71 protein-coding genes, 1 other RNA gene and 1 pseudogene are annotated in these 80,874 nt (G+C 48.7%); 43 read left to right on the plus strand and 30 right to left on the minus strand.

Translation table 11 applies throughout. The features are described from left to right. The first annotated feature begins 120 nt into the window (after positions 1-120). A non-coding RNA gene (locus MKR94_RS13395) (RtT sRNA) lies at positions 121-242 on the plus strand. Positions 243-282: 40 nt separating this feature from the next. Here MKR94_RS13395 and MKR94_RS13400 read toward each other — a convergent pair. After that, the gene (locus MKR94_RS13400; RefSeq protein WP_241647374.1) at positions 283-1,200 is read right to left on the minus strand and encodes a LysR family transcriptional regulator; all 918 of its coding nucleotides are present in this window, start codon (positions 1,198-1,200) and stop codon (positions 283-285) included. Positions 1,201-1,294: 94 nt separating this feature from the next. Here MKR94_RS13400 and MKR94_RS13405 point away from each other — a divergent pair, with 94 nt between their 5' ends. The 4 genes from MKR94_RS13405 to MKR94_RS13420 all read left to right on the plus strand — a co-directional run bounded on the left by MKR94_RS13405 (position 1,295) and on the right by MKR94_RS13420 (position 6,657). Beyond that, positions 1,295-2,272 (plus strand): bile acid:sodium symporter family protein, encoded by a 978-nt coding sequence (locus tag MKR94_RS13405; protein WP_241610763.1) that lies wholly within the window; start codon positions 1,295-1,297, stop codon positions 2,270-2,272. 148 nt (positions 2,273-2,420) lie between these two features. Next, complete coding sequence (locus MKR94_RS13410; RefSeq protein WP_241647376.1) at positions 2,421-3,560, plus strand: HlyD family secretion protein; 1,140 nt, start codon at positions 2,421-2,423, stop codon at positions 3,558-3,560. Beyond that, positions 3,553-5,124, plus strand: coding sequence for a DHA2 family efflux MFS transporter permease subunit (locus tag MKR94_RS13415; RefSeq protein ID WP_241647378.1), 1,572 nt, complete (start codon positions 3,553-3,555; stop codon positions 5,122-5,124). Before MKR94_RS13410 ends, MKR94_RS13415 begins: the two co-directional genes overlap by 8 nt. Next, on the plus strand, positions 5,125-6,657 hold the full coding sequence (locus MKR94_RS13420) for an efflux transporter outer membrane subunit (protein ID WP_241647380.1): 1,533 nt from the start codon (positions 5,125-5,127) through the stop codon (positions 6,655-6,657). Between the two features lie 30 nt (positions 6,658-6,687). On the opposite strand, the gene MKR94_RS13425 is transcribed toward MKR94_RS13420, so the two are convergent. From MKR94_RS13425 to zipA, 3 genes are all read right to left on the minus strand, one after another. Beyond that, the gene (locus tag MKR94_RS13425) at positions 6,688-6,903 is read right to left on the minus strand and encodes a DUF3820 family protein (RefSeq protein WP_241647382.1); all 216 of its coding nucleotides are present in this window, start codon (positions 6,901-6,903) and stop codon (positions 6,688-6,690) included. After that, positions 6,903-8,915 (minus strand): NAD-dependent DNA ligase LigA, encoded by a 2,013-nt coding sequence (gene ligA, locus MKR94_RS13430; RefSeq protein WP_241647384.1) that lies wholly within the window; start codon positions 8,913-8,915, stop codon positions 6,903-6,905. The genes MKR94_RS13425 and ligA overlap by 1 nt, the downstream gene beginning before the upstream one ends. Before the next feature lie 61 nt (positions 8,916-8,976). Continuing rightward, positions 8,977-9,972, minus strand: coding sequence for a cell division protein ZipA (zipA, locus tag MKR94_RS13435; RefSeq protein ID WP_241647385.1), 996 nt, complete (start codon positions 9,970-9,972; stop codon positions 8,977-8,979). Between the two features lie 215 nt (positions 9,973-10,187). Between zipA and cysZ the strand changes: the two genes are divergently transcribed. The 5 genes from cysZ to crr all read left to right on the plus strand — a co-directional run bounded on the left by cysZ (position 10,188) and on the right by crr (position 15,019). Next, positions 10,188-10,955, plus strand: coding sequence for a sulfate transporter CysZ (gene cysZ / locus MKR94_RS13440; RefSeq protein WP_277755673.1), 768 nt, complete (start codon positions 10,188-10,190; stop codon positions 10,953-10,955). 105 nt (positions 10,956-11,060) lie between these two features. After that, entirely contained in the window at positions 11,061-12,029 is a 969-nt protein-coding gene (gene cysK, locus MKR94_RS13445) for a cysteine synthase A (protein WP_241647387.1), read from the plus strand. A gap of 324 nt (positions 12,030-12,353) precedes the next feature. Continuing rightward, on the plus strand, positions 12,354-12,611 hold the full coding sequence (ptsH, locus tag MKR94_RS13450) for a phosphocarrier protein Hpr (RefSeq protein ID WP_062812147.1): 258 nt from the start codon (positions 12,354-12,356) through the stop codon (positions 12,609-12,611). A 135-nt stretch (positions 12,612-12,746) separates the two neighbouring features. After that, positions 12,747-14,474, plus strand: coding sequence for a phosphoenolpyruvate-protein phosphotransferase PtsI (gene ptsI / locus MKR94_RS13455; protein ID WP_241647389.1), 1,728 nt, complete (start codon positions 12,747-12,749; stop codon positions 14,472-14,474). Positions 14,475-14,515: 41 nt separating this feature from the next. Beyond that, positions 14,516-15,019, plus strand: a complete 504-nt coding sequence (crr, locus tag MKR94_RS13460; protein ID WP_048912386.1) for a PTS glucose transporter subunit IIA — start codon at positions 14,516-14,518, stop codon at positions 15,017-15,019. A gap of 34 nt (positions 15,020-15,053) precedes the next feature. On the opposite strand, the gene MKR94_RS13465 is transcribed toward crr, so the two are convergent. From MKR94_RS13465 to MKR94_RS13510, 10 genes are all read right to left on the minus strand, one after another. Beyond that, complete coding sequence (locus MKR94_RS13465; protein ID WP_241647391.1) at positions 15,054-16,388, minus strand: ATP-binding protein; 1,335 nt, start codon at positions 16,386-16,388, stop codon at positions 15,054-15,056. Further along, positions 16,385-17,065 (minus strand): response regulator transcription factor, encoded by a 681-nt coding sequence (locus MKR94_RS13470; protein ID WP_241647393.1) that lies wholly within the window; start codon positions 17,063-17,065, stop codon positions 16,385-16,387. The genes MKR94_RS13465 and MKR94_RS13470 overlap by 4 nt, the downstream gene beginning before the upstream one ends. 79 nt (positions 17,066-17,144) lie before the next feature. Further along, positions 17,145-18,038, minus strand: coding sequence for a cysteine synthase CysM (cysM, locus tag MKR94_RS13475; protein ID WP_241647395.1), 894 nt, complete (start codon positions 18,036-18,038; stop codon positions 17,145-17,147). An 84-nt stretch (positions 18,039-18,122) separates the two neighbouring features. Continuing rightward, positions 18,123-19,199: a sulfate/thiosulfate ABC transporter ATP-binding protein CysA gene (gene cysA / locus MKR94_RS13480; protein ID WP_241647397.1), complete on the minus strand. Its 1,077-nt coding sequence runs from the start codon at positions 19,197-19,199 to the stop codon at positions 18,123-18,125. Then, entirely contained in the window at positions 19,189-20,034 is an 846-nt protein-coding gene (cysW, locus tag MKR94_RS13485) for a sulfate/thiosulfate ABC transporter permease CysW (protein ID WP_241647399.1), read from the minus strand. Before cysW ends, cysA begins: the two co-directional genes overlap by 11 nt. Then, entirely contained in the window at positions 20,034-20,867 is an 834-nt protein-coding gene (gene cysT, locus MKR94_RS13490; protein WP_048912392.1) for a sulfate/thiosulfate ABC transporter permease CysT, read from the minus strand. The genes cysW and cysT overlap by 1 nt, the downstream gene beginning before the upstream one ends. Continuing rightward, positions 20,864-21,874 (minus strand): thiosulfate ABC transporter substrate-binding protein CysP, encoded by a 1,011-nt coding sequence (gene cysP / locus MKR94_RS13495; RefSeq protein WP_241647400.1) that lies wholly within the window; start codon positions 21,872-21,874, stop codon positions 20,864-20,866. The genes cysT and cysP overlap by 4 nt, the downstream gene beginning before the upstream one ends. A 125-nt stretch (positions 21,875-21,999) precedes the next feature. Continuing rightward, positions 22,000-22,614, minus strand: a complete 615-nt coding sequence (locus MKR94_RS13500) for an RpoE-regulated lipoprotein (RefSeq protein ID WP_241647402.1) — start codon at positions 22,612-22,614, stop codon at positions 22,000-22,002. 58 nt (positions 22,615-22,672) lie between these two features. Then, complete coding sequence (locus MKR94_RS13505) at positions 22,673-23,125, minus strand: DUF2919 family protein (RefSeq protein ID WP_241647404.1); 453 nt, start codon at positions 23,123-23,125, stop codon at positions 22,673-22,675. A 9-nt stretch (positions 23,126-23,134) separates the two neighbouring features. Then, complete coding sequence (locus MKR94_RS13510; protein WP_241647406.1) at positions 23,135-23,560, minus strand: GNAT family acetyltransferase; 426 nt, start codon at positions 23,558-23,560, stop codon at positions 23,135-23,137. A gap of 173 nt (positions 23,561-23,733) precedes the next feature. On the opposite strand from MKR94_RS13510, the gene amiA reads away from it, so the two are divergent. The 3 genes from amiA (at position 23,734) to ampH (ending at position 26,821) form a co-directional block, all read left to right on the plus strand. Next, on the plus strand, positions 23,734-24,597 hold the full coding sequence (amiA, locus tag MKR94_RS13515) for an N-acetylmuramoyl-L-alanine amidase AmiA (protein ID WP_241647408.1): 864 nt from the start codon (positions 23,734-23,736) through the stop codon (positions 24,595-24,597). 35 nt (positions 24,598-24,632) lie between these two features. After that, on the plus strand, positions 24,633-25,541 hold the full coding sequence (hemF, locus tag MKR94_RS13520) for an oxygen-dependent coproporphyrinogen oxidase (protein WP_241647410.1): 909 nt from the start codon (positions 24,633-24,635) through the stop codon (positions 25,539-25,541). A 128-nt stretch (positions 25,542-25,669) separates the two neighbouring features. Then, entirely contained in the window at positions 25,670-26,821 is a 1,152-nt protein-coding gene (ampH, locus tag MKR94_RS13525) for a D-alanyl-D-alanine-carboxypeptidase/endopeptidase AmpH (protein WP_277755674.1), read from the plus strand. An 80-nt stretch (positions 26,822-26,901) separates the two neighbouring features. On the opposite strand, the gene ansP is transcribed toward ampH, so the two are convergent. Continuing rightward, on the minus strand, positions 26,902-28,371 hold the full coding sequence (ansP, locus tag MKR94_RS13530; protein ID WP_241647414.1) for an L-asparagine permease: 1,470 nt from the start codon (positions 28,369-28,371) through the stop codon (positions 26,902-26,904). A gap of 375 nt (positions 28,372-28,746) precedes the next feature. On the opposite strand from ansP, the gene MKR94_RS13535 reads away from it, so the two are divergent. The 3 genes from MKR94_RS13535 to MKR94_RS13545 are packed head-to-tail and all read left to right on the plus strand — an operon-like array spanning position 28,747 to position 30,458. After that, positions 28,747-29,127, plus strand: coding sequence for an ArsC family reductase (locus MKR94_RS13535; RefSeq protein ID WP_241647415.1), 381 nt, complete (start codon positions 28,747-28,749; stop codon positions 29,125-29,127). Position 29,128: 1 nt separating this feature from the next. Then, positions 29,129-30,256: a succinyl-diaminopimelate desuccinylase gene (gene dapE, locus MKR94_RS13540; RefSeq protein WP_241647417.1), complete on the plus strand. Its 1,128-nt coding sequence runs from the start codon at positions 29,129-29,131 to the stop codon at positions 30,254-30,256. 10 nt (positions 30,257-30,266) lie between these two features. After that, a complete protein-coding gene (locus MKR94_RS13545) occupies positions 30,267-30,458 on the plus strand; it encodes a YpfN family protein (RefSeq protein ID WP_048912403.1) in 192 nt (63 codons plus the stop codon). 42 nt (positions 30,459-30,500) lie between these two features. Here the strand turns inward: MKR94_RS13545 and ypfH are convergent, their stop codons facing one another. The 6 genes from ypfH to dapA form a co-directional block, all read right to left on the minus strand. Continuing rightward, positions 30,501-31,205 carry an esterase gene (gene ypfH / locus MKR94_RS13550; protein WP_241647419.1) on the minus strand — a complete coding sequence of 235 codons (705 nt, stop codon included), beginning with the start codon at positions 31,203-31,205 and terminating at the stop codon, positions 30,501-30,503. 35 nt (positions 31,206-31,240) lie between these two features. Continuing rightward, positions 31,241-33,193, minus strand: coding sequence for a tRNA(Met) cytidine acetyltransferase TmcA (locus MKR94_RS13555; protein ID WP_241647420.1), 1,953 nt, complete (start codon positions 33,191-33,193; stop codon positions 31,241-31,243). A gap of 5 nt (positions 33,194-33,198) precedes the next feature. Further along, entirely contained in the window at positions 33,199-34,071 is an 873-nt protein-coding gene (gene ypfJ / locus MKR94_RS13560; protein ID WP_241647421.1) for a KPN_02809 family neutral zinc metallopeptidase, read from the minus strand. 143 nt (positions 34,072-34,214) lie between these two features. Next, complete coding sequence (gene purC / locus MKR94_RS13565; protein WP_048912407.1) at positions 34,215-34,928, minus strand: phosphoribosylaminoimidazolesuccinocarboxamide synthase; 714 nt, start codon at positions 34,926-34,928, stop codon at positions 34,215-34,217. Between the two features lie 143 nt (positions 34,929-35,071). Then, a complete protein-coding gene (bamC, locus tag MKR94_RS13570) occupies positions 35,072-36,103 on the minus strand; it encodes an outer membrane protein assembly factor BamC (protein WP_241647422.1) in 1,032 nt (343 codons plus the stop codon). Positions 36,104-36,117: 14 nt separating this feature from the next. After that, complete coding sequence (gene dapA, locus MKR94_RS13575) at positions 36,118-36,996, minus strand: 4-hydroxy-tetrahydrodipicolinate synthase (RefSeq protein WP_241647423.1); 879 nt, start codon at positions 36,994-36,996, stop codon at positions 36,118-36,120. Positions 36,997-37,138: 142 nt separating this feature from the next. Between dapA and MKR94_RS13580 the strand changes: the two genes are divergently transcribed. The 3 genes from MKR94_RS13580 (at position 37,139) to bepA (ending at position 39,796) form a co-directional block, all read left to right on the plus strand. Continuing rightward, the gene (locus MKR94_RS13580; protein ID WP_241647424.1) at positions 37,139-37,687 is read left to right on the plus strand and encodes an ACT domain-containing protein; all 549 of its coding nucleotides are present in this window, start codon (positions 37,139-37,141) and stop codon (positions 37,685-37,687) included. Positions 37,688-37,841: 154 nt separating this feature from the next. After that, positions 37,842-38,309: a thioredoxin-dependent thiol peroxidase gene (bcp, locus tag MKR94_RS13585; RefSeq protein ID WP_048912411.1), complete on the plus strand. Its 468-nt coding sequence runs from the start codon at positions 37,842-37,844 to the stop codon at positions 38,307-38,309. 26 nt (positions 38,310-38,335) lie between these two features. Continuing rightward, positions 38,336-39,796, plus strand: a complete 1,461-nt coding sequence (gene bepA / locus MKR94_RS13590; RefSeq protein ID WP_241647425.1) for a beta-barrel assembly-enhancing protease — start codon at positions 38,336-38,338, stop codon at positions 39,794-39,796. Positions 39,797-39,935: 139 nt separating this feature from the next. Here the strand turns inward: bepA and MKR94_RS17210 are convergent, their stop codons facing one another. From MKR94_RS17210 to upp, 4 genes are all read right to left on the minus strand, one after another. After that, on the minus strand, positions 39,936-40,079 hold the full coding sequence (locus MKR94_RS17210) for a DUF805 domain-containing protein (RefSeq protein ID WP_422047530.1): 144 nt from the start codon (positions 40,077-40,079) through the stop codon (positions 39,936-39,938). 618 nt (positions 40,080-40,697) lie between these two features. After that, the gene (hda, locus tag MKR94_RS13595; RefSeq protein WP_338328028.1) at positions 40,698-41,414 is read right to left on the minus strand and encodes a DnaA inactivator Hda; all 717 of its coding nucleotides are present in this window, start codon (positions 41,412-41,414) and stop codon (positions 40,698-40,700) included. 115 nt (positions 41,415-41,529) lie between these two features. Next, positions 41,530-42,792: a uracil permease gene (gene uraA / locus MKR94_RS13600; RefSeq protein ID WP_241647426.1), complete on the minus strand. Its 1,263-nt coding sequence runs from the start codon at positions 42,790-42,792 to the stop codon at positions 41,530-41,532. A 63-nt stretch (positions 42,793-42,855) separates the two neighbouring features. Next, on the minus strand, positions 42,856-43,482 hold the full coding sequence (gene upp / locus MKR94_RS13605) for a uracil phosphoribosyltransferase (RefSeq protein WP_048912415.1): 627 nt from the start codon (positions 43,480-43,482) through the stop codon (positions 42,856-42,858). 235 nt (positions 43,483-43,717) lie between these two features. On the opposite strand from upp, the gene purM reads away from it, so the two are divergent. After that, positions 43,718-44,755 carry a phosphoribosylformylglycinamidine cyclo-ligase gene (purM, locus tag MKR94_RS13610; RefSeq protein ID WP_241647427.1) on the plus strand — a complete coding sequence of 346 codons (1,038 nt, stop codon included), beginning with the start codon at positions 43,718-43,720 and terminating at the stop codon, positions 44,753-44,755. Further along, positions 44,752-45,396, plus strand: a complete 645-nt coding sequence (purN, locus tag MKR94_RS13615) for a phosphoribosylglycinamide formyltransferase (protein WP_241647428.1) — start codon at positions 44,752-44,754, stop codon at positions 45,394-45,396. The genes purM and purN overlap by 4 nt, the downstream gene beginning before the upstream one ends. 180 nt (positions 45,397-45,576) lie before the next feature. Here purN and MKR94_RS13620 read toward each other — a convergent pair whose 3' ends face one another. After that, on the minus strand, positions 45,577-46,770 hold the full coding sequence (locus MKR94_RS13620; protein ID WP_241647429.1) for a lactonase family protein: 1,194 nt from the start codon (positions 46,768-46,770) through the stop codon (positions 45,577-45,579). 163 nt (positions 46,771-46,933) lie between these two features. Between MKR94_RS13620 and ppk1 the strand changes: the two genes are divergently transcribed. From ppk1 to MKR94_RS13675, 12 genes and pseudogenes are all read left to right on the plus strand, one after another. Beyond that, positions 46,934-48,994: a polyphosphate kinase 1 gene (gene ppk1, locus MKR94_RS13625; protein WP_241647430.1), complete on the plus strand. Its 2,061-nt coding sequence runs from the start codon at positions 46,934-46,936 to the stop codon at positions 48,992-48,994. 3 nt (positions 48,995-48,997) lie between these two features. Continuing rightward, positions 48,998-50,524 (plus strand): exopolyphosphatase, encoded by a 1,527-nt coding sequence (ppx, locus tag MKR94_RS13630; RefSeq protein ID WP_241647431.1) that lies wholly within the window; start codon positions 48,998-49,000, stop codon positions 50,522-50,524. Positions 50,525-50,542: 18 nt separating this feature from the next. Beyond that, positions 50,543-51,139: a methyltransferase domain-containing protein gene (locus tag MKR94_RS13635; RefSeq protein WP_241647432.1), complete on the plus strand. Its 597-nt coding sequence runs from the start codon at positions 50,543-50,545 to the stop codon at positions 51,137-51,139. Positions 51,140-51,198: 59 nt separating this feature from the next. Then, entirely contained in the window at positions 51,199-51,399 is a 201-nt protein-coding gene (locus tag MKR94_RS13640) for a YfgG family protein (RefSeq protein ID WP_241647433.1), read from the plus strand. 52 nt (positions 51,400-51,451) lie between these two features. Beyond that, positions 51,452-52,882 (plus strand): magnesium transporter, encoded by a 1,431-nt coding sequence (locus MKR94_RS13645; protein WP_241647434.1) that lies wholly within the window; start codon positions 51,452-51,454, stop codon positions 52,880-52,882. Positions 52,883-53,171: 289 nt separating this feature from the next. Then, entirely contained in the window at positions 53,172-54,557 is a 1,386-nt protein-coding gene (locus MKR94_RS13650) for a diaminobutyrate--2-oxoglutarate transaminase (RefSeq protein WP_048912424.1), read from the plus strand. Positions 54,558-54,564: 7 nt separating this feature from the next. Beyond that, a complete protein-coding gene (locus MKR94_RS13655) occupies positions 54,565-56,019 on the plus strand; it encodes a pyridoxal phosphate-dependent decarboxylase family protein (protein ID WP_241647435.1) in 1,455 nt (484 codons plus the stop codon). A 342-nt stretch (positions 56,020-56,361) separates the two neighbouring features. Next, a pseudogene (locus MKR94_RS13660) lies at positions 56,362-56,712 on the plus strand (DUF3147 family protein). Positions 56,713-57,703: 991 nt separating this feature from the next. Continuing rightward, a complete protein-coding gene (locus MKR94_RS17215; RefSeq protein WP_422047531.1) occupies positions 57,704-58,015 on the plus strand; it encodes a tyrosine-type recombinase/integrase in 312 nt (103 codons plus the stop codon). Positions 58,016-58,661: 646 nt separating this feature from the next. Beyond that, complete coding sequence (locus MKR94_RS13665; protein WP_241647436.1) at positions 58,662-63,230, plus strand: AAA family ATPase; 4,569 nt, start codon at positions 58,662-58,664, stop codon at positions 63,228-63,230. A gap of 336 nt (positions 63,231-63,566) precedes the next feature. Beyond that, positions 63,567-63,782: a hypothetical protein gene (locus tag MKR94_RS13670; RefSeq protein WP_241647437.1), complete on the plus strand. Its 216-nt coding sequence runs from the start codon at positions 63,567-63,569 to the stop codon at positions 63,780-63,782. Between the two features lie 464 nt (positions 63,783-64,246). Next, the gene (locus MKR94_RS13675; RefSeq protein WP_241647438.1) at positions 64,247-64,720 is read left to right on the plus strand and encodes a DUF2846 domain-containing protein; all 474 of its coding nucleotides are present in this window, start codon (positions 64,247-64,249) and stop codon (positions 64,718-64,720) included. Positions 64,721-65,289: 569 nt separating this feature from the next. Here MKR94_RS13675 and MKR94_RS13680 read toward each other — a convergent pair. Beyond that, positions 65,290-67,413 carry a TonB-dependent siderophore receptor gene (locus tag MKR94_RS13680; RefSeq protein WP_241647439.1) on the minus strand — a complete coding sequence of 708 codons (2,124 nt, stop codon included), beginning with the start codon at positions 67,411-67,413 and terminating at the stop codon, positions 65,290-65,292. A 311-nt stretch (positions 67,414-67,724) separates the two neighbouring features. On the opposite strand from MKR94_RS13680, the gene MKR94_RS13685 reads away from it, so the two are divergent. From MKR94_RS13685 to MKR94_RS13725, 9 genes are all read left to right on the plus strand, one after another. Continuing rightward, positions 67,725-68,519, plus strand: a complete 795-nt coding sequence (locus MKR94_RS13685) for an ABC transporter ATP-binding protein (protein WP_241647440.1) — start codon at positions 67,725-67,727, stop codon at positions 68,517-68,519. After that, positions 68,509-69,513: a FecCD family ABC transporter permease gene (locus MKR94_RS13690; protein WP_241647441.1), complete on the plus strand. Its 1,005-nt coding sequence runs from the start codon at positions 68,509-68,511 to the stop codon at positions 69,511-69,513. The genes MKR94_RS13685 and MKR94_RS13690 overlap by 11 nt, the downstream gene beginning before the upstream one ends. Continuing rightward, positions 69,510-70,565: a FecCD family ABC transporter permease gene (locus tag MKR94_RS13695; protein ID WP_241647442.1), complete on the plus strand. Its 1,056-nt coding sequence runs from the start codon at positions 69,510-69,512 to the stop codon at positions 70,563-70,565. Before MKR94_RS13690 ends, MKR94_RS13695 begins: the two co-directional genes overlap by 4 nt. A 12-nt stretch (positions 70,566-70,577) precedes the next feature. Beyond that, positions 70,578-71,534 carry an ABC transporter substrate-binding protein gene (locus MKR94_RS13700; RefSeq protein WP_241647443.1) on the plus strand — a complete coding sequence of 319 codons (957 nt, stop codon included), beginning with the start codon at positions 70,578-70,580 and terminating at the stop codon, positions 71,532-71,534. Positions 71,535-71,543: 9 nt separating this feature from the next. Continuing rightward, positions 71,544-72,419 carry a MurR/RpiR family transcriptional regulator gene (locus MKR94_RS13705; protein ID WP_241647444.1) on the plus strand — a complete coding sequence of 292 codons (876 nt, stop codon included), beginning with the start codon at positions 71,544-71,546 and terminating at the stop codon, positions 72,417-72,419. A gap of 95 nt (positions 72,420-72,514) precedes the next feature. Next, positions 72,515-73,969, plus strand: coding sequence for a sugar porter family MFS transporter (locus tag MKR94_RS13710; protein WP_241647445.1), 1,455 nt, complete (start codon positions 72,515-72,517; stop codon positions 73,967-73,969). 349 nt (positions 73,970-74,318) lie between these two features. Then, positions 74,319-74,939: a cupin domain-containing protein gene (locus MKR94_RS13715; protein ID WP_241647446.1), complete on the plus strand. Its 621-nt coding sequence runs from the start codon at positions 74,319-74,321 to the stop codon at positions 74,937-74,939. 45 nt (positions 74,940-74,984) lie between these two features. Continuing rightward, positions 74,985-75,710, plus strand: a complete 726-nt coding sequence (locus MKR94_RS13720) for an NADPH-dependent F420 reductase (RefSeq protein ID WP_241647447.1) — start codon at positions 74,985-74,987, stop codon at positions 75,708-75,710. Positions 75,711-75,716: 6 nt separating this feature from the next. Beyond that, positions 75,717-77,051, plus strand: a complete 1,335-nt coding sequence (locus tag MKR94_RS13725; protein ID WP_241647448.1) for an NTP/NDP exchange transporter — start codon at positions 75,717-75,719, stop codon at positions 77,049-77,051. A gap of 1,587 nt (positions 77,052-78,638) precedes the next feature. Here the strand turns inward: MKR94_RS13725 and MKR94_RS13730 are convergent. The 3 genes from MKR94_RS13730 to MKR94_RS13740 form a co-directional block, all read right to left on the minus strand. Further along, complete coding sequence (locus tag MKR94_RS13730) at positions 78,639-79,139, minus strand: DUF2778 domain-containing protein (RefSeq protein WP_241647453.1); 501 nt, start codon at positions 79,137-79,139, stop codon at positions 78,639-78,641. A gap of 334 nt (positions 79,140-79,473) precedes the next feature. Continuing rightward, positions 79,474-80,076: a LysE family translocator gene (locus MKR94_RS13735; RefSeq protein WP_241647449.1), complete on the minus strand. Its 603-nt coding sequence runs from the start codon at positions 80,074-80,076 to the stop codon at positions 79,474-79,476. A 94-nt stretch (positions 80,077-80,170) separates the two neighbouring features. Further along, on the minus strand, positions 80,171-80,515 hold the full coding sequence (locus tag MKR94_RS13740) for a hypothetical protein (protein ID WP_241647450.1): 345 nt from the start codon (positions 80,513-80,515) through the stop codon (positions 80,171-80,173). Between the two features lie 79 nt (positions 80,516-80,594). On the opposite strand from MKR94_RS13740, the gene MKR94_RS13745 reads away from it, so the two are divergent. Then, positions 80,595-80,874: LysR substrate-binding domain-containing protein (locus MKR94_RS13745; RefSeq protein WP_241647451.1), on the plus strand; the 280-nt coding region annotated here is incomplete at its 3' end.

Raw genomic sequence — 80,874 nt, forward strand, 5'->3', positions numbered from 1 at the left:
TCGTTAGCTCAGTTGGTAGAGCAGTTGACTTTTAATCAATTGGTCGCAGGTTCGAATCCTGCACGACCCACCAAATTCAGTAAAAAAGCACCTTCTGGGTGCTTTTTTCGTTTCTAGAGCTCAAGAGTAAATTCGTTCAGGATGAGAACCTGCTGCAGGTTCGAGTTGAACGCAGTGAGACAACGTTGCCTAGGCAACGACCCAAAGGGCGAGCGTAGCGAGTCATCCTGCACGACCTACCAAATTCAGTAAAAAAGCACCTTCTGGGTGCTTTTTTCGTTTCTAGCGTACGCTAATTTGCCGTTTGTGTGCCAGCTGTTGCGCTTGCTCGGCAACGAGTTGCCAAATCACCTCTGCGGCGGGAGAGAGTGACCTATTTTTACGGCGTATCAATGTCAGCAATCGACCTCTCTCTGGTGAAATTTTTCTCACCACTAGCCGACTCTCTTGCGGTAAAGGCAGCGCCAGTGCTGGAAGAATACTAACGCCAATCCCTGCATCAACCATGCTGAACAGCGTACTAGGATGGCCGACTTGCTGAACCACCTCAGGGTGACCCCCTTGCTGCTGAAAAATAGCATCGATCAATACCCGGCTGCCAGAGGCATAATCTTGTAATACACATTGGCGCGGCGCGATATCGGCCCAACTGACTCTGGGTTTCTTTGCGAGTGGATCATCGTCGCGGCACAATAATAGAAAAGGGTCTTGCAGTAGGGGTTGTGTTTCGAATTCACGCGTATTCTGAAGCTCAATCACGATGCCAAAATCGACCTCTTCCTGCCTTACCGCCTGTACCACCGATTGCTGGACACTGTCTTGCAACAGTAAACGTATTTCTGGGTAACGCTGCTGACAGCTCGCCAAGCACTTTGGCATCAGTTGCGCAGAAATCGTTTGGCTTGCTGCCACTCTCACGGTTCCGGTCCGCTGTTCACCGTAGCTATAGAGATCTTTGATCAAATTATCCATATCATCAATCAATAACGCCATGCGTGAAGCCAACTGTTTACCTGCTAAGGTGAGTAGCACTTCGCGAGTCGTGCGATCGATAAGCCGTAATGAGAGCGTGTGTTCTAGCTCCTTAACGGCATGACTGACTGCCGACTGACTCAAACCAATTAACTCCCCTGCTCGGCTAAAACTCTGCTGCTCAGCGACCGCGACGAAGATGCGCAGCTGACGTAAACTATAATTCATCTATTTTCTTCATATATTCATGTAATAAATCAATTATATTTCTAACCTGATTTCAAGCACAATCCAATCATTACTTATTGCATGGATACAATTTATGGGCTTTCTGCGACTCGACCCGATGATGGTTAAACTCATCATCACTGTTTTACTCGCCACCTTCCTTCCTGCGCGCGGAGGATTTGTCCCGATTGTCGAGGGACTCACCACTGCAGCCATCGCACTCTTATTCTTCATGCATGGTGCCAAACTTTCCCGTGAAAAAATTATCGCCGGCAGTAGCCACTGGCGCTTACATTTATGGATTATGTGCAGCACCTTTGTCGTATTCCCTATTTTGGGCTGCTTATTGGTGTGGTGGCATCCGGTCAACGTCAGTAACGACATTTACACTGGCTTTATTTATCTCTGTATTCTTCCTGCCACCGTGCAGTCGGCGATTGCCTTTACCTCTTTAGCGGGGGGGAATGTCGCTGCAGCAATTTGTAGCGCCTCGGCCTCCAGCCTACTGGGTGTCTTTGTTTCACCCTTATTAGTCAACTTAGTAATGAATGTTCACAGTGCAATGCCGGGGAATGGCTTCGAGCAAATTGGAAAAATTATGCTGCAGCTCTTATTACCTTTTGTGCTGGGGCATATTGCGCGCCGTTGGATTGGCGGATGGGTGGAGCGTCATCGCAGTTTGATTGGTAAGACTGATCAAACATCAATATTACTGGTGGTTTATACTGCCTTCAGTGAAGCGGTCGTCAATGGTATTTGGCATAAGGTCGATGCGACTACACTTGGCTGGATCGTCGTGGGCTGTATTCTATTGCTCGCTATCGCACTATTAATTAACCTAGTGGTTGCACGCCTCTTCGGCTTTAGCCGTCCCGATGAAATCACCATTCTATTCTGCGGTTCGAAAAAAAGTTTGGCAAATGGCGTGCCGATGGCCAATATCCTTTTCCCCGCGAGCATCGTTGGTATTATCGTATTGCCGTTGATGATCTTTCACCAGATCCAGCTGATGACCTGTTCATGGATTGCACAACGCTATAAAAAAGCCGGTGAGCAATCGTCTACTGAATGATAACCTTTTCACCATCACCCAATGGGATAACTCTTGGGTGATGACTTTATCGATATTCTTAACGCCAACTCGTCATATTTTATCTACACTCATAACGTACGAACGTTGAAGATGTCACCTTCGGGTAATTTTTAGGATGGAAGATACCATGACAGACAATACGCGAGATGACCGCGAACAGGGTGCAGCTGAACAAGATCAGGATGCCCAGACTACCGAAAACGAAAATAACGACGCGCCACCGCGACACCGTCCAGGTAAAAAACCCCTCATTATTCTCGCCATTATCGCCATCATTATTCTTTGTGTGGCAGTCGTTTTTTGGCTTATGAATCGCGGGATTGAATCGACAGACGATGCCTTTACCGATGGTAACGCGGCGACAATTGCGCCGAAGACCAGCGGATATGTCGTCAATCTCAATGTAAGAGATAACCAGTTTGTCCATCAAGGTGATTTACTGGTCGTCATTGATCCCCGAGACGCCACCGCCCAGCGTGAACAGGCTCAAGCACAACTTGGTAGCGCTCAAGCGCAATTGCAACAAGCCCAAGCGCAGTATCAACTCGCTAAAGTCCAATATCCCGCACAACTGCATCAGGCACTTGCTGATCAAGCCAAAGCGAAAGCGAATTTGGCCAATGCGCAATCGGTCTATCAACGTCAACACGGTGTTGACCCACGGGCAACGACCCAAAGTAATATAGATAGTGCGACCTCACAATACCGCGCCGCGCAGGCCGATTATCAGCAAGCACAAGCGCAAGTTGAAATCGCTTCTCAGGTTCCACTGCAATTACATCAACAGGAAACGGCTATCGCCGCACGTCAACAACAAGTTGTTCAAGCCGAAGCACAACTGGCCACGGCCAAGCTTAATCTTTCTTATACCGAAGTACGAGCACCTTACGATGGATATGTCACCAAGCGTAATGTTCAGGTCGGCAGTTTAGTTCAGGCCGGTACCGCCCTGTTTTCGCTGGTCTCACCGCAAATTTGGGTGACAGCGAATTTCAAAGAGTCACAACTTGAACATATGCATCCAGGGAATAAGGTGACGGTGAGTGTTGACGCTTGGCCTGACCTAAAACTTGAGGGGCATGTGGACAGTATTCAAATGGGTTCAGGTTCACATTTCTCAACTTTCCCAGCAGAAAATGCCACCGGTAACTTCGTCAAAATTGTGCAACGCGTTCCTGTGAAAATCATTATCGATAAGGGACTTGATCCCCATCACCCTCTACCCTTGGGCCTATCGGTAGAGCCTGAGGTTCATGTTGATGAGTGAAGCACAACGCTGGCAACCGCGCTGTAATCCTTGGCTGGTTGCCCTTACGGTGACGTTAGCGGTATTTATGGAGGTACTCGACTCCACTATCGTTAACGTTGCCCTCCCCCATATCGCTGGTTCACTCTCTTCCAGTTATGATGAGGCGACTTGGGTGCTCACCTCGTATCTGGTCGCCAATGGCATTGTTCTGCCCATCTCCGCCTTTTTTAGCCGCCTCTTTGGCCGTAAGAATTACTTCTTAATCTGTGTCGTGATGTTCACCCTTTGCTCTTTTCTCTGTGGTATCGCAACCGAGCTGTGGCAACTGATACTGTTTCGTATTTTACAAGGCTTCTTCGGCGGAGGATTACAGCCCGTCCAGCAATCTGTACTACTCGATTATTTTAGTAAGCAAGACCGTGGCAAGGCTTTCGGACTTTCTTCGATCGCCATTATTGTCGCGCCAGTGATTGGCCCGACCTTAGGCGGCTGGATTACCGATAACTTCAGTTGGCGTTGGATTTTCTTTATCAATATTCCGGTCGGCATCTTAGCGGCTTTCGCCATTTATCAACTACTCGAAGATCCGCCTTGGGAACGTAAAGCGAAGAAAGACCAACTGCGTATCGATTATATCGGTATCAGTCTTATCACACTGGGATTAGGCTGCTTGCAGGTCTTCCTAGACCGCGGTGAAGATGCAGATTGGTTCAACTCCTCCTTTATCATTACTTTTGCCGTACTTGCGGCAATTGGACTTGTTGGAACCGTCTATTGGCTAATGTACGCCCGCCGACCGGTGGTGGATATATTGGTGATGCGCGATCGTAATTTTTGGGTCGCGGGACTGTTAATGGCCGCCATGGCCTTTATCCTCTATGGTAGCTCTGTCGTCATCCCACAATTGGCTCAACAAGACTTAGGTTATACCGCCACCCTAGCAGGTTTAGTGTTAACGCCCGGTGCCTTCTTTATTATCTTGACCATTCCTCTGGTATTGAAATTAATGCCAATCGTACAGACCCGCTTTATTATCATGTTCGGCTTTACCTGCTTAATGGGGTCCTTCCTATACTCAGGTTTTCAAATGACCCCTACCCTCGACTTCACATCGTTGGTCATTATGCGCAGCGTACAGTCGATTGGACTAGGCTTCTTATTTGTTCCCTTGACCACGATCGCCTTCATTACTATCCCTCAGCAGTTGAATGCCGATGCCTCAGCGCTCTTTACCATGTTCCGGAATGTGGCGGGTTCAATCGGTATTTCTCTGTCTACTGCGGCGATTACCGAACGGCAACAGGTACGTTCGGCGTATCTCTCCGATCATACCACCGTATTTGATGAACCTTTCTCGCAAATGGTTCAAAAGATGGGTGCGGCGATAGAGAATTTCACTACCTTAGTCGGAAACAGTACCCAATTGGCTACGGCACAACTCTATAAACAGATGATTAGCCAAGCCCGGATTTTGGCGTATGTCGATGTCTTTACCGGGCTATGTATCATTGCCCTGATCATGATCCCCTTCTGTCTTTTACTCGCCCCTGTAAAGAGTGAAGGCAGCGCAGGAGGCCATTAAATGAAAGGAAAACTCATGAAATCACAGCGATTATTATTGCCGATGCTGATTGCAGTCCTCAGCGGCTGTGCGGTCGGGCCCGATTATCATGCTCCTGAAAACCACTTAACTGGCGCATGGCAGGCGAGTCAACAAGATCAAGCTTCCCACCCGTTAATGACCGATACCCAGGTCAGTTGGTGGGAAAACTTTAAGGATCCGCTGCTCAATAGCCTTATCCAACGGGCGACAAAGGGCAATTTGACGTTACAGCAAAGCGTACTGCGTATTGCTGGCGCTCGTGAGCAGGTGACCAGTGCACAGGGGGGGTTATTACCCACCCTGAATGGTCAGGCTTCTTATTCTCGCCAACAGTTGGGATTAAAAGGAGAGCTACAATCACAGGGGATCTACGATGCGATTCCCAGCGATATCGCCAACCAAGCAACGGGTAGCGTGAACTTTTACCAAGGTGGATTTGATGCCAGTTGGGAACTTGATTTGTGGGGGAAAACCCGCCGACAGATTGAGATGGCACGTGCCAGCGAACAGCAACAGATTGCACAGCATAATGATGCACTCGTCTCTCTTGAAGCAGAGGTCACTCGGACCTATCTTCAACTGCGTGCGGCTCAGGCTACCGAAGCCTCATTGGATCAACAGATCGCTATCGCGCAACAGAGCCTCGAATTGACGCAAAGTCAGATGCAAAACGGTCTTGCACCGCGTAGTGATGTGGAGAGTGCAACGGCGCAATTGGCCGCTTTACAGGCGCAACTACCGCAATATCAATCACAAATTGCCCAAGCGAAAAATGCGCTGGCGGTATTGATTGGCCAGCCGCCGGGTGCCTTGGATAGCGAATTAGCGTCGGTTAAACCGTTGCCGACATTACCGCAATTGGTTGCCGTCGGCGTTCCTTCCCAGCTTACGCGCCGTCGGCCAGATATCCGGTCGGCAGAAGCCAATCTTCATGCACAAACGGCTAATATTGGTGTCTCGGTAGCGCAATTATTCCCTAGCCTCTCCCTTACAGGACAACTGGGTGTGCGTAACACTGATATCAGCTATATGGATAATTGGAGCAGCCATTTTTATAGCATCGGGCCGGGGATAAATCTGCCGATATTTGAGGGCGGTCGCCTCGTCTCCAACGTGAAATTGGCGCGTGCGCAACAAGCCGCCGCCGCACTCAATTATCGACAAACCGTGTTAACAGCCCTACAAGAAGTGGAGAATGCTTTAGTCAGTTACCGTACAGGGCAACAACAAGACTCAGCCTTAACGCAGTCGCGTGATGCATTACAACGCGCCTATCAACTCGCTTCAGAAAACTACAGGAAAGGCTTCATCACCTATATCACCGTGCTCGATGCACAGCGTCAGTTAGCGCAAACCGAACAGCGTGCGATCCAGGCGCAAGCACAAACGGCCGTCGATTTAGTTGCGCTGTATAAAGCGCTAGGGGGTGGCTGGGAACAGCAGTCTGCAGTGACACTACCGCATTATTCGGTTTTTGGTGACGTGGAGAAGACAGGCGTTACCTCCCTCTAATACTTTCGCCCCGTAACCGGGGCGAATTGTTTAAACTTTAAGCGGTATCACTAGGTGTTCAAGCCCTTCGATTCTTATCGCTAAAGCCAACTGCAGTAACTGTCCAAGATGCCCTTCTGGGAAAGCTTCTTTTCGAGCAAACCATAATAAATACTCTTCGGGGAGATCAATCAGCCGCCTGCCTTGATATTTACCAAAAGGCATACGCCAGTTCGCCAGCTCAACTAATTGCTCTTTTTCTGGCATTATGCCTCCAACATCGCAATAAGTTGTTGCTCGTCAATCACAGTAATCCCTAAGGCCTGGGCTTTCTCGAGTTTGGAGCCTGCCGCTTCACCAGCAATCAAGAGATCGGTCTTTTTCGAAACACTCCCTGTTACCTTGGCACCGCGTTGCAACAATTGTTCCTTCGCCTCGTCACGCGTCATCTGGTACAAGGTCCCGGTAAGCACCACCGTTTTACCCTTGAAGGGTGACTCCGTTGCCTGCGTAATCACTGCAGCTGGCCAATGAATCTGTACCTCATCAACCAGTTGATGAATCACCTCGCGGTTACTCTCTTCATCCATAAAATGACGAATATGGGTCGCTACGACTGTACCGACATCATCAACCACAATAAGGTCCTCTATCGAGGCGGCGATCAGCGCCTCTAAGGTGACAAAGTGAGTGGCTAATGCGAGGGCTGTTGCCTCGCCCACTTCACGAATCCCTAAAGCATAGATAAAGCGCGCTAAGGTGGTTTGACGTGATTTCTCCAGTGCCTGAATGATGTTTTGTGCCGATTTAGGTCCCATTCGCTCCAAACCAGTTAACTTACCGGCGGTTAAGCGGAACAGATCCGCAGGCGTAGTCACATACTCTTTATCAACCAATTGCTCGATAAGTTTATCGCCAAGGCCATCGACATCCAGTGCTTTGCGCGATACGAAATGCTTTAAGGCCTCTTTGCGTTGAGCGCCACAGATTAGACCGCCCGTACAACGTAGCACCGCCTCGCCTTCAACCCGTTCGGTATCCGATCCACAGACTGGGCAAAGAGTTGGAAAGGTGACCTCTCGGGCATCGCTAGGTCGCTCTGCGGTAATCACACTGACAATTTGCGGGATCACATCTCCAGCCCGTCTTACCACCACGCGGTCACCGATTTTCAAGCCTAGACGTTCAATTTCATCCGCGTTGTGTAATGTGGCATTACTTACCCATACTCCCGCGACTTGTACCGGCTCTAAGCGTGCAACGGGAGTAATGGCTCCCGTACGCCCCACTTGGAACTCGACATCGCGGACCTGGGTCATCTGCTCTTGGGCGGGAAACTTAAATGCCGTGGCCCAGCGGGGGGCACGGGCGACGAAACCCAGTTGCTGTTGCTGCGTGAGGGCATTAACTTTAATCACAACACCATCGATATCGAAACCAAGCTGCTCGCGTTGCGCAATGACGCGGTGGTAAAACGCCATCACCTGATCAGCGGATTGGCATACCGTTACATGCGGTTCCATCGGAAATCCCCACTGGCGCAGCTGCGTCAAGCGCTCATAATGACTTTCAGCCAATTTACCGCCTTCATGAATACCGATGCCATAGCAATAGAAGCTTAAAGGGCGCTGCTGAGTGATACTCGGGTCGAGCTGACGCAAAGAGCCCGCTGCGGCATTGCGCGGATTAGCAAAGACCTTTCCGCCCTTTAGCCGAGCTTTCTCATTCAGGGCTTCGAACCCCTTTTGTCGCATAAAGACTTCACCCCTCACTTCCAGACGACGAGGTAAATTTTCTCCCGTCAACGAAAGCGGGATGGACTTAATCGTGCGAATATTTTGGGTAATATTTTCGCCTGTAGCACCATCCCCTCGGGTCGCGGCACGGGTCAAAATCCCCTCTTCGTACAGCAGACTCACGGCTAAACCATCCAGCTTTAATTCGCAGCAATATTCGATACCACTCGCCCCCGATAGACGCTCATTCACTCGGCGAATGAAAGCAAAAAAACTGGTTTCGTCAAACACGTTATCCAAAGAGAGCATTGGGACTTCATGATGGACCGATTCGAAAGCACTCAAGGGTCGTGCGCCCACACGCTGGGTCGGCGAGTCGCTCGTCACTAAGTCGGGATGCTCAGACTCAATCTGCCGTAACTGCTGCATCAAGCGATCGTATTCTGCATCGGGCACTTCAGGGGCGTCTAAGACATGATATTGATATTCGTGATGACGAAGTTCCCGACGTAAGCCGTCTACCTGTTGTTGGAGATTAGCCATAATGCACCATGATAAAAAACCCCCGACAGGCGGGGGTTGATAGTCTGACAGAAGCGATAAGTTACGAGTGGCTGATCACTTCACGAATTCGAGCTTTATAAACTTCCACTTTCTGCGGGGTCAACATATGACGTTCATCGTCCATCACGACTCCCCCCACATCATCGGCAATACGTTGCGCGGATTGAAGCATTAATTTGAAGTTTTGCAGCGCATCACCATAACAAGGGACCATCATAAAGATAGAGATACTTGGCGTAGTGAAGTCGGACATCGTATCCGGGTCGAAAGATCCTGGTTTTACGCTGTTCGCTAAACTGAAGAGTACGGGGCCGCTACCGGTCGGGCTAAGGTGACGATGAAAAATATTCATTTCACCGAACTGGAAACCGGCTTGCAAAATAGCTTGCAGTAAGGGTTCACCCTTTAATTCACTGCCTGCATGAGCCGCCACGTGGAATACCAAGACTGTTTCAGTGAGCGGTTTTTCAGCCGTAGCAGGTTTGCTCTCTTCTGGCTCAACAGCAGGCTGCTCTTGCACAGTCGGAGCGGGGGTCGGCTTGGGGGTTTCGCTCTCAATAGACTGACGTGGTGGCGCTTCAACTGGGTTAACAGGCGCTGTCGGCTCAACAATGGGGTCAGCCGCAGCTTCGCTATGAGTCGGCGCAGAAGGTGAAGTCGGTTTCTGCTTAGCTTCTTCTGGCCCCAAGAGTGGGTCACCTTGTAGAGCAATACCGTCACGCAACGAACTGTTTTTCGCTGGTATCTTTTGCTGAGGTTCAGAAGGTTTTTCTTGGACGCTAGCACTATGCTGAGCAGGTGCAGTATCCCTAGCAGTAGAAGAGTGTGGCGTATGAACAGGAGGTTTTTCCTGAGCAGGAGCCGTTACTTCATCTTCGTCGAGACTCTCATCACGACGTTGCATAAAGTGCTTATGAGGACGATCACGGAAAACGCTAGACCGCTCTTTACGATTAGTCCATAAACCGTGCGCCAGCAACGCGATAATCGCGATAGCACCAACAACTATTAAGATCAGACGCAAATCCTGCATCACTATATTCTCTGTTGTTCAAACACTTTGCCTAAAAAAGGCACCTATATACCACTAAATGTATTGGTCAGCGCGAATAAGTGCAAGCATACACTGCCATTTATCCTGAATAATATCACTAATCTGGTGCGATTGATTAAATTAACAGCAGCAAGGCCTACGCCGAGACAAAAAAAACGTTACTATGAGAAGGTAATTATAATTGTGAGTAATTGGATATGACACAGCGTCAACAACCTCTTCCCTCTTCCGGTTTTACCTATGTAAGATTAGGGTGCCATCTCGTTTGTTTACCCGGTATTCGCCGTTATGTCATCGTCCCACTATTGATTAACATTCTCTTACTCGGGACTGCATTCTATTGGTTATTCACTAAGCTCCATCAATGGATCCCTCAGTTAATGACCTATATACCTCATTGGTTGGCATGGTTGAATTTCATCCTTTGGCCACTCGCCGTTATCTCTATTGTGCTGGTCTTTGGCTACTTTTTTTCCACCCTTGCCAATTGGATAGCTGCGCCCTTTTTCGGTTTATTGGCTGAACAACTCGAACAGCGTCTAACCGGTCATACACCTGATGACATGAGTTGGTGGTCCTTAATTGCCGACCTGCCCAGAATTATGAAACGGGAATGGCTCAAGCTCTGTTATTACCTCCCCCGCGCGGTCGGTTTACTGCTTATCCACTTTATTCCTGGGATAGGTCAACTGCTGGCACCCATTCTTTGGTTTATCTTCGGAGCTTGGATGATGGCTATTCAATATTGCGATTACCCTTTCGATAACCACAAGATCGCTTTTGACAATATGCGTAGAAATCTTGCCGGTGATCGAAAAATTAATCTAGAATTTGGAGGACTGATTAGCGTTCTTACAATGATCCCTATTATCAATTTAGTCATTATGCCGATTGCTGTCTGCGGCGCTACCGCGCTTTGGGTTGATCGTTACCGTCAAACGCTAATCAATAGTGATCGCCCGTAGTTATTGCACTCTGACATATCGATATACCATTTCGTCACTTCACTGCGACCGTATAAAGCGTATTCTCACTAGGTTCCCCAAAATTCAAAGAGTTAAGGATAGGATATGAGTAAGATTTACGAAGATAACTCGTTAACAATCGGCCACACGCCTTTAGTCAGGTTAAACCGCCTCGGTAATGGACGTATTCTTGCCAAGGTTGAGTCACGAAATCCGAGCTTTAGCGTGAAATGCCGAATCGGCGCGAACATGATTTGGGATGCCGAAGAAAAAGGGTTATTGAAAGCGGGCGTCGAACTGGTCGAACCCACTAGTGGTAATACCGGCATTGCCCTAGCCTATGTGGCGGCTGCCCGCGGCTATAAATTGACGTTGACCATGCCTGATACCATGTCAGTGGAACGCCGTAAACTTCTCAAAGCTTTAGGGGCTAACTTAGTCTTAACTGAAGGCGCAAAAGGTATGAAAGGCGCGATTGCTAAGGCCGAAGAAATTGTCGCCAGTAATCCCGCAAAATATTTGATGCTACAACAATTCAGTAACCCTGCTAATCCGGCTATCCACGAGAAAACGACTGGCCCTGAAATCTGGGAAGATACTGACGGTGAAGTGGATGTCTTAATTTCCGGTGTTGGCACAGGCGGTACCCTGACCGGTACGGCTCGCTATTTAAAACGGACTCAAGGTAAAACCAGTTTATATGCCGTGGCGGTGGAACCGACAGACTCTCCGGTAATTTCGCAAACCCTCGCGGGTGAAGAAGTTGTACCAGGCCCCCATAAAATTCAGGGTATCGGTGCAGGATTTGTGCCTGACAACTTGGATCTGAGTTTAGTCGATCGTGTCATGACCATTACCAACGAGGAATCCATCACCACTGCCCGTAATTTAATGGAGTCAGAAGGGATTTTAGCGGGCATCTCTTCAGGCGCAGCGGTTGCGGCAGCACTGAAATTACAACAAGAGCCAGAGTTTGCCGATAAAAATATTGTCGTCATCCTCCCTTCTTCTGGTGAGCGTTACCTATCCACAGCGTTGTTTGCAGACCTGTTCACAGAAAAAGACAACGGTTAATAGACTTTCTTCTTACTTTTAAAAAAGCTGTCTATAAAAGCACCTAAGGGTGCTTTTTTTGTGCAGCAGATCTCAATTTTGCTTGGTTCGCATTTGCTTTACTCCCGCTGATTCTGGTATCAACGATGGGATTTATTTCGAGCCAAAAAATAATGCACTCGATTTTTTGCTCTTGATCAACATCACATTGCAAAAACGGTAGGGTTATCGTCGTAATTGAAGTATAACTTTTAGTTGAACCGTGATCTTTGGCAGATTCAATGCGTTATAACATTTGAATAATCACGTTAAGTAACAAACATTTTGATTATCTTGGGGAAAAATATGTTTCAGCAAGAAGTAACAATCACTGCACCAAATGGTCTACACACTCGCCCTGCTGCACAATTCGTAAAAGAAGCTAAAGGGTTTCAGTCTGATATTACCGTTACCTCTCAAGGTAAAACAGCCAGCGCTAAAAGCCTCTTCAAATTACAAACCTTGGGATTAACTCAAGGAACCGTAGTAACCCTTAGCGCAGAAGGCGAAGACGAGCAGCAAGCGATAGAACATTTAGTAAAATTAATGGCTGAACTTGAATAATTGGCCTGCAATACGATAAGCCCATTGATTATTGGTCAGGCGTAGCTTTACACTCAATGGCTCCATTGAGCCGCTACACTTGGGCGCTTACTTCCAGTATTTACACTTAAGCATCGTTGATTTAAAGGTAAGATTATGATTTCTGGTATCCCTGCGTCACCCGGTATTGCATTCGGTAAAGCACTCCTTCTAAAAGAAGATGACGTTGTCATCAATAGCCACAAAATCGATCCGAGCCAAGTTGAGCAAGAAATTAATCGTTTTCTTGAAAGCCGCCAGAAAGCTTCTGCACAATTACAGATGATCAAAACAAAAGCTGGCGAAACTTTTGGTACCGAGAAAGAGGCTATCTTCGAAGGGCATATTATGCTGCTGGAAGATGAAGAGCTTGAACAAGAAATCATAGATCTTATCCGTAAAAATCACCAAACCGCTGATGCCGCGGTTCATGCCGTTATCGAAGACCAAGCTTCTGCGTTAGAAGAATTAGACGACGAATACCTCAAAGAACGCGCGGCAGACGTGCGGGATATCGGTAAGCGTCTGCTGCAAAACATTCTTGGCCTAACCATCATTGACCTCAGCGCAATTGCTGAAGAGTCGATATTAGTTGCGAAGGACCTGACGCCATCGGAAACCGCACAACTAAACCTTGAGAAAGTTTTAGGCTTTATCACTGATTTAGGCGGCAGAACTTCACATACCTCAATTATGGCTCGCTCCCTGGAGCTGCCAGCCATCGTGGGGATTGGCAATATCACTCAATCGGTGAAAAACGGTGATTTTCTTATTCTCGATGCCGTCAATAACCAAGTCCTTATCAATCCTTCAGAAGATGAAATCGCGGAACTGCGCGAAATTCAAACCACTTGGTTAGATGAAAAACACGAGATGGCTAAGCTGAAAGATCTTCCGGCGATAACGCTAGATGGTCATCACGTTGAAGTTTGCGCCAATATCGGAACGGTGCGTGATGTCGCCGGTGCTGAGCGTAATGGTGCTGAAGGTGTCGGACTTTATCGTACGGAATTCTTGTTTATGGACCGTGAGTCACTGCCTTCTGAACAAGAACAGTTTGAGGCTTATAAAGCCGTTGCCGAAGCCGTCGGGGCGCAAGCCGTCATTATCCGTACTATGGACATCGGTGGTGATAAAGACCTGCCCTATATGAACCTGCCAAAAGAAGATAACCCCTTCCTCGGTTGGCGCGCAATTCGTATAGGTATGGATCGTAAAGAGATCCTTCACGCACAGCTTCGCGCTATCCTACGAGCCTCTGCATACGGAAAGCTGCGTATTATGTTCCCGATGATTATTTCCGTGGAAGAAGTGCGTATCTTAAAAGCTGAACTTGATACGCTAAAAGCGCAATTAACTGCAGAAGGTAAGGCGTTTGATCAGGCAATTGAAGTCGGTATTATGGTTGAAACCCCTGCTTCAGCAGCGATTGCCCATCACTTAGCAAAAGAAGTCGATTTCTTCAGCATCGGGACTAACGATCTGACACAATATACTTTAGCCGTTGACCGAGGAAATGACCGAATTTCCCATTTGTATAATCCGATGAGCCCTTCTGTACTGCTTTTGATCAAGCAAGTTATTGACGCATCTCACGCTGTTGGAAAATGGACGGGGATGTGTGGCGAGTTAGCTGGCGATGAACGTGCTACACTATTACTATTAGGCATGGGACTAGATGAATTTAGTATGAGTTCTATTTCTATCCCTAGAATTAAAAAAATTATTCGTAACACTAATTACGAAGACGTTAAAGCTTTAGCCGCACAAGCCCTTTCGCAACCGACTGCTGAAGATTTGACGGATATCGTTGATAAGTTTATTAAAGAAAAAACACTTTGCTAACTTGTCACAAGTGTTTCGACGTTATTGCTTAGGAGAAGATCATGGGATTGTTTTCTAAACTTTTTGGCGACAAATCGGATAGCGATTCAAGCAACATTGAAATTGTTGCGCCGCTTTCGGGCGAGATTGTCAATATCGAAGATGTACCAGATGTTGTTTTCGCTGAAAAAATCGTTGGTGATGGTATCGCTATCCGTCCTAACGGCAACCAAATTGTGGCCCCAGTCGAGGGAACAATTGGTAAAATTTTCGAAACTAACCACGCCTTCTCTATTGAGTCGGATAACGGCATCGAACTGTTCGTACACTTTGGTATCGATACTGTTGAGTTAAAAGGTGAGGGCTTTAAGCGCCTCGCAGAGGAAGGACAGAAAGTCAAGAAAGGTGATCCTATCATCGAGTTCGATTTAGCCTTCCTTGAAGAGAAAGCGAAATCTACCCTGACCCCTGTCGTTATCTCTAATATGGATGAAATCAAGTCGCTATCCAAACTGTCAGGACACGTGACAGTCGGCGAAACTCCGATTATGCGGATCCAGAAATAGTGATAAAAAAGCTCATCCTTGGATGAGCTTTTTTTTACTCTGGCCACCGTGGCAGGCGTATTGAGATTTTAAGCCCACCTTCTTGGCGGTTAGACGCCGAGACTTGACCATGATGTGCCGTAATCACCTTGCGCACGATAGCTAAGCCCAATCCATAACCTTTGCCAGAAAGCGATGATTGTAAGCGAACATAGGGATCAAAAATACTTGATATTTTATCCTCTTCCACGCCGGGCCCACTATCACAAATCGTGAGGAGCAGTGTATCGCGATCGACCTCCAATTTGACCACTATCACCTGTCCCTGCGTTGAATAGCGTAAGGCATTGCGTAACACGTTCTCGATAGCACGACGAATAAGCTCAGCATTACCTCGGACCGTTACTGACTTAAGACTATCGTAATGAGCCACCACATCGACCTGCGGTTTTTGCGCCTCGTAACGCACATCAACCAAGATCGCCTCTAGAAGCGCAATAAAATCGAAATACTGGTCAATATCAATGCCGTCGTGCTCAGCGCGCGATAAGGTCAGTAGCTCGCCAATCATTTTATCAAGCCGCTCAGTCTCAAGATCGATACGATCCAGCGATTGAGGGATATTCAACTCACTCTGCCGTGCTAAACCTACTGCAAGCTGTACTCGCGCCAAAGGCGTACGCAGCTCATGAGAAATATCATGAAGTAGCGCTTCCCGGGCTTTAACCAGCACATCGATACGTTCAACCATCGCATCAAAGTCCTTTGCCACTATTGATAACTCGTCATAACGACGCTTCATAGCGGGGAAAAGCCGTACAGTTAGATCGCCGCGTGAGACTTTGGCAAATCCTTCCCGCAGCTGTCTTATCGGTCGAGTCATATTCCAGGCTAAGAGTAAACTGAAGAAGATGCCAAGAAAAGGCGCGAAAAACATGATCGGCGTAGGGATATGCAAGGAATCGTGCCACGAGCGGTGGTTCCGTTCGTTAAAGCCCTCTAACCTGGTGTAATCTAACGTGACTTGATAGAGATGCCCTGCATTGTCGTGAAGCTGCTGGCTGATCTGGCTGGGTACCCCTCGAGCCTCTTCATCGATATTGTTCGGGGTAACCCAGTTGTCAGTCAGGGTCATCTGCGGCCTGACCTCCGGGTCCCAACTCTCGACTAAACCTTGCACGGCTGCGGGGCCTGACGAGTGTGCCAGTAACTGAGTGATAGACGCCAGTTGAACTTGTTGCAAACTACGCTGTTGTCTAGCAAACGGCGAGCCATCATCATGGGCGACAAGCGGAAATCCTAACCAGATGACTTGGCTTATTAATAGAAATACAAATAGAAAAGCCACCAGCATCTTGGTGAATAAGCGCCTTGGATAACGTTGATTCATCGAATTTTGTAACCAATACTGCGCACGGTTTCGATAAAGATTTGGTCCTGAGTGGTTTTTGCAATTTTCTGGCGAATATTACTGATATGCACGTCGACGCTTCGGTCATAGGCTTCACGTGTACGCCCTAATGCTTTTTCCGAAAGTTCGTCTTTCGACACTACACGATCCCCTGCCACTAAGAGCAGTTCAAGTAAGTTAAACTCTGACGCCGTGAGATCAATCGGTTGCTGTTGCCATGTCACAGAACGCATCGCTGGATTAAGCTCAAGTTCTTTTAAGACTAGCGGTTGGTTATCGCTAGGCGCGGCCGGGATCTCTTCAAAACGACGCATAACCGAACGTAAGCGGGCAACCAATTCTCGTGGATAACACGGCTTAGGCATATAATCATCTGCCCCCATCTCTAAGCCAATCACTCGGTCGATATTTTCGCCCTTAGCGGTAAGCATAATGATAGGTAATCGATGGTGCTGGCGTACCTGACGTAACACTTCAATCCCACTGATATCAGGTAGCATGATATCCAAGATCATCGCATCATAATGCGCCTGATTAATTACTTCTAAGGCACGCTTACCGTGGGTAATGACATCAGTATTCATTCCTTCGCCCGCCAAGTACTGACTGAGCATCTGTCCTAACTCTTGATCGTCTTCAACTAATAAAATTTTCATACTATGGCCTCTAACTCACTTTACGTATAATGACGTCTTTTCTGCCGAGATTCTGTTTGATTTACACAATAATTACGCTTTAATCGAGTTGCTGATTAAAAACACCGGTCGAGAGATATCGGTCACCGCGATCGCAGACTATCGCGACCACTACCCGTTCAGGATGCGATTCTGAAAGGCTTAATGCCGCCGATACCGCGGCCCCCGAACTTATCCCACCGAAAACCCCTTCTTGCTGTGCCAGCGCGCGCGTCGACTCCTCCGCCCGCTCCTGCGTCATCATCACAATATCATCAACCCACTGTGGCTGATAAATCGTTGGTTGGTACGCCTCTTTCCAATGGCGGATCCCCGCAATCTGGCTTCCCGCGGCAGGTTGTAATCCAATAACCTGAACGGCTGAGTTTTGCTGCTTAAGATAACGGCCAGTGCCGCTGATCGTACCGGTTGTCCCCATACTGGAAACAAAGTGAGTGATGCGACCGGCAGTCTGTTGCCAAATTTCTGGGCCAGTGGTCTGGTAGTGCGCTAATGCATTATCTGGATTATTAAACTGATCCAGTACGATCCCCACGCCTTTTGCCGCCAGAATTTGTGCATAATCCCGCGCATACTCCATACCCTGAGCTTGATCGATCAAAATCAATTCAGCCCCATAGGCCTGCATCGCCGCTTGGCGCTCGGTACTCATATTATCGGGCATTAATAGCTTCAGTTTATAACCTAGCACCGCACAGATCATCGCGAGTGCAATACCGGTATTACCACTGGTGGCTTCAATTAATGTGTCACCCGGTTTGATAAGACCCCGTTGTTCGGCCTTGCGCACCATTGACCAGGCTGCGCGGTCTTTGACCGACCCTGCAGGGTTATTACCTTCCAGTTTTACCCACACCTCACCCGCACCGGCGGCGGGCAGACGCTGCAATCGAACTAAGGGCGTATTACCTATCGTGCTTTCTAGGGTGGTCACGTTTTTTTCCTATCGCTTAAACGCCATCAGCCTAGGTAGAAACCTAGGCTGATGGCAATGCTAACCTTGAAATTATCAGTACGGTTAATCAAAGGCAAGTGGCGCTAAGAGATTGTCTTGTTGATACACCCGTGCTTGCCCAATATTGAGATAGACTGTGCTGCCCCGCTCTGGCGCGACCACCGTTTGACTCACGGCAGAGACCGGATCAATGGCTAAGCCCTCGACCTCTAAGCTGAGTTGCCAAAAGTGGCCCCGAGGGGTGACCTCCAAGACCTTCGCCGGCAGGCGATGTAATGTATCCTGCATCGCTGACAAGGTCAGTTCCCAAGGGCGAAGAAAGAGGTCGATATTACCCTGTACAGGATAAGGTTGACTCAGTTGCCACTGCTGCCCCCCCACCTGCAGTGATTGTCCGGCAATCGTCGCAGGGAGTTTATTGATCTCACCTAAAAATTCCAACACGAAGCGACTCTCTGGCTGTTGCCAAACTTGCTGCGGGGTACCATGTTGTTCGATATTTCCTTGGCTCATCACCACGATATGATCAGCGACGTCCATCGCCTCTTCTTGGTCATGCGTCACAAAGACACTGGTAAATTTCAGCTCCTCGTGTAGCTGGCGTAACCAGCGACGTAGCTCCTTACGTACTTGCGCGTCTAGGGCACCAAAGGGTTCGTCGAGTAATAATATGGCAGGTTCAACAGCCAGCGCACGGGCTAACGCCACACGCTGTTTTTGCCCACCGGAGAGCTGAGCGGGATAGCGTTTAGCGAACTCCTTAAGCTGTACCATCTCCAAGAGTTTCATCACCTTTTCACGGATCACGGCTTTGCTCGGACGCGTAGTACGCGGCATCACGGTCAGACCAAAGGCAATGTTATCGAAGACGTTCATATGGCGGAATAGCGCATAATGTTGGAAAACGAACCCCACCTGCCGATCCCGAGCATGGACTTGGCTTACATCACGCCCATGGAACATGATCTCCCCAGCATTCTGGTTTTCCAACCCAGCGATAATCCGCAGTAACGTGGTTTTTCCCGACCCAGATGGCCCCAGTAACGCCACCATCTCGCCGGAAGGGATATCCAGACTGATGTTGTTCAGTACCTGAGTCTGACCAAAAAATTTAGAGATCTGGTTAATATTAATGCTCATTTTCGCCCGCCTGTGCGCCGTGCTGCTGACGTTCTAAGCGCCATTGCAATACACTTTTTAAACATAAGGTGACCATCGCCATCATGGCGAGTAACGCCGCAGCCGTAAAGGCCCCAACGGTATTATAATCTTGGTTCAGCAGTTCGACCTGTAACGGAAGCGTATAGGTTTCGCCGCGTATAGCGCCAGAAACAACCGACACTGCACCAAACTCGCCGATCGCTCGCGCATTGGTCAGGACCACACCGTACAGTAATGCCCAACGGATATTCGGTAGCGTCACTCGACGAAACATCTGCCAGCCATTGGCCCCCAGCAAGATCGCCGCCTCATCCTCTTGGCTCCCCTGACTGAGCATGACCGGCACTAATTCTCGAATCACAAACGGGCAGGTAACGAAAATAGTCACCAGTACCATTCCCGGCCAGGTAAACATCACTTGGATATTATGCGCGTCTAACCAGCTCCCCGCAGGACCGTTAATCCCCCAAAACAGCAGATAGAGTAAACCTACGACGACCGGTGAAATCGCAAACGGAATGTCGTACAAGGTTAACAAGAACTGCCGTCCTGGGAAATTGAAGCGGCTGACTAACCACGCCAACAAGGTGCCAAAAATTAAGTTTACCGGCACAGTAATCAATGCGATCAGAACCGTTAGCCAGATGGCGTGCAACATGTCACCGTCACGCAAATTATGTAAGGCGACCCCTACCCCTGCGCTAAGCGCCTGCCAAAAAATATAGATGAGTGGTACTAATAGGAAGAGTGTGGCACTGAGCAGGGCCAAACCGATCAGTATCCATTTCGTCCAAGGGCGTGATGAGACAGCCATTATTTACCCCCTAAACGACGCCCGTAGCGACTCTGTAATGTATTGATTGTAAAGAGCAGTATTAACGATGCCCCCATAATGACCGAGGCGATAGCGCTAGAGGCTGGGAAATCAAATTCTTGTTGGCGAACAAAGATCAGCAACGAAATGACTTCGGTCTTCCATGCAATATTCCCGGCGATAAAGATGACGGCACCAAACTCTCCCAGACTGCGGGTAAAAGAGAGCGCAGTCCCGGCGAGCAGCGATGGCGCAATTTCCGGTAAAATAACCTTGAAGAAAGCCTGTCGAGGCCGTGCCCCCAACGTTTCGGCGGCTTCTTCATACTCTGGGCCAAGCTCTTCTAATACCGGCTGAACGGTTCGGATCACGAAAGGAATACTGGTAAACGCCATGGCGACCGCGATCCCCAACCAGGTGTAAGTCACCTTAATACCGTGCTCCGCCAACCAATGGCCGTACCATCCATTCGACGAGAATAATCCCGCAAGCGTTAAGCCTGCCACCGCCGTCGGCAGGGCAAAGGGGAGATCCATCAAGCCATCCAGAAATGTCCGGCCAGGGAAACGATAGCGCGTTAATACCCACGCCATTAATGTTCCAAACACCGCGTTAAAGAGTGACGCTACCGCTGCGGAGAGCAGTGTAATTTTGTAGGCGGCAACTAACTGCGGCTCGCTGATAACCCGCCAATACTCGGCCCAAGTCATGTGCGATAACTGCATCAATAACGCGCTGACCGGTAACAGTAAAATCAAACAGGTAAAGAATAGGCTGGTACCGAGACTCAGGCCAAACCCGGGTAAAACGCGACGTTGACGTGAAAAAATCATAGTGGTGATCCTGCTGCCTGCAATGTATCGAACTCCCCTTGCGGTGCGAACTGTGACTGCATGGCTTTCGCCCATGAGCCAAACTGCTGTTCAACCGTGAAAAAATGAACCGGCGCAAAATGCTGTTGCGCCACAATGCTCGGTGTCGCGTGATAGGTACGGTAATAAAAACGCGTTAAGATGTTTTGCGCCTCGGGTTGGTAAAGAAAATTAAGGTAAGCTTTTGCCACCGTGGTGGAGTGATCGCGCTCAGTATTGCGGTCAATCCAAGTAACGGGAAACTCAGCTTTAATATTGGTCTGCGGAATAATCACTTGGTAATGCTCATCCGGGTATTGCTGTTGTAAAGCACGCGCTTCGGCTTCAAAGGTGATCAGTACATCGCCCAATTTTTGATTCACAAAGCTTTGCGTTGCCCCACGTCCGCCAATATCGGCGACCTGAGTGTTTTTTACCCACTGACGCATCGCCCGACGCACCGCTGAAATATCTTGATGATGAGAGAGGCTTAACGATCCCCAAGCGGCCAACCAGGCATAACGGCCATTGCCCGAGGTTTTAGGATTAGGATAGATAAGCTTAACATCCGGTTTGACCAGATCCTGCCAACCTTTGATATGTAGAGGATTACCGCGACGTACCACTAAAGCCATGGTTGAGTAGTAAGGTGAACTGTTATTAGCTAAACGTTGTTGCCAATCGCTGGGGATCAGCTGCCCTCTATCATGCAGTATCTGAACGTCAGGCACTTGATTGAACGTCACCACATCGGCACGCATCCCTTGTAATAAGGCAAGGGCTTGTCTGGACGATCCACCATGGGATTGACGGATTGTTAAGGTATCTTGTGGGTGCTGAGCGTCCCATTGCTGAATAAATACCGGGTTCAATTGTTCATACAGCTCGCGTGACACATCGTAGGAGCTATTGAGTAATTGAGCTGGATAGGCAGACGGTGCAGCGAGCAGTAATAAGCCCACCACCGATGATGTATAGCGTCTCTTCATACCTGAAAATTCCAATCTCAACCTCAGTCAATCTAGAAGTTCTCAGTGTATTAATAAGGATAAAAAAGCAGTAATGGTTTTATATACCGATTACTGCTGTGTAATTGCTAAAAAATATATAACGATTAGGCGTGCCAGACGATCTCAGAGAGTGTCCACTGCTTGAGCGTGGCATCGGCAGGCATGATACCGGAAGGACCACTAAATTCGCCTTGATAGATAACCTCAAGATGTTGGCTATTCGGGACTTTACACTGCACGTGCTGGCTATCACGGCCTGGCTGGCAGTTACCATACGCTTTCTGGAATAACGCAGAGAACGGTGCGCCAAATGCGATACCCTTAGGCGTACCAATCTGGGTATCCGATACACTAATTTTATTCACCGTACCATCGCCGTAAAAGGTCATCGCTACCTGTTGATCTTTCATTGCTTGAATATAGCTTTCAATCTGCCCATTACGCGTACCCATTCCTTGACGGATACGATAATCGCTACCAATACCTTCACTAATTGCCTCGGCATTAAAAGGGGTTGAGCGAGTAATTTTACCCACGCCTTCCTCACTCACGGCGACTGAGGCGCCAAACCAGTTCCATGGCAGTGCGGAGGACCACGAATAGCTCAAGGGGTTCCACCAATGGACGCTATTGTTCGACGTGTCTGCCTGATGGCTGGAACCCGCACAGCCGCTGAGCAATACCACACTGGCAAGCAGTGCACAGGATAACGCTTTCATTTCTATTCCTCTTGCATAGCTGATCAATGCTACTAGGAGTGATCTTCGAGTAAAAAGTTTACTGTAAACCGTTTTTTTGTTGGATGAAACACCGTTTTAGGCGGCTCATCGTCAGTAATGCGGCTTCGGTTAATAGATCAAATAAGGTCAAAATCAGTAACAGCGGCGAGCTTTCTAACGCCACTTGGTTCCATTGACTCAGCTGCCAAGCGCAGAGCAACGCACCGCCGATGAGTATACTGATACGACAAAGCCGCCAACTACGGGGAAAGCGTTGACGATAACCGCTTAGCGCCATGCATAGCAGCGCGGGTAAGCCTAGGGCTAAACCAATATAAAACGTCGAGGGGTCCGGTACAAAAAAACGTAAAAGTGTATCGCCTTGTTGCCGTGAGACCCCTGCCATAATCAGCAATATCCAGGCCCGGGCTTGATACAGCAAAATGGCCCATAGCAAAAAGGGTAAAGGGGCTGCTCCCCCCTCACCTTCGGCATCGAAATCTTCCATCATCGGTTGGAATTAATATTCACGGTCTTCAATTAACCGTTTACCGAGGCTGGTCACTTCATTAATTTCGTAATCCAGTTTTTCATAAAAACCCAGCACTAAGTCATTATCATCACGGATTTGAAGATTGAGTTTAGGGCAGCCTCGAGCAATCAATTTCTTTTCAAGGCGATTCATCAACGCATTGGCAAAGCCACGCCCTTGATAATCAGGATGTACCGCAAGGTAATAGGCTGAGCCCCGATGGCCGTCGTAGCCGCCCATCACACTGCCGACGATCTGCCCTGAAAGGACAACAACCAGAAAAAGGTCAGCATCCTGGCGTAATTTACGTTCGATATCGAGTTCAGGATCGTTCCAAGGCCGTAATAGGTCACATCGCTCCCATAACGTAATAACCTCGTCGATATCTTGTTGTTCGAAAACACGAATTTCCATTTTTTGACCTCCCCTTGGCGAAAACACACTATTATGCGTGTGAGTGAGGGTGTTAGAAAAGGCAATACTCAGTAAAAGGCTGAAATATTTCAATGTTAGCAATATGGCTAATGTTATTATATAACCTAATTATTAATAGTAATTCTCATTAACTCTTCACGGATCTGAAACTAATGAAAAAATTGGCCTCACTGGAACAATTAGTCAATCGCCGCCAATTACTCTTTTCCGGTCTCGCGTTGGCAGTGCTCTCCCCACGCGCCGTACTGGCCGAAGAGTCGCGGATCCCGGTGTCTCGTCAACGCCATTCAGCAGCAAAAAAGAGTCAATCGGGGAAATTTATTGTCATGCTAGATCCCGGCCACGGCGGCATCGATTCTGGCGCGGTCGGCGAAGAAGGCTCGATGGAAAAGCACGTGGTATTAGAAATAGCCAATACCGTCCGCCAGTTATTAAGTAGCCACCCGAATATCGAAGCGCGGTTAACCCGTGACAGTGACCATTTTATCCCACTCTATCAACGCGTGGAAATTGCTTCGCAACATGGTGCATCACTCTTTATGTCAATCCATGCCGATGGCTACACCGATCCCTCAGCGCGTGGTGCCTCGGTGTTCGCGCTCTCTAATCGCGGCGCGAGCAGTGCAATGGCACGGTATTTGTCTGATCGCGAAAATAATGCCGACGCCGTCGGTGGCCTTAAAGTGCAGCAGAAAGACCAATATTTACAGCAAATTTTATTTGACTTAGTTCAAACCGATACCATTAAAAATAGCCTGACACTGGGAAAACATGTCTTAGATACGATTCGTCCCGTACACCACTTGCATAGTCAACACACTGAGCAGGCTGCGTTTGCCGTATTAAAGTCCCCCTCTATCCCCTCTGTATTAGTTGAAACCTCGTTTATCACTAATCCAGGTGAAGAGAAACTGCTCGGCACCACTGCTTTTCGTAAAAAAATTGCTGGGGCTATTTCTGATGGTATCGTCAACTTTTATAATGAACAGCAACGCCGTAACCGCCGAGTCAGTTGATTCACGTAATGTTCAACGAAGGTTGTAGAAATATCATGAGCACGCAAAGCATTGAGCAAGTAAAACAGTTCCTCCTATCGTTACAAGATACGATATGTCAACAATTGGCCGATCTCGATGGCCAAGCCTCCTTCCTCGAAGATGATTGGGTTCGTGAAGCAGGTGGCGGTGGGCGCACCCGCGTCCTCACCCAAGGAAAATTGTTCGAACAAGCGGGCGTCAATTTTTCTCACGTCTATGGCGACCAGATGCCCGCCTCAGCGACTGCGCATCGCCCTGAATTAGCCGGACGCAGCTTTCAAGCTATGGGGGTATCGTTAGTCATTCACCCCAACAACCCCTATGTCCCGACCAGCCATGCCAACGTGCGGTTTTTTATTGCTGAAAAACCCGGTGCTGAGCCAGTTTGGTGGTTTGGCGGTGGCTTTGATCTAACACCGTTTTACGGTTTTGAAGAAGATGCCCAACACTGGCATCGAACGGCAGCAGACCTGTGCCGCCCATTTGGTGAAGAGGTCTACCCACATTATAAAAAATGGTGTGACGACTATTTCTTCTTACGCCATCGCAACGAGCAGCGCGGGATTGGAGGGTTATTCTTTGACGATTTGAATTCACCCTGTTTCGAGCACTGCTTCGCATTTACGCAAGCAGTCGGCCTAGGCTTCTTAGAGGCTTATCTGCCTATCGTTAAAAAACGCCATACTATGCCTTACGGTGAGCGCGAACGCCAATTCCAGCTTTACCGACGCGGGCGCTACGTCGAGTTTAATCTGCTGTGGGACCGCGGCACATTATTTGGTATTCAAAGTGGTGGACGCACGGAATCGATCTTGATGTCGATGCCGCCGCTCGTCCGCTTCGAATATGACTATCAAGCGCCCGCTGGCTCACCGGAAGCGACACTGACCGAGCATTTTTTAACAGTCCGTAACTGGCTATAAGACCACGGCTCGGTATCGCACGCCGAGCCATCACCATTGCTTATAAAAAGAAACATAATAGTTAATCCTTTTTCTAATAAGCATGGGGTAAACCCGTTATTATCATCACTGACTTTTATTCACTGTGTATGGACCGCTCTCCCTTGAAAAAACTAACATTATCCCTCGTTGCAGCGCTCGTTCTCTCTGCAACCAGTACCAGCTTTGCTGCCCCGAGAGTCGCTCCGCAAGTTAGCGCCGATATCGTGCAGCGCTATGCACAACAAATTTATCAACAAACCGCAGCGGCCAGCATGACGATGGTGGTCATTGATGGTAACCAGCACTATTTCACCAGTGCGGGAGAGACTCGGCGAGGAACCGGTGTTCGCCCGACGAAGGAGAGCGTTTTCCGCCTCGCTTCCATCAGTAAACTCTTTACCAGCGAAACCTTGGTTAAACTGGACCAACAAGGCGTGGTCAAGCTTTCCGATCCGCTCAGTAAATACACGCCTAAAGGGATGACGGTACCCTCTTATCGCGGATACACCATTAAGTTACAAAATCTTGCTACCCATACGGCAGGACTTCCCCGCGAAATGCCAGGCGGACGAGCAAATCGTCCTGTCTTTATCTGGCCAGAAAAATCTTCGCGCTGGCAGTGGTTACAGCATGCTAAGTTGAAAGCGATCCCCGGTACCGTCGCCGCGTACTCGAATTTAGGCTTCGACTACCTAGCTGATGCCCTGAGCCGTGCCAGCGGTAAACCTTATCCTCAGTTAGTGCAATCATTAATTACACGTCCATTAGGCATGAAGGATACGACCTTCACCCCTTCTCCTGATCAATGCCGTCGATTAATCATCCCACGCGATCATGCTAGCCCTTGTAACAATACCCTCGCGGCCATTGGCAGTGGTGGCCTCTATTCAACGGCCGATGATATGGAACGCTGGATGCAGCAATTCCTATCCAGTTCAATCCGGCCTCGTTCTCCGCTCGCCAGCACCTTACAGCGCGTGGTCTATCCCCGCAGCCAATTAGTACGGATGAACGGCATGGACGTTGCTGGCCCTGCCAGCGGATTAGGATTAGGCTGGGTCCATATGGATGCAATAGGTAGCCAACCGGCGTTGGTCGAAAAGACAGGTGGTGGTGGCGGTTTCATGACCTATATCGTGATGGACCCACGCAGTAACGTCGGGGTCTTTATCGCAGTTGCTCGTGCACCAGGCAGTCACTTTACCCCTATGAGCCAAGGGGCTAACCAACTGGTGACGGCGTTAGTGAATAATCGTTAATAACAGACATAAAAAAACGGTGCCATAATCTACGACACCGTTTTAACCTTCTGACTACCCAGCGTTAATCCCTGTTAGTCTTACTCTTCGTGATGCGCAGATAGATGTTGCTGCTCACGCAATGACACTTCATGAACACGCTTACGTACCCCAAACCATCCGATAACCAACAGAATGATAATCAGTGGTACGGAGGCAATGGTGTAAGTCCCGTTCGGGTAATCAAACGCCATCAATACCAAGACACTGGCTAAGAACAGTAGCGTCAACCAAGAGGTGAATGGCGCGCCTGGAAGCTTAAAGGAGATATCTTCTGCTTTACCTTCACGGATCGCTTTACGTAACCGCAGCTGGCATAGCACGATAAAGGCCCACGAGCTGATGATCCCAAGTGAGGCGAAGTTTAGAACGATTTCGAACACTTGGCTTGGCACGTAATAGTTGAGGACTACACCGAAGATATAGATCACTATCGTCGCGAGAATGCCCGCGTAAGGTACTTGCTGGCGACTCATTTTCGACATAAAGCGTGGTGCTGAACCGCCCATCGACATAGAACGTAAAATACGTCCAGTTGAATAGAGGCCCGAGTTAAGGCTCGATAATGCTGCCGTTAATACCACGATATTCATGATGCTACCAATATATGGCACGCCTAATTTACTGAAGAAGGTCACAAAAGGACTCTGACCCGCTTGATAGGCATTCCAAGGTAGTAATAGAACAAGTAATACCACCGAACCGACGTAGAACAGACCAATCCGCCAGATCACGCTATTAATCGCTTTCGGCACCATGATTTTAGGGTTTTTACACTCCCCTGCCGCCGTACCGACCAGTTCGATTGATGCGAAGGCAAACACCACACCTTGCACTAAGACAAAGGCAGCCATAATCCCATGAGGGAAAAAGCCTCCGTTATCAGAGATCAAGTGGAAGCCAGTCGTGTTACCGTCCAGTGGCTTGCCGCTTCCTAAGAAGACTACCCCCACGACTAAGAAGACCACGATGGCCAAGACTTTGATTAGGGAGAACCAGAATTCCATCTCCGCAAACCATTTAACGCCGACCATATTCATGGTGCCCACAATCGCGAGCGCACCTAATGCAATCACCCACTGTGGAATATCGCCAAAGGCTCCCCAGTAGTGCATATAGAGCGCAACCGCGGTGATATCCACGATGCCGGTCATTGCCCAGTTAACAAAGTACATCCAGCCCGCTACATAGGAGGCTTTCTCACCCATAAACTCACGAGCGTAAGAGACGAAACTGCCGCTTGATGGGCGATGCAGAACCAATTCCCCTAATGCGCGTAAGATAAAAAATGAAAAGATGCCACAAACTAAATAGACCAGTGCGAGGGCTGGACCCGCGAGTTGTAATCGTGCCCCTGCACCGAGAAAAAGCCCGGTACCAATTGCTCCGCCAATTGCTATCATCTGTACTTGACGGTTGCCCATCTCCTTACGATATCCGGAGTCATGGGAGTTTAACCACTTACGTCTGGCGTGCTGTAAATCAGCCGCTGTTTTTTTTGTATTTTTCATAGGTTTCCTGTTTGTCCACTTCTACAGCTAATCCCCTCTACCGCATCAGCACAGGTAAATATTGGCGAATTCATCCAGAGGGTGATGAATCCTACCTGTAAGAAGCTGAATTCGTAAAGCCCTGTAAAGAATTAATCTACGTTACCGTTTGCTTTTTTAGGTAAAAATAAGTTTAACTCATTGATAAAAAGACATTTTTATTTATAAAAAGCTTTGTATAAATTCATGATGTTGTTCTCAGTTCCCCCATTGACCGAAAAACGCCTTGAGATAATGGTTGCCCATCCTCTAGAAGAGTAGAAAATACGGGCTAAATGCGGCATTATCCTTGATTAACTGTGATCTTTTGACTTAATAATTAGGTAGTACTGTCTCATGACTCAAGAAACCGCGCCGACCCTTACCCTCTATGGTATTAAAACCTGTGACACCGTAAGAAAGGCACGCAAGTACCTCTCCGAACATCACTGTGAAGCCACTTATCATGATTTCCGCCAACAGGGCTTAGACGAAGCCTTACTAGACCAATTGATCGAAGGTCTTGGTATTAAAGTATTACTTAATACGCGAGGCACCACTTGGCGCACGCTTTCTGACGAGCAAAAGCAGCGTGCTAGCGATCCGGTGGCGGCCCGTCAAATCATGCTTGAACACCCAGCTGTGATTAAACGTCCCGTGCTAGTCCGCGCGGATGGCAAGATGCTGGTAGGCTTTGATACCGCCGTGTGGTCAACGTTCATCCAAGGGGACCACTAATATGTTTTGCCCGGTTATCGAGCTTGCACAACAACTGATTCGCTGCCCATCGTTAAGTCCCAACGATGCGGGCTGCCAAGCGTTGCTTATCGCTCGCCTTGAAGCGATAGGCTTTCATATTGAGCCAATGCATTTCGGCGATACCCAAAATTTCTGGGCGACTCGGGGTCAAGGCCAAACCCTTGCTTTCGCCGGCCATACCGACGTCGTTCCCGTCGGCGATGAACGCCAATGGATTAACCCGCCGTTTGAACCCGCGATTCGTGATGGACTGCTGTTTGGCCGCGGTGCCGCGGATATGAAAGGCTCCTTAGCCGCCATGGTGGTGGCCGCTGAACGCTTCGTAGAACAACATCCTCACCATACCGGACGGCTGGCTTTTTTGATCACCTCTGATGAAGAGGCGACTGGTATCAATGGTACGGTTAAAGTCGTTGAGCAACTGATGGCGCGACAAGAGCGTGTGGAATATTGCTTAGTAGGTGAACCCTCAAGTACTGAGCGCGTCGGCGATGTCGTGAAAAACGGCCGCCGTGGGTCGATCACCGCGAACTTAACCGTACATGGCGTACAAGGACATGTCGCATACCCTCATCTTGCGGATAATCCCGTTCATCGTGCGCTCCCTGCACTGCAGGAATTAGCGGCAACTGAGTGGGATCAAGGAAATGAGTTTTTTCCACCGACCAGTATGCAAATCGCCAATATTCAGGCCGGTACCGGCAGTAATAACGTGATTCCGGGCGACTTATTCGTCCAATTCAATTTCCGTTTTAGCACCGAATTAACCGACCAGCAAATTCGCGAAGCCGTCGCCAGCCTGCTTGATCGCCATCAGCTTCGTTATACCTTAGAGTGGAATTTATCCGGTCAACCCTTCCTGACAGCAAAAGGGGCATTAGTCGATGCTGTCGTCGACGCCGTTCAGCACTATAATGAAATTAAGCCAGAGTTACTCACGAATGGGGGAACCTCTGATGGACGTTTTATTGCCAGAATGGGGACTCAAGTCGTTGAGTTAGGGCCGGTGAATGCTACCATCCATAAAATTAATGAATGTGTCAGTGCAGCCGACCTCCAAACGCTCAGCCGAATGTATCAACGGATTATGCAGTTACTGCTGACCTAAGGAGCCTTACATGGAATGGGTTAAAGAGTATTGGTGGGTATTAATCATCCTATTTATGGTGGGATTATTGGTCAATGTGTATAAGGATTTGAAGCGCGTTGATGTCAAAAAATACTTAGATAATAAACCTAAGTTACCCCCGCATCGTGACTTTAACGACAAGTGGGATGACGAAGAGGATGACTGGCCAAAGAAAAAATAGGCCATCATTGATGGACTGCGGGCTCACCGCAGTCGATTTCCGTTAAATCATTGGGATCACATCGTCGTTATCCGGTGCCTGCCCTTGCGCGGCATCATCGAAATAACGTTGCGGGATGGTCTCTTTAAGATGTTTTAAAGCGATAGCAATGCCCTGCTCATCGATCGCATGGGGTAAATTTTCAATAATATTCAGCGTTACATCTCCCCCGGCTTCATTTAGCCACTGCTCGGCGTTAACCGCATGGATCAATGGGATCTGCTCATCATCCTCACCGTGAATAAGGTGAATAGTGGTGTTCATAGACGCCACAGTAGGCGCACTGTTGTAGCGACCACTGAATATAATCGCCCGCCCGGCTAATAATGCTTCGCTTTTTAGCGCTTCAAGGATCATCACACTGCCTTGCGAAAAACCAATCAGTGCTGTCGCTTCTGGACTGACGCCGCACTGTTTTTGGCATTCACGAATCGTCTGAGTAAACAGCGGCAGAATCTGGTCGATCTTCTGCTGTATCGCTGTGGTTGAGGCGTCTGGCACCTCGTCAACAAACCAGGCACTGCCACCTTGTGCTAGCGGAATGGGTGATCCGACAGATACCACAAAAGCGGCAGGAAAATCTTTAGCAAACCATCGGCCGATCTCAGCCATTGAACGCGGATCATCACCGCTACGATGGAATAACACAAAAAGTTGTGGTTGCGGTCCACTACCTTGCTGAACCATTACATAATCGATATGTGCCATAAATGACCTCTCTCTGGCAATCCATCCTGGGTCGGTTAACACGACGTATCAGGTAAAAATGTTAAAAATTCTGCCGTTTCACGGCGTAATTGAACCAGCCACTGTTTACGACTCCAGCCAGCGGGAAGCTGTGGAGAGTGTAAACAATGCTGTAAATATTGCCCACACACTAAGTGGGGATAGCATTGCCACGCCCGCCAAAGTGCGGGGAAGCTGACACTCAACGGACGATGCGCTTGCGCGAAGCCAACCAGTTCCTGATAATCGTCTGAAGAAAATAGGGGATCTCCACTGGATTGTTCATCTAGCGAGAGTTCTGGCGAATAACGTGCTTGCTGGATCGGCCAGTCTCGCTGAAAATGGGCCACTGCCTGCTCACATAACTGCTGGCCTGCCTCAGAGATCGGAGCGATCGCCATGGCAGCATAACATCCACTGCTCGCTTCACGTTGAGTCCCCATTCTCACCAGCTGGAAACCACAGCGCTGCCAAAACTGCCACAGCGCTGGCGTAAAGCCAAAGCTGACAGAAAGAAAATCCTTATTTTGGCTGCTCTGCCGTAACGCTGCAACCAACCGGTGGCCAATACCCTGACGACGCAACGATTGGCTTACTGCGATGCGGCTAATGCGTCGACTTGCCAGCAACATCGCTTGGGGAAAACGACTGTGAGCGGCTAACGACTGTGCCACTAAATTACCACGAGGCCGCCTTTCGCCGCGCCATACTGCTTGGGCAAGTTCGGCTGACTGCTCACCTTCTTCTACCCACCCCAGCGCACCATAACAGCACTGATCATCGACCATTTGCCAGTAACCGCACTGTGGGGCATCCATCATACGACGTAAATCAATAGGCGTCGTGCGATAGTGCGCGGATTGTAGCAGTTGAAATGTCGTCGTGGCTAACACCGGATGCTGCTGCCAATCTTCTGGTTGATAGAGGCGCAGTGACAGCTCGCAAGAAGGTTTCACTACCGATGCAGGAAGATCGCGTAACACCAATAATCGTTCGATAAAGCTTTCCAGTGGATCGCGAGCCGAATAGCGCTGTGGCGTGGTTAGGGTATAATGCTTCGTCACTGCTCCCGATGCGGCAAACTTCAATAAAAAACCCTGCCCGGTCCCTTCGTACCCTTCCGTTGTGGTCAGTAATAAACAGCGGGGAAAGCGGGCAATCAAAGCGTGTAGCTGAGGGGTCGGCAGCGATGCGGCCTCATCAATAATCAGCCACTGCCACGTGCCAGTATCCTCTGCCGCCAAGATGGCGTCAGGCGCCTGAAAATGGTAGTGCTCACCTGCGTGACGCGCCATCACAGCGGTCGCCACTTTGGCAGGACCCGTGATCAAACAAGGAGGTTCTAAGGCGGCTAACATTCCCCCTAAGGCTGATTTTCCGCGGCCCCGCGGCGCCGTCACACTGTAGTTGCCCGCGGGTAACTGCCGTAACGCTTCAATAATCGCTTGCTGCGCTTGTCCACCTTGCGGCGTCCAATCGGGCATCATGAGTGGTGAGTCGGTTGGCGCTGGTTCGCCCTCACGCCAGATGAGGTGAGAAGTATCACTAAGGAGTTGACGCCACAGATGGCGATAAAAGATCGGTGTAGCAATCGGCTGTTCGCACTCCGCCCAACGCAGGCTATCGACATCGATCAGCGGCTGTTGTGCAGAGGATTCAGGTAACAGCAGAACGAGCCAGCTGCCTGCCACTAAGGTGCCTGCCAGCGCCGCCAGTGTCTCGAGGTGAAGGCCTTGCGTGGCATCATAAATAGCATGCAGCCATTCTTGGCCGAGAAATTGCTGCGCACGCTGGGCGAGATACTCGTCAGCATGGCCAGTGGCCGCTGTGGCAACGCGAAGCCAGTCACCGGGATACGCCGCTTGCCACTGTAGTGTTGCCCTATCGCGAAACGGCTGTGAACCGCTTATCACACAAATGCGCCGCACCCCCTTGCGACGCATTTGTTCAGCAATAAACGCAGACTGCATACTCACTACCCAGCAAAGGTATTACATTGGCCCGGTTCGCCGCTGTCGAATCCACGTTTAAACCAGCTGTAACGTTGCTGTGAGGTTCCGTGAGTAAAGCTATCCGGCACGACACGCCCTTGGCTTTGCTGTTGAAGCTTATCGTCACCGATGGCTTGTGCCGCATTTAAGGCTTCTTGCAAATCACCGGTTTCTAAAACATTTTTCTGCTGCATGTAATGGCCCCATACCCCGGCAAAACAGTCAGCTTGCAGTTCGAGTTTTACCGACAGACGATTGGCATCGGTTTGCGAGCCTTGCTGCATTTGTTGACGGACCTTGCTTTCAATTCCAAGAAGGTTTTGTACGTGGTGGCCGACTTCATGAGCAATTACATAGCCTTGTGCAAAGTCGCCATCTGCGCCCAGCTTATTCTTCATCTCATCATAAAAAGAGAGATCGATATAAACGGTTTTATCGGCGGGACAGTAGAACGGTCCCATAACAGATTGGCCGGTGCCGCAGCCCGTGCGGGTGGCATTACGGTACATCACTAATTTCGGTGCTTGATACTGCTTACCCATCTTCTGGAAAATCTCGCCCCAGGTATCTTCTGTCGAGGCAAGGATCACTGAGGTAAATTTAGCGGCTTGAGCATCGTCGCTATTCGCGGGAGCTGACGTGTGTGACTGGCTCACGGAAGTACTTTGCCCACCACTACCACCGAGTAGGGGAGTTAAGTCATAACCATAGTAGCCAGCTACCACGACGACGATTAACAGTACAATTCCACCCTTCCCTGCTGGGATACGAAAACCAGACCCCCCGCCCGTTGACGTTGGACTATCGCCACGACGGTCTTCTACATTGTCACTCTCTCTACGTCCTTGCCAACGCATAGCACACCTCTCCATCTCTATTATCGCATAATGATAAATAGTAATCGCAGTAGGCGGAGATAACCAGTAGAAAAACTAAAGTTGCTGAAAGGGATGGGGAAGAAAAGATAGCACTCGCCGAGGGGTAGCGAGTGCTTAAATCATTAGTCTAAGGTTACGCCAAGACGTTGAGCGACCACTTCGTAGGCTTCCACCACGCCACCAAGGCTCTGACGGAAACGGTCTTTATCCATTTTATCTAATGTTTCTTTATCCCAAAGACGCGCGCCATCAGGAGAAAATTCATCACCCAGGACCACTTCGCCATTGAACAGCCCAAACTCAAGCTTGAAATCGACCAGAATCAGACCTGCTTGGTCAAATAAGTCGGTCAGTACTTGGTTCGCTTTGAGCGTCAATTCACGCATACGCGCCAGATGTTCAGGGCTGACCCAGCCAAAAGTGACACAATAGGATTCGTTGATCATCGGATCATGATGGGCATCATCTTTCAGGAAGAGGTCGAAAAGCGGTGGCGTTAATACCCGCCCTTCTTCTACACCTAAACGCTTGACCAATGAGCCTGCTGCGCGGTTACGGACAACGCATTCCACAGGCACCATATCGAGTTTTTTCACAAGGGCTTCAGTGTCTGACAGTAACGCTTCCATCTGCGTTGGGATACCGGCTTGTGCTAATTTTTCCATGATGAAATGGTTAAATTTATTATTGACCATTCCTTTACGGTCAAACTGCTCAATACGCGCTCCGTCTCCGGCTGATGTATCATTGCGGAATTCCAGAATTAGCAGGTCCGGGTTCTCGGTGCTATACACTGTTTTTGCTTTTCCGCGATACAGCTCAGCTTGCTTTTGCATCTTGTTAACTCCACTCATGGTCGACTCTGAAAATGACTCTGCGCAGCGACTGAATCTATCACTACGCAATCGTTTACCTTGCTGGGCGCTATTATGCCAAAATTAAATAAAAAAAGGCCGGAAATTTCCGGCCTGTGACATATTTATTTATTGAAGGCGGCTTGTAACACTGCGACCAACGCATCATTTTGCGATTGCGTGAGGATATGCCCTTTAGGATCGATAAACTGCAGGCTACTACGGTTATCCAGATCACCGACTTGCAGTTTATATTTACCTTCTGCTAGTTCAGGATCTTTCGCACCCAAGGCGGCCCATTGGCTGCTGTTCAGATCATTGTAGCTCAGCTGCAAGCTACCGTCTGCACGGTTGCTATCAGAAATCGTCATGCCCACAAGCGGTAACGCTTTAGGCAGACGCTGCCAAGTTACATCAAAAGGTGCACGCACGATTAAGTTAGGTAACCCTGTCTCATCGGCACCGCTTTGTACATCAACACTGCCAGCGCGATTAGCCGCTGCCACATTCTGACGAACAGTTTCCGCGGTATTCAGCTGCGCTGAGATATCGTTGAGTAACTGAGCGGTGTAACGCTGCATTTCAGTATTGCTGGTGACCGCTTGGCCTTTCTGTTCTAAGGCAATCGGCTTAACCATCAAGGTTTGCTCATAGCCTTGAGCGACGACTGCAACTTGGTAGCGACCACGGTATTGGTGATCTTCATCATGGCGGTTCCAAGAAATCCAATCAGTGGTGAGTTGCTGACGAGCGTCATCTTGTTGAGCAATCGCGAATTTGTTCGCTTGCAGCGCCGCGACCGTTTGTCCCCATAAAGAGCTTCCCGTATTGGCAATCTGCAACATACCGGTGGTGCCTTGGAATTGCGCACGGCTACCGTTCAGCAAAGACAGTGCCTGAACCGGTGGGCGAATATCTAATTGCTTACCAACTGCCCCTTGCGCACGTCCTTGCGGAACGGCATAGTTTGCGGATTCGAGCGGTAGAATCATTCCCTGAGGAACATTCAATTGGCTCAGTGCTGGCGCATCGAGATATTCTTCATTGCCATTCACTTCGCGCTTGTAGTGTTGATCATGCGAACAACCCGCTAATAGCATTGCGACGGATAATCCAGCAACCTTTATTACCGCCGAATTTTTAACTGAGTAAGCCATTAAATCTCCCTAACTTATCGCAGTCCTGCATCACGAATCGCCTGTAACAATATCGGCTCTGAAGTTGCCGATAACGGTGTCATAGGCAGACGCAAGGTATCATTTGCGATCAATCCCAGCTGTTTAGCCACCCATTTCACTGGGATAGGATTTGGTTCATAAAATAAGTGCTGATGAAGCGCCATGAGTCGCTGGTTCAAGGCACGTGCCTCAGTAAATTGTCCCGCGGCAGCCAGTGCACAGAGTTGAGCCATTTCCTGTGCTGCCACATTCGAGGTTACTGAAATAACGCCCTGCCCCCCCAACTGCATAAAGTCTAACGCTGTTTCATCATCACCACTAAGTAAAATAAAATCTTCTTTGGTCAACGCTTGGATCTGACTAACGCGAGATAAGTTCCCTGTCGCCTCTTTAATTCCGATAATATTTTTTATTTCGGCAAGACGTGCGACCGTTTCAGGCAACATATCACAGCCTGTCCGCCCGGGCACATTATAGAGTAATTGCGGTAAATCGGTACTCTGTGCAATCGCTTTAAAGTGTTGGAAAATGCCCTCTTGCGTTGGACGGTTATAATAAGGCACAACGGTCAAACAGCCAACTACGCCGCTTTTTTCGAGACGCTGTGTCAGCGCGATGCCTTCAGCGGTAGCATTCGTACCGGTTCCAGCAATAACTGGGATACGTCCGTCTGCCAATTCGACGGTACGCAAGACAACGTCGATATGCTCGTCGTGGGTTAAGGTTGCCGATTCACCTGTCGTGCCAACGGCAACGATCGCAGAAGTGCCACTATCAATGTGGTAATCGATTAATTTTTTAAGGCTGCTCTCACAAACTTGCTCGTTTTCGTCCATCGGTGTGACGAGTGCAACAATACTTCCGGTAAACATAGCTATCCCCTCATTTCCCAAGGTCTTCATGGTAAGGTGTCAATCACACTAAAAGCAAGACAGTGAATGCACTCAACTGCTTGTCAGCAGTTTTTTTTATGTTTACCTTAAGATAATTAGTAAAACATTGGGAAATATCACATTGTCATCCTCACCTGTGCATTTAGTCATCACCGCACTCGGCAGCGACCGGGCGGGAATCGTCAATACTATCACCCGCCATGTTAGCCAATGTGGCTGTAATATCGAAGATAGCCGACTGGCTTTACTGGGCGGGGAGTTTACTTTTGTCATGTTGCTGTCTGGCTCGGCTAACGCCATCAATATGATCGAATCGACCTTACCGATTAAAGGTGCGGAACTGGAATTATTAATCGTGATGAAGCGCACCCCTACGGGCTCCACGCCAGTGCGTCATGAAGGCTTTTCACTTGCCGTCGAAGTCCCTGACTCGCCTCGTATTATTGAGCGCTTTACCGCGCTGCTCACCCATCATCGTATGCATATCGCGGAATTAATGACCCGCGCCCAGCCTGGCAGCCCCGCGATGCTCTCGATTCGAATCCACGCTTATGGCAGTTCAGCCCAAGCCTTGGCAGATTTGGAGAAAAATTTTCAGCAGCTTTGCATTGAGTTATCGGCTCAGGGAACGCTCCAAGCCGATGGTCGGCAAGATACCGAACGACTTTAACGCGCTCTTTCTGTAGTAACACGCATAATTAACTTGAAAGCTGATAAAATTAGGCTCTATCCTTACGATTGAAAAAAACGTTTTCCGCCGTAATCTAGTAGTAGAAACTGATCGTTAACATCAGTATTAGGCAAACAATGATTGGAGATGACGTATGGCCCTTTTAACTGTAGGCGATACCGCGCCGCAATTTACTTTACTCGACCAAGATGGCGAAGAGGTGAGTTTATCTGACTTTAGTGGTGAGCGTGTTCTCGTCTACTTTTATCCTAAGGCAATGACGCCGGGTTGTACCGTACAAGCCTGTGGTCTGCGGGATAATATGTCATCATTAAAAAGTGCTGGCGTACAGGTATTAGGCATCAGCACAGACAAACCCGAGAAATTGTCGCGCTTTGCCGAGAAAGAGTTGCTGAACTTCACGCTATTGTCCGACGAAGATCATAAAGTCTGCGAAGCTTTTGGCGTTTGGGGGGAGAAAAGCTTTATGGGGAAAACCTACGACGGCATTCACCGCGTAAGCTTCTTGATCGATGGCAAAGGACAGGTTGAAAAAGTCTTTGATAATTTCAAAACATCGAACCACCATGATATCGTTTTAGACTACGTACAAACGCATTAATGATGGTGTTCCAGCGGGGAGGCGCAGTGGCTTTATTTAGTAAGAAGCTGGTCACAACAGTGATCGCTGCGTTACTCAGCTGGAACAGTGTTGCCAGGGCAGATGTAACCGATACCTTGCCCGATATGGGCACCACCGCGGGTGAAACTCTGTCCATCAATCAAGAACTGCAGATGGGCGATTTCTACGTCCGACAATTACGCGGTAGCGCACCCCTTATCGATGACCCATTACTTACCCAATATATTAACGGCTTAGGTCAACGACTGGTCGCCCATGCTTGGTCGGTAAAGACTCCTTTCCATTTCTTTCTTATCCAAAACGATGAACTTAATGCCTTCGCCTTTTTTGGCGGCAACGTTGTCTTACACTCTGCCCTTTTCCGCTACACCGATAATGAAAGCCAGTTAGCATCGGTGATGGCCCATGAAATTTCGCATGTCACTCAGCGACATCTAGCGCGGGCGATGGCGGACCAAAAAAGTAATGCGCCATTAACTTGGGTAGGCGCGCTAGGCTCTATTCTACTGGCAATGGCTAACCCACAAGTCGGTATGGCAGCCTTAACGGGCACGCTCGCCGGGTCCCAGCAGGGTATGATTAGTTTTACCCAAGAAAATGAACGGGAAGCCGATCGCATCGGTTTACAAGTTTTACAGCGTGCAGGCTTCGATCCGCAAGCGATGCCTGATTTCCTTCAAAAATTGGCCGACCAAACGCGCTATTCTACCGCTCTGCCAGAAATTTTACTGACTCACCCCTTACCAGACAGCCGACTCGCCGATGCACGTAACCGTGCTAACCAGATGCCGCATCCGATACTCCAATCCTCTCAAGCGTTTTATTTTGCTAAGGTCAGGATACTGGCGATGTATGCATCAGAACGCGAAAACGGCCTATTAAACGATCTCTTAAGCCAATACGAAAAGGGTAATAGTCGCGAAAAATTAGCGGCAACCTATGGCCGTGCGGTGATGTTTATGCAGGCAAAAAGTTACGATAATGCCCATCGTTTAGTCACACAGTTACTTAGCCAACAACCGGCCAACCCTTGGTTTCTCGACTTAGCGACCGACGTTAATATAGGCCTGAAGCAACCCGAACAAGCCGTGAAATTATTAACAGCTGCCTCCGCGGATCAGACCAACCCCGTCATCAGCGTTAACCTCGCTAATGCCTATCTCGAAGCTAAACGCCCCACCGATGCCCTTAAGGTGTTGAATCGCTATACCTGGAATTATCCAGATGATCCTATTGGTTGGGATTTGATGGTGAAGGCCACGGGTGATTTAGGCATGACCAACGAACAACGCTTTGACCAAGCCCAAGGATTAGCCCTCAGCGGTCAGATTGACCAAGCGATTAGAGCCTTAAGCGATGCCAGCGGTCAAGAGAAGACCGGTAGCCTCGCCCAACAACGCTACGATGCGCGTATCGATCAACTGCGGTTATTACAGCAGCGTTTCAGGCAATATCAGAAAGGGTAATGACACGGGTTGATCATGAATAACGTTGTGTTTCGCTATCCCTCTTAACTTCCACTATAACTCGTGACGATCTTTTTTATTAACGTCTAAGCCTTTCAAGCAGAAAAAGAGAGAATAACGATTTTTTAATGTTTCAGCGCTATTTATCAACTGTTTTTGGAAAACAGAGAAAAATGAAAAATAAATAGGGAATAAAAAAAACCAAAAGGATTATCCAGTGTGAATACCCTGCATCATTAATTCTTCTACTGACTAGAGATATAAGGGGGAGAAAAAAAATAATAAGGGTAAGAGAGAGATCTCATTCAGCGTGGAGCTGTGAGTGTTTAGGTAGAGCGTAAACCAAGAGGATTGAAGGAGTAAAAAGAGCGTATAGACTCCCCTATTTTCAACCCCCTGATAACTAAACGTCCGTTTGTAACATCGTAAAACTGCCAGTAACCGTTGCATAAGAGTCTCAAGCATTTATTTCAATTGAGTCAATGCTCTCATCAGCGATGGAAGCTCGTTAAGAGGGTCAATGAACTTAATCTGTTTCGTGTGACTATCGTATTCTGCGGCACAAATAGGATTACCCATACCTCCATTATCTTTTATAAACCTTGCTTCTAGACGACCATTATTGAATTAACACCAACGTCCAGAATTATTCTTAAAAAACATCAGATTAACTATTAACTTGGTGAGTGAATATAAACTAGATAATGAATTGTATGAATATTTATTAAGCTCAATACAAGCGGCGCAAGGATCGTTATTGTCGGGAAAAAAAAGAAACTATCGGTCATTACAGGATCATCATAAAGATCCCCTTTCTTTTTTAAGGAGCCTTTTTTGCCATCCTGTAGGTTGAATACGGATGAGCGTTAACACGCCAGAGCTTGTGTAGACGCTTTGCCGCCTACAGTCCGAGCGCCTCTTTCACAAAAGGAATCGTTAATTTACGTTGCAGACGGATGGAAGCGCGATCGAGCTGATCAAGGGTTTCAAACAGCGTTCGCATGTCACGATCGAGGCGTTTGATAAGAAATCGGCCAACATCTTCCGGAAGCTCAAAACCACGGATCCCAGCACGCTTTTGTAGGGCGAGGACTTTTTCATCGTCATTAAGCGGTTGTAACCAGTAGATCTGTCCCCAATCTAGACGGGAAGCCAAATCGGGGAGTTGTAGATCAAGTTGCCGTGGCGGTGCATTACCGCTAATCAGTAGCCGCGTTTTACCCACCTCAAGAATACGGTTATAGAGATTAAAGATCGCCATCTCCCACTCCTCATCTCCGGCGATGCAGTGAATATTATCAATACACACCAAGGCGAGTTGCTCCATCCCCTCCAGCACTTCAGGCGAGAACCACGTCCGTTTATCCAGTGGAACGTATCCGACAGCCTGCTCACGGGCCGATAACTCACTGCAGGCGGCATGCATTAAATGACTGCGCCCTGCCCCCTCTCGCGACCAGAAGTAGATGTATCCCCCCTGAGGCTGATTCAGTACCGTTGTCATCGACGCAAGTAAAGCGGAATTTGACCCGGGCCAAAAACTGGAAAAGGTTTCATCATCAGGTAGATAGAGTGGTAAAGAGAGTTGCGCTGGCGTGTTCAGAATAACCTCAATAATGGGAGCCAGTTAAAATCCCAGCCAGTTTAGCATAGATTTTGGCAAGTGTTGAATGGCCGAGATCACTGTTCGATCTTAGGCTACATGGGGGAGGCCACTCACCTCCCCTGTTTCGCTACTCTTCCTCCGTCGCTTCAGGTAACCAGCGTTCGATAAGATAGAAAATCAGGCTTAATACGATACCGACGATCGTTGCTAAGGCCATGCCTTTCAGTTCAGCAGCACCGATATGAATCGAGGCACCGCTCACCCCGACAATAAGAATAATCGCAGTAAGGATGAGGTTTTTTGCTTTACTGTAGTCGACTTTCGCATCAATCAATACCCGGATACCGGAAGCGCCAATCACCCCATACAGCAGCAGTGAAACACCGCCCATCACCGGAACAGGAATGGCTTGAATAATCGCCGCCAGCTTGCCGACACAAGATAGCGCAATCGCCATAATCGCAGCCCCGCCGATCACCCAGGTACTATAAACCCGGGTAATCGCCATCACACCGATATTTTCACCGTAAGTGGTGTTCGGGGTTGAACCGAAGAAACCGGAAAAGAGCGTTGAGAGGCCGTTCGCTAGCATGGAACGGTGTAGTCCGGGGTCCCGGATCAGATCCCGTTTAACGATATTCGCCGTGACCACCAGATGGCCGACATGTTCGGCAATCACCACCAGCGCGGCAGGCAGTATGGTGAGGATAGCGACCCACTCAAAACGCGGCTGATAAAAGGTCGGTAAGGCAAACCATGCCGCGTGTTCGACCGGCTGCCAATCGACCATACCTAGACTGGCCGCGACAGCATAACCGGCTACCACCCCAATCAAGATAGGAATAATGGCCAGAAAACCTCGGAACAGTACGGCACCAAACACCGTAACCCCTAAGGTAATCATCGATACAATGAGAGTATGACTATCACTCACTGCCCCCGCTTCGGTCACTAATCCGGCCATTTTCGCCGCAACACCGGCTAACTCAAGACCGATCACGGCAATAATCGCCCCCATGGCCGCAGGTGGGAATAAAACGTCTAACCAGCGCGTGCCCGCGAACTTAACAATCAGACCGACTAGGCAGAATAATGCACCACAGGCGATAAAGCCGCCTAGCGCCACCTCATAACCTTGCGGAAGCAGTAATAGTACGGGTGAGATAAAGGCAAAACTTGAGCCCAGATAGGCGGGGATTTTTCCCTTACAGATAAAAAGATAGAGCAGTGTGCCGATTCCATTAAACAGCAAAATTGTCGCTGGGTTAACATGGAATAATACTGGCACCAGCACGGTCGATCCAAACATCGCAAATAGATGCTGTAGGCTTAGAGGAAGCGTTTGGTGCAGCGGCAAACGCTCATCGACTTCAATAGTACGACGACGCATAGTAACTCCCTGAGAAAGACATAAAAAAACCGACCATTGGGTCGGCATTAAAGAACAGTGCGCTTATTTAGTACCAAAAATTTTATCGCCTGCATCACCCAGTCCTGGAATGATGTAGCCGTGCGCATCAAGACCTTGGTCGATAGATGCTGTATACAGCTCCACATCGGGATGGGCCGCTTCCAACGCAGCAATCCCTTCCGGTGCTGCCACAAGAACCAAGACTTTGATCGCTTGGCAACCAGACTGCTTCAGTAAATCGATCGTCGCGATCATCGAGCCGCCAGTCGCCAGCATCGGATCAACGACTAACGCCATCCGCTCATCCATATTGGAGGCAAGTTTTTGAAAGTAAGGCACTGGCTCAAGGGTTTTCTCGTCACGGTATACGCCAACCACACTGATCCTTGCGCTCGGGACATGCTCTAAAACCCCTTCCATCATGCCCAGTCCGGCACGCAGAATAGGGACAACGGTAATCTTTTTCCCTTTAATTTGCTCGATCTCGACGGGGCCATTCCAGCCGTCAACCGTCACCACTTCCGTTTCTAGGGTGGCGGTCGCTTCGTAGGTTAATAAGCTGCCGACTTCAGAAGCCAACTCGCGAAAACGCTTAGTGCTGATCTCATTCTCGCGCATTAATCCGAGTTTATGTCTTACCAGTGGGTGTTTTACTTCAACGATTTTCATCTTTTCTCCCCGAGCTAAAAAAATATACTGCAAAAAAATCGTCAAATTATACCGCTTTTAAGCCCTCGGCGGTATGCTCACGGCGAAAAATAGCCGGTTTCGCTGAGAGGAGATTCTTATCTTGTCTGCTTCTTGCACTTCCGGCGAAACTGAGGCTCGCAAACGTTTGCGACGACTGTTAGAATAGCCCCGCTCTCATTTTACTACCAACCGCAAATCGCGTGGGGATTCTGCAGTGACCGATAAAACCACTCTTAGTTATAAAGACGCCGGTGTTGATATTGATGCTGGAAATGCACTGGTCGATCGAATTAAAGGTGTTGTGAAAAAGACTCGTCGTCCTGAAGTCATGGGCGGATTAGGCGGATTTGGTGCGCTGTGTTCATTGCCAACCAAGTACCGCGAGCCGGTATTAGTCTCTGGAACGGATGGCGTAGGAACCAAACTACGCTTAGCAATGGACTTAGGCCGTCACGATACTATCGGTATTGATCTGGTCGCGATGTGCGTCAACGATCTGGTGGTACAAGGAGCCGAACCGCTCTTTTTCTTAGATTACTATGCTACCGGAAAACTCGATGTCGAGACTGCCGCGTCAGTTATCACCGGTATTGCTGAAGGGTGCCAACAATCAGGCTGCGCACTGGTTGGCGGAGAAACCGCTGAAATGCCAGGAATGTATCACGGTGATGATTACGACGTAGCTGGATTTTGTGTCGGAGTCGTTGAGAAATCTGAAATCATCGACGGCACTAAAGTGGGCGCGGGCGATGCATTAATCGCTCTTGGCTCGAGTGGCCCGCACTCTAATGGCTACTCTCTGGTAAGAAAAATTCTGGAAGTGAGCCAGACCGATCCCCTCACCGAGCAACTGAACGGTCAATCCTTAGCCGATCATCTTTTAGCGCCGACACGTATTTACGTTAAAAATACCCTCGCCCTGATCGAAAAATTCGATATCCACGCTATCGCTCACCTAACCGGTGGCGGCTTCTGGGAAAATATTCCTCGCGTACTGCCTGAAAATACGCAAGCCGTCATTGATGAAAGCAGCTGGCAATGGCCGGCCGTTTTTGAATGGTTACAAAAAGCAGGCAATGTGAGCCGTCACGAAATGTACCGTACCTTTAACTGCGGTGTCGGTATGATCATTGCCCTGCCTGCGGCAGAAGCCGAGGCAGCTATCGCTTACCTACAAGAACTCGGTGAGAACGCCTGGAAGATTGGCCATATCACCGAAGGCAGCGAAACTGAGCAGGTCGTTATTGCATGAAACGAATTGTTGTCCTGATCTCCGGATCAGGCTCCAACTTGCAAGCCATTATTGATGCCTGCCAACTCGGCAGGCTCAAAGCAGAGATTGTCGCGGTATTGAGTAATAAGGCCGAGGCTTATGGTTTACAGCGCGCGCAGCAGGCCGGTATTGCTACAGCAAGCCTCGCTATCGCTGACTATGCGGATCGTGACGCTTTCGACCAAGCCTTACTGCAACAGATCGATAGTTATCAGCCGGACTTAGTGGTACTTGCAGGTTACATGCGTATCTTAAGTGCGCCGTTTATAACGCACTATCGAGGCCGACTGCTCAATATCCACCCCTCATTACTCCCTAAATACCCTGGCTTGCATACGCATCGACGGGCGATAGAGAACGGTGATAGCCACCATGGGGCGAGTGTTCATTTCGTCACTGAACAACTCGATGGCGGGCCGGTGATTCTACAAGCGTCCATCCCTGTACTGCCTAGCGACACTGAACAGGATCTCGCCACCCGTTTGTTGAGTCAAGAGCACCTGATCTATCCGCAGGTTATTCAGTGGTGGGTTGAGGGACGGCTCGCCTTAAAGGATGATCAAGCTTGGTTTGATGGAAAACCGCTTGGTGTTTCGGGAGCGAATGCGACTTCCGATTAAGTCGATGCCTAAGGCAATCATATTGTTCACACTGCACCCCAATACTGAGAAGTCAGATTGGGGTGTTTTTTTATCGCGTTATGACTGAGCAAAAAAAACTGAGCCCCAAAAATAGAACTCAGTCTTGATAAAAAATCACTCACCTTTTGCAGGGAATTGATTCAGCTATATCGTTAACGGCTATTTGGCTAAATTCACAAAACGGATATGCGTAGGCGTACCGATTTGTAAGGTTGCCCCCGTTGGTGACAGTTCACCGGTCTCAAGATCGCGTGCGAACTCAACCACATTATTCGAATAAACGTTCGCCACGAATAGATAACGGCCCGATGCATCGAAGCTAAAGTCACGCGGCTCTACGCCACCCGCGGAATAGGTTTTCGACGCAGATAACTTACCTGTCGCCTTATCTACCGCATAACGAACGATCTGGTTCTTCTCGCCACGGTTACCTACATATAAGAAACGACCATCTGGTGACAGTGACAATCCTGCCCCGCTCATATCGTCAGGTTTAGTCGAGTCAGTCAACTTCTCAGATTGCAGCAGCGCAGTGTTGCCTTGGTTAAAGGAGTAGACCTTAACCTGTGCCGACATCTCTGTGGTGATGTAGAGATATTTTCCATCAGCAGAGAATAAGCTATGACGTGGGCCATCGCCTTCTGGGAAGCTAAGCGTTTTATCCTTTAAGAGGCTAAAAGGTTCTTTCGCTTTCGGGTCATAGTGATAGACGTGGATCTTGTCCGCGCCCAAGTCCGCGGCTAACACATACTGGCCATCAATACTGAAGGTCACAGAGTGCGCATGCCCAGAAGATTGACGCCCAACCACTTTATTGCTGCCTTGATTATAAGGGAAGAATTGTTGCGTCTTGCCTAAGCGGCCATCGCTCATGACTGGAATGGCGCTCACGCCCGCTTGACCATCTTTCCCGGAGTAGTTTGCCACTAATAGGAAACGTCCATCGCGGCTTAACGCAGAATGGGTGGGGTGCATCCCGCTACTGTCCACGGTATTCAATAAGGTTAACTCACCATTTTTCTCCAAATGATAAGCACTGACCTTACCGTCATCGACTTCGTTAACCACATAGACACGCTGATGTGGGGCATCGATGGTCAGCCACGAAGGGCTTACTGCCGGGGTTAACGCGATAGGCATCATACTGCCGTTCGCCGCCAGGCGCACGGTATAGATACCTTGGCTTGGATAAAACGCTTTTTGAACGCGAGCGCCCTGTGCCTCACCGGTCCAAGATCCGACTAAGAAGGTTTGTTCAGCCACGGCAGGTTGTTGGTTTAATAATCGCGCTTCGTCGGCGCTGGCTGCGTGGTTGAAAATAAGCGCTGCGGTAATCCCTAGGTACTTTTTCATTAATATTTCCTAACAATTAAACAAGACTTAAGAGTGGCGTAACTCGTCGCAATTGGCAAATAAAAATGCCTTATTAATCATCCGTAGACAAATGCGGTGATTGATCGCCATAATGGTGAAGAGAAATTGCAGTCTGCGTTCTGTTATTACCAACGGAGTCAGGATGGGTCAAGAAAAGCTGTATCTAGATAAAGAAATCAGTTGGTTAGCCTTTAATGAGCGGGTGCTACAAGAAGCCGCAGATAAACGCAATCCGCTTATTGAACGTATGCGCTTTTTGGGGATCTACTCCAACAATTTAGAAGAATTCTACAAAGTCCGTTTTGCTGATTTGAAACGGCGCATTTTGATTGGCGAAGAACAAGGTAGCCATAATGTTCCTCGTCATCTGTTAAAGAAAATCCAACAGCGCGTGGTGGTGGCCGATCAGGAGTTTGATATCCTGTATAACGATCTACTGCTAGAGATGGCAAGAAATCAAATCTTCTTGATAAATGAACGCCAGCTCTCCGCTAATCAACAGCACTGGTTAAAGATCTATTTCAACCAAGAGCTACGTCAGCATGTCACCCCAATCGTCCTCAATGCCGAAACTGATTTAACCCAGTTTTTAAAGGATGACTACACCTACCTCGCAGTAGAAATTATTCATCAGCAAGATCGCCAATACGCTTTATTGGAAATCCCTTCGGATAAAGTGCCGCGATTTATCGATCTGCCGGCCGAGCCACCTCGACGTCGTAAGCCTATGATCCTGTTAGATAATATTATGCGCTACTGCTTAGACGATATTTTTAAAGGCTTTTTCGATTACGACCAGCTTAATGCCTACTCGATGAAGATGACCCGTGATGCTGAATATGATCTGGTCACGGAAATGGAGTCGAGTCTGCTGGAGCTGATGTCATCGAGCCTGAAGCAGCGTCTCACTGCCGAGCCAGTAAGGTTTGTTTACCAACGGGATATGCCGTCAGAAATGGTCTCCTTGCTCTGTGAAAAGCTGTCGATCACTAACTTCGACTCGATACTCCCCGGCGGGCGTTACCATAACTTTAAAGATTTCATAAAATTTCCTAATGTCGGGAAATCGAATCTCGAAAATAAAGCCTTACCCCCTATTCGTCACAAAGGGTTTAATCCGTTTCGTAACGGCTTTGATGCCATTCGTGACCGGGATATTTTGCTCTATTACCCTTATCACACCTTTGAGCATGTTTTGGAGTTTTTACGCCAAGCCTCGTTTGACCCTAGCGTCTTAGCCATCAAGATCAATATCTATCGGGTGGCTAAAGATTCACGCATTATGGATGCGATGATCCATGCGGCGCACAATGGCAAAAAAGTCACGGTGGTGGTCGAACTCCAAGCGCGATTCGATGAAGAAGCTAATATCTATTGGGCCAAACGCCTCACCGAAGCTGGGGTTCACGTTATATTTTCTGCCCCCGGATTAAAAATTCACGCCAAACTATTCCTGATTACTCGCCGAGAAGGCGACAAAGTGATCCGCTATGCGCATATCGGTACCGGTAACTTTAATGAGCGCACAGCAAGAAGCTATACCGATTACTCTTTGCTCTCCAGTGATGCGCGGATTACCAATGAAGTACGACGGGTCTTTAACTTTATTGAAAATCCTTATCGACCAGTCAATTTCGAATACCTCATGGTATCACCGCAGAATACGCGGCAGACGCTCTACCGACTGATCGATGCCGAAATCGCCCACGCTCAACAAGGGCTACCGGCGGCGATTACCTTAAAAATTAACAACCTCGTCGATAACGGCTTAATCGATCGGCTATATGCTGCCTCCGGTGCTGGCGTAAAAATTAATCTCTTAGTCCGGGGCATGTGCTCACTGATCCCCAATATCGAAGGGATTAGCGAAAACATTCATATTTACAGTATTATCGACCGCTATCTTGAGCACGACCGCGTGTATGTGTTTGAGAATAATGGCGATCCAAAGGTCTTCCTTTCGTCGGCAGATTGGATGACGCGCAATATCGATAACCGTATCGAAGTCGCGGTGACTATCCTCGATCCTAAGGTCAAACAGCAGATTTTAGATATCATCGCAATCCTCTTTAGTGACACGGTTAAAGCAAGAATTATTGATAAAGAGCTAACAAACCGCTATCGTCCGCGCGGTAACCGCCGTAAGGTTCGGGCGCAGATTGCTATCTATAACTATATTAATACCATTGAAAACACCGACTAACTTATGCCTATAAGCCAAAATAGCCCTGAAAAACCTCAAGAATTTGCAGCCATTGATTTGGGATCGAACAGCTTCCATATGGTCATCGCACGCGTGGTTGATGGTGCCATTCAAGTTCTTGGCCGTTTAAAACAACGCGTCCATCTCGCTGATGCGATTACCCTCGATAATCAACTCACCGAAGAAGGGATTGAGCGTGGCTTAAGCGTGCTCGCACTTTTTGCAGAACGTCTTCAGGGCTTTGACCCCGCTAATGTGTCGATTGTGGGCACACACACCTTGCGGGTCGTCGATAATGCAGAAGAATTCCTTAAGCGTGCTGAGGAAGTGATTCCTTACCCTATCGATGTGATCTCGGGTAACGAAGAAGCACGCCTTATCTTTATGGGCGTAGAACATACACAGCCCGAGAAAGGTCGCAAATTAGTGATCGATATCGGTGGTGGGTCGACCGAACTGGTGATTGGCGAAGATTTCGAACCGCAGCTTATCGAAAGTCGCCGCATGGGGTGCGTGAGTTTTAGTAAACTTTACTTTCCCGGCGGTAAGATCAGCCATGATAATTTCCGTCGTGCTCGCCTCGCGGCAGTTCATAAATTAGAAACCCTCGCCTGCCAGTATCGTCAAGCAGGATGGCAAGTGGCAATGGGTGCCTCAGGGAGCATTAAAGCCGCCTGTGAAGTATTGGCCGCGTTAGGTGAAAAAGAGAAAGTGATCACCCGCGACAGCCTCGCCCTGCTCTGGGAGAAGATCAGCCAATTCGATAATATGGATGACTTGGACTTACCTGGTCTGTCAGACGACCGAAAATCGGTCTTTGTCCCGGGATTAGCCATCCTTAGCGGTATCTTCGATGCGTTGCAAATCAAAGAGCTACTTTATTCAGATGGCGCGCTGCGTGAAGGCGTTCTCTATGAGATGGAAGGCCGTTTTCGCCATCAGGATATTCGTAAACGTACCGCACTGAGCCTGGCTGAGCATTATGTCGTCGATCGCGACCAAGCCAAACAGGTACTGGAAACGACTCGTTTACTGCACCGTCAATGGGAAAAACAGAATCCGAAGCTGGCCAACAAGGCGCTCACTGCATTGTTGGAGTGGGCTGCGATGTTGCATGAGGTGGGGCTGACCATCAATCACAGCGCCATGCAGCGCCACTCGGCCTATATTTTACAGCACTCGAATATGCCGGGCTTCAGTCAGCAACAGCAACTTTTACTGGCCACCTTAGTGCGTTTTCACCGTAAAGGCATTAAAACCGACGATGTACCGCGTTTTACCGCCTTTAAGCGTAAGCAATTTTTACCGCTTATTTTTCTTTTACGCTTAGCTATCTTGTTGAATAACCAGCGCCAAGCCACGACTCGCCCAGAAAAGCTGTTATTGCATACCGACGAAGGTCACTGGACTCTGATCTTCCCGAAAGAGTATTTTAACCAAAATGCCTTGGTGCAATTAGATCTGGAACGTGAACAGGCTTATTGGTCTGAGGTCACCGGCTGGCAGTTAAATCTAAGCGAAGAAAAATAGCGCTACGCTGAGGTAAGTATGACAACACGCCCACTCGCACAACATCATCTAACGGCTCCGCATCCCGAAGTGGTGGCGTTAGTGCCTCGATTAATCGAGGGGGATATTTTGGATCTTGGCTGCGGGTCGGGTCGGCATGCCCTTTACCTCCAGCAGCAGGGGTTTGCCGTCACGGCATGGGATAACGATCCGCTGGCGGTACAACGCTTAACGCAACAGACGCCCCAAGCGGCACTGGCGAGAATCACTGTTGCAACCCCGGACCTGAATCATCATCGCTTCAACGGCCAATACCATGCGATTTTGGCCATTGATATATTGATGTATTTGCACCCCTCGGCTATCGGCCAGTTAATTGCTGATATGCAAGCGTCCACCCTTAAAGGCGGCTATAACCTTATTATCTGCCCGATGCACGATGAAAACTCAGACAGGTCGATCGCCTTCCCGTTTAGTTTCCGTTCAGGAGAGTTAAGCCACTATTATCGACGTTGGCATATTGTTCACTACCATGAACAGCAAGCGACGTGGGCCTCCCCCGATGCACCGACTGAGCCAATTACCCTTCGCTTTGCCACCTTATTGGCACAGAAAATCTCGATTAAAGAGTTGTAATCATTTGCAGGGGTAACACAGTTGACCGTCACCCCACCCCTAACCTCGGAATCTTTTTGATGAATAACTCACCCTTAAATCGTCAGAAAAAGAAAAGCGGATCATTAATTCGAATTGTCTTCTGGTTAAGTCTAGTATTACTGGTGGCCCGACTGATTTGGGTCATCCCTGCTGCCTTCGAACATCATCGGGCAAAACAGGAGAGTGCCGGAACGGAACCCAAGGTCTCAGCCCCTTCTCAGGCTAAGTCTAGCCCCTAATTAATGACAGTAAAGACACTTTAGCCCCGCTGAGAATCACAAAGGATGTAATATGTCAGAAGTCTATAGTCAGTTACTGGCTCAACGCCGCCAGAAAATTTTAGAGTTAGTGCTTAACAATCCTTTGTTGGTTGATAGCCTGCTTGAGCCTGAAAAAAAATTAAACGACTCACAGATCGAACAGGTCGCCCAACAGAAGCAATTGCTGACCGAGACGGTTTTGCTGCTGCATGCCGCGGATATTGCGGATATCTTGGAGTCACTGCCTGAAGAAGCGCGGCAAGCGGTATGGCAGATTATTCCCGTTGAGAGTCGCGGGCGAATCTTAGTCGAGGCCTCTGAAACGGTATGGGAAAGCCTGATTGAGTGTATGAGCGATCAGCAAACCTTACAAGCTATCGCTCCCCTCGACCTTGATGACCAAGCATGGTTATCACGCTTTTTATCACGCGATCTGACTGGAAAATTACTGACCGGTCTCGAGCCGAAACAACGCGCGCGTATTCTACAACTGATCGGTAAAGATCGGGGTGGCGTGGCGCAGGTGATGGACTTCAATATTATCACTGTGCGGCCAAATGTGACGCTTGGCGTGGTACAGCGCTATCTGCGTCACCTGAAAAAAATCCAAAGTGGTACCGATAAAATCTTTATTATCGACCACCAAAATCAACTGCTCGGCGAGCTGCTGCTCACTGATATTCTGATCCATACTCCCCACGCGCAGGTATTGGACGTCATGAATCCGCATCCGGTAACCTTCCAGCTGGATGAACAGGCTGAAAATGCTGCCAGTGCCTTCGAACGGTATAACCTTATCTCCGCGGCAGTGACCGACAATGAAGGGAAATTGATCGGTCGGATTGCGATTGAAGACATCATCGACTTGGTCAACCAAGAGAACGAGAATAATATCCGGAAAATGGGGGGGATACGCGAAGAAGAAGACGTGTTCGCCCCTGTGGCCAAGTCGGTTAGAAACCGCTGGGCATGGTTAGCCCTCAATCTCTGTACCGCCTTTGTCGCCTCGCGCGTCATCGGGTTATTCGAAAATACCATTGCTCACCTTGTCGCGTTGGCAACCTTAATGCCAATCGTCGCCGGGATTGGCGGTAACACAGGTAACCAGACCATTACCATGATTGTACGTGCCTTGGCCCTGCGTCAGATCGAACCGAGTAACTTCTCCTTTCTGTTTTTACGCGAGATTGGCGTTGCGCTGATTAACGGTATTCTCTGGGGCGGTGTAATGGGTGGTATCACCTACTTGATGTATTACAATCTGGCTCTCAGCGGCGTGATGATGTTGGCGATGGTGCTTAACCTGTTACTCGCAGCCTTTATGGGCGTCATGATTCCACTGATTATGACCAAACTAAAACGTGACCCAGCCATTGGCTCTAGCGTGCTGATTACGGCTACCACCGATACCGGCGGCTTCTTTATTTTCTTAGGATTAGCCACCCTGTTCTTATTGCACTAATCCCCCCTGTGGCACGGTTCGCGCCGTGCCCCCGCTTTTAGATTTTTATTCACTGAAAAATGGAACCGGTTTTTGATTTGTCATCAGAACCATTGCTGCGCTTAGCGGCAAAAATGTTTCAAAATTTAATTATTCAAATAAATGAATAATTAATCCAAAACAGGCTAACTAATCATTGCCCCCCCACTAAAAAGGCTCTATATTGGCCGCGCTTTTTTTAGCACACACTTTTAATTATTTTATTTAATCAATTGGGACTGAGCGCAGTCTTGGTTGTGGGAGAGATATGATGACGGATAAGGTCCGTATTGAAACTTTAGATGCCACCTCTTTCAAGGGGAACAACGATCAATTCTTGGCGCGTCAAGCAGAGTTTGAATCGAATGTCAGAAGTTATCCACGCAAGTTGCCTTTAGCCATTGCTAAGGCCAACGGCGTCTGGATCACCGACGTTGAGAACAAAGATTATCTTGACTGTCTGGCTGGAGCAGGAACCTTAGCATTGGGCCATAATCATCCTGATGTCCTGCAAAGCATCCAAAATGTTATAAGCAGCGGCTTACCGTTACACACTCTTGATCTAACGACTCCGTTAAAAGATCAATTCTCAGAATATCTCCTCTCTTTGCTCCCTCACCAGGGTAAAGATTATTGTCTACAATTCACCGGTCCAACCGGTGCAGATGCTGTCGAAGCTGCCCTCAAACTGGCGAAAAAGACCACGGGCCGAAACAGCGTTATCAGCTTCTCTGGCGGCTACCATGGTATGACCCACGGTGCGCTATCGGTTACCGGAAACCTGGGACCGAAAGAAGCCACCAGCGGCATGATGACTGAAGTTCAGTTTATGCCTTACCCACACCTTTATCGCTGCCCGCTGGGGATTGGCGGTCAAGCCGGTATCGATGCATTAAGCTACTACTTCGAAAACCTGATTAATGATGTCGAAAGCGGCGTTCGCAAGCCTGCTGCGGTGATCTTAGAAGCCGTTCAAGGCGAAGGTGGGGTTAACCCAGCACCGGTCGAGTGGTTACAACGTATTCGTAAAGTGACCCAAGAACACGGTATCTTGTTGATTGTCGATGAAGTGCAAGCAGGCTTTGCCCGTACCGGCCGTTTCTTCGCCTTCGAGCACGCAGGAATCGAACCCGATATTATCGTGATGTCAAAAGCGGTTGGCGGCGGTTTACCGCTCGCAGTACTTGGCATTAAGAAAGAATTCGATGCGTGGTCCCCGGGCCACCACAGCGGGACGTTCCGCGGTAACCAACTGGCGATGGCCACCGGTCTTACCACGCTGAAAATCTTGAAAGAGCAAGATATTGCGGGTCAAGTCGCGGTCAAAGGCGAGTGGTTAAAGGCACAGTTAACCCAACTGCAAAAACGCTTCCCGCAAATCGGTCATATCCGTGGCCTAGGTTTAATGATTGGTATGGAAATTGTGAAACCGCAAGAAGCTACCGACCACTTAGGTTGCCACCCTGCTGACCCTGAGTTAGCGGTGCTGCTGCAGAAGAAGTGCTTCGAAGCGGGTCTGATCTTAGAACGCGGCGGACGTCACGGTTGCGTGTTACGTTTACTGCCATCACTGCTGATCAGCCAAGTTGAATTGACCTTATTCCTCGAAAAATTCGAGCAAGCGCTATTAAGCGCTGGCCTTCAACCTCAGGGATAAGACAACAATGTCAACCACTAACACGATACTGACGGGATCACCAGAGAGCCTTCAGGCCTATCAAGAAGTGATGACCCAAAGCCAGCAAGCGGTTGCCGCTTGGCTGCAACAGCCGGAAATGTATCAAGGTAAATCCGTCGCGGCACTACGCGAGCGCATCGCCTTACAGTTCACGGCTGAAGGGTTAGGAAATGAAGAAGCGATTAATCGTGCTGTCGAATATTTCTTAAAAGACAGTCTAGCGGTCCATCATCCACAGTGTGTGGCGCATTTACACTGCCCAAGTCTGGTGATTAGCCAAGCGGCGGAAGTGTTTATCAATGCCACAAACCAAAGTATGGACTCTTGGGATCAAAGCCCGTCTGCCACGATTATGGAAGTAAAACTGGTCGAATGGCTACGCAGCCAAATCGGCTACCCGGCGGGGGACGCCGGGGTTTTCACCAGTGGTGGAACCCAGAGCAACATGATGGGACTGATGTTGGCCCGCGATGCATTTTTCGCTCGCCGGGGTCACTCAATCCAACAAGACGGCTTACCGAATAACCTGCGTAACTATAAAGTGTTCTGTTCTGAGCACGCGCACTTCTCTGTGCAGAAAAATATGGCGCTAATGGGCCATGGTTACCAGTCGGTGGTGCAGATCAAAACCGATGACTGTTCGCGTATCGATCTGAATGATCTGTTGGAGAAGCTAGCAACCGCGAAAAGCCAAGGTGAAGAAGTGATGGCTATCGTGGCAACCGCTGGGACAACCGATGCGGGCGCCATTGATAATCTTACCGCTATCACCACCTTAGCGGCGGAACAAGGTATTTGGGTACACGTCGATGCAGCATGGGGCGGCGCCTTACTGCTTTCGGAGAAATATCGTCACTGGTTAGCCGGTTTAGAGCAGGCTGACTCTGTCACGTTAGATTTCCATAAGCAATATTTCCAAACCATTAGTTGTGGCGCGTTCTTACTGAAAGATCCGAAGCACTATGAGTTAATGCGCTATCAAGCAGCGTACCTTAACTCAGAGTTCGATGAAGCACAGGGGGTCCCTAACCTGGTGTCGAAATCATTGCAAACCACCCGTCGTTTCGATGCATTGAAACTATGGATGGGACTCGAAGCGCTAGGACAAAAACAGTATGCCGCAATCATTGATAATGGCGTCACATTAGCGCAAGACGTTGCCGCCTATGTTGAGAGCATGACCGAAGTAGAATTGGTGATGAAGCCTCAGCTGGCGAGTGTCCTGTTCCGTGTGCGTCGTGAAGGCTTAGACGATCAGCAGCTCGCGCTGTTCAATCAGAAGATTGGCGATGCACTGCTTGATTCTGGACGCGCAAATGTCGGTGTCACTGAACACCATGGCGTGACCTGTCTGAAACTGACGTTACTGAACCCTACCGTGACGTTAGATGATATCAAAACGCTGTTAGCGTTAGTCTTACAAACGGCAGAAACGCTGTAGTTGAAAAAAAAGTCCCTTGTTGATAATGCCAGTCAGTTGCTTAACTGACTGGCATTTTTTTTGTGCACTTTGGATACGGAAAAGGCCACTATTCTTGGAAAGACGCTTTTCCTGCTTATCGGTGGTTTCACGTACTCTCCCGCTACCTTCCAATAATAGATGAAACCAGGATCGCCTAAACTAAGCAGCGTGAGTACGATGTTGATTTCTTAATTATGCTGATTAGGTTCTCCCCGGCGTGATATTGAATTAGACAAGACCTGACACTGGGGATTTTGCTAACTATGGAATGGGGAGCGTAAGAAGCTGTTATAGTAAATGAGTTTATTAGTAGGATATAAAATGCTTTGGTTGATAGTTAAGTATTCGGTAATAGCAGGAATGGTCGTGTTGATTTCCAAAGTGGCAAAACGAAGTGATAGGCTAGGGGACTTACTGGCTGCTCTACCTTTTGTAATTGTTCTGGTTCTTGTATGGATGAAGATAGAGGGGCAGACTCAATAGAAGATCGCTATCCACGCGTGGTATACTTTTTAGTATGTAATTCCTACTTTGCCTATGTTTCTTTGCTTCCCTCTTCTGTACAGGCATTTAGGTTTCTGGCTTGCGCTTATGACGTCATGCATTACGACGATTTTAGTTTTCTGGGTGTATGCGCAACTCCTAAGATTCTTTGGTATAAATTTGATGTGATCAGAATTAGAATACATTATACCTAATGCCCCGGTAGTTGTATGTGAACATTACGGGCGGTAGCAGTCTGAAGACTCACATTATTTTGCTAAAATCATCTCTATTTAACATAATCGACGTTACGCGCAAGCACGGTAGTTCCTAGCACGTTGCCAGTTTTTAGCCTAGAATTCTTTTAAGTACCGCAAACTTGACTTGCTTAATGTTCATTCGTGCTAACTATGGATCCGGCTTGCCATTTAAACTGCTAAACTATCCTATAGTGTCAAGCGCGTTGCGCCGACCCATTCTGGTGGATCACCGTCATGTACCACGGTACTGGGCCACGGTCAGGTCGATCATGTGTGGCGCACAATTGGCGCCGGCGACAATGACTAAGAAGCTTCGTTACATCTAATCCCTGTACGTTCACGCAGATCAGCTACGTGGGTACGGTACATTGGACATCGCGTTGGCCAACCTCGATGAGGTCATCCTGGCCGAAGTATTGGAAGCCTAGCTCGTCTAGATTTGTAATCAGCCGAATCAGACCGAAGCTGACGAAGACCGCTGGCAATCGGGCTTGAGATTTGCCACCTCCATCGTGACCTAGTTGTCGCGCAGCACATTCTCCAATGCTTGTCTCAAGCGGATTGAGGAACGACTGCACCCCCTGAGTTTTATCTACGATCAATTGTATGTTCGCCGACGCCAGCCATCTCAAGCCATCCGTTCGTTGCCGGCCAATGTGGTGTCGGCGCTCTACGATCATCTCTATACAGCAGCAGCCAGCAATCCTTTCCCTCGTGAGAAGGTGCGCTGGCAGGTCTAACTGGCGTTCTTTCTGATGCTGCATCAGGGGCTGCGCCGAGCCGAGGTGCTGCGCTTACCGGTGGGTATAATCAAAAGCGCCTATGACACAACCGGCAGCAGCGCATGCGCTATTGGCTGAACGTGCAGGTGAACCCAATATGCCGCTGAAGAGGATAATCCTTGTTACTCTCGACCCAGCATTAAGACCGCCCAATCCATCCGCCAGATACCAGTCAGCGACCCCGTGGCAAAGTTGGTTCAGACCTATGTCAAGAACTACCGCGGGGGTCCAGGTCATCCTTATCTGCTAAACTCGCAGAAAAACCAGCCACTCTCAACCAAATCGATCGCCAAGCTATTTGCTAAGTTATCCGCCAGTTTGTCTGACACCGCCCGATCTCAACTACGCGACTGGACCAGTAAAGAGTCCGTCACTACCCACGATTTGCGGCATACTTTTACCGTGGTGGGCCTGAACCTAATCAGATTGAACATGCAAAGGTTCGTCTAAATGGCGTCAGGCGCTTGCTTGCCACAGAAGTGGGTGAAAAACCCTTCCCTGATGGACCTGATCTTTCAACTGGCAAGGATCAAGGGGCTTGATGACTGAATCAATCGAAAATTGTCTTGATGAGGCTATCAAAGCTGTTCTGGGTGACATGCTGTCTAGGGACGAGGACATCACTGCCTGAGCCGCTGCAAGGCTGCATCCAACGCTTAAAGCAGCATCCTCGATCACGCGTAGTGACAGTCGGAGCGCCCTACTCGCTCAATATCAGCGATAGCAGAAGCAATACCGCCTGTGGTCCACCAGGTCAGGAAAACGATCGACTGTGCACCTTGTCGGAGACCTCGCCGCCCGCAAGTCGAGAATCACCGAGTTGGAAAAACAGATCTCATTGCTGACTGCATCTCACATCGCTATTATTAAAGAGGCAGGCGAACTAGGTGTATTCAGAAAGTGGCTGGAGTTGTTCGAAAAATTAGATAAAAACAATCCTACTTAAGTAGGTAATTTGTTACCCAAGCAGGACTAAATTGGAACGCGCAAGTAGAGTTCCCTAGGGTTCAGGGACGAATATCATGCCAAAAATAATCGGCAACGCTAGCGCTTATCAAGATGAAGAGGATGAATGTCCTCCGGCGGGAGTAAGTTTATGAGTATCGCAGGAATACGCTCCAATCGAGGTGATGTTTATCAGACATTGGTAGCATTTGATTGGGCATTGACAGTATTGTCCGACCAGGATTTTGAATGGCTTGAGATAGATTCGATTACCTATTCCATGGATGATGTAGTAATAGGAAAATATGACGGTACCCTGATTGCTTGTCAGTGCAAAAAAAATCAAACCGACTTCAAGGCCTGGACGATAGCCGACCTCGCAGATGAATTGGACAAAGCTTGCCATTTGCTGGCCAATAATCAGAATGTAAAAGTCCGATTTTATTCACGAAACAACTTTGGCAACCTTGCAAAACTGAGAGAGCACAGTTCGACTCAGTACGATGAAGCTAGCTACCAAGCAAGTTTAGGAAAAGAACAGCAAACTGTAGATGAGAATTTGTCGGCACGACTTGCTACATCCGCCCCCAATCTTTCAGCCTTTGAATTCCTGTGTCGAACAAATTTTGTGACCAGCGATGACTTGGATCGCATGGAGAAACTGCTACGCGAACGCTTACGATACATGGTGAGCAATCCTGACTCTGCATTCACGGCACTTTGGGCAAGCCTCGACCAACTGGGAGCGCGCATGGCTAGCAATAGCGCATCTGTCCAGCATCGATTAACCAAACGCGACCTCAAGACCATTCTTCAGCAGGCTGGAGCAACAATGGTTCCGCCCATGAATCTTGATGAAATACGTCTTTCTTTTTCCAACACCTCCGCCATCGGCAGGTCGTGGCGGCGAGACATTGCAGGACAACGTATATCCAGCCCGACCGTGGATGAGCTCCTTGCAGCCATTGATGCCCAAAAGAGATCAATCTTGCTCACGGGCCTTCCGGGCTCAGGAAAAACCTGTGTGATGCTGGCGTTGCAAGAGGCGTTGGAGAAACGGGCAGAAGTCAATCCTGACATAGTACCGCTCTTTATCCAGTCGCGTGAGTTCGCCGACCTGGCTGCATCAGAAGATCGTCAAGCCCAAGGCCTGTCTGAACAATGGGTGGAAAAAGCTGCTCGATTGGCGGAAGACGCCCATGTGATTACAGTTATCGACTCTTTGGATGTGCTATCCATCGCTCGTGATCATCGCGTTCTGCAGTATTTTCTTGCACAGATAGACCGGCTGCTATTGATTCCCAATATCACCGTTATTACTGCCTGCCGTGACTTCGACAAGCATTACGACCGACGAATTGCCGAACGGCAATGGGGTTACGAATTGAAATGCCAGCCCTTGAACTGGGAGGCCGATATTGCACCGTTACTCTATTCGCAAGGAATTGCGACTACCAACATTGATGCTGTTACTCGTGAGCTGATAAGGAATCCGCGCGAGTTGGCATTGTTTGTCGAGCTGGCCCAACGAGACGGCAGCTTCAACGTTGTGGCAAGCCAAGCATTGGCACAGCGCTATCTCGATACCATCGTGCGAGCGAACGGTGCATTGGGTGATGTAGCTATACAAGCGATTGAAGCCGTTGCCGCAGAAATGCTGAAATTACGAAGCTTGACGGTGCCGCATCAGCGTTTCACTGCCTCTCAGGACATTCAGAGAAAATTGTGCAGCCTTAACGTGCTACAAGCAACTCAGGATGGGAAACTGACGTTCGGACATCAAACCTTGCTGGATGTGCTGGTCATAAGTGGAGCTGTGCGTAGTGGCGTCACGTTGAGTGAGTTCATACACGGCTTACCCCCCGTTCCTTTTGTACGCCCCAGCATTCGCAGTTTTGTCGCGCAGTTGGCGCTAGGTGAGCGACGCGAATTCAGAAAACAACTCAGGACGGTATTGACTGGTAACGCGGCCTTCCACATCAGACGTTTGGTAGCAGAATCATTTGCCGAACAGATGCCCCAGGACGAAGACTGGTCACTGATACGTGATCTGCGCGAAAAACACCGCGATGTTTTCCAGGTGATATATGCCTTGGCTGGTGCTATTGAGTGGCATCGCTTTTGGTTCAAACATTTGGTTCCCTCTTTGAAGGCTACGCAGGATGCTGAAGGATTTATTGGGCATGTTCATCGCATTGCGCAATGGATTAATGAAGATTGCACAGACGTACTGTCATTCTGGATGGAAGCGCTCTCACTAGATTGGCTTGATAGCAATAGAGTTGCAGACCGCTTAAGTATTCATCTGTCTCATATCAAGTCAGAAAATATGGCACTGGTTGTTCCATTGCTTAACCGGCTGCTTGCTATGCCGCGATCTGAATATAGCTTTCTTGGTCGTGTCATTGCTAGTTGTGTAACAGCAGGTGTGGTGGAAGACACCGTGCTCTGGCGTTATATAACAGATGGTATCAGCGACGAGGATTTACTTCAATTCAGCTTCGATAACAAGTTGCGTTGCCAGGCTCGTGAGTTCGGGGACCGGCATGACAATTTCATCGTTCAACGTATGGAGCAATCCAGTACTTTGCTGGATTTGGCCTTAGAGTCAATCGAACATTGGAGCAATGTGCGGACATCACACTACGGAGAAACCCGCATAGGCTACCGGCATGGTTTCTTGAGCGAAACTTCATACGAAAATATGCATAGTCAGAGGGATATAAGTCACTCGAACAGTATGAACCTTCTGCTTGATGCAGTTGAAGCAGCAATTCTTCATCATGCAAAAACAAACTCAGACTGGTGGTTAAGCAATCGCGAACGTCTTTGTTTCAATAATGAAGGCGCATTGCTTTACTTCGCCATACTCGCTTGCACCGTATCGCCTGAAGTCAACATCGATCTGATAGGCAGCATGCTGTGCGACAAAAAGATGCTGGAATTTGAACTTTCCTACGAATTGGGTGCATTGATACAGTCGGGATTCAAGCTTCTCTCCGCCCCCGTACAAGATGCTGTGATGGCGAGCATTTTGACTGTGTGGAATGAAAAAACTAATGACGAGTCCAGACTTTGGGTATTGAGAGCGCAAGCAGAATTGATCGTACCGATTCCTTGCTATCTACGCTCACCTGAAGTGCAAGCAGTGGTGGATAAATATGAGAAAAAAGAAGGGGTGTTGATTCGTCGACCGAATATCCGTCCGCATGGCGGTATTATTAGAGCGCCATTCTCATTTGAGGTGTTTCTCGGTGCCAGTGATAGCGGGGTATTGAGATTGCTAGAACACTACAACGGTCACTCGGATTGGCACGGGGCTGACTTCCTGGTTGGCGGTGAGCGCGAGATTGGCATGCAATTGCGAGAGGCCTCCTCTCGCAATCCTTCCCGATTCTTGAGCTTATTATCTATTTATTGGCCAGGTATTCCAGAAAAGTTTCGTAATGACATCATGGACGGCGTCGCCACATATCTGGCTTATCGTTATGGGAACTTACAAAGTAGCGGAGCGTGGCAGTCGATCGAAGAGCCTAATGTCTATCTTTTAGCAAACCAGATTCTTGATGAGCTAGAAAGACATCCAGCGGAGTGGCAACACCGACGCTGCACGGCCAAAGCACTTGAGGCCTGCGCCAATGTCATCGAGGATGTAGAAGAAGCAAAGCGGCTGATTTTTTTGGCTATAGACTTTGTAGATCTTCATGAGGCTGATCCAATCAAGGGGGATTCCGTAGGCTTACTTGATTTAGGAATCAATATGGCGAAAGGAGACGTTGCCGATGCCTTGATGATCTTGGCTAATAAATTTCAAAAGCACGGCAGCGAGTTTCCTGAATTGCTAGTACCCACGTTGCATCGTTTTGCCAGTGACGAACACCCTGCTATTCGTGCTATGATCTTGCGCCACCTGCCATATTTGCAAAGCAAATCACTCGACCTAGGATGGGAGTTGTTCTATCTCGCCATGCAAGATGCAGATGGGCTTTGGCAAATCGCCGAGCCATGCCTTTATTATGCGTACCACAATCACTTTGAAGTAGTGAAGCCTTTACTGGCGCGCCTGCGCAACGAGGGGAGCGGTAAAGACCTAGAGACATGGGGGCGTATTTCTGCTTTGGCTACCATGACCAAGCACATCGACTTTGCTGAGTTTATAGAAGACTTGAATACTCTGGATAATGCTGACGCTTGGCGGGGCGCTGCTACTGTTTGGACAAATTCTGAAAATATCCGAAAGCATCGGGAGCTGTGCCTTGCCGGTATGAACTCGGGTTTGAATACAGGCAACCTCCACGCCTTAGTAGTTGCCGAGCAGATGGCTCATATTTTCAACGATAAAGCTGATGCGATTTCTGTTCCAATAGAGCTGGTTAGACTCTGTTTGTCAGTATTTAAAAACGATAGAAGTGTCGAGAATAGAAATCATCGTCTCTTCGGATTCCATGAGTGGCTCAACGCAATAGTCCAACACGATCCACAGCAGGCCTTGGATGCAGCCGAAATCTATCTAGCCTATGCCAGTCATGAAGGACGACATTTATATGATCATACCGATAGTCTTACCCAGCTTATGACTCGGCTCTTTGCGGAAGCAGAGGAACGGGAAGAGTCTGACTGCGGCGCGATGCTACAACGCGTTGTGGTAGTGCAAGACACGCTACTTTCATTGGGAGTAAATGGTGTGCTCGATTGGCTGAAAGCCGCCGAGCGACCGTGATTAGGAATCAAATCAATATATAGTTTTAGTTGGCGGGCATAATATTCATCGATTGCGATTGAAAGATAAAAAATCTTGCGCAGGCTCCCACTCATCCACCAATGGCATACCAAACCAACGTTAAGCATCCAGGCAAGCCGAAAATTGGCACCCTAACAACGTATTTTCGAGGTATCCGCCCCTGGCCGCCATGCGTTCCATGATTTCACCCCAGGTATTCATGGCCTAATGGGCCATTTGCCCTTGGCGGGCGATCAGCTGGCGTTCGATCTCGTCATACGCCATACCCATCACGATGCTAGCAAAACTCTGATCGGCATTGAGGGCCGTCAGGCGTTGTCGCACCACCTCGGACGCCGTCGCGGCAAACCACTCGGTCGGGCAACGCCCCCCAGTCCAACCACGCCGGCGGTTCGATGCGTACGGCAGCCACGCGTTTCAGCATTTTTTCAGTTCGGTGGTCTGCGCCTTAGTCTGGCAGCGGATGATTGCCGTATCGTGCAGGTTGAAGTCCTCGAAATAGCGGATGCTGAAACCACTGACCCGTTGTAGCGGGTTTCCTGTCAAGCCCAACTTGAAGCCGAGCCCATCTGTGAGCGTCAGCATGTAGATGAAAGGCTACGATTGTTCCGTGCTGGTCTTGAGGGTATGGGCGAACACACGGTGATCGCTGTAGTTGCGGGGCATGGCGGCCCCTCCTTGACTACCACCACTCGCAACGGAATGTGCTGCGGGCTCTACGAAGTCGGAGGGTCAATCTACTGTTGCGTTCCCCATGCAGGCGGTGCGCAACGATGAGCGGCCTTTGTTCTGTGCAACGCTACAGAGTCCATATTTTGCATTAATTCTCATTTAGATGGTCGATCCCGTAACGCAACAAAACCCTAAACGAACAAGTTTGCGAATAAGCTACTCTTCTGCCATGCGCCTAAGAGGACATTATGGTAAATGCACTATTCAGTATAGACTCTCATCTTCGTTAGGAATTTTCCTACCAATGATTATGGATGAACGTTATGAAAAAAGTAGTTGCAGTTTCTGCCTTGTTAGCCGCTTTAACTCTTACTGGATGTGCATCATCAGTACCTTTAGCAAGTGATACTGAGAATATGAAAGCCAAATCATTCCCTGTTCCAAGTGAAGGGTATTCGGGGCTTTATGTTTATAGAGATAGCTTCGTAGGAAAGAACCTTAAGAAAGATATTTATCTTGACGGGAAATGTGTAGGAGAAACTACGGACAAAGTGTTTTTCTATCAACAAATCGAGTCAGGAAAACCACATGTTCTAGCTACTGAATCTGAGTTTTCACCTAATAACCTACCTCTAAATAGTACGGTATCGGGGAAGAACTACTTTATTAGGCAGTATATAAAAATGGGGGTATTTGTCGGTGGGGCTGGCTTAGAGTTAATGTCTGAGGCCGAAGGGAAACGTGTAGTTGCTAAGCCTAGGGTAAGATTGGCTTCAGGTGGCACCTGTGATAACTAAAATCTAGGTAAACGAAGCCTAATTCCCCCGTGGTGGATATATAAAAATCACGGGGAGTGTAACGGCCAGAGTCTAACTCTCTTTACATTATTTAGCTAAAACCAGCCCTAGTTAACATAAGCGTATTTTTGCGCACCGACGACTCAGCACGACATCCCCCTCAACTGTCGAAAAATGTCACTTTACCTAGATAAAACGGGTGGAATTTTGTTGCAAATTTATTATCAGAATAAATTTTGGATTTAGACCACTTTAGCACCTCAAACCACTAATTTTCGCCAGAACCCCGAGGACTTTAGTGGTAAAAGCTTAAGATACTTTCCTTACAAAGAGAGCCAAGTTTACTGTTCATCGATGGAAGTAGTAGATATAGAAGGGATTCAAACCTTGTCGATTATCTATTTAGAAAGGCATTAATTTTGTAACGGCGGATGATGTTACCCTACCATCATCCGCCCAAATCGATATCGTCAGAAATACTAATCGCTATATATCAGTTAATTTCTGAGGTATGAATGTACCCGATCATACCTCAAAAAGAGTTCTAAACCGCCACACGACGCTGGTTTTTAAAACTCAACACTTGCCGATAACGTCACATTACGGGTTTGCCCTTCTTCCACGCGTAAGTTACCGCCGCTTGAGGTGTAGTAATGTTTGTTGAACATATTATTCAGATTCAGCTGTAGCTGCGTTTTTTGTCCAAGCACACTATGGTTCCAGCGTAGGAAGCTATCGGCCACTAAGTAATGCGGTAAGGTAAAGCTGTTATCGGGATCACCCGCTCGACTTCCCACATACTGCACACCGCCCCCAAGGGTCCATTCACCAGGTAATGCTGGTAAGGTCAGCTTATGACTCAAGTACGTTGATGCCGAATGCTTCGGTGCATTTTGTAAAGCATTGCCTTTATTCGCCGGATTGATGCTATCGCGGGTAATGATCGCTTGGTTGTAACTGTATTGTGTACTCAACTGCCAGTTTTTAGCGATCTCACCGTTTAGCTCGACCTCAACGCCGCGCGAACGTGCGCGGTCGACTTCGTAGGTGTCTCCATTCAGAGACAACGCGACATTGCGCTCGTCAATAGTGTAGAGCGCCACGCTCGCTAAGAGCGCCGGGGAGATTTGCCACTTACTGCCTACTTCGTAGGTGGTTCCCTGTTCTGGACTGCCGACATTGCCATTATCATCGACGGTGGTCGATGGGGTGAATGATTTACTCCACGACCCGTATAGAGAGACCTCCGGCGTCAGGTTATAAATAAGCCCCATCTGTGGTAAAAACTTATCGCCGCTATCTGTGTAGTTGGTAACTTTGGGTACCCCACTACTCTGGTTTTGCGTAAACCGCTGCATACGCCCACCGACGACCATCGTCCATTTTGGCGCTAAGCTAATGCTATCTTTTGCATAAACCGAGCGGCTATAAATACGGTTGAGTAAGTGCTTGCTGCTGGCTTTCTCAGTCGATGCATCGGTGACCGTCGATAATCCATACTGCGGATCATCAATCGTAAAGGCGGTATTACTTTTACCGGTATAAGCGTGAGCGCGATAGGTTTGATTCATCTCGTAATCAGCCCCCAGCGTGATCGTATGCTGCATATGGGCGATTTCAGGCGTCCCGCTCAGGTTCCACGCTAGGTAATGGGTCTGATGATTAAAACCACGGTTAGCATCCGCTCGCCGAGTCACCACGCCGGTGGTGGTGTTCACTGCCGTAACACGTACCTCGTTATTGCTGTACTTACGCTGATTCCAGCCAGCAGTGATTCCGGTATTCCAAGTATCATTAAGCTGATAGTCCCAATGGCTACTAAGAGATTGGTTAATCCCCCAAGCATAGTTTGAGTAATCATCTAAACGCGTTTTGTACCCGACGTTGATCGGTTTACCATTAATAAAGGCAGTCCCTCGATCATAGGGGATCTCATACTGGTAGTGTTCATAGTTCAGAGAGAAACTGGCTTTCTCACCGTACCACTGCAAGGAAGGCGCGATTAAATTGTGCTTATTATGACCATAGTTACGCCAGTATTGCTCATGCTGCTTTTCCGCAATCAGACGAAAGGCAAATCCCCCGCCCAGAGGGCCGGTCACATCAATGCCGCCAGAGCCGCCGCCCGCGCTTTTTGCCTGGCCAAAAATTTTGGTCTTCCATTGATATTCTGGTTTTTTACTGACGACATTGATTACCCCACCTGGGTTTTGAATGCCATACAGCAAGGAAGCCGATCCCTTTAATACTTCAACATGATCGGTGGTGGCATCGAGATTCATCCCCGCGCTGCTACGGATGCCATCGCGATAGATCGAGCCATCACTGTTACTACCAAAACCGCGACGAACGATACCATCTTCAGTGCCTGCCAAGGTGTTACCTTGCGAGACTCCGCTGACAAAACGCATCGCATCGGCCAGCGTTTCTGTTGAATAGTCGGCGAGTTGTTGCTGGGTCACCACACTGATCGATTGTGCTTCGGCTAACCGCGAGACCGGTTTTAAACTGCCGATACTCGCGTCGGGCTGACTGTAAGAGGTGGCTACTGTGTCACTATTTTTTCCTGTGACGACTATCGGTGCATCATCTGCCGCCAGCGTAAACGGCGAAACCAGCGTGCCGCTAAAGAGGCTTAGGGTGATCAGATTACGTCGACGCGATGATAAAAATGAAATCCTGGTGTTGTGCATAGTATTGTCTCTGGCAAAAAGCGGGGATCACGTTATTCATATTTATAATAATGAGAATCATTCAATCATGAAGTAATGTAGTAGTATAGTTATTTTAAAATTAATTCACTACATCCCCTACCGCCCCGTAAATGGTGGATAAAAAACCGATTCCAACGCTTTTCCACAGAAAAAATAGCAGTATTCCATTCATCTTTACAGTTTACTGAATAGTAAATATTCAATTACATCTTGACTACTACAGCCATTATTATCAAAATCACTACAAAGAGAATGAGAGTCATTCTTAGTTAAATAGAGTCAATGTATTCATGTCATTTCCGCTTGCCACTGAGAACCTCTGCGCGGGTTACGATAAACATCAGATAATTCATGATGTTACCCTGACTATTCCCGCTCAAAAAACCACCATTATTGTTGGGGCAAACGGCTCTGGAAAATCGACACTGCTCCATACTCTCGCCGGCCTGAACGCAGCCCAAAGCGGTAAAGTGTTACTCGAAGGAAGCGATCTTTCCCAGCGTAAACGCCGGGATATCGCAAAACGAATGAGCTTTCTTGCCCAATCCTCGCCTATTCCGGACGCGACAACCGTCTCCACCTTAGTGGCTCGTGGACGTTACCCTTGGCAAGGTCTGCTCCATCAATGGTCACGCCAAGATGAGCAGGCAGTCGATGAAGCCCTGCAGCTCACCGGACTGTCCGCTTTTAGGGATTATCCGGTCGCAGCACTTTCTGGCGGTCAACGCCAGCGCTGTTGGATTGCGATGACGCTAGCACAGCAGACCCCCCTGCTGTTGCTGGATGAGCCAACGACTTACCTCGATTTACGCTATCAGGTCGATGTGCTGACACTATTACAAACCCTCACTCAGCAACATAATAAAACCGTGGTCATGGTGATACACGACCTGAATTTCGCCCTGCATTTCGCCGATAGGCTGCTGTTTGTCAAAGCAGGCAAGGTCATCGCACAGCTTGATGAGGCGAACGACTGCACTGCAGAGTTAATTGAGGAGACCTTTGGCGTGCGCACCCACTTGGTCACCGATCCCCGCACCCAGAAGCCAATCGTCATTCCGCTTTGGTCAGCCAATGAACGCTAGATCCTTACCTTTGCCCTGGGTGGCTGCGGCCTTATTCTTCTTGCTGGCCTTATTAGCCTTTGCCGAGTTGAGTATAGGCGCGATGCATTTCTCTTTGCAGGCCCTTCTGCACGCTTTCTTCGACTATCAACCCACGGTGTTCAGTGATCGTATCATTATTGAGATTCGACTGTTGCATTTAGTGGTCGCCGCTGTGGTCGGTGCCTGTTTAGCAATGGCCGGTCACTTGCTGCAAACAATTATCGGTAATCCCCTCGGTGAACCCCATATTTTTGGGCTGAATGCCGGGGCATCATTGGCCGTCGTCGCCTGCAGCGCCCTCGGTAACGCGCTATTACTCTCGCCATTTTTACGTCCATTGATTGCGGCGATCGGCGGTGGTGTGCTGTTCAGTGCCGTACTACTTGCCGCTTATCTCAGTCGACAAGGATTAGCTGTCGTCACCACCACACTCTGTGGCATCACACTCTCTGCTTTTGCCGCCTCACTGACCTCGCTGCTCTTACTGTTCAATGAGCAGACGCTGCAATCGACGCTTCTCTGGTTGAATGGCGATATTGCTGGCTTGAGCTGGCCAGCGGTCTACGCGATTTTACCGCCCTTTTTACTGACCACAGTCGTAGCATTTCTCGTGTCACCGGCGCTCAACACACTCACTCTTGGCGAACAGGTCGCCGAGGGGCTTGGGGTTCGCGTCCTGCGTTCACGGATTATCGGGCTTTGTGCCATTGCGCTATTTTGTGGGATTGCTGTTTCATTGGCGGGTCCGATTGGCTTCGTCGGCTTAATCGTTCCCAATATCGTCCGCCAGCTAATTACCGTACAACCGCGGAGTGCCTTATGGGTCAATGCCTTAATGGGAGCGGTGCTGTTGCTCGCGGCAGACCTCTGCGCGCAACATCTGCTTGAGAGCCAATCTTTGGCCACCGGTACAGTCACCGCGCTGCTGGGTGCACCGGTCTTTGTAACCTTAGCGGTAAGGTATTTTCGATGAGGCCTTCGTTACTCCGTCCAGCAGATAAAGCGCTCCGCTTTGGGGGTAAGAGCATTCTGCTCTCACCTCACGCCCTGTTAGCAGGATGCATACTCGCGTTGATCATTACGCTGTTACTGGTTTTCTCTTTGACCCAGGGAGCGCTTCCGCTCACGCTGCGCGAAGTTTATTATCAACTCACCCACGCGCAGGCTCCCTCCTCACTCAACCAAATGCTGTTTTGGCAAATGCGTCTACCGCGCAGTGTGATCGCCATCATTGCTGGAGGCGTACTGGGTGCCGCCGGTGCGGTAATGCAATCCACGACCCGTAACGGTCTTGCTGATCCCTCGCTATTGGGGATTAAAGAAGCCACCTGCTTAGTGGTATGGATCGAATTATTATTTTTCCCAACGCTTTCCCCGCTATGGCGGCCAATCTCTGCCATGATCGCGGGTCTACTGGTGACCGGCATCGTTATGTTGCTGGCCCGAGGGACATCAGGTTCAAGGTTTATCTTGATTGGTATTGGCATGAGTTGGGGACTGAATGCGCTGCTCGGCGTAATCCTGACGACGCTCGACCCGAAACAAGCACAGCAGTTGATGCTGTGGATGGCGGGAAGCCTGCAGCACGCCACGCTCCAGACGGCACAATTAATGGTCGTTATCGCGCTGCCCATTGTCGCGCTACTGCTCTATAGCTGTCGCGCCAGCACGATTCTGCAACTAGGCGATGCGACGGCAACGTCACTTGGCGTCACCCCCCTACCGATAAATAGGTTGCGAGTGATCGGCGCGGTGATCTTGACGGCACTGACAGTCTCAACCGTCGGAAGCATAGGATTTATTGGATTGATGGCCCCCCACCTCACGCGGCGAATCGTCAGCGGTGGGCAGAGCTACCTATTGTGTGGCAGCGCACTGGTTGGAGCCTTGTTACTGCTCCTCGCCGATTGCGTCGGCCGCTTAGCCTTCGCCCCGACGCAACTGCCTGCGGGGATCATCGTCGCCTTACTCGGCGGACCTTTTTTATTCATCTTATTGTGGAAACGCGCCACACAGCGTCAGTGACGAGGAGTTAGGATGCGCTCAGTGATTGTATCGTTAGGGCTTTGTGTGAGTGTCGTCTGCTCGGCGGCCTCTCTCCCCACCCGCCATTTTCTGGATGATGCCCAACGCGATGTGGTAATCCCCCAGCACCCCCTCCGTATTGTTTCATTACATGACTTGGATATTACTATCCCATTGCTGGAACTCGGCGTTACGCCTGTCGGCAGTCATGGCCGCCTTTCGGCGCAGGGAAAACCCTATCTGCGATCAGCAAAACGCTTAACCGGCCTCGATTTCGATAATACCTCTATTGCGTATCTAGGCACTGCAGACATTAACCTTGAGAAGATCGCGGCATTGCATCCCGATTTGATTATTACTGAGCCAAGCCGTACCACTGACCTTCAACAATTACAGAGTATTGCCCCAACGGTGAGTATCGATAACCGCCAAGGTGGGCCGGTGAGGCTCTACCAACGGTTAGCCGACCTCACGCATACCCAAGCCAAGTATCAACAATTAGTAAGCCGTTATCAGGCGGAAATCGCTGAGTTACAACGCTTACGCGGCGAACGCAAGGTGACAGTCTCCGTCCTGCAGGCCAATAACGGTAAGGTCAATATTCTGCATACCTATCATGCACTGGGCCAAGTATTGCGCGATGCCGGATTTAGCTTCCCAACGCTTATCAATCAATTACCTGAAGAGGGGCGCGCAAACCTCAATGCCGAGCAACTGCCAGCACTGGATGCCGACATTGTTTTTGATACATGGCGAGGAGACGGTGACTTGACTGCGCAGGATGAGCGCAAGGCGATGGATGCAGTGCTGCCTGGATGGTGCCAATTTATGCAGGCGTGCCAACGGGGACATTGGGTTATGGTCGCTCGTGAGGATGCTATTGTTAATAGCTTTGCTTCGCTGTCGAAAATGGTCGCCGTGGTTGAAACCAGCTTGTCCGCACTGACTTTACCGCCAGCCAATCATTGAGGAGATGCTATGTCTATGCGACACGACTTATTTTCTGAGCGCTTACGCGCACGCATCGATGGCCTCTCAATAGGGCTGCAACAGGTGCTGCTCTATATCGATCAACATCGTGCGTTAGTGATAGAGAGCACCGCATTAGAGATCGCCGCGGCCACGCAAACCTCGGATGCAACCGTGGTCCGCGCTATCCAAGCCATCGGCTTCAGCGGCTTACGAGAATTGAAATCCGTACTGGAGCAATGGTTCGATCCCCCCTTGAACTCAGCCGATAAAATGGATAGCACCTTGAGCCATTTGGCCGAGGATGTGAACCAATCGATCGATTATGTGGTCGAGGGTCACCTTACTGCCGCCCAAGCGCTGAGTAGCAGTGAAAATCGTCAAGCCATCGCCCAAGCGGTTTCGTTACTGGTCAATGCCCGACAGTTGACGATTTTTGGGATTAACGCTTCAGGGATCCTGGCCGAGTATGCGGCACGCCTATTCCATCGCAACGGCTTACCGGCACTCCCGCTAAATCGCTCTGGTATCGGCCTTGCTGAACAACTGCTGTCACTGCAACGTGGCGATGTGCTGATTATGATGGCGCAAAAATCTGCCCACCGTGAAGGAATGACAACCTTGCGCGAGGCCCAGCGCTTAGGCGTTCCCATTATATTACTGACCAGCGCTAAAGAGTCTAAATTCGTCCAGCAAGCTGATGTGGTGATTCATGTCCCACGCGGCACCGAACAGGGCAATATGCCTTTACATGGGCCGGTGTTGGCCTGCCTCGAAATTTTGGTGGTCTCCACCGCCGCCTCAATGTCGCAACGGGCGGTGAAGTCGATGAAAAGACTACAAGAATTACACCGCGGACTCAAAAATATAGGTTCCAAAAAATAGGGTAATTCCTAACGAATAAGACGGTTGGTTTTTGGCGCTGAACTATACTTAAGCTTTCTCTAATAATAACAATGCCTCATCATCAGGGATAAGCCATGCCTAAACCATCCACGTCTAGCGACGAAAAAATCGTATCTTCAGACACGATAAAACAACGATTGTTCTTTATTGTTCTGGTCGCCACCATGGGCGCCCTCGCCTTCGGCTACGATACCGGGATTATCTCTGGTGCCTTACCTTTTATGACCCAACCATTGGATCAAGGCGGACTTAATCTTACCCCTTTCACTGAGGGCCTAGTCACCTCAGCCTTGATTTTCGGTGCCGCAATCGGTGCTTTTATTAGCGGCTTCGTTTCCGACCGTTTCGGCCGTCGCATCACCTTACGCACTTTGGCCCTGATATTCGTCTTAGGTGCGTTGGGGACGACCTTAGCCCCGAACGTCCATATTATGGTGGTAATGCGCTTCTTATTAGGGATTGCTGTCGGCGGAGGCTCGTCCACCGTTCCGGTCTTTATTGCCGAAATCGCCGGCCCGCGTCACCGCGCCCCATTGGTAAGTCGAAATGAGCTGATGATTGTCGCCGGACAGTTGACCGCTTATATCGTCAGCGCCTTGATGAGTGTATTGCTACACGATAATCATCTGTGGCGTTACATGCTGGCACTCGCCACCATCCCAGGATTATTACTGTTTATCGGCACTTTCTTTGTGCCAGGCTCCCCTCACTGGTTAGTCGCCGAGGGCCGATTACGTGAAGCCGTACGCATTATGCGCCGACTGCGCCGCTCGCACAAAGAGGTCCGTAAAGAGATTAACCAGATGCGTGAACAAGCTAAAGCCTCACGCGAAGGGCCAACGACCAAAGAGCTATTGAAGGAACGTTGGGTGGTGCGTCTGCTGTTACTGGGTATCGGTATGGGGGCCGTCGCACAATTTACCGGTGTAAACGCCTTTATGTACTACACCCCGATCATTTTAAAGACAACGGGAATGGGGACCAACGCCTCACTTACTGCCACCATCGGCAATGGCGTGGTAGCCGTGATTGCCGCCTTAATTGCCTTAAAAGCCGTCTCACACGTTAAGCGGCGTTCGATGCTAATTTTCGGCTTAATCGCGGTTATTTTGATGCAGATCGCCCTTGGTTCTGTGTTGATCTTCCTCCCGAAGGATCTGACCCAAAGTTATTTAGCGCTCGCGTGTATCCTGCTGTTCTTATTCTTTATGCAGATGTGCGTGGCGCCAATCTATTGGCTACTGATGTCTGAGCTGTTCCCAATGAAATTACGCGGCGCCTTAACCGGTACCGCGGTAGCCTGCCAATGGATTTGTAATGCCGCCGTAGCCTTCGCCTTCCCGCCGATGTTATCGGCGATAGGCAATCAGACATTCTATGTGTTCGCTGCGGTCAACCTTATCTCACTAATTTTTGTATGCTGTCGTCTGCCCGAAACCAAAGATAAATCTCTGGAAGAGATCGAAACCATGATGCGCAAGCGTTACAGTAAGGAAGATGCTGTTCCCTCCACGATTAAAAATGCCTAACGCAGCAAAACGCCCACTATTGGGCGTTTTATTGCCATATTTCTGACATCTCTATCTGTTGTACTCTCTCTGACCCATGACTAGTGAGGTGTACCATGCAACGTCTCTGTGCTTACCTACTCTCTGCGAAGTATCCAAAATATATAAAACGTGTGGCCTTTCGTCTTGCGCTCTGGCACGCACATATTCATCGTTGAGCCGCTAAGGGGGGAATCCCCCTTAATCCCCTTTTTCCTGCCCCTAAGTCAGTTTCGCTGATGCAGCTATTTCCGTGGTTAACTTGACAGAATAGCGATCTAGGTCACATATTTTAAGCGGTATTCCTTTTTATCTCACACAGGAGCGCACGATGAAGATGACCTCTCCTTCACAGTTTTCTCGACGCAACTTCTGCCAATTATTGCTCGCCGCTTCGGCCATGCCGTTAAGCAGTTATGCGCAGTCGCCATCAGCGTCTCCCCATGTTGCTATCCAACCTCTTTCGCTAACGAAAGTGGTGAATGGCGTGCCGAACGATAAACTGCCTTTACTCATTTATCAGCAAGCGGTCCCCGCATCGGCCTCCAATGCGGATGAGTACCTGAGCAATCTCTTCGCTAAAAATGGTTGGCCGGTACAGTGGCGCTACCAAATTTTCCCCTTTACCCATTACCACTCCAACACCCACGAGCTATTAGGCGTTAGCCAAGGCAGTGCCAAGGTGCAGCTTGGCGGCGAGACTGGGCCAACGGTAACGGTTAAACAAGGCGATGTTATCCTTATCCCGGCGGGGGTTGGCCATAAACAACTCTCGGCCAGTGAGGATTTCCAAGTGCTGGGGGCCTATCCTCAAGGCTTAAGCCCTGATCTCTATCATGACGACCCGAGTAAGTTGGCCGAAGCTCAGCGCCATATCGCGAATATCGCTATGCCCACCACCGATCCGGTGACCGGCAAACAAGGCGGTATCTTAACCCTATGGAAAGCCTAATTTTTCGCGCTTAATTGGAACCGATACCATTACTACGAGGATATTATGTCTGTAAAGAAAATCACTGCTATTGCCTCTCTTTTACTCGCCACCACGCTAGGAGGCCATGCAGCCCTCGCGGCAACCCCTTCCTCTGCACCCGAGGTCCATAATATTGGCATTGTCGGCGCGGGTAATATGGGGGAAACCCTTGGAAAACTCTGGGCCGATGCCGGATACCACGTGATGCTCGCCTCACGCCACCCCGACAGTTTGCAGTCTACTGCCAAGGATATCGGTCACGGTACTCAGGTAGGCACCGCCGAGCAGGCCAGTCAATTTGGCGATGTCGTGGTGATGGCCGTCCCTTATGGCGCCCTGCCTCAACTGGGTCAATCCCTTCATCAGCAACTTGCTGGAAAAACTGTGATCGATGTTAGCAACCCTTATCCTGGTCGTGACGGGGCGACTGCAGCAAAAGCGCTGAGTCTAGGGAGCGGCAAGGCATCGGCGCAATACCTTTCGGGTGCACATGTGGTGCGAGCCTTTAATTCATTGGCTGCCACTGCCATTGCCTCGAATGCGCATCACTCACCGCTGATTGCTGTGCCTTACGCGGGCGATAACCCACAAGCCTTGGCTCAGGCCAAAACGTTAATCCAGAAAGCCGGTTTTGCACCGGTGAAGACAGGGGATCTCGCCACCGCGACCCGTTTCCAACCTGGATCGTCGCTGTTCTTACAGGTATTAGACGAGAAAGCGCTTCGCGCGCAATTGGCTGACGCACGGTAAGTAGTGATGACACAGCCTACTAGGTCGCCGTTACTCGGGCACTTTCAGCGCTTAGTATCGATTAAGCAAGAAGAACTGGCCCCCCTCTGTTGGGGCTGGTTATATATCTTCTCACTGCTATGCGCTTACTATATCTTGCGCCCGATCCGCGAGACGGTCAGTACCCTCACCGGCGCACACTCACTGCCTTGGTTGTTTACGGCGGTATTGATCACCATGCTGTTGCTACAGTGGCCTTATAACAGGCTGTCTCAGCGGCTCCCTCGAGAGCGCTTTATTAGCTATAGCTATCAAGCCTGTGCCCTGATCCTCTGCGCCTTCGCGCTGGGTTTTGCGCGCCACGGTGGACTGCACGATCTGTTCTTAGGCCGTGCCTTTTTTATCTGGGTATCGGTGTTTAATCTGTTTGCGGTATCCGTGTTCTGGGCGCTAATTGTTGATATTTTTGATAGCGAGCGTGGCAAACGACTGTTTGGCTTATTGGCCGCGGCGGCGACGATCGGTGCCATTGGCGGTTCCGGTCTCACCAGTTTAGTCGCCGACCATCTCTCGACCCCCGTATTATTGATTATTGCCGTTGGCCTAATCCAAGTGTCCGTCTTTAGTGCTAAACGTTTATCACATTGTGGCCGTCGGCTGTCGCAGTCAGCAACAGAAGAGAAGGCAAGTCACTCTTCTTCAGCGGGTGGACTCACGCCGCTGTTAATCGGTATTCGTCAGACATTTGCCTCCCCCTATTTATTGGGCATTTGCGGGTATATTTTATTTTATTCGGTCACCTCAACCCTGCTCTATTTTCAACAGGCCGCTATCGTGCAACACGCCTTTAGCCAACCGGCACAACGAACTACCTTTTTTGCCAATGTTGATTTGGCGATAAACCTGTTAACCCTGATTTGCCAGTTAACGGCCAGCGGTAAGATCCTCTCACGCTGGGGAGTTGCGCTAAGCTTAGCCCTGCTACCGTTAGTCAGTATCCTGGGCTTTGGCTGGCTAGGAGTAGCCCCGAGCTTATCGGTTCTGGTCGGCTTTACTATTGTGCGACGGTCAATCAACTTTGCTTTGGCCCGTCCTAGCCGCGAGATCTTGTTTACCGTGGTCCCCACCTCAGAGAAATATCACGCCAAGGTATTTATCGATACCCTCGTTTACCGTGTCGGTGATCAGGTCGGGGCATGGAGCTATCAGGCCGTGAGCCTACTGGGGGTGGCCGCCCTACCCTTAACATTATTTAGCATGATTTTGGCAGCTGGCTGGGCAGTATTGAGCGTTATCTTGGGCCGTGCACAGCAGCGCAAAGCCCAGCAATTACCCGATGACCCACCCTCATCGCAGAAATAAATTATCCTAGATGAGGATACACGCCAGACCCTATTAGTGGGGGCTGAAACAATCGTACGAAAATGTACGGAAAGTATATTTTTTAAGTAGCGTTGAGTGTCAGCCGTAGCCTTATCATTGCGGAAGACACCGACAAACCATAAGACGGAAACACAGGGCGCACGAGGGAGCCGCTAGAGGAAAACGGCTCGTATCATTAAGCCGTGCCGAGTTTCGCCTCCCACTGCTTTGAGTACCGAAAGCCTATCGTTGTTGTGAAACTCGTAAGAGGACGAAGCCTAGGGTAAAACGCTTTGCTGCCTTAGCGTTAACGCTTTTTTATGCACAGAACCTATGGCTAACTTCTAAACACACCGCCAACGTACACCCTAGTCTTTGACTCGCGACGTCTGTCAAAACGGGACGCGGAATATCGTAGGTCTTACCTAAGGCACTTACGGACGATACTGACACTGATAGAGGGTTTTATATGAGTCAGTTCCGTACTGCATCAGCGAACGATTACTCGTTTAATTCTGAATCGGGCTTTTGAGAAATAAGTTTTGATAGTAGGCCAGTCAGTGGGACTCGTTGTGATGATCCTGAGCTTGGTGCTATCCAGTACAATGAAGCGCGCGCTAAGTTCAAAGCAATGGCAAAAGAAAGCGTCAAGCCCGCTCACGTTCATCAGTTTGTTGATTTGGTAAAATGGGCTATTAATTCGGGTGATCTCGCACAGCGAAAAATTGTCTTATAAATGTTTCGAGCTCAGTCATCTGACGACTATTCAGAGAGTAAAGTTAGGGCATTGCGGATCATCCCAAGTCATTTCGATTTCGCGTATTACTGGACCGATAAAAAGGCTCAACGCTTTATAGCCGAATAATAATTTATTCTTCCGTTCCCCGTTATTTGCAGAGACTCATACCGTTATCTGAAGCCAAAAAACAGAAACGACATGAAGCGAAAGCGTACTCGAGGGTTTCCGGGGACAAGTATTCAATTTTAACCAACCCAAGCCGCTCTTGAGCTTTATGTTCAACGCTATCTCTATCAAAAAGCGGTCAGAAAAGGCTACTCAGCCTCAAAATGAAGCCAAACCAGACGTTAAGCAGTCTGATGCATAACCATTCACCCACTCAAAATTCATCTAAGCGATTTTAAGGCGTTTTTAGGGGGGAGGACGTAAGATTTTTATGGATCACGTCCCAGAATCGCTCTGAGGGCGTTTAAGCAGTGCACGTAAGACCGCCTTATGTTAAATCATTAGTTAATTAATGGAGAGTTCTGTTTCAGTGGGTATACTTTTATCCTGACGAATTCAAGGGTGTAGACCTTAGCCTCTAAGGTTCGGGTCTAGAGTTAACTTCTTATTTTTTTAAAAAGAATTTTATTAGGTTATAAAAAATTATTGCGTAGATACTAATAACAGTTAGTAAAGATGTGAATGTTATTGGATCTGAACCTTCTTCATAAGTGTTGCTCTGGTAGTTACTTAATATCTGGTAAGAATGATCTACAAGCCAACTCGTTATTGAATAAAGTGGCATTCCATAACTGGAAATAATAAATGCTAAGATAAAACAGAGTGCGAAAACTGTTGTTTTTTTAACTAATTTTGCATTTATCAAAATCACTTTTCCCTTGAACGTCAACGTATCCGTATGCCATGAGATCCGAATTTGAGTTTGGAACTCGAACTTTTTTACGATGGATGAGGTTCTTTCTAACTTTATAAAAATCGTTTCTTTTTAAGAATGTAATGCAGCCTTCACTTAGTCCAGAACCATCAGGTCGTAGTAGGTGAAGACGAAATCCACCACGTGAAACACCATTGATAAACACGTTATCACTCATAGTGCTTGAATTAAAAAGAGCGAACCACTCTGAATGATTAGAACCATTCAATAGATCGATAGCCCAACCTCTAATTTTGTTCGCCAGACTACCTTCTGGACGATCAACTATCCAATATCTTCCTACTGGAATGTCGCTGTTTGGAAGGTATGTACAGTTCGGATTATTTGTGTAGGGTTTCTGTCCAGAAAAAACAGTGAAGGTTCCAACTCCATAAACGTGTAATTTAGCTTCACCACCGCCTTTCGTCAGATTGTCAGATCGTCATAGCTCATTCTCATAATTTGCATCTGTTATATCCTTCCTTTTGAATATGAAATTTTAATGATGATATCAGGTGAAGGTTAGATATTATTTGATCTGGATTTATACATAGGTGATACAAAAAATTACTTCTGAATGCTTTATGTTCTGGAAAAAGAGATGAGTTTGCTATGCAGCTAACTAGATCTATTGGTCAGTATTCATCTAATCGCTTTTAGTGGGGAAGTTCATTTATTACCCCCCAAAATGGCTCTGAGGGAGTTTGAGCAGTGCACGTAAGATGGGCTAATGTTAAATGAAATCGATTCAGGGAGTAGAGCTATCAACGGATTGAAGTGTGTAAAGAAAAGGCAATAAGTAGAATCCCGCCGGCAATATTGACGTATTTTTTTAGTATCGAGGGATTTGCTTTTTTTACTGAAAACACCAATGCTCTACTGACTGCTAAAAGCCAGACACTCATGACCACTATATGTACGGATGCCAGTATCAGATAGTTGCTAATTCCCCCCTGTTTTCCTGTGAACTGTGAAACAACTGTCAGGTAAAAAAATATGGCTTTGGGGTTTAAGACGTTTGCGAGCCACGCTTCTCTTAGCGTTACCGAATGTTTTGTCTCAGCAATAGTTACAGAATTTGCCCTTATACCGCTGCGGATGAGCACTGTTCCTAGCCAGAGAAGGTAGGCGGTTCCTGAAATTTTCAAGATGGCAAATATTGTCGGAGAAGAAATGATTACTGCTGTTATACCAAGCCCTATGAGGACCGCATGGGTGTATATCCCCAAAGCTGTCCCGGCAAGGGTTCTGAGTAGTCCTTTGTGACCGCCAGAAAGAGCACTGCTCATGACAAGAGTAAAGCTTGCCCCTGGTGAAAGCGCTATAGGAAGAAGCGCAGGCATAAAGCCAAGGAGGTTTATATCCATAGTTTTCTGATAGTAAGTGACGCTTCGCTATATTTGCCAGCGGAAGCGCTTCGTAATAGATGTCAATTTGGATTAATCGACAAAAACTCACAGCTCATAGGCTAGCATATTCAAGAATATCCTCTCCCATTAAAGTGCAGTCTATTGAAGAGTAGTAGGTTAGCCTTATTCTATACTTACCCTTATAAATATACCCCCATGTTTCAAGAACATCGAATTCTTGAGCGCGATTCTGAGGATTTTTTATCTTAGGTAGTGGTTTTATATTGTCATCAATCTCCATTCTATCATCATGATTTCTATAAAATGAAAGAAGCTTTTTAGCGTCGCTCACTACATTTTTTTTACATTCCATTGAGGACGTTTTTTCAGCAGAAAATGCGGTTGGTGTACAGAGTGTTGCATAAGATATTACTATTAGTCCTATTATGTACTTCATTGACATTTCCCCATTTTTTTAATTTTATCTAGAGCTAACTTTTTTGTGATAAGCCGTTATATCCGCCATTCACCATCATATGTTACAGATTTTAAATCATCTTAAACGGCATAACGGATTAAAAAAGCGTTTTTTCCAGAACTCACGTGCTGTTGTTAAAGCACTATTTGGGTCGTTAATTACCGGCCAGATTCGCTTGGGTATTGGCGGCAGTATGGCCTGTACCCTGATGCCCAAGGTGATTGATTGCTTTCAACAACGTTATCCGCGAGTGAATGTGCGTATCGTCGAGGGACAACTCTCTTCCATGCTACCGGCGTTACGCCAAGACATATCGGATTTCACTATCAATACCGTGA

Origin of the sequence: Rosenbergiella metrosideri (genome assembly GCF_022602565.1) — a bacterium.
In the GTDB taxonomy this organism is placed as follows: Bacteria; Pseudomonadota; Gammaproteobacteria; order Enterobacterales; family Enterobacteriaceae; genus Rosenbergiella; species Rosenbergiella metrosideri.

Bases quoted from the DNA above. Each gene is read 5' to 3' on its own strand.
- cysW (WP_241647399.1), bottom strand. From the start codon at position 20,034: ATGGCTGTCTCATCACGCCCTTGGACGAAATGGATACTGATCGGTTTG.
- MKR94_RS13510 (WP_241647406.1), bottom strand. From the start codon at position 23,560: ATGGAAATTCGTGTTTTCGAACAACAAGATATCGACGAGGTTATTACG.
- dapA (WP_241647423.1), bottom strand. From the start codon at position 36,996: ATGTTTACCGGAAGTATTGTTGCACTCGTCACACCGATGGACGAAAAC.
- MKR94_RS13655 (WP_241647435.1), top strand. From the start codon at position 54,565: ATGTCAACCACTAACACGATACTGACGGGATCACCAGAGAGCCTTCAG.
- ampH (WP_277755674.1), top strand. From the start codon at position 25,670: ATGGACCGCTCTCCCTTGAAAAAACTAACATTATCCCTCGTTGCAGCG.
- MKR94_RS13705 (WP_241647444.1), top strand. From the start codon at position 71,544: ATGTCTATGCGACACGACTTATTTTCTGAGCGCTTACGCGCACGCATC.
- cysZ (WP_277755673.1), top strand. From the start codon at position 10,188: ATGACACAGCGTCAACAACCTCTTCCCTCTTCCGGTTTTACCTATGTA.
- MKR94_RS13620 (WP_241647429.1), bottom strand. From the start codon at position 46,770: ATGAAAAAGTACCTAGGGATTACCGCAGCGCTTATTTTCAACCACGCA.
- MKR94_RS13725 (WP_241647448.1), top strand. From the start codon at position 75,717: ATGACACAGCCTACTAGGTCGCCGTTACTCGGGCACTTTCAGCGCTTA.
- amiA (WP_241647408.1), top strand. From the start codon at position 23,734: ATGAAAAAATTGGCCTCACTGGAACAATTAGTCAATCGCCGCCAATTA.
- MKR94_RS13700 (WP_241647443.1), top strand. From the start codon at position 70,578: ATGCGCTCAGTGATTGTATCGTTAGGGCTTTGTGTGAGTGTCGTCTGC.
- cysT (WP_048912392.1), bottom strand. From the start codon at position 20,867: ATGATTTTTTCACGTCAACGTCGCGTTTTACCCGGGTTTGGCCTGAGT.
- MKR94_RS13465 (WP_241647391.1), bottom strand. From the start codon at position 16,388: ATGAATCAACGTTATCCAAGGCGCTTATTCACCAAGATGCTGGTGGCT.
- cysA (WP_241647397.1), bottom strand. From the start codon at position 19,199: ATGAGCATTAATATTAACCAGATCTCTAAATTTTTTGGTCAGACTCAG.
- MKR94_RS13555 (WP_241647420.1), bottom strand. From the start codon at position 33,193: ATGCAGTCTGCGTTTATTGCTGAACAAATGCGTCGCAAGGGGGTGCGG.
- MKR94_RS13410 (WP_241647376.1), top strand. From the start codon at position 2,421: ATGACAGACAATACGCGAGATGACCGCGAACAGGGTGCAGCTGAACAA.
- MKR94_RS13695 (WP_241647442.1), top strand. From the start codon at position 69,510: ATGAGGCCTTCGTTACTCCGTCCAGCAGATAAAGCGCTCCGCTTTGGG.
- MKR94_RS13735 (WP_241647449.1), bottom strand. From the start codon at position 80,076: ATGGATATAAACCTCCTTGGCTTTATGCCTGCGCTTCTTCCTATAGCG.
- MKR94_RS13685 (WP_241647440.1), top strand. From the start codon at position 67,725: ATGTCATTTCCGCTTGCCACTGAGAACCTCTGCGCGGGTTACGATAAA.
- MKR94_RS13710 (WP_241647445.1), top strand. From the start codon at position 72,515: ATGCCTAAACCATCCACGTCTAGCGACGAAAAAATCGTATCTTCAGAC.
- MKR94_RS13505 (WP_241647404.1), bottom strand. From the start codon at position 23,125: ATGATGGAAGATTTCGATGCCGAAGGTGAGGGGGGAGCAGCCCCTTTA.
- MKR94_RS13545 (WP_048912403.1), top strand. From the start codon at position 30,267: ATGGAATGGGTTAAAGAGTATTGGTGGGTATTAATCATCCTATTTATG.
- MKR94_RS13640 (WP_241647433.1), top strand. From the start codon at position 51,199: ATGAATAACTCACCCTTAAATCGTCAGAAAAAGAAAAGCGGATCATTA.
- MKR94_RS13680 (WP_241647439.1), bottom strand. From the start codon at position 67,413: ATGCACAACACCAGGATTTCATTTTTATCATCGCGTCGACGTAATCTG.
- MKR94_RS13635 (WP_241647432.1), top strand. From the start codon at position 50,543: ATGACAACACGCCCACTCGCACAACATCATCTAACGGCTCCGCATCCC.
- dapE (WP_241647417.1), top strand. From the start codon at position 29,129: ATGTTTTGCCCGGTTATCGAGCTTGCACAACAACTGATTCGCTGCCCA.
- MKR94_RS13400 (WP_241647374.1), bottom strand. From the start codon at position 1,200: ATGAATTATAGTTTACGTCAGCTGCGCATCTTCGTCGCGGTCGCTGAG.
- MKR94_RS13500 (WP_241647402.1), bottom strand. From the start codon at position 22,614: ATGAAAGCGTTATCCTGTGCACTGCTTGCCAGTGTGGTATTGCTCAGC.
- hemF (WP_241647410.1), top strand. From the start codon at position 24,633: ATGAGCACGCAAAGCATTGAGCAAGTAAAACAGTTCCTCCTATCGTTA.
- MKR94_RS13405 (WP_241610763.1), top strand. From the start codon at position 1,295: ATGGGCTTTCTGCGACTCGACCCGATGATGGTTAAACTCATCATCACT.
- MKR94_RS13470 (WP_241647393.1), bottom strand. From the start codon at position 17,065: ATGAAAATTTTATTAGTTGAAGACGATCAAGAGTTAGGACAGATGCTC.
- MKR94_RS13720 (WP_241647447.1), top strand. From the start codon at position 74,985: ATGTCTGTAAAGAAAATCACTGCTATTGCCTCTCTTTTACTCGCCACC.
- ypfJ (WP_241647421.1), bottom strand. From the start codon at position 34,071: ATGCGTTGGCAAGGACGTAGAGAGAGTGACAATGTAGAAGACCGTCGT.
- bcp (WP_048912411.1), top strand. From the start codon at position 37,842: ATGGCCCTTTTAACTGTAGGCGATACCGCGCCGCAATTTACTTTACTC.
- purC (WP_048912407.1), bottom strand. From the start codon at position 34,928: ATGCAAAAGCAAGCTGAGCTGTATCGCGGAAAAGCAAAAACAGTGTAT.
- ppk1 (WP_241647430.1), top strand. From the start codon at position 46,934: ATGGGTCAAGAAAAGCTGTATCTAGATAAAGAAATCAGTTGGTTAGCC.
- bamC (WP_241647422.1), bottom strand. From the start codon at position 36,103: ATGGCTTACTCAGTTAAAAATTCGGCGGTAATAAAGGTTGCTGGATTA.
- ptsI (WP_241647389.1), top strand. From the start codon at position 12,747: ATGATTTCTGGTATCCCTGCGTCACCCGGTATTGCATTCGGTAAAGCA.
- upp (WP_048912415.1), bottom strand. From the start codon at position 43,482: ATGAAAATCGTTGAAGTAAAACACCCACTGGTAAGACATAAACTCGGA.
- ppx (WP_241647431.1), top strand. From the start codon at position 48,998: ATGCCTATAAGCCAAAATAGCCCTGAAAAACCTCAAGAATTTGCAGCC.
- cysK (WP_241647387.1), top strand. From the start codon at position 11,061: ATGAGTAAGATTTACGAAGATAACTCGTTAACAATCGGCCACACGCCT.
- ypfH (WP_241647419.1), bottom strand. From the start codon at position 31,205: ATGGCACATATCGATTATGTAATGGTTCAGCAAGGTAGTGGACCGCAA.
- MKR94_RS13645 (WP_241647434.1), top strand. From the start codon at position 51,452: ATGTCAGAAGTCTATAGTCAGTTACTGGCTCAACGCCGCCAGAAAATT.
- purN (WP_241647428.1), top strand. From the start codon at position 44,752: ATGAAACGAATTGTTGTCCTGATCTCCGGATCAGGCTCCAACTTGCAA.
- MKR94_RS13740 (WP_241647450.1), bottom strand. From the start codon at position 80,515: ATGAAGTACATAATAGGACTAATAGTAATATCTTATGCAACACTCTGT.
- cysP (WP_241647400.1), bottom strand. From the start codon at position 21,874: ATGAAGAGACGCTATACATCATCGGTGGTGGGCTTATTACTGCTCGCT.
- MKR94_RS13650 (WP_048912424.1), top strand. From the start codon at position 53,172: ATGACGGATAAGGTCCGTATTGAAACTTTAGATGCCACCTCTTTCAAG.
- MKR94_RS13415 (WP_241647378.1), top strand. From the start codon at position 3,553: ATGAGTGAAGCACAACGCTGGCAACCGCGCTGTAATCCTTGGCTGGTT.
- MKR94_RS13715 (WP_241647446.1), top strand. From the start codon at position 74,319: ATGAAGATGACCTCTCCTTCACAGTTTTCTCGACGCAACTTCTGCCAA.
- ptsH (WP_062812147.1), top strand. From the start codon at position 12,354: ATGTTTCAGCAAGAAGTAACAATCACTGCACCAAATGGTCTACACACT.
- MKR94_RS13420 (WP_241647380.1), top strand. From the start codon at position 5,125: ATGAAAGGAAAACTCATGAAATCACAGCGATTATTATTGCCGATGCTG.
- MKR94_RS13675 (WP_241647438.1), top strand. From the start codon at position 64,247: ATGAAAAAAGTAGTTGCAGTTTCTGCCTTGTTAGCCGCTTTAACTCTT.
- uraA (WP_241647426.1), bottom strand. From the start codon at position 42,792: ATGCGTCGTCGTACTATTGAAGTCGATGAGCGTTTGCCGCTGCACCAA.
- MKR94_RS13690 (WP_241647441.1), top strand. From the start codon at position 68,509: ATGAACGCTAGATCCTTACCTTTGCCCTGGGTGGCTGCGGCCTTATTC.
- ansP (WP_241647414.1), bottom strand. From the start codon at position 28,371: ATGAAAAATACAAAAAAAACAGCGGCTGATTTACAGCACGCCAGACGT.
- MKR94_RS13425 (WP_241647382.1), bottom strand. From the start codon at position 6,903: ATGCCAGAAAAAGAGCAATTAGTTGAGCTGGCGAACTGGCGTATGCCT.
- ligA (WP_241647384.1), bottom strand. From the start codon at position 8,915: ATGGCTAATCTCCAACAACAGGTAGACGGCTTACGTCGGGAACTTCGT.
- MKR94_RS13535 (WP_241647415.1), top strand. From the start codon at position 28,747: ATGACTCAAGAAACCGCGCCGACCCTTACCCTCTATGGTATTAAAACC.
- crr (WP_048912386.1), top strand. From the start codon at position 14,516: ATGGGATTGTTTTCTAAACTTTTTGGCGACAAATCGGATAGCGATTCA.
- MKR94_RS13665 (WP_241647436.1), top strand. From the start codon at position 58,662: ATGAGTATCGCAGGAATACGCTCCAATCGAGGTGATGTTTATCAGACA.